The organism is Rhodococcus sp. MEB064, from assembly GCF_000834565.1.
GTDB lineage: Bacteria > Actinomycetota > Actinomycetes > Mycobacteriales > Mycobacteriaceae > Rhodococcoides.
Genome location: NZ_JXQS01000074.1, coordinates 1 through 111908 on the forward strand (window position 1 = coordinate 1; position 111908 = coordinate 111908).

Annotated in this window: 121 protein-coding genes and 1 pseudogene (1 of these 122 running past the window's edge); 56 read left to right on the forward strand and 66 right to left on the reverse strand. The window is 66.2% G+C overall.

Features of this window, described 5'->3' with window-relative positions; genetic code table 11:
- Positions 1-128: 128 nt before the first annotated feature.
- From RU01_RS20995 to RU01_RS21010, 4 genes are read left to right on the forward strand one after another with little or no spacing between them, the layout of a single operon-like run.
- Positions 129-521, forward strand: a complete 393-nt coding sequence (locus RU01_RS20995) for a TOBE domain-containing protein (protein ID WP_042576656.1) — start codon at positions 129-131, stop codon at positions 519-521.
- Positions 522-1316: an ABC transporter permease gene (locus tag RU01_RS21000; RefSeq protein ID WP_042576548.1), complete on the forward strand. Its 795-nt coding sequence runs from the start codon at positions 522-524 to the stop codon at positions 1314-1316.
- Positions 1313-2422 (forward strand): sulfate/molybdate ABC transporter ATP-binding protein, encoded by a 1110-nt coding sequence (locus RU01_RS21005; RefSeq protein ID WP_231568799.1) that lies wholly within the window; start codon positions 1313-1315, stop codon positions 2420-2422. The genes RU01_RS21000 and RU01_RS21005 overlap by 4 nt, the downstream gene beginning before the upstream one ends.
- Positions 2419-3540: a TetR/AcrR family transcriptional regulator gene (locus tag RU01_RS21010; RefSeq protein ID WP_042576549.1), complete on the forward strand. Its 1122-nt coding sequence runs from the start codon at positions 2419-2421 to the stop codon at positions 3538-3540. Before RU01_RS21005 ends, RU01_RS21010 begins: the two co-directional genes overlap by 4 nt.
- A gap of 40 nt (positions 3541-3580) precedes the next feature.
- Here the strand turns inward: RU01_RS21010 and glgX are convergent, their stop codons facing one another.
- Positions 3581-5626, reverse strand: coding sequence for a glycogen debranching protein GlgX (glgX, locus tag RU01_RS21015; protein WP_042576550.1), 2046 nt, complete (start codon positions 5624-5626; stop codon positions 3581-3583).
- A gap of 104 nt (positions 5627-5730) precedes the next feature.
- Here glgX and RU01_RS21020 point away from each other — a divergent pair, with 104 nt between their 5' ends.
- Positions 5731-6570 (forward strand): YhjD/YihY/BrkB family envelope integrity protein, encoded by an 840-nt coding sequence (locus tag RU01_RS21020; RefSeq protein ID WP_052493396.1) that lies wholly within the window; start codon positions 5731-5733, stop codon positions 6568-6570.
- Here RU01_RS21020 and RU01_RS21025 read toward each other — a convergent pair.
- Both RU01_RS21025 and RU01_RS21030 read right to left on the reverse strand, forming a co-directional pair.
- Positions 6527-7279, reverse strand: coding sequence for a CDP-alcohol phosphatidyltransferase family protein (locus RU01_RS21025; RefSeq protein ID WP_197074847.1), 753 nt, complete (start codon positions 7277-7279; stop codon positions 6527-6529). The two genes, RU01_RS21020 and RU01_RS21025, sit on opposite strands and share 44 nt — an antisense overlap.
- 46 nt (positions 7280-7325) lie before the next feature.
- Entirely contained in the window at positions 7326-7622 is a 297-nt protein-coding gene (locus tag RU01_RS21030) for a hypothetical protein (RefSeq protein ID WP_042576551.1), read from the reverse strand.
- Between the two features lie 236 nt (positions 7623-7858).
- On the opposite strand from RU01_RS21030, the gene RU01_RS21035 reads away from it, so the two are divergent.
- From RU01_RS21035 to RU01_RS21045, 3 genes are read left to right on the forward strand one after another with little or no spacing between them, the layout of a single operon-like run.
- Positions 7859-8224 (forward strand): PLD nuclease N-terminal domain-containing protein, encoded by a 366-nt coding sequence (locus RU01_RS21035; RefSeq protein ID WP_042576552.1) that lies wholly within the window; start codon positions 7859-7861, stop codon positions 8222-8224.
- A gap of 38 nt (positions 8225-8262) precedes the next feature.
- The gene (locus RU01_RS21040) at positions 8263-9966 is read left to right on the forward strand and encodes an ABC transporter transmembrane domain-containing protein (protein WP_197074848.1); all 1704 of its coding nucleotides are present in this window, start codon (positions 8263-8265) and stop codon (positions 9964-9966) included.
- Positions 9963-11705: an ABC transporter ATP-binding protein gene (locus RU01_RS21045; protein ID WP_042576553.1), complete on the forward strand. Its 1743-nt coding sequence runs from the start codon at positions 9963-9965 to the stop codon at positions 11703-11705. The genes RU01_RS21040 and RU01_RS21045 overlap by 4 nt, the downstream gene beginning before the upstream one ends.
- A gap of 10 nt (positions 11706-11715) precedes the next feature.
- On the opposite strand, the gene RU01_RS22645 is transcribed toward RU01_RS21045, so the two are convergent.
- On the reverse strand, positions 11716-12630 hold the full coding sequence (locus RU01_RS22645; protein WP_042576661.1) for an MSMEG_6728 family protein: 915 nt from the start codon (positions 12628-12630) through the stop codon (positions 11716-11718).
- 160 nt (positions 12631-12790) lie between these two features.
- On the opposite strand from RU01_RS22645, the gene RU01_RS21055 reads away from it, so the two are divergent.
- Complete coding sequence (locus RU01_RS21055) at positions 12791-13063, forward strand: WhiB family transcriptional regulator (protein WP_042576554.1); 273 nt, start codon at positions 12791-12793, stop codon at positions 13061-13063.
- Here RU01_RS21055 and RU01_RS21060 read toward each other — a convergent pair.
- Complete coding sequence (locus RU01_RS21060; RefSeq protein ID WP_082043325.1) at positions 13060-14040, reverse strand: LacI family DNA-binding transcriptional regulator; 981 nt, start codon at positions 14038-14040, stop codon at positions 13060-13062. The genes RU01_RS21055 and RU01_RS21060 overlap by 4 nt on opposite strands.
- Positions 14041-14201: 161 nt before the next feature.
- Here RU01_RS21060 and RU01_RS21065 point away from each other — a divergent pair, with 161 nt between their 5' ends.
- The 3 genes from RU01_RS21065 to RU01_RS21075 are packed head-to-tail and all read left to right on the forward strand — an operon-like array spanning position 14202 to position 17068.
- Positions 14202-15125, forward strand: a complete 924-nt coding sequence (locus RU01_RS21065) for a sugar phosphate isomerase/epimerase family protein (RefSeq protein WP_042576556.1) — start codon at positions 14202-14204, stop codon at positions 15123-15125.
- Positions 15126-15156: 31 nt separating this feature from the next.
- Positions 15157-16191 carry a Gfo/Idh/MocA family protein gene (locus RU01_RS21070; protein ID WP_042576557.1) on the forward strand — a complete coding sequence of 345 codons (1035 nt, stop codon included), beginning with the start codon at positions 15157-15159 and terminating at the stop codon, positions 16189-16191.
- Position 16192: 1 nt separating this feature from the next.
- Entirely contained in the window at positions 16193-17068 is an 876-nt protein-coding gene (locus RU01_RS21075; protein ID WP_042576558.1) for a sugar phosphate isomerase/epimerase family protein, read from the forward strand.
- Positions 17069-17072: 4 nt separating this feature from the next.
- Here the strand turns inward: RU01_RS21075 and RU01_RS21080 are convergent, their stop codons facing one another.
- Entirely contained in the window at positions 17073-17735 is a 663-nt protein-coding gene (locus tag RU01_RS21080; RefSeq protein WP_042576662.1) for a GNAT family N-acetyltransferase, read from the reverse strand.
- 45 nt (positions 17736-17780) lie between these two features.
- Here RU01_RS21080 and RU01_RS21085 point away from each other — a divergent pair, with 45 nt between their 5' ends.
- Entirely contained in the window at positions 17781-18794 is a 1014-nt protein-coding gene (locus tag RU01_RS21085) for an LLM class flavin-dependent oxidoreductase (RefSeq protein WP_042576559.1), read from the forward strand.
- 9 nt (positions 18795-18803) lie between these two features.
- Here RU01_RS21085 and RU01_RS21090 read toward each other — a convergent pair whose 3' ends face one another.
- Positions 18804-19376, reverse strand: coding sequence for a TetR/AcrR family transcriptional regulator (locus tag RU01_RS21090; RefSeq protein WP_042576560.1), 573 nt, complete (start codon positions 19374-19376; stop codon positions 18804-18806).
- Positions 19377-19411: 35 nt separating this feature from the next.
- Between RU01_RS21090 and RU01_RS21095 the strand changes: the two are divergent.
- From RU01_RS21095 to RU01_RS21100, 4 genes and pseudogenes are all read left to right on the forward strand, one after another.
- A pseudogene (locus RU01_RS21095) lies at positions 19412-20227 on the forward strand (DMT family transporter); the annotation flags it as partial.
- Between the two features lie 87 nt (positions 20228-20314).
- On the forward strand, positions 20315-20620 hold the full coding sequence (locus RU01_RS23255; RefSeq protein ID WP_197074863.1) for a hypothetical protein: 306 nt from the start codon (positions 20315-20317) through the stop codon (positions 20618-20620).
- 42 nt (positions 20621-20662) lie between these two features.
- Positions 20663-20836, forward strand: a complete 174-nt coding sequence (locus RU01_RS23260) for a hypothetical protein (RefSeq protein ID WP_197074849.1) — start codon at positions 20663-20665, stop codon at positions 20834-20836.
- 172 nt (positions 20837-21008) lie between these two features.
- Entirely contained in the window at positions 21009-21497 is a 489-nt protein-coding gene (locus RU01_RS21100; protein ID WP_042576561.1) for a hypothetical protein, read from the forward strand.
- Between the two features lie 3 nt (positions 21498-21500).
- On the opposite strand, the gene RU01_RS21105 is transcribed toward RU01_RS21100, so the two are convergent.
- The 6 genes from RU01_RS21105 to RU01_RS21130 form a co-directional block, all read right to left on the reverse strand.
- Positions 21501-22358, reverse strand: coding sequence for a cyclopropane mycolic acid synthase family methyltransferase (locus RU01_RS21105; RefSeq protein WP_042576664.1), 858 nt, complete (start codon positions 22356-22358; stop codon positions 21501-21503).
- A 187-nt stretch (positions 22359-22545) separates the two neighbouring features.
- Positions 22546-23457, reverse strand: a complete 912-nt coding sequence (locus tag RU01_RS21110) for a manganese catalase family protein (protein ID WP_042576562.1) — start codon at positions 23455-23457, stop codon at positions 22546-22548.
- Positions 23458-23597: 140 nt separating this feature from the next.
- Entirely contained in the window at positions 23598-24278 is a 681-nt protein-coding gene (locus RU01_RS21115) for a GNAT family N-acetyltransferase (RefSeq protein WP_042576563.1), read from the reverse strand.
- 54 nt (positions 24279-24332) lie between these two features.
- Entirely contained in the window at positions 24333-24974 is a 642-nt protein-coding gene (locus tag RU01_RS21120) for a dihydrofolate reductase family protein (protein ID WP_042576564.1), read from the reverse strand.
- Positions 24975-25071: 97 nt separating this feature from the next.
- Positions 25072-25785, reverse strand: a complete 714-nt coding sequence (locus RU01_RS21125) for an aquaporin (protein ID WP_042576565.1) — start codon at positions 25783-25785, stop codon at positions 25072-25074.
- A gap of 207 nt (positions 25786-25992) precedes the next feature.
- A complete protein-coding gene (locus RU01_RS21130) occupies positions 25993-26439 on the reverse strand; it encodes an Asp23/Gls24 family envelope stress response protein (protein WP_052493399.1) in 447 nt (148 codons plus the stop codon).
- Between the two features lie 212 nt (positions 26440-26651).
- Between RU01_RS21130 and RU01_RS21135 the strand changes: the two genes are divergently transcribed.
- A complete protein-coding gene (locus RU01_RS21135; RefSeq protein ID WP_231568800.1) occupies positions 26652-27314 on the forward strand; it encodes an RNA polymerase sigma factor in 663 nt (220 codons plus the stop codon).
- Positions 27305-27763 carry a hypothetical protein gene (locus tag RU01_RS21140; protein WP_156149035.1) on the forward strand — a complete coding sequence of 153 codons (459 nt, stop codon included), beginning with the start codon at positions 27305-27307 and terminating at the stop codon, positions 27761-27763. The genes RU01_RS21135 and RU01_RS21140 overlap by 10 nt, the downstream gene beginning before the upstream one ends.
- Before the next feature lie 4 nt (positions 27764-27767).
- Here RU01_RS21140 and RU01_RS23265 read toward each other — a convergent pair whose 3' ends face one another.
- Both RU01_RS23265 and RU01_RS21145 read right to left on the reverse strand, forming a co-directional pair.
- The gene (locus RU01_RS23265) at positions 27768-27923 is read right to left on the reverse strand and encodes a hypothetical protein (protein WP_197074850.1); all 156 of its coding nucleotides are present in this window, start codon (positions 27921-27923) and stop codon (positions 27768-27770) included.
- A gap of 73 nt (positions 27924-27996) precedes the next feature.
- The gene (locus RU01_RS21145; RefSeq protein WP_042576567.1) at positions 27997-28632 is read right to left on the reverse strand and encodes an isochorismatase family protein; all 636 of its coding nucleotides are present in this window, start codon (positions 28630-28632) and stop codon (positions 27997-27999) included.
- Between the two features lie 131 nt (positions 28633-28763).
- Here RU01_RS21145 and RU01_RS21150 point away from each other — a divergent pair, with 131 nt between their 5' ends.
- Positions 28764-29720 (forward strand): GlxA family transcriptional regulator, encoded by a 957-nt coding sequence (locus RU01_RS21150; protein WP_042576568.1) that lies wholly within the window; start codon positions 28764-28766, stop codon positions 29718-29720.
- 25 nt (positions 29721-29745) lie between these two features.
- On the opposite strand, the gene RU01_RS21155 is transcribed toward RU01_RS21150, so the two are convergent.
- Entirely contained in the window at positions 29746-30147 is a 402-nt protein-coding gene (locus RU01_RS21155; RefSeq protein WP_042576667.1) for a nuclear transport factor 2 family protein, read from the reverse strand.
- Positions 30148-30241: 94 nt separating this feature from the next.
- Between RU01_RS21155 and RU01_RS21160 the strand changes: the two genes are divergently transcribed.
- Both RU01_RS21160 and RU01_RS21165 read left to right on the forward strand, forming a co-directional pair.
- Entirely contained in the window at positions 30242-30613 is a 372-nt protein-coding gene (locus RU01_RS21160) for a winged helix-turn-helix transcriptional regulator (RefSeq protein ID WP_042576569.1), read from the forward strand.
- A gap of 13 nt (positions 30614-30626) precedes the next feature.
- Positions 30627-30848, forward strand: a complete 222-nt coding sequence (locus RU01_RS21165; protein ID WP_042576570.1) for a hypothetical protein — start codon at positions 30627-30629, stop codon at positions 30846-30848.
- Between the two features lie 9 nt (positions 30849-30857).
- Here the strand turns inward: RU01_RS21165 and RU01_RS21170 are convergent, their stop codons facing one another.
- The gene (locus tag RU01_RS21170) at positions 30858-31661 is read right to left on the reverse strand and encodes a MerR family transcriptional regulator (RefSeq protein WP_156149036.1); all 804 of its coding nucleotides are present in this window, start codon (positions 31659-31661) and stop codon (positions 30858-30860) included.
- A 12-nt stretch (positions 31662-31673) separates the two neighbouring features.
- Positions 31674-32006, reverse strand: a complete 333-nt coding sequence (locus RU01_RS21175; protein WP_042576571.1) for a nuclear transport factor 2 family protein — start codon at positions 32004-32006, stop codon at positions 31674-31676.
- Positions 32007-32167: 161 nt separating this feature from the next.
- On the opposite strand from RU01_RS21175, the gene arr reads away from it, so the two are divergent.
- The 3 genes from arr to RU01_RS21190 are packed head-to-tail and all read left to right on the forward strand — an operon-like array spanning position 32168 to position 34080.
- Complete coding sequence (gene arr / locus RU01_RS21180) at positions 32168-32596, forward strand: NAD(+)--rifampin ADP-ribosyltransferase (protein WP_042576669.1); 429 nt, start codon at positions 32168-32170, stop codon at positions 32594-32596.
- Positions 32597-32623: 27 nt separating this feature from the next.
- Positions 32624-33070, forward strand: coding sequence for a hypothetical protein (locus RU01_RS21185; protein ID WP_042576572.1), 447 nt, complete (start codon positions 32624-32626; stop codon positions 33068-33070).
- A gap of 29 nt (positions 33071-33099) precedes the next feature.
- Positions 33100-34080: an arsenic resistance protein gene (locus tag RU01_RS21190; RefSeq protein WP_042576573.1), complete on the forward strand. Its 981-nt coding sequence runs from the start codon at positions 33100-33102 to the stop codon at positions 34078-34080.
- A 150-nt stretch (positions 34081-34230) separates the two neighbouring features.
- On the opposite strand, the gene RU01_RS21195 is transcribed toward RU01_RS21190, so the two are convergent.
- On the reverse strand, positions 34231-35829 hold the full coding sequence (locus RU01_RS21195; protein WP_082043301.1) for a GMC oxidoreductase: 1599 nt from the start codon (positions 35827-35829) through the stop codon (positions 34231-34233).
- Between the two features lie 161 nt (positions 35830-35990).
- On the opposite strand from RU01_RS21195, the gene RU01_RS21200 reads away from it, so the two are divergent.
- Positions 35991-36530 (forward strand): TetR/AcrR family transcriptional regulator, encoded by a 540-nt coding sequence (locus tag RU01_RS21200; protein WP_042576574.1) that lies wholly within the window; start codon positions 35991-35993, stop codon positions 36528-36530.
- A gap of 7 nt (positions 36531-36537) precedes the next feature.
- Here the strand turns inward: RU01_RS21200 and RU01_RS21205 are convergent, their stop codons facing one another.
- Positions 36538-37767 (reverse strand): DUF3500 domain-containing protein, encoded by a 1230-nt coding sequence (locus RU01_RS21205; protein WP_042576575.1) that lies wholly within the window; start codon positions 37765-37767, stop codon positions 36538-36540.
- A 72-nt stretch (positions 37768-37839) separates the two neighbouring features.
- Positions 37840-38655 (reverse strand): adenylate/guanylate cyclase domain-containing protein, encoded by an 816-nt coding sequence (locus RU01_RS21210; RefSeq protein WP_231568801.1) that lies wholly within the window; start codon positions 38653-38655, stop codon positions 37840-37842.
- Between the two features lie 257 nt (positions 38656-38912).
- Here RU01_RS21210 and RU01_RS21215 point away from each other — a divergent pair, with 257 nt between their 5' ends.
- Entirely contained in the window at positions 38913-39254 is a 342-nt protein-coding gene (locus tag RU01_RS21215; protein ID WP_042576671.1) for a winged helix-turn-helix transcriptional regulator, read from the forward strand.
- Positions 39255-39266: 12 nt separating this feature from the next.
- Here RU01_RS21215 and RU01_RS21220 read toward each other — a convergent pair whose 3' ends face one another.
- Positions 39267-40364, reverse strand: a complete 1098-nt coding sequence (locus RU01_RS21220; RefSeq protein WP_052493401.1) for a saccharopine dehydrogenase family protein — start codon at positions 40362-40364, stop codon at positions 39267-39269.
- Positions 40365-40467: 103 nt separating this feature from the next.
- Between RU01_RS21220 and RU01_RS21225 the strand changes: the two genes are divergently transcribed.
- The gene (locus RU01_RS21225) at positions 40468-41304 is read left to right on the forward strand and encodes an alpha/beta fold hydrolase (protein ID WP_042576577.1); all 837 of its coding nucleotides are present in this window, start codon (positions 40468-40470) and stop codon (positions 41302-41304) included.
- Between the two features lie 5 nt (positions 41305-41309).
- Here the strand turns inward: RU01_RS21225 and RU01_RS21230 are convergent, their stop codons facing one another.
- The gene (locus tag RU01_RS21230; protein WP_042576578.1) at positions 41310-42170 is read right to left on the reverse strand and encodes a methyltransferase domain-containing protein; all 861 of its coding nucleotides are present in this window, start codon (positions 42168-42170) and stop codon (positions 41310-41312) included.
- 64 nt (positions 42171-42234) lie between these two features.
- On the opposite strand from RU01_RS21230, the gene RU01_RS21235 reads away from it, so the two are divergent.
- The 5 genes from RU01_RS21235 to RU01_RS21255 all read left to right on the forward strand — a co-directional run bounded on the left by RU01_RS21235 (position 42235) and on the right by RU01_RS21255 (position 48014).
- Positions 42235-43047 (forward strand): class I SAM-dependent methyltransferase, encoded by an 813-nt coding sequence (locus tag RU01_RS21235; RefSeq protein ID WP_197074851.1) that lies wholly within the window; start codon positions 42235-42237, stop codon positions 43045-43047.
- A complete protein-coding gene (locus RU01_RS21240) occupies positions 43038-44024 on the forward strand; it encodes a phytanoyl-CoA dioxygenase family protein (protein WP_052493402.1) in 987 nt (328 codons plus the stop codon). Before RU01_RS21235 ends, RU01_RS21240 begins: the two co-directional genes overlap by 10 nt.
- Positions 44025-44240: 216 nt before the next feature.
- On the forward strand, positions 44241-44831 hold the full coding sequence (locus tag RU01_RS21245) for a TetR/AcrR family transcriptional regulator (RefSeq protein ID WP_052493403.1): 591 nt from the start codon (positions 44241-44243) through the stop codon (positions 44829-44831).
- 161 nt (positions 44832-44992) lie between these two features.
- The gene (locus RU01_RS21250; protein WP_052493404.1) at positions 44993-46633 is read left to right on the forward strand and encodes an FAD-dependent monooxygenase; all 1641 of its coding nucleotides are present in this window, start codon (positions 44993-44995) and stop codon (positions 46631-46633) included.
- 55 nt (positions 46634-46688) lie between these two features.
- Positions 46689-48014: an MCE family protein gene (locus RU01_RS21255; protein ID WP_042576580.1), complete on the forward strand. Its 1326-nt coding sequence runs from the start codon at positions 46689-46691 to the stop codon at positions 48012-48014.
- Between the two features lie 9 nt (positions 48015-48023).
- Here the strand turns inward: RU01_RS21255 and RU01_RS21260 are convergent, their stop codons facing one another.
- The 5 genes from RU01_RS21260 to RU01_RS21280 all read right to left on the reverse strand — a co-directional run bounded on the left by RU01_RS21260 (position 48024) and on the right by RU01_RS21280 (position 53778).
- The gene (locus RU01_RS21260; RefSeq protein ID WP_052493405.1) at positions 48024-49877 is read right to left on the reverse strand and encodes an FAD-dependent monooxygenase; all 1854 of its coding nucleotides are present in this window, start codon (positions 49875-49877) and stop codon (positions 48024-48026) included.
- Positions 49874-50512: a VOC family protein gene (locus tag RU01_RS21265; RefSeq protein ID WP_042576581.1), complete on the reverse strand. Its 639-nt coding sequence runs from the start codon at positions 50510-50512 to the stop codon at positions 49874-49876. The genes RU01_RS21260 and RU01_RS21265 overlap by 4 nt, the downstream gene beginning before the upstream one ends.
- Positions 50513-50528: 16 nt before the next feature.
- A complete protein-coding gene (locus tag RU01_RS21270) occupies positions 50529-51485 on the reverse strand; it encodes a fumarylacetoacetate hydrolase family protein (RefSeq protein ID WP_042576582.1) in 957 nt (318 codons plus the stop codon).
- A gap of 74 nt (positions 51486-51559) precedes the next feature.
- Complete coding sequence (locus RU01_RS21275) at positions 51560-52219, reverse strand: TetR/AcrR family transcriptional regulator (RefSeq protein WP_042576583.1); 660 nt, start codon at positions 52217-52219, stop codon at positions 51560-51562.
- Between the two features lie 59 nt (positions 52220-52278).
- The gene (locus tag RU01_RS21280; protein WP_042576677.1) at positions 52279-53778 is read right to left on the reverse strand and encodes a flavin-containing monooxygenase; all 1500 of its coding nucleotides are present in this window, start codon (positions 53776-53778) and stop codon (positions 52279-52281) included.
- Positions 53779-53918: 140 nt separating this feature from the next.
- Here RU01_RS21280 and RU01_RS21285 point away from each other — a divergent pair, with 140 nt between their 5' ends.
- Together RU01_RS21285 and RU01_RS21290 are read left to right on the forward strand one after the other, a co-directional pair.
- On the forward strand, positions 53919-54845 hold the full coding sequence (locus RU01_RS21285) for an aldo/keto reductase (RefSeq protein WP_042576678.1): 927 nt from the start codon (positions 53919-53921) through the stop codon (positions 54843-54845).
- 32 nt (positions 54846-54877) lie between these two features.
- Positions 54878-55339, forward strand: coding sequence for a hypothetical protein (locus RU01_RS21290; RefSeq protein WP_042576584.1), 462 nt, complete (start codon positions 54878-54880; stop codon positions 55337-55339).
- A 153-nt stretch (positions 55340-55492) separates the two neighbouring features.
- On the opposite strand, the gene RU01_RS21295 is transcribed toward RU01_RS21290, so the two are convergent.
- Together RU01_RS21295 and RU01_RS21300 are read right to left on the reverse strand one after the other, a co-directional pair.
- The gene (locus RU01_RS21295) at positions 55493-55987 is read right to left on the reverse strand and encodes a hypothetical protein (RefSeq protein WP_042576585.1); all 495 of its coding nucleotides are present in this window, start codon (positions 55985-55987) and stop codon (positions 55493-55495) included.
- Positions 55987-56247 carry a helix-turn-helix transcriptional regulator gene (locus RU01_RS21300; protein WP_042576586.1) on the reverse strand — a complete coding sequence of 87 codons (261 nt, stop codon included), beginning with the start codon at positions 56245-56247 and terminating at the stop codon, positions 55987-55989. Before RU01_RS21300 ends, RU01_RS21295 begins: the two co-directional genes overlap by 1 nt.
- Before the next feature lie 195 nt (positions 56248-56442).
- On the opposite strand from RU01_RS21300, the gene RU01_RS21305 reads away from it, so the two are divergent.
- The 3 genes from RU01_RS21305 to RU01_RS21315 are packed head-to-tail and all read left to right on the forward strand — an operon-like array spanning position 56443 to position 58995.
- Positions 56443-57435: an SDR family oxidoreductase gene (locus RU01_RS21305; RefSeq protein ID WP_042576587.1), complete on the forward strand. Its 993-nt coding sequence runs from the start codon at positions 56443-56445 to the stop codon at positions 57433-57435.
- Complete coding sequence (locus tag RU01_RS21310) at positions 57432-58217, forward strand: SDR family NAD(P)-dependent oxidoreductase (RefSeq protein WP_042576588.1); 786 nt, start codon at positions 57432-57434, stop codon at positions 58215-58217. Before RU01_RS21305 ends, RU01_RS21310 begins: the two co-directional genes overlap by 4 nt.
- Positions 58218-58260: 43 nt before the next feature.
- Positions 58261-58995: a TetR family transcriptional regulator gene (locus RU01_RS21315; RefSeq protein WP_042576589.1), complete on the forward strand. Its 735-nt coding sequence runs from the start codon at positions 58261-58263 to the stop codon at positions 58993-58995.
- Positions 58996-59046: 51 nt separating this feature from the next.
- Here RU01_RS21315 and RU01_RS21320 read toward each other — a convergent pair whose 3' ends face one another.
- From RU01_RS21320 to RU01_RS21335, 4 genes are all read right to left on the reverse strand, one after another.
- Complete coding sequence (locus RU01_RS21320; protein ID WP_042576590.1) at positions 59047-59916, reverse strand: sugar phosphate isomerase/epimerase family protein; 870 nt, start codon at positions 59914-59916, stop codon at positions 59047-59049.
- A 61-nt stretch (positions 59917-59977) separates the two neighbouring features.
- On the reverse strand, positions 59978-60247 hold the full coding sequence (locus RU01_RS21325) for a GntR family transcriptional regulator (protein WP_042576591.1): 270 nt from the start codon (positions 60245-60247) through the stop codon (positions 59978-59980).
- Between the two features lie 21 nt (positions 60248-60268).
- Positions 60269-61228, reverse strand: a complete 960-nt coding sequence (locus RU01_RS21330; RefSeq protein ID WP_042576679.1) for a substrate-binding domain-containing protein — start codon at positions 61226-61228, stop codon at positions 60269-60271.
- A gap of 129 nt (positions 61229-61357) precedes the next feature.
- The gene (locus RU01_RS21335; protein WP_042576680.1) at positions 61358-62338 is read right to left on the reverse strand and encodes a LacI family DNA-binding transcriptional regulator; all 981 of its coding nucleotides are present in this window, start codon (positions 62336-62338) and stop codon (positions 61358-61360) included.
- 184 nt (positions 62339-62522) lie between these two features.
- Between RU01_RS21335 and RU01_RS21340 the strand changes: the two genes are divergently transcribed.
- The 4 genes from RU01_RS21340 to poxB all read left to right on the forward strand — a co-directional run bounded on the left by RU01_RS21340 (position 62523) and on the right by poxB (position 67131).
- Positions 62523-63698 carry a Gfo/Idh/MocA family protein gene (locus RU01_RS21340; protein WP_042576592.1) on the forward strand — a complete coding sequence of 392 codons (1176 nt, stop codon included), beginning with the start codon at positions 62523-62525 and terminating at the stop codon, positions 63696-63698.
- Between the two features lie 31 nt (positions 63699-63729).
- Positions 63730-64728 carry a sugar phosphate isomerase/epimerase family protein gene (locus tag RU01_RS21345; RefSeq protein WP_042576593.1) on the forward strand — a complete coding sequence of 333 codons (999 nt, stop codon included), beginning with the start codon at positions 63730-63732 and terminating at the stop codon, positions 64726-64728.
- A 338-nt stretch (positions 64729-65066) separates the two neighbouring features.
- Positions 65067-65345 carry a hypothetical protein gene (locus RU01_RS21350; protein ID WP_042576594.1) on the forward strand — a complete coding sequence of 93 codons (279 nt, stop codon included), beginning with the start codon at positions 65067-65069 and terminating at the stop codon, positions 65343-65345.
- Positions 65346-65397: 52 nt separating this feature from the next.
- Positions 65398-67131: a ubiquinone-dependent pyruvate dehydrogenase gene (gene poxB, locus RU01_RS21355; RefSeq protein ID WP_042576595.1), complete on the forward strand. Its 1734-nt coding sequence runs from the start codon at positions 65398-65400 to the stop codon at positions 67129-67131.
- Between the two features lie 207 nt (positions 67132-67338).
- Here the strand turns inward: poxB and RU01_RS23270 are convergent, their stop codons facing one another.
- From RU01_RS23270 to RU01_RS21385, 6 genes are all read right to left on the reverse strand, one after another.
- Positions 67339-68514 (reverse strand): DUF6924 domain-containing protein, encoded by a 1176-nt coding sequence (locus tag RU01_RS23270; RefSeq protein WP_052493406.1) that lies wholly within the window; start codon positions 68512-68514, stop codon positions 67339-67341.
- The gene (locus tag RU01_RS21365; RefSeq protein WP_156149037.1) at positions 68478-69500 is read right to left on the reverse strand and encodes a hypothetical protein; all 1023 of its coding nucleotides are present in this window, start codon (positions 69498-69500) and stop codon (positions 68478-68480) included. Before RU01_RS21365 ends, RU01_RS23270 begins: the two co-directional genes overlap by 37 nt.
- Positions 69501-69652: 152 nt before the next feature.
- Positions 69653-70636 (reverse strand): ornithine cyclodeaminase family protein, encoded by a 984-nt coding sequence (locus RU01_RS21370; RefSeq protein WP_042576597.1) that lies wholly within the window; start codon positions 70634-70636, stop codon positions 69653-69655.
- A gap of 3 nt (positions 70637-70639) precedes the next feature.
- Positions 70640-71560, reverse strand: coding sequence for an ABC transporter substrate-binding protein (locus tag RU01_RS22305; protein ID WP_052493407.1), 921 nt, complete (start codon positions 71558-71560; stop codon positions 70640-70642).
- A 42-nt stretch (positions 71561-71602) separates the two neighbouring features.
- Entirely contained in the window at positions 71603-73042 is a 1440-nt protein-coding gene (locus tag RU01_RS21380) for an MFS transporter (protein WP_042576683.1), read from the reverse strand.
- 185 nt (positions 73043-73227) lie between these two features.
- Positions 73228-73842, reverse strand: coding sequence for a GntR family transcriptional regulator (locus RU01_RS21385; RefSeq protein WP_042576598.1), 615 nt, complete (start codon positions 73840-73842; stop codon positions 73228-73230).
- Between the two features lie 200 nt (positions 73843-74042).
- Here RU01_RS21385 and RU01_RS21390 point away from each other — a divergent pair, with 200 nt between their 5' ends.
- Complete coding sequence (locus tag RU01_RS21390) at positions 74043-75071, forward strand: LLM class flavin-dependent oxidoreductase (protein WP_042576599.1); 1029 nt, start codon at positions 74043-74045, stop codon at positions 75069-75071.
- A 231-nt stretch (positions 75072-75302) separates the two neighbouring features.
- Here RU01_RS21390 and RU01_RS21395 read toward each other — a convergent pair whose 3' ends face one another.
- The 7 genes from RU01_RS21395 to RU01_RS21425 all read right to left on the reverse strand — a co-directional run bounded on the left by RU01_RS21395 (position 75303) and on the right by RU01_RS21425 (position 82506).
- Positions 75303-75593 (reverse strand): hypothetical protein, encoded by a 291-nt coding sequence (locus RU01_RS21395; RefSeq protein WP_042576600.1) that lies wholly within the window; start codon positions 75591-75593, stop codon positions 75303-75305.
- Between the two features lie 625 nt (positions 75594-76218).
- Positions 76219-77169, reverse strand: a complete 951-nt coding sequence (locus RU01_RS21400) for an isocyanide synthase family protein (protein WP_052493408.1) — start codon at positions 77167-77169, stop codon at positions 76219-76221.
- Entirely contained in the window at positions 77166-78398 is a 1233-nt protein-coding gene (locus RU01_RS21405; protein ID WP_042576601.1) for a cytochrome P450, read from the reverse strand. The genes RU01_RS21400 and RU01_RS21405 overlap by 4 nt, the downstream gene beginning before the upstream one ends.
- The gene (locus RU01_RS21410) at positions 78395-79612 is read right to left on the reverse strand and encodes an MFS transporter (RefSeq protein ID WP_156149038.1); all 1218 of its coding nucleotides are present in this window, start codon (positions 79610-79612) and stop codon (positions 78395-78397) included. The genes RU01_RS21405 and RU01_RS21410 overlap by 4 nt, the downstream gene beginning before the upstream one ends.
- Before the next feature lie 2 nt (positions 79613-79614).
- Positions 79615-80415 (reverse strand): ABC transporter ATP-binding protein, encoded by an 801-nt coding sequence (locus tag RU01_RS21415; protein ID WP_197074852.1) that lies wholly within the window; start codon positions 80413-80415, stop codon positions 79615-79617.
- On the reverse strand, positions 80412-81476 hold the full coding sequence (locus RU01_RS21420) for a FecCD family ABC transporter permease (RefSeq protein WP_042576603.1): 1065 nt from the start codon (positions 81474-81476) through the stop codon (positions 80412-80414). Before RU01_RS21420 ends, RU01_RS21415 begins: the two co-directional genes overlap by 4 nt.
- Positions 81466-82506, reverse strand: a complete 1041-nt coding sequence (locus RU01_RS21425) for an ABC transporter substrate-binding protein (protein WP_042576686.1) — start codon at positions 82504-82506, stop codon at positions 81466-81468. The genes RU01_RS21420 and RU01_RS21425 overlap by 11 nt, the downstream gene beginning before the upstream one ends.
- A gap of 260 nt (positions 82507-82766) precedes the next feature.
- Between RU01_RS21425 and RU01_RS22310 the strand changes: the two genes are divergently transcribed.
- From RU01_RS22310 to RU01_RS22995, 3 genes are all read left to right on the forward strand, one after another.
- The gene (locus tag RU01_RS22310; RefSeq protein ID WP_051613296.1) at positions 82767-83471 is read left to right on the forward strand and encodes a DUF5134 domain-containing protein; all 705 of its coding nucleotides are present in this window, start codon (positions 82767-82769) and stop codon (positions 83469-83471) included.
- A 103-nt stretch (positions 83472-83574) separates the two neighbouring features.
- The gene (locus RU01_RS21435) at positions 83575-85518 is read left to right on the forward strand and encodes a cytochrome c oxidase assembly protein (RefSeq protein ID WP_042576604.1); all 1944 of its coding nucleotides are present in this window, start codon (positions 83575-83577) and stop codon (positions 85516-85518) included.
- Positions 85519-85528: 10 nt separating this feature from the next.
- Positions 85529-85699 (forward strand): hypothetical protein, encoded by a 171-nt coding sequence (locus RU01_RS22995; protein ID WP_155957002.1) that lies wholly within the window; start codon positions 85529-85531, stop codon positions 85697-85699.
- Here the strand turns inward: RU01_RS22995 and RU01_RS21440 are convergent.
- The 4 genes from RU01_RS21440 to RU01_RS21455 form a co-directional block, all read right to left on the reverse strand.
- The gene (locus tag RU01_RS21440; RefSeq protein ID WP_052493426.1) at positions 85696-86229 is read right to left on the reverse strand and encodes a vitamin K epoxide reductase family protein; all 534 of its coding nucleotides are present in this window, start codon (positions 86227-86229) and stop codon (positions 85696-85698) included. The genes RU01_RS22995 and RU01_RS21440 overlap by 4 nt on opposite strands.
- Positions 86230-86279: 50 nt before the next feature.
- Complete coding sequence (locus tag RU01_RS21445; RefSeq protein ID WP_052493409.1) at positions 86280-87011, reverse strand: DsbA family protein; 732 nt, start codon at positions 87009-87011, stop codon at positions 86280-86282.
- Positions 87012-87087: 76 nt separating this feature from the next.
- Positions 87088-89385 (reverse strand): heavy metal translocating P-type ATPase, encoded by a 2298-nt coding sequence (locus RU01_RS21450; RefSeq protein ID WP_042576605.1) that lies wholly within the window; start codon positions 89383-89385, stop codon positions 87088-87090.
- Positions 89386-89434: 49 nt separating this feature from the next.
- Positions 89435-90193 carry a zf-HC2 domain-containing protein gene (locus tag RU01_RS21455; RefSeq protein WP_042576606.1) on the reverse strand — a complete coding sequence of 253 codons (759 nt, stop codon included), beginning with the start codon at positions 90191-90193 and terminating at the stop codon, positions 89435-89437.
- Between the two features lie 83 nt (positions 90194-90276).
- Between RU01_RS21455 and RU01_RS21460 the strand changes: the two genes are divergently transcribed.
- Positions 90277-90849, forward strand: coding sequence for a sigma-70 family RNA polymerase sigma factor (locus RU01_RS21460; protein WP_042576607.1), 573 nt, complete (start codon positions 90277-90279; stop codon positions 90847-90849).
- Here the strand turns inward: RU01_RS21460 and RU01_RS21465 are convergent.
- Positions 90846-91196: a winged helix-turn-helix transcriptional regulator gene (locus RU01_RS21465; protein ID WP_042576608.1), complete on the reverse strand. Its 351-nt coding sequence runs from the start codon at positions 91194-91196 to the stop codon at positions 90846-90848. The two genes, RU01_RS21460 and RU01_RS21465, sit on opposite strands and share 4 nt — an antisense overlap.
- A 63-nt stretch (positions 91197-91259) precedes the next feature.
- Here RU01_RS21465 and RU01_RS21470 point away from each other — a divergent pair, with 63 nt between their 5' ends.
- Positions 91260-92102: an SDR family oxidoreductase gene (locus RU01_RS21470; protein ID WP_042576609.1), complete on the forward strand. Its 843-nt coding sequence runs from the start codon at positions 91260-91262 to the stop codon at positions 92100-92102.
- 27 nt (positions 92103-92129) lie between these two features.
- Here the strand turns inward: RU01_RS21470 and RU01_RS21475 are convergent, their stop codons facing one another.
- Positions 92130-93314: a serine/threonine protein kinase gene (locus tag RU01_RS21475; protein ID WP_042576610.1), complete on the reverse strand. Its 1185-nt coding sequence runs from the start codon at positions 93312-93314 to the stop codon at positions 92130-92132.
- Positions 93315-93616: 302 nt separating this feature from the next.
- Here RU01_RS21475 and RU01_RS23000 point away from each other — a divergent pair, with 302 nt between their 5' ends.
- Positions 93617-93763, forward strand: coding sequence for a hypothetical protein (locus RU01_RS23000; RefSeq protein ID WP_155957001.1), 147 nt, complete (start codon positions 93617-93619; stop codon positions 93761-93763).
- Between the two features lie 21 nt (positions 93764-93784).
- Here RU01_RS23000 and RU01_RS23005 read toward each other — a convergent pair whose 3' ends face one another.
- Genes RU01_RS23005 through RU01_RS21490 form a run of 3 tightly spaced genes read right to left on the reverse strand, consistent with a single transcriptional unit; the run spans position 93785 to position 94887 of the window.
- Positions 93785-93961 carry a hypothetical protein gene (locus RU01_RS23005; RefSeq protein ID WP_231568803.1) on the reverse strand — a complete coding sequence of 59 codons (177 nt, stop codon included), beginning with the start codon at positions 93959-93961 and terminating at the stop codon, positions 93785-93787.
- Between the two features lie 35 nt (positions 93962-93996).
- On the reverse strand, positions 93997-94446 hold the full coding sequence (locus RU01_RS21485; RefSeq protein WP_042576612.1) for a hypothetical protein: 450 nt from the start codon (positions 94444-94446) through the stop codon (positions 93997-93999).
- A gap of 21 nt (positions 94447-94467) precedes the next feature.
- Positions 94468-94887 (reverse strand): MarR family winged helix-turn-helix transcriptional regulator, encoded by a 420-nt coding sequence (locus tag RU01_RS21490; RefSeq protein WP_042576613.1) that lies wholly within the window; start codon positions 94885-94887, stop codon positions 94468-94470.
- Positions 94888-95093: 206 nt separating this feature from the next.
- On the opposite strand from RU01_RS21490, the gene RU01_RS21495 reads away from it, so the two are divergent.
- Both RU01_RS21495 and RU01_RS21500 read left to right on the forward strand, forming a co-directional pair.
- A complete protein-coding gene (locus RU01_RS21495) occupies positions 95094-95615 on the forward strand; it encodes a hypothetical protein (protein WP_042576689.1) in 522 nt (173 codons plus the stop codon).
- Positions 95616-95735: 120 nt separating this feature from the next.
- A complete protein-coding gene (locus RU01_RS21500) occupies positions 95736-97178 on the forward strand; it encodes a PepSY-associated TM helix domain-containing protein (RefSeq protein ID WP_042576614.1) in 1443 nt (480 codons plus the stop codon).
- 153 nt (positions 97179-97331) lie between these two features.
- Here the strand turns inward: RU01_RS21500 and RU01_RS21505 are convergent, their stop codons facing one another.
- Genes RU01_RS21505 through RU01_RS21515 form a run of 3 tightly spaced genes read right to left on the reverse strand, consistent with a single transcriptional unit; the run spans position 97332 to position 99986 of the window.
- Positions 97332-98750 (reverse strand): sensor histidine kinase, encoded by a 1419-nt coding sequence (locus RU01_RS21505; RefSeq protein ID WP_042576615.1) that lies wholly within the window; start codon positions 98748-98750, stop codon positions 97332-97334.
- Positions 98750-99409, reverse strand: a complete 660-nt coding sequence (locus tag RU01_RS21510) for a response regulator transcription factor (RefSeq protein WP_042576616.1) — start codon at positions 99407-99409, stop codon at positions 98750-98752. The genes RU01_RS21505 and RU01_RS21510 overlap by 1 nt, the downstream gene beginning before the upstream one ends.
- Before the next feature lie 43 nt (positions 99410-99452).
- Positions 99453-99986 carry a DUF4440 domain-containing protein gene (locus tag RU01_RS21515; RefSeq protein WP_082043307.1) on the reverse strand — a complete coding sequence of 178 codons (534 nt, stop codon included), beginning with the start codon at positions 99984-99986 and terminating at the stop codon, positions 99453-99455.
- Between the two features lie 356 nt (positions 99987-100342).
- On the opposite strand from RU01_RS21515, the gene RU01_RS21520 reads away from it, so the two are divergent.
- The gene (locus tag RU01_RS21520; RefSeq protein ID WP_042576691.1) at positions 100343-101419 is read left to right on the forward strand and encodes a DUF6670 family protein; all 1077 of its coding nucleotides are present in this window, start codon (positions 100343-100345) and stop codon (positions 101417-101419) included.
- A gap of 29 nt (positions 101420-101448) precedes the next feature.
- Here RU01_RS21520 and RU01_RS21525 read toward each other — a convergent pair whose 3' ends face one another.
- Positions 101449-102534, reverse strand: coding sequence for an LLM class flavin-dependent oxidoreductase (locus RU01_RS21525; RefSeq protein WP_042576692.1), 1086 nt, complete (start codon positions 102532-102534; stop codon positions 101449-101451).
- A 94-nt stretch (positions 102535-102628) separates the two neighbouring features.
- Between RU01_RS21525 and RU01_RS21530 the strand changes: the two genes are divergently transcribed.
- A complete protein-coding gene (locus tag RU01_RS21530) occupies positions 102629-103303 on the forward strand; it encodes a CGNR zinc finger domain-containing protein (protein ID WP_042576617.1) in 675 nt (224 codons plus the stop codon).
- Here RU01_RS21530 and RU01_RS21535 read toward each other — a convergent pair.
- Complete coding sequence (locus RU01_RS21535) at positions 103256-105877, reverse strand: excinuclease ABC subunit UvrA (protein WP_197074853.1); 2622 nt, start codon at positions 105875-105877, stop codon at positions 103256-103258. The two genes, RU01_RS21530 and RU01_RS21535, sit on opposite strands and share 48 nt — an antisense overlap.
- A 195-nt stretch (positions 105878-106072) precedes the next feature.
- On the opposite strand from RU01_RS21535, the gene RU01_RS21540 reads away from it, so the two are divergent.
- On the forward strand, positions 106073-106465 hold the full coding sequence (locus RU01_RS21540) for a nuclear transport factor 2 family protein (protein WP_042576618.1): 393 nt from the start codon (positions 106073-106075) through the stop codon (positions 106463-106465).
- A gap of 290 nt (positions 106466-106755) precedes the next feature.
- Positions 106756-107205, forward strand: coding sequence for a MarR family winged helix-turn-helix transcriptional regulator (locus RU01_RS21545; protein ID WP_042576619.1), 450 nt, complete (start codon positions 106756-106758; stop codon positions 107203-107205).
- 42 nt (positions 107206-107247) lie between these two features.
- Here RU01_RS21545 and RU01_RS21550 read toward each other — a convergent pair whose 3' ends face one another.
- Positions 107248-107463 (reverse strand): response regulator transcription factor, encoded by a 216-nt coding sequence (locus RU01_RS21550; protein WP_042576620.1) that lies wholly within the window; start codon positions 107461-107463, stop codon positions 107248-107250.
- Between RU01_RS21550 and RU01_RS22315 the strand changes: the two genes are divergently transcribed.
- Positions 107453-108022 (forward strand): class I SAM-dependent methyltransferase, encoded by a 570-nt coding sequence (locus RU01_RS22315; protein WP_052493412.1) that lies wholly within the window; start codon positions 107453-107455, stop codon positions 108020-108022. The two genes, RU01_RS21550 and RU01_RS22315, sit on opposite strands and share 11 nt — an antisense overlap.
- Before the next feature lie 797 nt (positions 108023-108819).
- Here RU01_RS22315 and RU01_RS21565 read toward each other — a convergent pair.
- The 4 genes in view from RU01_RS21565 to RU01_RS21580 are tightly spaced (at most 43 nt apart) and all read right to left on the reverse strand, a layout consistent with a single transcriptional unit that may run on beyond the window.
- On the reverse strand, positions 108820-110022 hold the full coding sequence (locus RU01_RS21565; protein ID WP_042576622.1) for a M24 family metallopeptidase: 1203 nt from the start codon (positions 110020-110022) through the stop codon (positions 108820-108822).
- Between the two features lie 43 nt (positions 110023-110065).
- A complete protein-coding gene (locus tag RU01_RS21570; RefSeq protein WP_042576623.1) occupies positions 110066-110737 on the reverse strand; it encodes an amino acid ABC transporter permease in 672 nt (223 codons plus the stop codon).
- The gene (locus RU01_RS21575; RefSeq protein WP_042576695.1) at positions 110734-111363 is read right to left on the reverse strand and encodes an amino acid ABC transporter permease; all 630 of its coding nucleotides are present in this window, start codon (positions 111361-111363) and stop codon (positions 110734-110736) included. The genes RU01_RS21570 and RU01_RS21575 overlap by 4 nt, the downstream gene beginning before the upstream one ends.
- Before the next feature lie 11 nt (positions 111364-111374).
- Positions 111375-111908, reverse strand: partial view of an amino acid ABC transporter ATP-binding protein gene (locus RU01_RS21580; protein ID WP_042576624.1) — the 3' portion only. 249 nt of this gene lie beyond the right edge of the window; only the last 534 of its 783 coding nucleotides appear in the window; the start codon falls outside the window, past its right edge — the gene reads right to left on this strand; it ends in the stop codon at positions 111375-111377.

A 111908-nucleotide genomic window follows, 5' to 3' on the forward strand; every position in this document is an offset into this window, starting at 1 on the left:
ATCCGATCACCGTCGTACTGCACAACGCAGGCACGCCGCAGTCTGTTCCCGCCGACTACCATCACGTGGATGCGGATACAGGGACCGTCGGGCGCCGCATCTGCGTCCGAGCCTCACGGTGGGGCACGGTGAGCGGCCTCCGCGTGCGCGACGCCGCCGCCCTGGTCGGCGTCAGTGACGACACGGTCCGACGATGGGTCGACAGCGGCGTCGTCGTGTCCTCCAAGGATTCGTCCGGACGGACCGTCGTGGACGGCGCCTCTCTCGCCGCGCACTCGCGGGCACGCGCCGCCGCGCCGCCCGATCCCAGCGGCACCGTCAGCTCCGCGCGCAACAGGTTGGCCGGGTTGGTCGTCTCCGTCGTCGTCGACACCGTCATGGCCGAGGTGCAGATGCAATGCGGACCGTTCACGGTCACGTCCCTCATGAGCGCAGAGTCGGTGCGAACCTTGGGCCTCGAACCGGGCAGCGTCGCCGTGGCAGTCGTCAAGGCCACGACCGTCATCGTCGAGACACCCTGAATGTCGGATACATCGTCCGTGCGACTGCCGGTGTGGATCCTCGCGCCGGCCGCCGTGGGCACGGTGCTCATCGCGGCTCCCCTGGTGGCGATGCTGCTGTCCGTCGACGCGCATCGCTTCCTTGCTCTCGTCACCTCCGCATCGTCAGTCGCCGCACTGCGGCTGAGCCTCGAGACCGCGTCGGCGAGCACCGTCCTGTGCGTCGTTCTCGGGGTGCCCATGGCCGTCGTCCTCGCCCGGTCGTCGGGTCGCGTCATGACCGTGATCCGCGCGCTGGTGCTCCTACCGCTGGTACTCCCCCCGGTGGTCGGCGGAATCGCCCTGCTCTACACATTCGGCCGACGGGGACTGCTGGGTAGCCACCTGTCCGCCTGGGGCATCGACATTGCGTTCACGACGACGGCAGTAGTACTCGCCCAGACCTTCGTCGCACTCCCCTTCCTGGTGATCAGCCTCGAGGGTGCGTTGCGCACGGCAGGAACGAGGTACGACGTCATCGCCGCCACCCTGGGCGCCTCACCGACGACGGTTCTACGCCGGGTCACGCTCCCCCTCGTCCTGCCGGCTCTGGTCTCGGGCGCGGTCCTGTCCTTCGCTCGGGCGCTGGGCGAGTTCGGGGCGACCCTCACGTTCGCCGGGTCGCTCGAAGGTGTGACACGCACCTTGCCGCTGGAGATCTACCTCCAACGTGAGACCGACCCCGATGCCGCCGTGGCCCTGTCGTTGGTTCTCATCGTCATCGCCGCGGTGGTCGTGATCGTCACCCGCAGCCGACGTCCGGTGGGCGTGCTGTGACGGAGGACCTCTCGTTGCACGTCGACGCCCGGTCCAGCGCCCGCGGCGTCGACCTCACGGTGACCGTGCCGTCCGGTGCTGTGACTGCCCTGCTCGGACCGAACGGCGCGGGCAAGTCGACGCTGCTGGCGTTCGCCGCGGGACTCGTCCGTCCGGACGAGGGGACGGTGCGGATCGGCGCCCGCATGCTGACCGATACCGGTAGTGGACATCATGTTCCGCCGCACCGTCGCCGTGTCGCTCTCCTCGCGCAGGATCCGCTCCTGTTCCCGCACCTCGACGTTCTGCAGAACGTCGCGTTCGCACCCCGCTCACGCGGCGACGGTCGTGCACGCAGCATCCGCATCGCCCGGGACCGACTCGACACCGTCGGTGCTCTCGACCTCGCCGATCGACGGCCTCGGGAACTGTCGGGCGGTCAGGCCCAACGTGTCGCCCTCGCACGCGCGCTCGCGGCGGATCCGGACGTGCTGTTGCTCGACGAGCCTTTCGCAGCACTCGACGCGGACTCCGCCCCGATGATGCGCCGCGTGCTGCGCGAGGTTCTGCAGGAGACCTCGCGAACGACCGTATTGGTGACGCACGACCAGGTGGACGCCCTCACCCTCGCCCATCGTGTCGCGGTCGTCGAGAACGGTCGCATGGTCGAGACAGGAACGGTGCACGACGTGTTGCGGGCTCCGCGCAGTACCTTCGCGGCGACGATCGCCGGGGTCAACTCGATCGAGGGGCGCTTCACCGCTCCCGATGTCCTGACCACCGCGTCGGGCACGGATATCCGGGGACATACCGACGAGCCCGTCGTGACCGGGTCGGCGGGTGTCGCGCTCCTGCACCCGACGGCGGTGGCAGTCTTCGTCGACGCGCCCGTCGGTAGTCCGCGCAACGTCCTCCCGGTGGAGATCGACCACGTGGAATCGACGGGTGCGTCCGTCCGGATCACCTCCGTGTCGACGGGCGGTCTTCGTCCACTGCACGCGGACGTGACCGTCGCGGCTGCGACGGAACTCGACCTCGTTCCCGGACGCAGGGTGTTCTTCGTCGTGAAAGCCGGCGAGGTAGCCCTGCACCGGGCGCGGGATCCGCACGCTCGCATCGACCCGTGACAGGGCCGCTCTCCCCGCGAGGGCGCGCACTGGCCCGTGCCGCGGCAGACCTGTTCGGTGAACGTGGTTACGGCGCAGTCGGAATGGACGACATCGCGGCAGCCGTCGGCACGACCGGACCGTCGGTGTACCGACACTTCGACACGAAGTACGACGTGTTGCGGACGGTGCACCTCGACGCCGCGCGCAGGCTCACCCGGTCGGTGCAGGTGGACACACCGGCGACACTCGACACCGTCGCGGCCGGTGCCGTCGCGGTCCGCCGATCTCTGGGCACGCTCAGACGGGATCGACGAAATCTGAACGAACACGATCGGGCTGCCGTCGACGCGGCACTCGGATCGGTGAGACGGGCAGTCGAGCGTCGAGTCGCCTCGGCACGTCCAGACGTCGAGACCTCGGCGCTGCAGGACGTCACGACGTCTCTGCTGTCGATGATGTCCAGCATCGGCACCCATCGCACGAGCCTCGCGGCCGGCACCACCGTTCACCTGCTCGACGACGCCGCCTCCCGGATACTGGCGACGCCACTCCCCCGACGCCCCGGCGACGTCACCCCGACGGCGCGAGGAATCGGCGCCGTGGGCAAGCGCGAGGCACTGGTGCGCTCGGCCACGCACCTGTTCGCCACTCAGGATGCGTCCGACGTGACCATGGCCGACATCGCATCGTCCGTCGACCTGGCACCGTCGAGCGTGTACCGGTATTTCGGGAGCAAAGCGGCTGTGCTGGCGGAAGCGTGTCTCGGAGCAGCGCAGCGGAATGCGGAGACGACAGCGCACGTCCTGTCCAACACGGACGACCCGGTACAGGCGGTGCGGACACTGGTGGCGCTGCGCACCCTCGACGCCTCGCGGTCCCCAGGACTCCGCGTCATGAGAAGCCATGTGCACCAGCACGATCCCGAGATACGTCGCCGACTCGCGCACATGATCCGACAGGACCACGCCGAGTGGGTCCATCTCGTCCGACTCGTCGACCCACGCCCGCGCCGAGCCGAGGCCTCGTTCCTGGTGGAAGCGGCGTTCACCGTCATCGACGACCTGTCCGGCACCACCGACGCGGCGACCGTGTCGACGATTGTCGACGCACTGCTCGACGTGGGATCACAGCAGTGAGCCCCGGCCGTCGACGACGACCGGGGCTCACCGCAGTCGGTTACGCCTGCAGAAGAGTGAAGGAGCGGTCCCGCACCAGGATCGACGTCGGCGCATCCGCCACCTTCTGATCCGGATCACTCGACAGCGCCAACGCCCACGTCTCGTCCGGCAGTGTGAATTCCACCGGTGTGTCGGCCGCATTCATCAACCACAGGAACACGGCGTCCTCGGCCGTCGACTTGTAGAGGACCGCGATGGACTTGTTCGACCCGTTGGCCCAGTCGCCCTCTTCCATGGCTACGCCGTCGGCACGCTGGAAGTCGACGGTGTCACCCGAGCCGCCTTCCTCGCCGTGGCGGAACCACACCGGCCGCAAGGACGGATGCTCGCGGCGCAGCCCGATCAGGGCGGTGGTGAACTCGACCAGCTGGTCGTCGGCGGCGGCCCAGTCGTACCAGGAGATCTCGTTGTCCTGGCAGTAGGCGTTGTTGTTGCCGCCCTGGGACCGAGCGAGTTCGTCGCCGCCCAGGATCATCGGCACACCGGCGGACAGGAGCAGAGTCGCGAGGAAGTTGCGACGCTGACGGTCGCGGAGCGCATTGACGTCGGCGTCGTCCGTCGGACCTTCCGCACCGCATCCCCACGATCGGTTGTCGGACTCGCCGTCCTGGCTGTCCTCACCGTTCTCCTCGTTGTGCTTCTCGTCGTACATCGTCAGGTCCGCCAGCGTGAAGCCGTCGTGGGCGGTGACGAAGTTGACGCTCGCCAACGTCGGGCGACGGTCGTTCTCGTACACGTCGGGGCTACCCGACACGCGCTGAGCCAGTGCGGGCAGGCTCCCTTCCTCGCCGCGCCAGAAGTCCCGCACGTCGTCCCGGAACTTGCCGTTCCATTCGGACCAGCGCGCCGGGAAGCCGCCCACCTGGTAACCGGCGGTGTCCCACGGCTCCGCGATGAGCTTGACGGGAGCCAACACAGGATCCTGATGCACCATGTCGAGAAAGGCACTGTGACGATCGAGGTCTTCGTCCTGACGTGTCAGTGTGCTGGCCAGGTCGAATCGGAAGCCGTCGACGTGCATCTCGGTGACCCAGTAGCGCAACGAGTCCATGATGAGACCCAGTGCCGCCGGGTGGCCGACATTGAGGCTGTTGCCGGTGCCCGTCGTGTCGTAGTACGAGCTCCGGTCGTCCGGGACCAGGCGGTAGTGCGACCCGTTGTCGATCCCCTTCAGGGACAGCGTCGGACCGAGGTGGTTGCCCTCGGCGGTGTGGTTGTAGACCACGTCGAGGATCACTTCCAGGCCGGCTGCGTGGAGCGCCTTGACCATGGACTTGAACTCGGTGACCTGACCGCCCGTGTCGCCGGCGCTGCTGTACTCGTTGTGCGGAGCGAGGAACCCGATGGAGTTGTACCCCCAGTAGTTCCGTCGCCCCTCCTCGAGGAGATGCGAATCCTGCACGAACTGATGAGTCGGCAGCAGTTCGACGGCAGTGATGCCCAGTCTGGTCAGATGCTCGATGGCGGACGGGTGCGCCAGACCCGCGTAGGTGCCGCGGATGTCGGCGTCGACGGCCTCGTCGAGCTGGGTGAAGCCCTTGACGTGGACTTCGTAGATCACGGACTCGGACAACGGGATTCGAGGTGCAGAATCGTCGCCCCAGTCGAAATCGTCGTCCACCACGACGGACCTCGGCATGAACGGCGCCGAATCGGCGTCGTTGCGCTTCTCGGGCTCGTCGTGGTGATGGGAGAAGACGGCCTCGTCCCACTCCACCGATCCGGCAACAGCTCTCGCGTACGGGTCGAGAAGCAACTTGGCCGCGTTGTGGCGCAGACCCTCGGCCGGGTTCCACTCGCCGTCCACCCGGAAGCCGTACTTCGTTCCCACCGGCATGTTCTCGACGATCCCGTGGAACACGTGGCCGGTGTACTCGGGCAGAGGGGTCGATGCGCGCTCGGAGCCGTCGTCGTCGAACGTGACCACGGTCACCGATTCGGCTGTCTCGGAATAGAGTGCGACATTCGCACGTCCGTCGGATCGCCGACTGACACCCAGGGGGTAGGGGGTGGAGGTCGACGAGGTCGATGTCTTCGAGGTCACGTGTGGCACCAGTTCTGTTGGAGGGACTGGATGCCACTTACCCCGCCCGGGCAGCCACGAAACGGCGCAGGTTGAGCATGTGACGCATCGGGTAAAGACGCAGGATGGCCGGAACCCGTACCGCAGTCCGGATAGTGCAGGGGCGGTCGGAGATCGCGGCCGGCATGAAGCGCCGCCTCGCGGCACGCGACACCGCACTGGTCGCGGCGGGCATCACGTTCTACGGCGGCATCGCGCTGGTTCCGATGCTGCTACTGGGGCTCCGATCGACCGCCTTGCTGCTCGGTGACACCACCGTCGTCCGCTACGGCGAGGACATCGCCGGGCTGCTCCCCGGGGCGGCCGGAGCGCCGGACGCGGTCAGGACGCTGTTCGATGCGGGCGTGCACATCGGGTGGATCGGCATCCTGGTCGCCATTCTTCCCGCGACGTTCTATGGCGAGGGAATGCGTCGGGCTCTCCTGGTGTACGAGCCGAAGAAAGAGAACTTCATCGGATGGCGCGGACGAGCATCGTCTCTTCCCGTCCTCGTCGTGACCCCGTTGTTGACCATTCCCGTGTTGGCAGTCGGCTCAGCTCTGTCGTCGATGACCGGGGGTGTCGGCGCGGGAACATTTCGGGTGTGGCTGGGATTCGTCACGATTTGGCTCGTTCTGTCCGTCCCGATCGGATGGACCTTCCGCGTCGTGGCGCCGACGTCGCTGTCGTGGGGCGCCGTCGTGATCGGCGCCCTGACCACGGCATCGTTCGTATCGGGCTTCCTGCAGGGTTACGTTCTGTTCCTGGCGATACCCATCGACTGGTCCGGGCCGTTCGGAGGGCTCGAACCTGTCGGAGCAGCGGTGGCCACCGTGCTGTGGCTGTTCCTGCTGCACATCATCGTCATCGTCGGATGGGTGTTCACCCTCGAATGCGACCGGGTCGAGGCGCAGGAAGCGCACTGAGCGTGTGATGGATCGTCACGACGAGTTGGCTGAAACCGATGACGGCCAGCAACACGGCGACCCCGACGCCGATGGTCGCGAACACCGTGGTGTCGTCGACCATCGCACTGCCCAGCAGGGTGACCACCACGGCGATGACGCGCGACGGGCGCTCCCAGACGGTGACGACGCCGATACTCGTCATGCCCGCCGAGACCGCGCGGGCTCTCGCCGTCTCGTGCAGCAGGGTGAGGACGGCGACGGCCACCACGAGCGGAACCGGCGCTCCCAGAGCAGCCAGGATGGCGAAGGCCAGCATGTCCGACAGGCGGTCCGCGACGGAGTCCGCGACGTACCCGAACGCCGAGGAACGGCCTCGTAGCAGGGCGACCGCACCGTCCAGGCTGTCCACGAGAGCCGACGCGATCAGGAGAAGGGCCGCGCTGCCGGCACCCCAGGGCCCGGCGCCGGCGGTCGACAACGCGATGACGGCGAAGACGACACCGACCGCGGTGACCGCGTTCGGGGCCACACCGGCGCGGGCCAGTGGGCGCGCCAGGACGTAACTCAGGGTCAACCATCCGCGGACCATGCGTGACGACGACGCGTCGTAGCCGCCGTGCAGGTCGGACCACAGACTCAGGTACTCGGATCGCGTCGACGGTGTGTCCACGCCGACGGATACCCCGGATCTCGGCGCGACCGGCCGGCGCCGAGCGTCTGCGGGCACGACGACATCGGGTCCCGCGGTCGCGGGACCCGAGAAGGACTCGTGGTCAGTGACCACCGGGATCGAGGAGGGACTTGCCCTCAGCAGCTTTGACACGCTTGCGTTCGAGCAGTACCAGCGCGAGTCCGGCGAGCAGCAGAACAGGGCACGCGATACCGGCGATCAGCACCCACCCCTCGAAGCCGCCACCGGCAGCAGTCAGCGTCAGACCCAAGGACATCAGGCCGAGTGCGATGAGGATGTACCCGGGCCATGCCCGACTGTCCGTGATGGCCTCGCCCGCGTGCGCCCTGGTGGTGCGGGCGAAGTCCTGGGGTTGTTCGTTCTCGTTCTGATGAACCATGACGGTGTCCCTTCGTTCATCTTCAGGTGCATGATTGCCCGGACGTCGCGTTCGGGAAACCCGGATGCCGTGCATCCACAGGGAAGATTCGGAACTGTCGGACCGTGCGACGGGGCGTTACGGGGTGACGCGAGCAACGGTGCACGCTATGGTGTCCGCGACAACAGACTGCGCGGTCTCCGCCCGAGGTGCGAACTACGGGAGGTGCGGACCGCACCTAGCGTGAGGACCTGCGCGTGCCCTATCTCGGCTTGCTCATCGCAGTGCTGTGGATCTTCTGCCTGATCGACGTGATCACCGCGGACGAGGGCGGGATACGCCACCTACCCAAGACTGTCTGGCTCCTCCTGGTCGTCTTTCTCCCCCTCGCCGGATCCATCGCGTGGCTCGCCGCGGGACGACCCGTGGGTGGCGGCATCTGGGGTGGACCCGACGCCGGCAGGAAGCGACCGGCCGGCGCCTATCCCGAGTACGACGTCCGCCCGGGCCGCGCCGTCGCGCAGACTCCGGAGTCCGACGAGGAGTTCCTGCGGCGATGCCGCGAACGCGCGCAGCAGCAACGGGACGCCGCTCGCCGTCAGCGGGGCACGTCCGACTCCTGACGTCGCCACCGGCGCCGACGTCGGGTTAGGGTCGGCTAATGCATTCCGCCCCACCGTCCACCGGCGGCGCCATTCTTCGCAGGACTGCACGACGTCAGCGCGCCCGACTGATCGGGTCCTCCGCACTGTTCTGCGTCCACCAGTTCTGCGAGACCATGGTTCCCGTCGCGATCGGCCTGATCATCGGGCGCGCCGTCGCTACAGGCGACGTCACTGCGATGCTCCTGTCGCTGCTGGGGCTCGCAGCACTGTTCGTCGTCCTCTCCTACGCGTACCGCATCGGCGCTCGCATCATCGTGGTGGCCATCGAACGCGAGGCGCACCTGCTCCGCGTCGAGGTCGCCGGACGGGTTCTCGATCCGCGAGGGGTACACGTCGACCTCGGACCCGGCGAACTGCTGACCGTCAGCACCTCGGACGCGGAGAAGACCTCCTGGGTTCTCGACGCCGTCGCCCGCTTCGCCGCGGCGGCGACAGCCCTTCTCGTCACCGCGGTGGCGCTGCTGCTGATCGACCTGCCGCTCGGGCTCGCCGTCGTCGTCGGAACACCGCTGCTGTTGCTGCTGCTCCAGCTCAGCGCGCCGCTTCTCACCCGTGCGGCGACGGACCAGCAGGCGGAGGTCGCCCGCGTCTCGGGCCTGGCCACGGACCTGATCGGCGGCGTACGGCCGTTGCGCGGACTGGGCGCCGAGGACGCCGCGTCGCGCCGCTTCGTCGATTCCAGCCGCCGAGCGCTCGCGGCGACGATGCGTCTGGCGCGAGGGAACAGTGTGTATCTCGGGGTGTCCGCAACCGTCAGCGCACTGCTGTCGGTGGCCGTCGCCGGCACCGCGGGATTCCTGGCGCTCGAGGGCCGCATCTCGGTCGCCGAACTCATCACGGTGGTCGGGCTGGCGCAGTTCCTCATCGAACCGCTCGGCTCCCTGTCGCGGCTGCCGGGGCTGCTGGCCGTCATCCGCGGTTCGGCGGATCGCCTCGCCCTCGTGCTCGGCGCCGACCCCGTCGTGACATCGTCCGGAACCGGCACCGCGGATCCCGCGTCGATCAGTCTGTCCGACATACGGTTCGGACCGCTCGACGGGCTCGATCTGCATCTCGATCGCGGAGAGATGGTCGGCGTCGTCCCCTACGATCCCGCGGACGGTGACGCGCTGGCCGCAGTGCTGTCCGGCCAGGTGTCCGCGCGCGGCGTCGCCGGACGCATCGCGATCGGCGGCGTCGACGTCTCCGACCTCGCGCTGCACGACGTGCGGCGCACGGTGCTCGTCGAACCGCACGGGTCGGATCTGTTCGCGGGCACCGTCCGCAGCAACATCGCTCTCCGCGGCACGGTCGACACGGGACCCGCCGTCCGGGCGTCGTCGGTCACCGACATCGTCGACATGCACGACGGCGGACTCGATCATCCCGTCACCGATCGAGGCGCCAGCCTGTCCGGCGGACAGCGCCAACGTGTCGCGCTGGCCCGCGCACTCGCCGCCGAGCCACCCGTCCTCGTACTGCACGATCCGACCACCGCCGTCGACGCCGTCACCGAACATGCCATCGCTCGGGGAATCGCGGAGCTGCGTCATGGCGGTGACGCCCGTACGCAGACGACAATCGTGATCACCACCAGTCCCGCGCTTCTGGCAGTCACCGACCGCGTCGTCACTCTCGACTCGGGTCGGGTCGCCGCGACCGGAACGCACCTGTCCCTCGCCGAGTCCGACCCGCGCTACCGTCGGGCGGTTCTGCGATGACCGAGATGTTGCCGGTTGCCGGCCGTCGTCGGTCGGGCGCCTTCATCCTCGACGAACTGCGGCAACGACCGGCCCTCACCCTGGTCACGGTCGTCGTCGGCGCCGTGGCGGCGGCCATGGCCCTCGTTCCGGTCTACGTGTTCGGTGTCCTGGTGGACCGCGTCCGTGGGGGCGCGCCCACGTCGACCATCGTCGGCGTGGTCGCCGTCATCACCGTCGCCGCGGTGGCCGGCGGTGTCTTCACCGGATTCGGGTCCTACGCCGTCTCGGTACTCGGCGAGAAGATCCTGGCGTCCTTGCGCGAACGGGTTCTGGCCAGGGCCCTGCACCTTCCGGTGAGCACATTGGAACGAGTCGGCAAAGGAGATCTGCTCTCTCGCGTCGGCGACGACGTCGCGGTGATGGCCAAGTCGCTGGGCGAGGTGATTCCGAACATCCTCGCCGCGGTGCTGCTGGTACTGCTCAGCGTCGTCACGATGCTGGGCCTCGACTGGCGTCTGGGACTCGCGGGCATGGTGGCGATCCCGCTGTACGTCTTGGCGTTGCACTGGTATCTGCCCAGATCCGCTCCCCTGTACGCGCTCGAACGTGTCGCGATGGGTGACCGTGCGCAGTCGCTCGTCAGCAGCATGCAGGGTGCACGCACCGTTCGGGCCTACGGAGTAGAGAGCGAACACCTGGCACGTATCGACGCGTCGTCGGGCCGCGCACGCGACATCGCGGTCACCGTCTTCCGGCTGTTCACGCGGTTCGGCTCGCGCAGCAACAGAGCGGAATGTGTGGGCCTGTCGGTGATCCTCACCGTCGGATTCCTGCTGGTGCGCGAGGACGCGGTGACGGTGGGGCAGACCACGGCGGCGGCGCTGCTCTTCCACCGACTGTTCAATCCGATCGGCATGCTGATGTATTCGTTCGACGACATCCAGTCCGCAGGCGCGTCACTCGCACGACTCGTCGGTGTCATCGACATCCCGGACGACCGTTCGCCCGGCACCGGCGCCGTCCCCGTGGACAGCACGGTGGTGGTGACGGGACTGACCCATTCCTACGACGGAGTGAACGACGTCCTGCACGACATCGAGTTCCGCGTCGAGGCGACGACGACGGTGGCGCTCGTCGGGTCGACCGGCGCGGGCAAGTCGACCATCGCCGCGCTGGTGGCCGGATCGATGAGGCCCGGTTCCGGTTCCGTCCGCATCGGCGGGGTCGACCTCGCCGATATCGGCGCCGACCGGCTACGACGGCACGTCGCCATCGTCAGCCAGGAGGTGCACGTGTTCTCCGGCCGGCTGATCGACGACCTGCTCCTGGCCCGGCCCGATGCCGATCGCACCGCTGTCCGGGACGCCCTGCGCGTCGTGGGTGCGGACGCGTGGGTGTCGGCTCTCGACGACGGCCTCGACACCGTCGTCGGCGAGGGTGGCCGCGAGCTCACTCCCTCTCGCGCTCAACAACTCGCCCTGGCCCGGCTGGTGCTCGCCGATCCTGCGGTGGCCGTGCTCGACGAGGCCACGGCCGAGGCGGGAAGCGCCGGAGCCCGCGACCTCGAGGACGCCGCTCACGCCGCGACGAGCGGCCGCACGACGATCGTCGTCGCGCACCGGCTGACGCAGGCGGCACGCGCGGACCGCGTGATCGTCCTCGAGCACGGGCGGATCGTCGAGGAAGGAACACCCGACGACCTGATCGCTGCCGACGGCAGATATGCCGAGCTGTGGTCGGCCTGGAGCGCCCGCTGACACACCCCGCTCACACCCGCAGCAGAGGAACGTCGGCGAGTTCCGGCGGTACCGGCGCGCCCGAGGTCACCACCAGTCCGTAGCTGCCGGGATCCGGAACCGACTGCCCTCGCCGGAACACGCGGATGCGCGCAGGATCGAGCCCCTCGAGTCGCATCGCCTCCGAGTCCGCGTCGGTGGGCACCCGCGCGATCGAGGCGGACACCGTCCCGCCCGGGTCCGACGCCGGCTCCGGGAGCACGTCGTCGTCGGCGAGGGCGGGCACGTCTCGAAGCACCGCCGTCCGCACCGGGTGGACCAGCGACGCAGCGAGAGTCATGCGCGCGGGATCGGCCGTGTCCACAGTCGCGGACTCGCCGCGGTTCACCGCGCGTAGTGCAGACCATTCCTCGCTCCCTACATCGAACAGCTCTGCGGGAGAACCCATGTCGATCATCACGGACACCACGGCGGACGGAGAACCGGAGCACGGCGGCAGTGGCCAGGTCGGGAAGATCGAGCCCGGCCACACGTATCCGGTCTCGCCGGCCCAGTCTGCGGGATATGCCTGCGGCGCTTTGGCCGCCAGTGCCCGGCGGTGGCTGGCGTGGACGGCGTCGTCACCGCACCACGGAGGCAGCCGACCGTCGTCGCGTAACGCGTCGAAGGTGGACGCCACGCCGGCGCTGTAGTCGAGCAAGCGGGGTTCCAGGGCGTCGGCATGCCCACGGGCCGTCCACTCGCGGCAGGTTGCCACGCCGTAGGACACCAGGGCGGGCGTGAAGCCGCGCCACATGACGACAGCGGGATGGTTCTTCCACCCGTAGGACGGCCAGACCAGAGCGCGGAGGATCTGGAACGTCTCCACACGCTGCTTCCCCAGTCGCTTGTCGTCCAGCGCACGGGCGCTGCGCGCGAAACCCGGTTCGGGCAGGAACGTCTGCACGTCGTTCGCCTTCCACTCGGTCGTCGGCGGCGTTCGCCGGTCGAGAAGGGATGTCCGGCACGGGCGGTGCCGAAACGGCGTCGACCGCGAGCAGCGGACGTTCGATTCTCGTCGATCGGAACCCTGTGACGACGACGCGACGTGCGACACCATCGACGACATGACCACATCGATCGACTCGGAACAGTGGCGGCTGGCTGCGGTCTGCAGGGGTGATCGCAGCGACCTGTTCTTCTCCCCCGCAGGCGAGGGTCGGCGAGCGGCACGCCGGCGCGAGGAGATCGCGAAGACACTCTGCGCGCAGTGCCCGGTGCTGGACAGGTGCCGCGACGTCGCGCTCGCCACCCACGAGCCCTACGGAGTGTGGGGCGGCCTGTCCGCTCGGGAGCGTCAGGAGCAGCGCCGCATCGACGCGGAAGCGCGCCGGGCCTAGCGCCTCGCCGCGACGGGTCCTGTACTCCCCCTCACGACCAGCTGCGGTTCCACCACCAGTTCGGTCGGCACCGCGTCGTCGTTCTCGAGACGCCTGATCGCGAACCGGACGGCGTTGGCGGCCAACCCTTCCGCGTCCTGCCGGACGGTCGTGAGGTCGATGCGGGACAGGTGCGCCATCTCGCTGTCGTCGTATCCGACGATCGAGACATCGTCCGGCACGGTGATGCCCGCACGATGGAACGCATCCATCAGACCCACCGCACACAGATCGTTGCCGGCGACGACCGCGGTGGGCACGCGCTGCTCGGCGACCATGCGCGTGCCGGCGGCGCTGCCCGCCTCCTCGGTGTGCGCGCCCGGCCACACCACGGCCGGGAGAACGCGCTCCTCCATCGCCGCGCGGAACGCCGCCCGGCGCTCGGTCGCGCCGGAATCGGTCCCACCGTCGACGTGGTGGATATCGACGTGCCCGAGTCCGACGAGGTGCTCGACCGCCTGACGCACTCCATGGTCGTCGGCGCTGCGCACGACGTCGAAGTCGGTGGCGGGCAGTGCACGTCCGATCATGACCACCACGGCTCGCTCCTCGAGATGTGCGACGTACTCGGGTGAGGACGACGGACCGAGCAGGATCACACCTTCGCAGCGGTGGCTCAGCAGTGCCTCGATCGCCTTCGCCTCGTCCCGTCCGGGCGCGCTCGCCGACAGCAGCACCTCGTACCCGGCGGCCTCGGCCACGGGATAGATGTGGGTCACCAGATCGGCCTGGAACGGCTGCCGCACGTCGATGACCACACCCAACGTTCTGCTCCGCCCGCGGGCGAGGAGCCGAGCGGCATTGTCGGGTCGATAGTCGAGCTCGCGCGCAGCGGCGAGTACGCGCTCGCGGGTGTCGTCACTCGCTCCGGGTTTACCGCTGAGAACGAACGACACCAGGGTCCGGGACACTCCCGCCAGAGCGGCGACGTCACTCATCGTCGTCTTGCGGGTGCGGGGCGGCGTGGACACCGGCACTCCTCTCGGATGGGGCTTGACACGGAAGCGTGATCCACCTCATAGTAGCTTAAGCGCGTTACTTAAGCGCGTTAGTGCCACAGCACGAGCGCTGAACATTCTTCGAGAGGAACCCCCGAGACATGAGCACGATTCGCGTCGGATCCGCCCCGGACTCCTGGGGAGTCTGGTTCCCGGACGACCCGCAGCAGACGCCCTACACCCGCTTCCTCGACGAGGTGTCGGCGTCGGGCTACGAGTGGATCGAGCTGGGCCCCTACGGCTACCTGCCCACCGATCCGCAGAAGCTGCTCTCGGAGTTGGAGTCTCGCAATCTGAAGCTGTCGGCCGGCACGGTCTTCGAGCATCTGCATCAGGACGATGCGTGGGACGCGGTGTGGACTCAGATCGAGGACGTCGCCAAACTCACCGCGGCCGCCGGCGGCAAGCACGTCGTCGTCATCCCCGAGATGTGGCGCGACCCGTCCACCGGCGCAGTGCTCGAGGACCGGAATCTCACGGCGGACCAGTGGCGCAAGAAGACCGAGGGCATGAACGAGCTCGGCAAGCGCATGTTCGAGCAGTACGGCGTCAAGGCGCAGTACCACCCCCATGCCGACAGCCACGTCGACACCGAGGAGAACGTGTACCGCTTCCTCGACGGCACCTCCAGCGAGTTCGTGAACCTGTGCCTCGACACCGGTCACATCAGCTACTGCGGTGGCGACAACATCGCGATCATCGAGCGGGCACCCGAGCGCATCGGCTACCTCCACCTCAAGCAGGTGAACGAAGAGGTGCGCGCCAAGGTCGCCGCGGAGGATCTCCCGTTCGGCGAGGCCGTGAAGCTCGGCGCCATGACCGAACCGCCGCTCGGTATCCCGGACATGCCGCCGCTTCTCGCGACCATCGAGCGACTCGCCGACGCCGGCGCGCTCACCGCCGACATCTTCGCAATCGTCGAGCAGGACATGTACCCGTGCGCCGTCGACGCGCCGTTGCCGATCGCGCAGCGCACCCGCAAGTACCTCGGTACCTGCGGCGTCCCCTCCGTCACCTTCTCCTGACACCTCCTCTCCGGAACGGATCTCCCTCACCATGACCACCGAACTTCGCATCGCAGTACTCGGCGTCGGCATGATGGGCGCCGACCACGTCGCCCGCATCACCTCGAAGATCACCGGCGCCCGCGTCGCCGTCGTCAACGACTACGTCAGCGAGAAGGCGCACGAACTTGCCGCGACCATTCCCGAATGCCGCGTCGTCGAGGATCCGCTCGACGCGATCGCCGACCCCGAGGTGGACGCCGTCGTCCTGGCCACCCCCGGTCCGACCCACGAGAAGCAGCTTCTCGCATGTCTCGAGCACGGCAAGCCCGTCATGTGCGAGAAGCCGCTGACCACCGACGTCGCCACGTCCCTGGCAGTCGTCGAAGCCGAAGCGGCACTGGGCAAGAAGCTCATCCAGGTCGGCTTCATGCGCCGCTTCGACACGGAGTACGCACAGCTCAAGACGCTCATCGATTCCGGTGATCTGGGCCGTCCGCTGGTGGTGCACTGCGCACACCGCAACCCCGCCGTGCCGCCGCACTTCGACAGCGCCATGATCGTGCGGGATTCCCTCGTGCACGAGGTGGACGTCACGCGCTTCCTCCTCGACGAGGAGATCACCTCGGTGCAGATCATCAGCCCGTCGGCCAATCCCTCTGCGCCGCAGGGACTACGGGATCCGCAGATCGCCATCTTCACCACCGAGTCGGGCCGCCACGTCGACGCCGAGGTGTTCGTCACCACCGGCATCGCGTACGAGGTCCGCACCGAGGTCGTCGCAGAGCACGGCAGCGCGATGATCGGTCTCGACGTGGGCCTGGTCCGCAAGTCGGCTCCCGGAACCTGGGGCGGCACCATCACTCCCGGCTTCGTGCAGCGCTTCGGTCAGGCGTACGACACCGAGATCCAGCGGTGGGTGAACGCAGTCAAGGCGGGCGCCGAGACGGGCAACTACGTCGACGGACCCGGTGCATGGGACGGTTACGCGGCCGCCGCCGTGTGCGAGGCCGGCGTGAAGTCCCTCGAGTCCGGTGCTCCCGTAGCTGTCGAGATGGTGCAGCGCTCGTCCATCGTCGGTGCCTGAGATGAAGATCGCGCTCGATCCCACCCCGTTCCATCATTCGCATTCACTGCTCGAGCTGCCCGCGGTCGTCGCCGACCTCGGCTACGAATGGCTGCAGCTGACCCCGCACGTGGACATGATCCCGTTCTTCAACCATCCCAAGGCCGACGACGGGTTGGTCGCGAAGTTCCGCAAGGCATGCTCGGACGCCGGCGTCGGCATTGCCTCGGTGCTGCCGGTGCTGCGCTGGTCCGGTCCCGACGAGGACGCCCGCGAGGCGGCCGTGCGGTACTGGAAACGCGCCATCCAGATCACCGTCGACCTCGGCGTGTCGACGTTGAACACCGAGTTCTCCGGTCGGCCGGAGAAGCCGGAGGAATCCGAGCGGGCGTTCTACCGGTCGATGGAGGAACTGGTCCCCATCATCGAACGCGAAGGACTCGACGTCCTCATCGATCCGCACCCGGACGACTTCGTCGAGGACGGGCTCGCCGCGATCCGCACCATCCGCGGAATCAACTCCCCGAACATCGGGATGGTGATCGTGGCGTGCCACCAGTTCCACATGGGTGGCAACCTCCCGGAGATCATGGCCACCGCCGGGGACATGATCCGCCTCGTCCACGTCGCGGACACGATGGACCATCACCGCTCGCACGGCTTGCGGTACATCACCAACCCACCCGGCAACGCGGTGCGGGTGCACCAGCACCTCGAGATCGGCGACGGAGACGTCGACTGGGACCAGTTCTTCGGCGGCCTCGGCGAACTCGGGTTCTACGACAAGGACACCGTCATGGTCTCGAGCGTCTTCGCCGAGAACGAGAACGCCCACGACGTCTCCCGACGCCAACTCGACACCATGAACAAGTACGTCGAGAAGTTCAGCACCCCCTAGACAATCAGGACGGCTGCGCCCCGGGGGTCCGGACGATCATCGGAACCCCGGGGAACACCGCCGCCATCTCCGACCGCGACTTCCGCAGAGCAGCGGTGCCGTAGCCCTTCTGGCGATGGCCCGGGTGGATCCATACGCGCAGATCGATCTCGCCGTCGACGAGCTCGCCGAAGACGAAGCCCACCTTCTCCGATTCCTCCCGGGCGACGAACCACGCCGCCTGCTCGGAGTCGAGTCGGTCGCGCGCCGACGCCAGCTCGGAGTCCAGATCGCCTGCAGCGCCTCCTGATCCGTCACCGGCCGAGCCCACGTCGGCGAGCCGGGCTGCGAACAGGTCGCGGTCGTCGTCGGAGAAGGCGACGAGGACTAGGGACTCCCCCGCACTGGCGGGTCGATCGGCCAGCGTGAAGTTCAGGCGGCTGTCGAGGTCCTCGAGCTCGGCGGCGTTGCTCCGGCGAGCGTCCTTGGTGAGGCTCGAGAACGACATTCCCATCACGGCCTCACCCCCGAGGCGCGAGGTGCCGAGTAGCGCCGCGATGGCGTTGACCGCCTCGGGACGACTGTCGGCCTCGACGATGACGTCGAGCACCTCGTGACGTCGTTCGAAGGCCGCCAGAAGGGCGGACGTGATCTCTCGGCGAGCAGCAACAAGGTCGTGGTCGGTCATCGCGTGATCATAGGTCTTCGCGCACGCACGGGGGATCATGGACTCATGCAACCGAGACAGCTGCGCAGGATGGGTTTCCTCACGATCGGTCTCTTCGACGGGGACAACCCCGCCGCGGGGCACGAATCGACATTGCAGATCATCGAACTCGGTGAGCGCCTGGGCTTCGACAGCGCCTGGCTACGACACCGCCATCTGCAGTACGGCATCTCTTCACCGACGGCGGTGCTGGCCGCGGCGTCGCAACGGACGTCACGGATCGAGTTCGGTACCGCCGTCACCCCGCTGGGATGGGAGAACCCGATCCGACTGGCGGAGGACCTCGCGACCGTCGACGTGCTGTCCGGCGGGCGACTCAACCCGGGTATCAGTGTCGGCCCGCCGATGAACTACGACCGACTGCGCGACGCGGTCTATCCGGACACGGCCGACACTGAGGACTTCACCTTTCGACGGGTCGAACGGCTGCTGGCGGCGGTGCGTGGCGACGCCGTGACCGAGTTCGAGGGAACCGAAGGGTTCGAAGCGTTCTCCTCACGCGTGCAACCACATTCGCCCGGTCTGGCGGCACGCATGTGGTACGGCGGTGCCAGCCTGTCGTCCGCCGACCGGGCAGGCGACCTCGGCATGAACTTCCTCACCAGCAGCGTGGTCAAGGCCGAGGAATCCGACCGGTTCGACGATATCCAGACCTCCCACATCCGCCGGTTCCGCGCACGACACCCCCTGGGCGACCGTGCTCGCGTGTCCCAGGGTCTGGTCGTCGTCCCGACCGACTCGGCGACACCTCACCAGCGCGACAAGTACCACGCCTACGCCGAGTCGCGGATGGCCCGCACGAACGCTCCGGTGGGGCCCGCCCGTCTGCTCTTCGCCCCGGACCTCGTGGGGCCGTCCGACGAACTGGTCGAACGATTGCACGAGCTGGCCGCCTTCCGGGAGATCGACGAGGTGGCCTTCGCCCTACCCTTCAGTTTCGACCACGAGGACTACGTCCAGATGCTCACCGACATGGCGACGACGCTGGGTCCTGCGCTGGGGTGGTCGCCGGCGTCGTGACATCGGGAGTCACTGCGCGCCGACCCAGTGTCGTATCGCTGCCTTGGCGTCCGCGAACGGATGGTCGACGAATCCCATTCCGGCGGCGACCAAGGCGCCCTCGTGAAGAAGCATGATCACGTCGACGAGCCTGTCGGTGTCCGGTCGTCCCGTGTCTGCGACGATGCCGCGGAACAGGTCCGCCATCCACGCCTTCTGACCCACGATGACGGGGAACGCCGGGTGCGCGGGGTCACTGATCTCCGCGTGTGCGTTGATCATGCTGCACCCCTTGCCACTTCGCGCCGCCGTCCAGTCGGCCGACGCGTCGAGGACCGTATCGAGTCGCTCGACGACGCCGCTACCGCCGCGCTCGAGTCGTTCACCGAGGAAGTCCCTCCACTGCCGGTCACGCTCACGGAGGTATTCCACGACCAGCCGTTCCTTGGACTCGAAGCGGTCGTACAGCGTCTTCTTCGTGACACCGGCATGGGCGGCGATGACGTCGACACCCACCGCATGTATCCCGTGGGCATAGAACAGCTCGTCGGCGGCGGCGAGCACCGCCCGAGCTTTCGGTGTCCACGTCACGTCCGTATCCATGTTTAGGACTATACCGATCTGTATATTCACCGTCTATGACTACACAGATCGGTATACCCACGCGGAACGGACGGGCATGGTCCATCGTCCTGGGCGTGTCGTTCGTCCTCTGCTGGTCCTCCGGCTTCATCGGCGCCAAGGTGGCCGGCGACGAGGCTCCGACGACGACCATCCTCATGTGGAGGTTCCTTCCCCTCGCGATCGTCCTGGCACCCGCCCTCGGAATCCGCCGCGGTCGAGCCGACCGGAATCCACCGCGCCAGATCCTCGTCGGTGCGCTGTCCCAGTCGGGATATCTGCTGACTGTCTACTGGGCCATCGACCTGGGAGTGTCCACCGGCACTACGGCACTCGTGGACGGTGTGCAACCACTGGTCGCCGCGGCGCTGGCCGGACCACTCCTCGGAGCGGCGGCGACCGGCCGACAGTGGATCGGTTTGATCGTCGGAGCGGGAGGTGTCCTGCTGGCCACCGCTGCCGACGCGACGGCGACGGCGTCGACACCGTGGTGGGCGTACTCGGTTCCTCTGGTGGGGATGCTCTGCCTGGTGGCAGCGACGTTCGTGGACAGACGAGGTGATTCGACGACACCGATGCGCGCGCTCGCCATCCACTGCGCCACGTCGGCGACCATCTTCACCGGTCTCGCCGTGGCGACCGGCACCGCTGTCCCTCCGTCTACGACCAGGTTCTGGCTCGCCGTGGCAGCCACCGTCGTCTTCGCGACCTTCGGCGGATACGGCCTGTACTGGCACCTGTTGGATCGCATCGGCGTCACCCGCGTCAACACGTTGTTGTTCCTCGTTCCGCCGGTCACGGCAGTGTGGGGAGCCACGGTGTTCGACGAGCCGTTCACCGCCATGACGGCAGGCGGACTGGGGCTCACCCTGATCGCGACATGGATCGTCACCGGAGACCACAGGCCTACCATCGGAATCATGAGTGGAGCCGAGAAGGACAGCGGCGAGCGGGAATACACCGACGACGGTCATTACATCGTCATCAAGGGCAGACGGTGGCGTGCCACGGACCCGGACATCCCCGACGAGCGGAACGCCGAACTACGGTCGATCCTGATGGCCTGGCGGCGCGACGTCCGCGCGACCGGCGGCGCGGACAGCTCCCGAGCCGGGGTACAGGCAGCGAAAGTGGCTCTGGGAGAACGCGGGGACCCGTGGTGGGAACAGTCCCTCGACGAGCGCAGGGCCCGGTGGGAGGCGGACGTTCCTCGACCCGGCGACTGATTCGTGGCGTTTACGATTCAGCCTGCCGGGAACGCTGACGGTATGACCGAACCCGGCAACATCGACCATGACCAGCCGACGCTCGACGACGTGATCACTCCGACCGAGACCGCCCGACCCGATCACCGCGAGCACGCCAAGGAACCCCAGCCGATCGACGACCAGGATCTGCAGGAGCGCACGCAGCACGAGCGCGAAGAGACCTCGTCCCAGTAGGTCGCAGGGGGGTGTGAACACCCCTCGCGTAAGGCGCACACCCACTACCGCAGGTTGTAGAGGGTGTGCGCTTCGTGCGCCCGGTGTGTGCACCCTTTCCCGCACGGCGCAACGCGGTGTGACACCCGTGACACGGCACATCCGCAACGCCCGCTGACACCGAACACCGAAGGTGACGCACATACCCCGCGCCAGTGATGCGCTCGATCTGGCCGACCACGACCCGTCGTGGCTGGTGTGGATGGTCGGGCTCGACGACGCGATGGTGGTGCGTTCGGCGCCCACGTTCGATGCCGTCATCGACGCCGCACGGGCGTACAGCGCGGCATGGAACGCGCGAGTCGTCATCGTCGAGGATCCCGCGGGTAACCCTGTGGCGGAAGAACTGTGGGTTCCGTTGCTCCGCACCGACGACCCACTCCCCTATCTGTACACGGTGGAATGCCGCTCACCGTCCGTGGCCGGACGGGAGTGCGTGTCGACGTTGTGGACCACCACCGATCTGGAATCCGCTATCCGCCACCGAGCACTCCTGCCACAGCACCTGCGCGTGCGGACGTTGATCGTCAGCAATTCCCCGGACGGCCGATCGCCGCGGTCGAACCGTCGACTCGGACGCGGCGATGCGCCGACCCGCGAACGCTCGGCGGCCGGATGCTGATCCCTACTTGACCATCGTGAACTGTCGGACGTCGATCAATCTGCGGTGGAACAGGTCCGCACAGCCGGGCAGATACCGCATGTAGGTGTCGTACATCTTCTGGCCGGCGATGGCCACCGCGTCGTCACGTCGCTCCTCGAGAGCAGCCGTCCACATGTCCAATGTCCGCGCGTAGTGCGGCTGCAGCGACTGGACGTGCGTGACGGAGAATCCGGCCTTCTCACCATGGTCGACGACGGCCTGCGGGGTCGGCAGTTCTCCGCCCGGGAAGATCTCCTCCACGATGAAGTCGGCGAAGTCCATGTCCGCGCGCGTCACTCGCGACTCCTGCCGGAACATGTCACGACCGAGCTGACAGATGGTGTGCAGCATCATCCGTCCGTCGGCGGGAAGGATGTCGTACGCCTTGGCGAAGAAATCGTCGTACCGCGGCGACGTGAAGTGTTCGAATGCCCCGATGCTGACGATGCGATCCACCGGTTCGTCGAATTCTTCCCAACCCTGCAGCCGCACCTCGACGGTGCGCTGGGTGTCGAGTCCACCGAGCATCGCCGACACGTGCTCGTACTGGTTCCGGCTGAGAGTCAGGCCGACGACGTCGACGTCGTACTTCTCCACGGCCCTGCGAAGAGTGCCGCCCCATCCGCATCCGACGTCCAGCAGTCGCATACCCGGGGACAGATCGCACTTCGAGAGCGACAGATCGATCTTCGCCAGCTGCGCTTCCTCGAGCGTCATGTCCTCGCGCTCGAAGTACGCGCAACTGTAGGTCTGCGTCGGATCGAGGAAGAGACGGAAGAACTCGTCCGACAGGTCGTAATGCGCTTGGACGTCGTCGAAAAAGGGTTCGAGTGTTGACACGAGGGTTCCTCCACAGGTCACCGGACAGCCGACGCGCAGCCGGCCGGAGTGCCGGATGCGTCCGCGGTGTTCCCGACTGGTCGTCGACAAAACCACCTGCGGAGGATGTTTACGCGGGGCTCGACAGACGGCACGACGGGTCCCGGCACCACTCCGGTGCCGGAACCCGTCGCTCGAGTGTCGTCCGTCAGCCCGCGTTGGGGTCCAGCGTTTCCTTGATCTTGCCCATCACGCCCTTCTCCGTGCCGAGCGCTGAGTTGGACGGTTCGCCCAGCCCGCCGTCGTAGGTGGCGTAGAGCTTGGGATCCGGCGGCGGTCCGCTCTGCTTGTTTCCCAGAGCCTGCGGATCCGCGAGGAACCGATTCTCGTGCCGGCCGTCCGGCGCGGTGCCGTGTGCCCACCGACCCTTGTCGGACTCGGTCCCGTCGGACAGATGCCAGAGCGTGCTCGCGTGCTCCTCGTACTCCTCGTCGAACAGGTCGTTCGGTGCCACGACGCCCTCCACTCCGTCCGCTTGCAGTTCCTCGATCGCCGCGAGCCACATGTTCTGGTGGTACGTGTCGCGGGCCAGGTTGAACTTGAGCATTGCCTTGACGCCGGGGTCGTCGGTCATGTGCCACAGGCGCGCTGTCTGAACTCTGCCCTGGGCCTCGGCAGCGACGTTCGCGCGGAAGTCGGCCAGCAGGTTTCCGCTGGCGACGATGAACCGGCCGTTCCACGGGACACCGTTACTGTCGGCGAGCGTCGGTCCGCCGCCCGACACGATTGCCTGCTGCGGGTCCATGCCCCCCAGAATTGCCGCGACCACCGGATCAGCTGCCGCGTTCTTCGTCGACTCGGTAGCCGGCGCACCCTCGAGAAGACGCGCGACCATGGTCGCGAGCATCTCGACGTGACCGATCTCCTCCGTGGCGACATCCATGATGAGGTCCTTGTACTTGCCCTTCATGCGGCAATTCCAGCCCTGGAACAAGTACTGCATCGTGACCGTCATCTCGCCGTACGCGCCGCCGATCAATTCCTGCAGTTTGCGGGCGTAGACGGGGTCCGGCTTCTCCGGCTTGACGTCGAATTGAAGATGGTCGGTATGACGAAACATGAGCGCTCCCAACGATGCTGACGTGCGTACTCGGTCCCGGTCCGACTACCCGAGGCAATCGCACGCAAACGAAACCGACTCATCACTCTGTGATGCATAGTTGCGGCGTCGGCGGGTACCGCGTTGTGTTGGACGTCGGCTCAGGGCGTACGGAATCCGCGGAACGTCACGTGTCGGCGAGTCCGATATCCGAGGCGTTCGTACACACCGATGGCCCGATGATTCGACTCCGCCACGTGCAGGAACGGCTTGTCTCCCCGCTCGGTGATGCGCAGGCCGAGTGCAGTCACCAGATGCGCCGCATACCCGCGTCCACGCATCTCGGGAAGCGTGCAGACCGCACTGATCTCCGTCCACCCCGGCGGACTCAGTCGCTCACCGGCCATCGCCACCAGGTTGTCGTCGACGACCACGCCCACGTACGTCCCCATCTCGATGGTCCGCCGACCGAAAGGTCCCGGCCCCGTCCGTTCGGTCAGGTCGAGCATGGCGGGTACGTCCGCGGACGTCAGCTGCACGACGTCCGGTCCGTCCGCTGCCGGGCTCGCGTAGCCGACGCCGTCGTGAATCATCTGTCGGCCCGGCAACGTGAACACCGGCTCCCACCCCGCCGGCGGTTCCAGCGGTGAGCTGAACATGTCGGCGAACCCGCCCGGACCCAGCACCTCGGCAAGGTCCGACCACGGGGCGCCGTCGTCGAGCGCACAGAATGTCGCGACACCGGGTGCATACGTCGCCGCGCCACCGACACGTCGACCGAGGTGCGCATGGCGACCGCGCAACGAACTACCCACCGGATCGTCGAGCGCAGCATCGGTCATAGGTGGATTATGGGCCACCGGACATCTGCTCTGCGCTACCCGCTACTGGCGCCCTTACTTCCGCCAGAAGAGGTGATGGACTATGCCGCTGGCGCTGGGGACAACCTCGTGCTCGAAGCGATCGTTCAGTTCCTCGGGCGACTCCCACAGCGTCAGGCCCGGCGCGAGGTCGATGGGCGCGACGGCGATGTGCATCGTGTCGACCAGGTCGGCGTCGAGGAACTCGCGGATGGAGGTCACGCCGCCACCGAGGCGCACATCGCGACCGTCGGCGGCTGCCTTCGCCCGGGCGAGCACCTCGGACGGTTCGGCGTCGATGAAATGGAACGTCGTGTCGGACAGTGTGATCGTCGGCCGTTCGTGGTGAGTCAGCACGAAGACGGGAGTGTGGAACGGAGGCTCGTCTCCCCACCAGCCTTCCCATTCGAGGTTCTCCCACGGTCCGCGCTGAGGACCGAACTTGTTCCGCCCCATGATCTCTGCGCCGATGTTGTTGGAGAAGTCGCGCGCGAAGTAGTCGTCGAGGCCGCGGGTACCGCCCGGCTCGGTCCTGTTGGGCCAACTCGCGGTGGCACCGCACCACGACATCAGCGTCGAGTGGTCGAGCCCGAACGGACTCTCGAAGCTCTGATCGACGCCGGCCGCGACCCCGTCACGCGACATGGTGAAGTTCTGGACTCGTAGCAGCTGTGTCATGTGGCTCCGCCCTCGACTACACCGGACACCGTCGTCCTGTGCGTCAGGAGAGACTAGCCGTCCGGGAATCATCGAGGGCAGAGATACCAGCCGACCGTTACGACACCTCGGCGGCAGATTTCGGTGCGTTCTCGGACCCGTGCACCGCCATGTACCCGAGTGCGCCGACGAGCCCACCGATCAGCGGGAAGACGATGAAGACCCAGAGTTGCGTTACAGCGTCACCTCCCGCGAACAGAGCAGGCCCGATGGAACGCGCGGGATTGACCGATGTCGAGTCCACTCCGATAGCGAGGAGGTGAACGAACGCCAAGGTCAACCCGATCGGAACTCCCGCTGCAGCAACGGGATTGCGTCCGGTGACAGCCAGGACGACGAGGACGAGAATCGCGGTGGCAACTACCTCGACGAGCGCGACAGACAGTAACGAGTAGCTGCCGGCAGAGGCGTCGCCGTATCCGTTCGCACCGAGGCCGTCCACGGACCGGTCGTATCCGGGCCGACCGGACGCCATCGCGAACACCACGAGCGCACCGATCGCTCCACCGACTACCTGCGCCGCGACGTACCCGGCTGCGCGTGCGGCCGTCATCCGGCGCGTGATCAGGAATCCGAGCGTGACGGCCGGGTTGATGTGGCAGCCCGACACCGGGCCCAGAACGAACACCATCGCGAGAAGGGTCAGCCCGAAAGCCAGCGCGATCCCGGTCGTGCCGACGTCGTCGCCCGCCAACACTGCAGTACCCACACCGCCGATCACGAGAATCGCTGTGCCGATCGCTTCCGCGACGTACACGGTCCATCTGGTCATCGTCGTCCCCCCTTCGCGCTGCGACGCTCGTCGAGCTTGCGCTTGGCATATCCCCAGGTAACGCGGCCGAGCCCCTCGAAGAGTCGACTCGACAGGCTCCTGCGCCGGCTCACGACGCTGCCTCGAATGCTGTGGAACGTGGTGTCATGTCTGTGTCCTTCCATGTCGAAGAGGCCCGTTGTCAACGGGCAGCGATGTAGTTCGGGATCAGGCGAGGGCGGAGTTCGGTGCCAGATGAACGTCGTGCACGACGATGTCGACCGGCACGCACCGGAGACCGGTCATGGCGTGCACCGCGCTGGTGACGTTCCGGCGCACGTCGGCAGCCAGATCTGCGATCGCAGTTCCGTAGTCGGCGACGAGGTCGATGCGTACCGACGCGCGGTCGTCGTCTACCCGGGCCGCAACACCCTGTGACGGTGCGGATTTCACGCCGGGAACTTTCTCGCGAAGAGCACCGACGGCGCGAGTAGCACCGTCACCCGTGGCGTACACACCCGGCACTTCGCGTGTCGCGATCCCGGCCACCGTGGCCACGACCTTCGGCGCGATCACAGTTCGTCCCGTCCGTACGGGTTGCTGTTCGATCGCCTGATCACTGTGTGCGACCGACGTCTTCACGGCGGGATCGGTCGCGGTGCGCGGGGCGTTCACTCATGTCCTTTCGTCGTGGTCGAACAACTGTGTCGACCGGTTACGACTACTGAGTCGCGTTCGCGAGCGGAAAGCGCACGTTCCGATTCGAGTGACGCGCATCACAGAGGTTTGCCGGACAGCCTGGTCGGGCATCTCGAATGGACGTGAAGTAGTTGCGTCATCAAGCACCGGGGGGTGTGTCGACCCCGATGGGGTTCCGGGGGGAAGCAATGCTCAGTCGTCCATCGATGGCGCCCGACCCCGGAAGTCCCGGCGTTGCCGGCGCCACGGAACCCGGGGACACACGCCTCCGACACCCTGACGGCTCCGCGGCGATCCGCGCCGAACTGGCCGAGCTTCCGGATCGGGCACTCGCCGCGGCGGCGGCCGTCGGCGACCGATTCGCGTTCGAGGAAATCGCGCGGCGCTTCGGACCGGACATGCTGCGCTACGCGACTCATCTACTGTCCGACCGCGGTGCGGCCGAGGACATCGTGCAGGATTCCCTCGTCGACGCATGGAGAGGAATTCGCACTTTCCGTGCGGAATCCAGCGTGCGCACATGGCTGTTCAGCGTCGTCTCGCACAAGGTGATAGATCACCGGCGCAGACGCAGCGTGGCCCCCGTCGAAGATTGGGTCTTAGAACGGCCCAGCCTGGACCCGAAGGACGATCCGTCGTCGGCCGCGTCCGAGGCGAGCTTCCTGTCGGCGCTCGATGTCGCACTCGCTGGGCTACCGTACCGACAGCGGGCGTGCTGGTTGCTTCGTGAAGTCGAAGGCATGAAGCATGCAGACATCGGAACAGTGATGTCCCTGTCACCCGGTGCCGTTCGCGGCCACCTCACCCGCGCCCGCGCGACACTCGGCGAACGATTGGAGACATGGAAATGACGTCGGGCGACCATGCTCCGATTCTTCGACACGCGGCGGAGGCCCTGCGGGACTCCCCTGTCCCCGGATGGGTCGACATCAGTGCGTCCGCCATCTCGCGCGTCCGTGCCGTGGGAATCAGAACATGGCCTCTCGACGCCCGCTACCCGGATGACGACGCTCCCGCCACGGACACGCTGCGCATCAGCGACGCGATCGTTCGAGTGACGCTTCGGCGAGCTGTTGCCGAGGTTCCGGAAGCGGAACCGTCCGACATCTCGCTCTATACCGACGGGCATGTGTGCACCGGTGCACGTATCACCGTGATCGCCGCCTACGACTCGGATCTGGCCGACGTCGGCGCGCAGGTGTCGACGCGTGCGGCCGCCGCGTTGTCGGACATCCTGGGGTTCCCGTTCGCCTCCCGAGACGTCGACGTGCTCATCGCCGACGTGGACAGCCCTGCCTGACACCTCAGACGGAGCGACGGCGGCGTACTCCTGTCACGATCGCGGTTACCACCAGAATCAGCCCGATGAACTGCAACCCCGGTGAGTCGTCGGCGCCGCCGAGGACAATCGCCGCGATGCCGAGCAGACTCAGAAGGACCACGCCGACCCATCCACGCACGCTGCACTCCTTCGGTCACCGCGATCCAGCCGTTGTCGACACCGTACCTGCGGCGCGAGTGGACGACGTGTCGTCAGTGGGCGGCCACGGCCTCTGTGCCGACCATCGCCGATTCGACGAGGTTGTTCTTGTCCAGCGCCGATCCTGAGCGCACGGCGTCGACCCACTGTTCCGTTGTCGCCACTGCGGCGAAATTGGAGTGCAGCAGTGTCATCAGCGTCGTGTGAAGGGTTTCAGCCGACACGGTTCCCGCCGCATTGGACAGATTGATGGCACCGGACGCGTCGGACAAGATCTCTGCTGCGAATCCGAGGCCCTCGGCTTCGACGGCCGTCGCGAGATCGCAATTGTTGGTCATGAAGCCCACGATGGTCACGGTGTCGACCTCGAGCGCGCGGAGCTGTTCTGCCACATCGGTTCCGGCGAACACGCTCCCGAAACTCTTGGTCACTCGCGTCGTTGCCGACGGCAGAGCGGCGACGACCTCGGGGTGCAGATCGAACCCGTCTGTTCCGTCCACGAAGACGGGAGCGCCCTCGGGCATGGAGTGCTGCACTGCGATCACGGGCAGACCGGCGGCGTCGGCTACCTGAATCGCCGTGATCGCGTTGGCCAGCGACTCGGCGCGCGGCGGGTACGCGATTTCGAGGGGACCCGAGAAGTACTCCTGCTGGATGTCGACGACGATGAGTGCGCGGCGCGGTGCCATGGTGTGTCCTCTTTCTCGTGTGCGATCCGCCGGGACGGCGGCCGACCACCTCAGTGTTCGCCCGCCGGCGGATCTTCGACAGTGGCACACATGCACAGTTACGATGGATTCGGGCCAAACCAGGGAGAGCTGTGCGCATTGCCATCTACGCATTCGACGACATCACCATGTTCCATCTCGCCGCACCGTTGATGGTGTTCGGCGAGGTCCAGCGTCTCGGTCTGGCCACCGACTGGGAGACACGAGTGTGGTCGGACGCCGAGGGAAGTATCCGTACATCTGAGGGATACTCACTCGGCGACATCGCGGGCCCGGAGACCGCGGAATGGGCGGACATCGTGATCGTCCCGTCCTGGCACGTGTCCCTCGATCCCCTCGGATGTGTCGTAAGAACTGCTGTGCTGAAAGCTCATTCACGAGGCGCAGCGATTGTCGGGCTGTGCCTGGGGGCCTTCGCGGTAGCTGACGCGAACCTCCTCGGAGGGCGGTCGGCAGTGACCCACTGGGCAGTACTGCCCGAGCTCGCGGAGCGTAGCGGCGGAAGTTCGGTCGACGCGTCCGTGCTCTACATCGACCACGACGACGTCATGACGTCGGCAGGTACCGTGTCGTCGATCGACGCCTGCCTGCACATCGTCCGCAAGCATCTGGGCACGTCAGCAGCCACCCGCGTCGCCCGGCAGCTGGTCGTCGCGCCCCATCGAGAGGGCGGCCAGGCGCAGTACATCGAGAGACCACTGGCCGACCGTGCCACCGACACCACCATCGCTGACATCCAGGAATGGATACTGGCTCACCTCGACCAAGATCTGTCCCTCGACGATGTCGCACGACATGCGCGGATGAGCCGGCGGAGCTTCGTGCGACATTTCAAGCTCTCCACCGGCACGACGCCGGCGCGGTGGGTTCTGGAACGACGATTGGACGAGGCGCGACGACTGCTCGAGACGACGGACTGGCCGATCGACGCCGTTGCCACTGCGTGCGGATTCGGTAGTGATGTGACTCTGCGGCAACGGTTCGCGGCGATGTTCTCGACGACTCCGTCCGAGTACCGACGACATTTCGCGGCGCGCGCTCCGGCGTGACCGTTGGGTCACGCCGGAGCCGGCATCAGTTCGTACCCCAGAATTCGTCCTCGGCGTCGCCGTCCGCGGAGAACAGGTGCACCTCGGCGATCTTCCCGTTCACGACGGTCAGGAGATCGAGGCCCGACATGTCCATCGATGCGTGCTGCAGTCGACCCGTGAACCGCACCGGCACGGCGACATTGGTGCCGTTGACCATCATCGGGCCCTCCACGGTCAGTCCGAACGTTCCTTGACTGGTCGTCATCATGGCGCTCAGCAGTGCGCCGACACCGCCTACACCTCGGTGTTCGCCCGAGAACTGATTCGCGCCCGGCTGATGCCAGACGACGTCGTCGTCGATAAGACCCATCAGGGTCGACATGTCGCCGGTACTCAGAGCGTCGAAGTAACGGGTGGCGACATCGAGAGCGGTGGACTCGGTCATGGTGGCAGCTCCTCGGAGTGGGGACATCAACGCGCCGAGAGTGACAGCCACTAGCCTCTAACCTCAACGTAACTGTCGATGACCTGGGGGGACGATGACAACGCCGGTATGGAATGTCCTGTTGGAAGACTGTCCGTCGCGCACGTCGCTGGCCAGAATCGCCAACAAGTGGACGGCGATGATCGTCATCGCCCTCGGCGACGACCGCGTGCGGTTCGGCGAACTCCGAACGCAGGTCGGGGGTATCAGCGCGAAGGTCCTCGCCGACACTCTGCGGGACCTGGAACGAGATGGCATCGTCGCCCGACACGCCTACGACCAGATGCCACCGAAGGTGGAGTACGAGTTGACCGACCTCGGCCGGACTCTGCACGATCCGCTGCAGGCCCTCCGCACCTGGGCCGAGGCTCATTACGCTCAGGTGAGTCGAGCACGAGAAATGTACGACAGGGAGAAGTCGAGCTGACCTGAGCAGGCCGATGATCGATCAGTACTTCCGACCGATCGGTACGCTGACGCTCATGATCGTCTCGGCGATACTCGTCGCGGCAGCCGCCATGCGGATCTGGACCGACGCGTGGGACCCGACACCGAGTTTCGTCGTGACGGCCATCATCGTGGTCATGGTTCTGTACGTGCCGAGCGCGGTGATCACCGCGATCCACAATCGTCGATACGACGGGCACGCACTCGAACGATGACCGGCATCATCACGCAGATTCGCGCACGGGCCAGCCGATCTCGCTCACCAGGTCCTCCCCGCCGTGCACACCGGCAAGGTACCGCTCTCTGACCGGGCCGGCGACACCGATTTTGCGGGACGAAACGTATTCGCCCAGTGCCGAGTACGTCTCGTCGATGCGTGCGTCCGGTCCTCGATGGACTGCTACGGCGTAGCGGGCTTCGGCGTACGGCACCACGTCCAGTCCTTGCCGGGCTGCGCCCACGGGGTCGACCGGGTACCACAGCGATGCGGTTCCCTTCTCGTCCGAGAAGAGTTCCATGTCGAAGTCGGCACCGAGAACGCCCACCGCGTCGACATGGAACTCGCGTAGACGGGATGTCAGGGTGTCGCGAGCGTCGTTCCACCACGGTGCGATCGCCGACAAGGTAACCGTGTCGGTGACGACAGTCGCGACGAACGCTGTCTCCGTGCGCATCTCGATGACAGGATCGATCGGCGTCGTCATCATCGATCGGAGCGCCTCGACGGCCTCGCGGGTGTACGTGAGCCTGTCCTCCAGGCGCTGGAGATGCTCTGTGAGGACCCGATGCCGACTCACCTCGTCGTCGGCCGTGAAGTACGACGCGACGTCCGCAATCGGCATGTCCAGATCGCGTAACCGTCGTATCGTGCGGGCTCGGCCGACCTGCGAGATGTCGTAGTAGCGATATCCGGTGAACGCGTCCGTCTCTGCAGGCATCAACAGTCCGACGTCTTGATAGAGCCGCAACGCTTTCCGAGTAAGCCGCGTCATCGTCGAGAACTCACCGATGGTCACCCTCGTCGCCACTGAAACAGTCTCTCATCCACCGATACGCAGACCCGTGATCGACGAACCGTCGAGTTCGAACCGATACACCAGGTCGGCCACCCCGCCCGGGAAGTTTCCGGCGATACGGACCGATACGCGATAGTTCGAGGCATCGACGACCTCCGAACCCGTCACGGTGGTGGTGTAGGTGTAGCGCCCGGCGACCGTGTCGCGCCAGCGTCGGACCTGGTCGTGTCCGCGGTAGGTATGGCCTTCGTCGGTCACGCCGGCGTCCGGCGCGAAGCAGTCGACGAGCGCATCGATGTCGTCGACATCAGCGGCAGCGAGGTAGCGGGTCACGACGTCCGGAGTTGTGGTTGTCATTCCACCAGTCTGAGCCTGGCCCCGAGGTGAAGGTCGAGCCCCGCATCGGTATCTCTTCGCCACTCTCACCATAACTCCGACAGTGGGGCTTGCGGCAAGGGCCCGTGCGCGGTGCACACTCTCCCGATCACACCGTCGATGGAGGGGATCGAATGGCAGACATGGCCGATACGCCGGAACGCTTCGTGGTGCATGAATCGGGTGCGTTCTTCCACGGCACCAAGGCCGACCTTCGGGTGGGCGACTTCCTCACAGCCGGCCACCGGTCCAACTATCGGCCCGAGCACATCTCCAATTACGTTTACATGACGATGGTCTTGGACGGAGCGGTCCTCGCAGCCGAGATGGCGGTCGGCGACGGCCGCAGCCGCGTCTATGTCGTACAGCCGCACGGAGATGTCGAGGACGACCCCAACGTCACCGACAAGAAGTTCCCCGGGAATCCCACCAGGTCGTACCGCAGTGCGGAACCGGTGGAGATAGTCGGGGAGATGACCGACTGGGTCGGCCATGCACCGGAATACCTGGACCGTTTCCGCGCAGGCTTGAACGCCTTGGTTGAGCAGGGCCGCGCAGTTCTGTACGACTGATCGCCTCGAGCGTGATTCAGTGGACCCATGACGTGGGTCGGTCGGGAGCTGGTTGTCGCGTCCGCACTCGGAGCACTCGCAGGTGCTGCGGTGATGCTGGACAGTGTCGCCAACACGGCGGGTCTGATCCTGGGAGCCGTCGTCGGATCGATCGTCGGCCTCGTCGTCGGATCCGTGGCTGTCTGCGGCGGCAGGTTCGCTATGAAAACGACACTGCACTGGCAGCCCCGGTCGCGCAGCAGCTTCCGACACCGGTTCGCATTCTGGTCGATGATCCCCGTCGTCGGAGCGTGGGCCGTGTTCCTCATCTGGGGCGGCGCCGCGTCATCAACGGTCGCCGACCCCTCGACGCCGAACTACGTGGTGCCTCTCTCGATCATCGGCGCGGTAGGTGCGGTCAGTTACGTTGCCGCCTATATCCTCGCCCCCAGACATCAGGACGTCGCACACCTCGATGCCACCACGGACAACTAGGCCACCGGGAGCGAAGCGTCGTGTCATGGATGGAGAGACATCAGATCCCGCTGTATCTGGTGGCACTTGCGCTGGGAGCGGCGGTCGGGCTCGGTGCGCCGTCCACTGCATCTACCTTCGAACATGCGATCAATCCGGTCCTGATTCTGCTGTTGTATGCGACCTTCCTCGCAGTCCCGTTCGCCGCTATCGGACAATCGTTGCGAGACAGGAGGTTTCTTGCCTGCGTCGTCGCACTGAACTTCGTCGTAGTCCCCCTCGTGGCGTTTACACTGACCAGATTCGTCGACGGAAACGACGCGGTCGTGGTCGGCGCCCTCCTGGTTCTCCTCGCACCGTGCATCGACTACGTCATCGTCTTCAGCGGGCTCGCCGGTGCGGCATCGGAGCGATTGCTCGCTGCTGCACCACTTCTGATGCTTCTGCAGATGGCTTTCCTACCGCTCTATCTGTGGCTGTTCGTCGGATCGGACGTCGTGTCGGTCATCGACGTCGCCCCCTTCGCCGAGGCCTTCGTGCTGCTCATCGCGCTTCCCCTGGCAGCAGCGGCAGCGACCCAGGCTCTCGCGAGGCGCTACCGCTCGGGTGGTGTCGTCATGGACTTCCTGGCGACGTCGATGGTTCCGATCATGATGGCGACCTTGGCCGTCGTCGTGGCCTCTCAGATCGATACCATTCGTACCGAAGGCATGCGGTCGGTCGCCGCCGTCCCGATCTTCGTCGCTTTTCTCGTCGTCATGGCGTTCGTCGGAAAGTGGTTGGCACACTTCGCCCGACTCGATGTGCCGGCGAGCCGCGCGTTGACCTTCTCCGGTGCCACTCGTAACTCGTTGGTCGTTCTTCCTCTGGCCCTGGCACTCCCCGACAGCCTGTCCCTTGCAGCAGTCGTGGTCGTCACGCAGACGCTCGTCGAACTCATCGGGATGGTCGTCTACGTTCGGGCCATCCCGGCTCTGATACCGGACCGCAGTACGCCACGACAGGTGCCGGACCACCTCGACACCCCCTGAGGACGGCATTCCCACGCAGGTATGCGCACACCCTTTACCCGGAGCCCACACCCTCTGCAGCAAGTCGCACTGGGTGTGCGGTTCACGAAATGGGTGTGCACTCGGCCCACCGAGCGGGATCGGACGGATCGGCCGCTGACGTGACGCACGCTAGATGATCGACCCCACGTCGGCGGCGACGATTTTGTCCAGGGCGCGCTCGGCCACCGCGGCGATGGTCATCGACGGATTGCACGCCGCGCAGTTGCCGGGGATCAGGGCGCCATCGAGAACGTACAGGCCGCGTTGTCCTTCGACTCGACCCTCCAGGTCGCACACCGTTCCCATGTTGGCTCCGCCGAGCGGATGCCACGTGGAGGGAAACACCGCGTTGGTGTCGACGACGATGCTGTTCGGGCCCGCGATGGCACGCACGCGCGGGTCGATCCGACTCTGGATCGCGGCATCCGCCTCGTGCGGCCACCGTAGGACCGCGTCGTCTCGAGCGCCGTCGTACACAAAGCGTCCGCGGGCGTCGCTGACGCCGTAGCCGACGAGAATCGTGGTGCGAGGGTCGAATCCGATCGGCGGAAACGACGCCTGGATGACGGTCATCGCTCGCGACGGGTCAGCCCAGTCGAGACTTCCGAACACCACCGGACCACCCTGAGCAGGCCCGAAATCTTGGTCGAGCGTGGTCCAGGAGTAGATCCGGTCCGCATTCGATCCCCATCCTTCGCCGAGGGCGTCGGGCATGTCCGGGATCCGTCCGGATGCACCCGCCCGCATCAGCAGGCGCGTCGTGTTCATGCTTCCCGCGGCCATGATCAGGGTCGGCGTCGTCAGGATCTTGTTCTCGAGCACCTTCCCCGTCGTGTCGATGCGATCGACGTATACCGTCCACCGGCCGTCGGGGGCCCTCTCGACGTCCGTGACCTGATGCAGCGTCTGCACGGTCACCAGACCGGTCGCTTCCGCTTCCGCGATGTACGTGACGTCTACAGAGAACTTTCCGCCGTTGTTGACGCCGATGGCGCCGTCGCCGTTGGTGTAGGACGGCTTCATTCGGCCGCGGAGCTCGTCGAGCGCGAAGTTCCAGTCGATCGGCATCGGGATCTTCGACACCGGCAGCCCGAGCCTTCGAGCGTTGTCCCGGAAAGCCCTCGGCGCAGCGTAGTTGGGACTGTCGATCAGCTCGTCGGGCGCGACCTGCAGATGCAGCATGCGCGCCACCCGCGGATAGTGGACGCGATCGAGCAGCCCCCAGTCCAGCTCCGCCGGGAACTGTGTGGCGAACACCGACTCGGCCGGTTGCAGCGTCATCCCCTGGTAGACGAGGGATCCACCACCGACGCCGGCTGCGCACAGCGCAGTCATGTTCTCCCCCGGTACCGCCTCGACCAGTCCGGTGTAGGCGGGAACATCGATCGGGCGGCCGAAGGCGTTCTTGGCGGAGCCGTACCAGAGCAGACGGCCATCGGGCGACTTCACGTGCGGGAATGTCTCGGCGTTCGGACCCGTGGGCCACCGCAATCCCCGTTCGAGCACCGTCACCGACACACCCGCCTGAGCCAGGCGCAGAGCGGAGACCCCACCGCCGAAACCGGAACCGACGACCACGACCCGGTGATCCTCGCGGGACAATGGAACCCGTTGCACGCGTGCGCCGATTCCCTGCGCCGCGGCACGTCCGGCGACCGAACCCGCCATCACCGAACCACCCGCCACTACGGCTCCGGTCAGAAACGTACGGCGAGTGAACGGTGTCATGCGGTTTTACCCCCGGATCGACGCACGAGCTCACCGATGCGTCGAGCACCCCCCGGTGAGCACCGACCTCTGCTGTCGGTACGCAGAATCTGACAGATACGACCCAATGTGTCAAGTATTCCGAGACCCAACGACATCGTGGTCCGTGGCAGAATGTCCTGGTGTCGGCACGAGAGAAGTTGATCGAAGGCACACTCGCGTTGATCGCGACAGGTGGTTTCTCGGCAGTCACCGTCGCGTCCGTAGCCCGCCAGTCCGACGTCTCCCGGCAGACCGTCTACACCCTGTTCGGATCCAAAGAAGCGCTGGTGTCCGAGGCTGTCGGAACCGTTGCCCTCGGCGTCCTCGGTGTCATCTCGGACCACGCGTCGGCGACCGACACCCCCCTGGACTATCTGGTGGAATTCGCGGTGGCGGCTGTCACCGAAGTGCGTCGCGACGCAGTTCTGACCACCCTTCTGTTCGCGAACGAAGGAAACCCGATCTTCATGCGGGAGACAGTACTTCGAGCTACCCCGATAGCTCGTGAGCTGCTGGCACCGATGTTCGACAAATATCCCCAGCTCACCGAGAAGAGCGACCGAGTCGTCGAACTGGTGGTGAGGCTGGGCATCAGCGTCATCATGTTCGACAGCGAGGCCGTGCGTGACGACGAAGGGCTGCGCGCATTCCTGCGGCCACCCCTCGCGTCCGTTCTCTGACCGCGGGTCAGCGCCCGGCACCAGCGGGCGTACCGCCGCCTGTCGCCGCCTGCTGCGTGACGCTGCCGGCGTAATCGTTCGTGGGGTCCCGGTAGATGGTGTGGACGTGTCCCCAGCCCGAGGTCACCACACCGTCGACGTCCGCACCAGCGGAACCCCGCTGTGCCGCGAACTCCAGGTAGACGTCCGGTCCACTGATCTGGAAGTAGATGCCGTCGCCCTGACTCATGTCGTAGGTCGTCGCCCCCGACCAGTCGATGTAGGTCGTGTCCAACGAGGCTTCGATCTCGGCGAGTTGTGCAGCGTTGGTCTCGTCGTCGGCCATACCCGCCCAGTTCGCGATCACCGCGAGGAGTAGTTGTCGCTGGTCGTCGGTCAACTCCGCGCCGGAAAGGCCGGTGCCGGTGGGGAAGTCACAGGTGCTGCCCGGTGCGCAGACCATGTCGGGAATGCTCTCACCTTGATAGAGCTTCGCCTTCTGGTCCTCGGTGAGACTGTCGTAGAACGCGAAGGCATCGGTGTAGATACCGTCGAACGGTTGCACAGTCGTGCCGTCGGCGGCGGTGTACGCGGCCGGCTGGATCCCCAGATGGGTGGGCGCGAACGTGATCGCGTTCGCTGCGCCGTCCAGCGTGGCGTTGATACCGAGGTGATGCCCTCCGAACTGGATCTCCCACGCCGACGTATCGGACGGGTCACCGAAGAAGGCAATGTAGTACTGCCCCAACGATTCCTCGGTCGACGAACTGTTCTCGTGCAGGTACTCGTCGCCGCCCATGATGCCGGTGACGGTCGCGTAGGCGTCGTCACTGAGCAGCGACTCGAGGACGGCCATGGCGGCGGTCCGCTGCTCGTCGGTGAGGTCGGTCAAGTTCAGCCCCGCACGATCGACGAACGTGACGGGAAAGTTGGACCAGGAGGTCGTCTTGGTGTCGTCGTCATAGGCGTACTTGACCTGCTCACGCTGCTCGTCGGTCAGAGTGGCGAGGAAAGCCTCAGCCGCAGAGGCACTGTCGGTGATGGTCCCGGTAGTCGTCGTGGCGTCGGCGGACGCAGCAGCGGTACCGTCCGCGCTCTGACTGGACGTCACGGTGGACGTAGGAGCGGTCGTTGTGTCGGCCGCCTCGGCAGAACACCCGCCGAGCACGAGACCACCCGCCAGCAGCGCGGAGATGAGGGCAGTGCGGCCACGGCCCGTTCGAAAGACTCGTCGTGGGGGCGATGCTTCGTGTGTCATGGGACGAAAACTATGGGGCTTCCCCGGGACCCCGCTGGATGCCCGATGGGTGCCGGCTGTGAGAAATCTTCGCTAGACGAGCTCGGCCGGCAGTTCGACCGGATAGAGACTGAAGGCGCCCGACAACCCCTTCAAGTGGACCTCGCGCGGGGTCCCGAGCGCGATGCCGGGTGACGGCTCCAGCGCTTCGCGGACCTGCTCGCTCACCAGTATCTCGCCGCCGTCGGCCTGACTCGCCACTCTGGCCGCCAGCGCGACGTTGAGCCCGAACAGGTCGTTACCCCGGCGCACCGAACTGCCCGTGTGGATACCCATACGTACCCGAATCCCGTTCCAGCGCTCCGGCTTGTCGTTGAGCGCCGCCTGCACCTGCATCCCGCATCGAACCGCTTGGCCCGGGTCCGAGAACGCCATCATGAAGCCGTCACCCTGATTCTTGACCACGTGCCCGCCATGGGACTCGACCTTCTCGGTGACCAAGCGATTGTGCCGCTCGAGTAGCTTCAACCAGTCACGATCCCCGAGCTCCTCGTTGCGCGCCGTCGATCCCTCGATGTCGGAGAAGGCGATGACCACCGCACCGGCAGCAGTCATCCGCGCGAGGTCCGGCCGCTCGATCCGCGCCCATCCCGCCAGGTCTTCGACCGAGTTACGCACCGTGACCCCGAAGCCTTTGTGAACCAGCGAGTCCGCCGTGTTGAACGCCGTCTTGATCGCCAGCGGCGCGAGTCCCCGGCGGCGACGACGCGGCGAGTCACTTCTCGCGCGTTCGAGCGCCGCCCGTGTCTTCCTCAGCTTCACCCGTGAGACGACGAGCACGACGACGAGAGCCACGATCAGGGCCAGTTCCACCGACGCCGCGATTATCACCAAGGTCACGCCGCTCATCTTGGACCCCATTCGACGAGGTCTATCCCCTGACCCGCGTTTCCTATGAAACGTCCCGACGAGTTCTGTTCGAACGGGTTACATCACCGGACCGCTCTGTGACCGTTTCGGCGGCTAGGCCTGCCCACGATCGTGGATGATGGACCCCGGATTCCGGGGTCCAAAGTCCACGATTCGTACGAGGACCCGACGCACGCCTATACGACCGTTCCGGCGGACGGTGATCGCGAGCTGACATGCGACGTATGGTGACGCCCATGAGCGCGACGACACCACGACCGGGGCAGGCGGTGCGCGGCTCCCGCTCGGGGAGGCCGATCATGGTCGCGCTCGACCTCCTCGGCCGCCGCGGAGCTCTGACCGTCCTGTGGTCGCTCCGGGACGGTCCCGCCACATTTCGCAAGCTCCAGGAACTCGCCGACGGTATGGCCGCCAGCACCCTCAACACGCGCCTCCGCGAGCTGAGGGACGTCGGGCTGATCGAGCGTTCCGACGGGGGGTACCGATTGGCCACAGACGGTCGGGCGCTGCTCGACGCCGGTGAGCCGCTGCTGGATTGGGCGCACGAGTGGGCCCTGCGACTCCCCCGGTCCGAGTGAACCGCGCTCGGTTCAACCCACCTCGGCCGCAGTACCTCTCACCGGGGTGACGCCGGGGATCGTGTCGATGAAGTCGACTCCGAACGCCGTGGATGGTGTCAGAGCACCGGTCACCGGAGACTCCGCCAGCGCGATCATTGCCTGAACCATCGACTTCGCGGTGAAGGCGTAGGTGTTGTCCACCTCGATGGACCGCTCCACGCTGCGGCCCGAGCCGTCGGTCAACCGAACCCACCCGGCACTGCGAGTGCGACCTCGCGTCGCTTCCGACGGAACGGGCACGAACGCCAGCAGCTTCTCCAGAGCGTCGCCGACGCCACGGACGGACAGCAGTCGACGCATCGGCCGATCGAGTCGTCGCAACAGCGTCGCTCCCGGCAGGGCGGTGAAGGTGGTGACGTTCTGCAGGCCTGCAGTGCGGGCGGCGGACGCGAGATCACCGAGTGGAGTGGATGCGACCGTGGCCTTCTTCGAACCCGGCAAGTCGATGGTCAGGATGCGATGGCTGTGAGCGACGGGCTCGAATTCACCCGACACGCGAATCTTGTTTCCCGCGGCCATCCCGAGCAGGGCCGTGCTGAGTGTGCCGCGACTGAAACCACCAGGGCTGACCATGGCGATATCGCCCGTGATCGCCTCGGGGAGGGCCTGTTTCGCCACTGCTGCGAGGTGGTCCGTGGGAACCACGTCGAAACCCACTCCCGGAACGAGTGCGACACCGGCGCGACGCGCGTCGGAGTCGCGGGCGTACACCGCTTCGAACACGTCCGCCTCCCCCGTCAGATCGAGGTAGTGCGTGCCAGTTCGAAGACACGCATCGACCATGGGTGCCGACGTCCGCTCGTACGGGCCCGCACAATGCGCGACGATGTCGATGTCCGCCAGCGCAGCGTCGAGGCCCTCCGCATCGTCGAGTGCCACGACACGGAATTGCACTCCGAGGTCGCGGGCTGCCGCTTCGGTTCGAACTCGATCGCGACCGGCCGCGATGATGTCCACGTCACGGCGCACTGCCTCCCACCCCACGAGAAGCCCTGTGTAGCCGTAGATTCCGTACACGAGGACGGTCGTGCGGATGGTGTCGCGCTCGGCTGTCGTGGGTTCGCTCACGCACCGCAGTCAACACGATCGATGCTTCGATAACAAGAGCGAATCATCTCGTCCCGGATGTTGTGCAAGCTCAGCACCTGAGATCCCGTTCTACAGTCTGAACATGACTATCGAACGAGTACCGGTATCCGGCGGCAGCATGGCCGTCGAGATTCTCCACGGAACCTCGGAGCCGATTCTCGTGGTGCACGGGGTCTCCAGCCAGCGCAGGCTGTGGGGCTGGCTGCACACGGAGGCGCCACACCTGACACTGGTCGCACCGGACCTCCGCGGTCGCGGTGACAGCGTGAACATCTCGGGTCCGTCCTCGCTGGCCCAGCACGCCGACGACCTTCGTGCCGTCGTCGATGCGCTGGGACTCGACGCCGTGCACGTGTGCGGTATGTCGATGGGCGCGTTCGTGGCGGTCGAATTCGCGGCTCGGCATGCGTCCCGAGTGAAGAGCCTCGTTCTCGTCGACGGGGGCGTGCCGGTAGGACCGCCCGCGGGTCTCACCCGAGAGAACGTCGCGGCAGTCTTCATGGACAGGATGGCTCGTACTCAGCAGCGGTGGAACGATACCGACGACTACGTCGACCACCTGGTGTCGACGTCGTTGCCGCTGCTCGACCGTACCGACCCCCTACTGCGGGAGTACGCCGAACACGACCTCCTCGACGGGTCGGTCAGGTTGTCGTCCGAGGCGGTCGTCGCGGACGCTACGGACGTATTCTTCGGCGATTCGCGGTTTCGGGACATCACAGTTCCGGTCCGATTCCTGCACGCTCAGTGGAGCATCGGGGCCGATTCGGCGCCGATGTATTCTCCGCGAGACATCGAAGCGCTGGACGTGACGTCGGTCGAATCGATGGTCGGACTGGATCATGCCGGCACGATCATGACGTCGACGGGAGCCCGCGCTGTCGGCGCCATGATCGACACCGCGGTGCAGGGCAGGTGAACGCGTTACCGACGGATCGTGCCGAACACGTCGACCGGGTGAGGCACTCGAAGCCCGCCGTCGTCACCGGGGACCGACACCGCCTCCAGGTAGGCGCGCACCGGCCCGTACAGGTCAGGGCTCAGCTGGGCCTGGACTGCGAAGTTCAGCACAAGGTCGCTCGCGGACGCCAGGTCCACCAATGCGTCCAGGGTGACCGCGTCGTCGATGACGATGTCGGCATCCACGAAAGCCTTCTCGACGTCGGCGCTGAACCACTGCCGATGACCTTCCACGGGCGGTGCGAGAACGCCGACCAGCGCATTGAGTGCGGCCGTCGGTGCCACAGCCACCCACAGTTCGCCGCCGGGACGTAGCAGGGCGAGCGCGGCACGCAGCGTTGCACCGACATCGACGACGTAGTACATCGAGTGCACGAACATCACGACGTCGAAGGTCTCGTCCACGGGCGAGTCGTCGAACGATGCGACGAACGCGTCAGTGCTCAGCTCGTCGGCTCCCAGCGCATCCATCGTGGACGTGAAGAGGTCGGCGCTCCCGAGCCAGGGGTCGACGCCGACATACCGAACCGGTCGGCCGGGAACTGCTCGCACAAGGCTTGCGGCAAGTCTGGCGTCGAGCACGCCGTCGCCGCATCCCACCGACAGGACCGAGATCGGTCCGTCTCCCCTCGTCGCCAACCGACCGGCGAAGTGCTCGGCGATCAGACCCCGCTGATCGGAGAGTCGCTCGAAGGCGGCGTGCTGTCGGGCATAGGAGTCGGGCTCGAGGCCCGCGAGCGCCGGAGCGCCACGCCGAACGTCGCGCAACCCGTCGATGAGCACGGCAGCGGTGTCGGTCGGCGGAGTCGGCGCTATGTTGGACATCGATACGAGTCAACCACGACGCACCCACCCGGTGTGCTGCGGTCGGCTTCCTAGGAGGAATGTCGTGAGCAGCGGAGATACAGCCGAACGCAGTCTCGAGCATTGGAGCGAGGCCGGTCGGACGGGCATGGAGGCGTTCTACGCGCTTGCCACCGAGGACTACCGACAGCTGGCCCTGGCAGCCGAGTGGCCCACTCTCCTTGCCGACCGGGCCCACGACGGGTGGTCACTGCTCGACGTCGCCTGCGGCAGCGGAAAGTTCCCCACCGCTCTCCGCCGCTACACCGACCTGTCGGCGGTGCCCGAGATCGCCTACGACCTGCTCGACCCGTCCGCGTTCTCCGTCGCCGAAGCACGGGGGGCTCTGGGCGCACCGTTCGCGGCCCGCCACGACCTGGTGATGACTCTTCAAGACCTGCCGGCGGATCACACCGGTTACGACGTCGTGTGGGCTACCCACGCGCTCTACGCCCTTCCGCCGGCCGAATTGGACGCAGCCGCAGAACGATTCGTGGCTGCGCTCGCCCCGGGCGGCCTCGGCCTGGTCGCGCAGGCCACGGCGTCGTCCCACTACCTGGCGTTCTACGACGCCTTCCGCGCCGGCGTGCGCGACGCGACCCCGTACACGACGGCCGAGCAGGTACGCGACGCGCTGATACGCGCAGGCGCGGACGTGCGAGACCAGCGGGTCACGTACACCACCGGTACCTCCGATCGCGCCATCGCCGAGGGTTTCCTACAGCGCTGCGCATTCGACGACTCCGTGTCCCTGGACGAGATGGAGGCGGCACCGGTGCTGGGCGACTACCTCGCGTCGTGCCGTGACTCGTCCGGTGCCTACACCTTCTCCCATGAGGCGGCCCTGCTGTGGCTCTGACCGATCCGACGACCAACGAGCGGCTTCCCGAACAGAACCGGGACGGCGGTATCGATCAGGACTGGGCAGGCGACGATCAGGACTGGTGGGACTGGTACGTCACCCTCGCCGCCAACGACGCGACGTCCACCGAACTGGTCGACGGCCCCGGCCTGCCCGATGTCGAGGCGGCCACGGACGAACAGGTCGAGCGCGAGCTGGCGGAGCCCTACGACCTCGATCCTGCCTCCGTCGAAGCTTTTGCGCGACAAGCATTCGTACGGCTACCGGGCGTGCTGTCTCCGGCCGTGGTCCGGCGACTCGCCGAGCGGCTCGAGGAACTGCTGCGCGCCGAGCACGGTGAGGACGTCGCCGGCCGGTTCACCGCGCTGGAACAGATGTGGTTGCACGACGACCTGATGCGTACCGTGGCGCTCTCGCCCCGGATCGGAGGCTTGGCCGCCACCCTTCTCGACGTGTCCGGCGTTCGGCTGTATCACGACAACGCACTCTCCAAGGAGCCCGGCTGCGGGCGAACGCCCTGGCATCACGACGCCGAGCACTTCCCGCTGCAGACCACTGACGCCGTGACCGCCTGGATGCCGATGTCCGCCATTCCCGGTCGGATGGGACCGCTCTCGTTCGCCCGCGGTCGCACCGTTCTGAGCGAAGTAGCCGACCTGGAGTTCGACAAGGTCGGCACGTCGTACGACGAGGCCGTCGCTCGCCGCTTCGTCGAGCGCGATGTCTCCGTGGAGTCGGAGCCGTTCGCTGTGGGCGACGTGTCGTTCCACTCCGCGCTGTGCTTCCACACCGCGGGCCCGAACCGGACGACGCAGCCACGCCGTGCGTTGGCGACCACCTACTTCGCCGACGGGACACGCGTCGTGGAGTCGCCGACGCTGATCAGTGGCACGTGGCGCGAATTCCTCCCCGGCATCGAGCCCGGTGGCCTTGCGGACTCCGAGCTCAATCCGGTCGTGGGCCGGCGAACCTGACTCGAGACCAGCACTGGGCGTTCAACACCTCTTCACGGTGGTCGATGCCCTGAGTTCGTCGCGCCGTGAATCCTGTTCTCGATAGACCCCAGCTCGATACTGACGATATGCTCAGTTCTGTACGGGTTCTCCACGAGGAACGGACACTCCATGGTCGAGGAAGGCTCGGATCAGGCTCTCTCCCGACAAGCGAGACGTCGCCTGCACACACGGGCCATGCTCGTGCAGGCAGCGTGCGCATTCCTTGCCGGCGACGTCGGCGCCGACGCGAGCGTCCAGCAGTTGGCCGACCGAGCGGACGTCGGGGTCGGAACGTTCTACAACCACTTCGACAACAAAGAAGCCTTGTTCGAGGCCGCGATCGCAGAGACACTCGCCGAGTTCGGCCGATTCTTCGACGACGCGTGCGCCGACGTGGACGATCCCGTGATGCTGTTCGCCCACGGAGTGCGAATGACCGTGCATTTGAGCGAGTCTCACCGAGAGATGACCAGCATCCTGATGCGACTCGGGTTCGGATACCTCGCAGGCGATACGGCGTTGGCGCCCCGCGCCGCCGCCGGACTTCGGGCGGCAGCCGAGTCGGGTCGGCTGACGATCACCCATCTCGACACCGCTCTCGCGTGCACGGCCGGATCACTCCTGGGGTGCTTGCACGTGCTCGCCGCGGACCCCTCCGCCGATGTGGCACGCACGGCAACTGCCCTCGCTGCCGGACTACTTCGCATGTTCGGCCTCGACGACGCGACCGCGTCGGACCTCGCGTCCCGGCCCCTACCGACGCGCCGAGTCATCCAGTCGGCCTGACTCCGCCGCCAGAACTGTCCGTTGACCTGCAGTACTGCATCGGCAGTCCGGTCACATGCAAACTGACGAAATCGTCATAAGTGAGGGCTCTTGACCCCCAATGGGCTCGAACGTGACGATTCGTTCACCGACACCGCCGAACACACCTCGGAAAGAGAGCCATGAGCATCGCCAGTACGAATCATCCCTCATCGGACGTCGACGTGGACGTCATCGTCGTCGGACTCGGTCCGACGGGAGCCACCGCAGCAAACCTGCTCGGACAGAGGGGCATTCGTACTGCGGTGATCGAGCGGGATGTGGACATCTATCCACGTCAACGCGCCATAGCCTCGGACGAGGACGCGCATCGGGTCTGGCAGAGCCTCGGATTGTTCGACCGCATGCTCGACACGATGTCTACCGACGTGAGAGTTCACCTCAAACACGGCGACCGAACGTTCCTGACCACCCACTCGGCAGAGAGCTACGGCCAGGGTGTTCCCGGGATGGCTTTCTACCACCAGCCGGAGCTGGAGCGAGTCCTCCGTGACGGCATCGAGCGCTTCCCCAGCGTGACCGTGACTGCAGGTCTCGATGCGGTGGCCCTCACCCAGGACGCCGACCGGGTCGTGCTGACTCTGCGGCCGGCGGACGGGAGCCCTGATCGGACGCTACGGGCTCGCTACGTCGTCGCCGCGGACGGCGGATCGAGCTCGATCCGGAAGATGCTCGGAATCCCGCTGCCGGGCAGACACATCGAAGAGCAATGGTTCGATATCCAGCTGCGCGCATGGTACGACCTACCTTCCGATGCACCACTCGACTTCACGTTCATCTCCGACCCGTACCGGCCGGGCGTCGACTGCCCGTGCCCGATGGGTTACCACCGCGTCGAATTCCGCGTCAACAAGGGAGAGACGATCGACTACCTGCAGTCCGAAGCGGGTCTACGAGCGTTGCTGGCCGAGCGCGGCATCGACTACGACACGGTGGAGGTCTTCCGTAGCTGGGCCTATACCTTCCACATCCGCCAGGCAGAGAAGTGGAGCGAAGGCCGAGTGTTCCTCGCCGGCGACGCTGCTCACATCATGCCCCCGTTCGCGGGACAGGGCGTCTCGTCCGGCGTACGCGACGTCGCCAACCTGTGCTGGAAGATCGCCGCCGTGCTCGACGGCGCCGACACATCACTGCTCCAGACCTACGAGCCCGAACGTCGTCCGAACGTCACTGCGCTGACACGTTTCTCTTTGGCGATCGGACGTGTGGTCATGTTGCGCAACGATCGACTCGCACGCGTCCGAGACTCCCTGTTCGTCGCCGCATCGAAGACACCCGGCGTTCGATCATGGCTCGCGAGAATGGGACTCAAACCCCGATACACACTCGGGACCCGCCGGGGCTTCTTCGCGGAGCAACCTGCCCGAGGCAGCATGCGCGGCACCTTCGTCGAACAGCCGTGGGTGGTGGGATCGGACCTGACGCCGGTACGCCTGGACACACTGCTGGCCGACTCCTGGACGTGGATCGGCTTCCCCTCCGCCCCGATACCGCACCGGTTGGCCGAGGCGGGGGTGTCCGAGATCAAGGTCGAGTATTCGTCTGCGCTGGCGACTCACCGTGTACCGACCGGACACATCGTCGACGGTGAACGCGTTCTCGAACGGCAACTCCGAAAGTCCGGGGCCGCCGGCATCCTCGTACGCCCGGATCGCTTCATCTACGGCAGTGACCGTGACCTGACCTCCGCGGACCATCTGCGGGTTGCCGCTGTGATGGGCTCGGCCCCTGTGCGCGGTGTCGTGACAGGCGCCGGGCAGTGATCGTTGCCGACGGTGTCGGCGAGAACGTCCTCGTCGAATCACGCAGGACAGCAGCATGATCGACACCCCGCGGCCATCGGTGCGACGACTGTCCGGTGCCGCGTTCCTTGTAGCGGTGGCCGTATTCATCGGGACCAGCGTCGCAATCTACGCCCGAGCGTTCGAGCCGGTGTTGCACGTCGAGCTGACCACCGATTCGGTGGGTAATTCCCTGACCCGCGATGCCGACGTCAAAATGCGGGGTGTTCTTGTCGGACGCGTCGAATCATCGAGGCCCACGAGTTCCGGCACGGTGGTGTCCACATTGGCGCTGAACCCGGATACCGCGCGGATGATTCCCGGCAACGTCACCGCCCGCATTCTCCCGAAGACCCTGTTCGGGGAACGCTATGTCGCCCTGCAAATGCCGGACCGGCGCGACGGCACAGCGCTCCGCGACGGGGCCACCGTGCTCCAGGACCGCAGCGGCAATGCCGTCGAGGTCAGTGAAATACTGGACAGCATTCTCCCGCTACTCGATGCGGTCCCTCCTCGAGATCTCGGCGCCACTCTCGGGGCGCTGTCGGGGGCGCTGTCCGGCCGCGGGGAACAGATCGGACTGACCATCGACCGCCTCGAGAAGATCTTCACCGGTCTCGATACACAGCTACCCGCGATAAAGGCTGATCTGCAGGGCGTGGCGAAACTGTCGGTAACCTATTCCACCGCAGCACCGGACCTGGTGGACGCACTCGACAATCTCAGTTCCGTGGGGAACACGGTCGTCGAGCGCCGCAACGACATCACCGCCCTGCTCGCCTCGGCAACCACGACGTCCACCTCGGTCGCAGACGTGGTCGAACAGAATGCCGACTCGATCATCGGACTCGCCGCAGGTTCTCGTGCCACACTCGACATCCTGGCGGAGTACTCCCCCGCCGTCGGATGCACGCTGACATCACTCGCGAGAACCCGCGAAGACGCCGTCGCAATCCTCTCCGTCGACGATCCCTACCCCGGGATCCGCGGCACCCTGAAGTTCGACAACCCGATGGGCGCGTACCTCCCGAACCAGGACGAACCGCGCTGGTTCGACGACCGAGGCCCGTCCTGCTACGACACTGTCACCGCACCGGGCGAATTCTTCCCGGCGTATCCCGGTAGCTCGCGCAACGACGGCTCCTACCAACCCCCCTCGCGCAACCCCGGACCCGCGGAACTGGTGCCCGCCAGGCTCGCCCAGAATTCGCTGACTCCCGGGTATGCCGGATCCACTCTCGAACGCGACACCCTCGCCGTCGTCTACGGGCAGGGCAGCGGCATCGATCCCGCGCACGTCCCTGCCTGGACTACCCTTGTCGGTGCACCAGCACTACGAGGCCGCGACGTCGACATCGGCTGACAGCGCGCGCTATCGGCGTCCAGAAGCGATCGACGTCTCCTCCGTGCGGTCCGATCCGTCGGTAGGTGAGAAATACGGCAGCCAGGTGCGTCGGACGACATCGACGAACTGCTGTCCTGCCGCGTCGGCATCGTCACGCGAACGCCATACGACGTGGCCGTCGGCACGGACGACGACTGCTCCGCTCGTTCCCACCTCGTACAGATCGACCGTGGCCTCGGGCGACGGGACCCCTGTCATATCGACGACGCGTGTTGTCAACGGCGACAGCTCGGACGACAACGACAACAGAACTCTCGTCCACGACGCGGGGTCGGACGTGAAGATCGTGAACGCACTCGGTGTCGTATCGACGAGCTCGAGTGTCGACCGCGGCCCGGACGGGGTCTCGACGACGGTGTGCGGCAGACGTCCTCCTGGCCTGGTTGTGGGGCGGTACTCGACGACATCCTCGGGGCCTACGGCCGGCTCTCGTTCACCAGGTTCGGCCGCGATCAAGGGACCGCCATACCGATACCCGTACTCCAATCCTGTCGAGACGAAGTGCGCGAGTTGCCCGGGGATACTTCCTGCCACGAGATCGCGAACACGTTGTGCGCGCCGTCCCGTCGACGCGAGTATGCGCGTACGTGTCAGCCCGGCGCGAGTCACTCTGTCCGCCAGAGGCGCTGCGAGACGACCGGGAATCATCGTCATCGGTCGCCGCGACATCGCTGCCGTCGCCCGTTGCAGCATCGTGTTGGTGACACCGAAATACCGGGTCGTGTCGTCCATCTTGACGTGATTGCTGACGCTGTGTCGGGCGAAGAGGTCGATCACCGGTCGACGCTCGGTCTCGTAGGTGTCGAGCAGTCGGTCGGTGGCGTGCCCACCGAGAACGGCATCGAGCTTCCACGCGATGTTGTGCGCGTCCTGCACACCACTGTTGAGGCCGTAGCCGCCGGTATGCGGAAAGCGGTGTGCAGCATCACCTGCCAGAAGAATCCGGCCACGGCGGAACACCTCGGCCGTCTGGGATGTCATCGTCCATGTCCCGGTCGAGACGACCTGGACGTGCACGCGGTCACCCAGCACGGCCGGCAACGTCGTGGCCCAGAAGTCCTCGCGGCGACGGGCCACGTCCTGATCGGGGTGAAGGTACGTGTTCATCAACACGTAGTGGTCGTCGGCATGAGCGATCATGACTCCCGCGAAGTTCGGCTGATAGATCCAGCTGAGCAGCGGGCGGGCGTCGGCGGGATAGAGCCCGGGCGCACGAAAGAATGCGCTTCCCATGCGGGCCAGCACCGGACCATGCATTTCTACATTCGCGAACTCGCGGATATCGCTGTTGGCGCCGTCTGCACCGACAAGGTACCGCGCAGCCACGGTGGCACCGGTGCTCATCTGCGCGGTCACCGTGTCACCACGCTGCTCGACGCGCTCGACGCGAGTGTTCCTGCGGAAGTCGATCAGTGGTTCCCGGTCGAGCGCCGTCCACAGCACAGGCATCAACTGGTGCTGTCCGATGTGCGAGATCAGGAAGTCACTGTGCGACTTCACACGAGCGAGTTGTTCCGGACGCGATGACAGGTCGATCTCGCCGAGAGCTCGCCCGCTCAGCTCGGAACACCAGCGGATGAGACTCACATCCTCGATCGGGGGCGCCAGGGCGGCGATGTCGCGCGCCAGAGCCGGATCCGCCTCGCGCCAGATCTCGAAGGACCTGCCGTGGATGACGTGTGCCGCGGGATGAGTCAGTTCGTCCGATCTACGGTCGACGACGATGGACGCGATGCCTCGACGAGCGAGCAACAGCGCCGCCGTGGCGCCGGTCGAGCCGGCCCCGGCGATGAGGACGGGAGCCGGATCGGAGGTGCTCACAGCGTACGGAACGTGATGGCGCGTCGGTTGACTCGCGGAGTAGTCCCCGGTCTCACGCCGGCGTCACGTCGTAGCAGCGACTCCGCGGGGGCACCGTCACGGAGTCGTTCGAGCAGGTAGGACGGGTCGATGGTGATCCCGATCGGGTTGCTCGCGAACTCGTCGCTGGAGAAGAACCGAGCGGTGTCCTCGGCTGTGGAGAAATTCTCCGTCTGGAACTCCAGACGTGTTCCGTCGGGATCCTCGTAGTAGAGCGACGTGGTCGGGCCGTGATTGATAGCCCACACCGGGGTGATGCCCCGCGCGGCCAGTCGTTCGTAGTTCAGCAGCAGCGGCTCGAGCGTGGTGTAGGTGAAGGCGAGGTGGTCGACGCCGTAGATCTTGCGTCGAAACCTGGCCAGCGGGAACAGGTATCGGAGCAGTCGAGGCACCTTGACCAGGGCCAGACGGTGACTTTCGTCGTCCCAGGTGAGGAAGGCGATCTGACCGTCCTCGTGCACGACGTGGGCGCCGAGAACGGCGGCGTACCAGTCGATCATCTCCTCCGGACGCGCTGTCTTGACGACGAAATGGGCGATGAGATCCGGGGCGAGCGCTGTCGTTGTCGGAGCGGGGCTCGCAATGGGCGATGGCATGGAAGTCTCCTCGGTGTCAGTTCGGTGCGATGATCGGCGTACGTTGCTCACCGAGATCCAGGGCGCCGTCGGACGATCGGATGGTGCTGGTGACGGTGTCACCCGGGCTCAGGAACGGCCCGGCGAGGTTGCGGCGGATGAAGAGTTTCCACATGACGTGCTCGGGCAACAACGCGGTCGCGAGCCGTCGCACGATTGCGGGTGGCGACTTTGCCGCGGTGCCGTGCGGGGTACCCGTCAGGAGCACGTCGCCCACGTCGAGATTGCTGAAAGTGCTCAGTTCGGTGAGTGATTCGGCGGGGCGGTAGACGAAGTTCGCGGTGGTGTCGGTCTGCCGCAGATCTCCGTTGACGTGCAACCGCAGTACGAGGTCGTCCAGGCGGTCGTAGTCTGCGTCGTCGAGGACCGCGAGCAATGGGCCCATCGGGCAGAAACCCCGGTAGCTCTTGCCTTTCAGGTACTGCCCTTGCGGGAGCTGCACGTCACGTGCCGACAAGTCGTTGGCGATGGTCACCGCGACGACGTACTCGCGTAGCGAGTCGTCGGTGATCGTGACCGGCTCGGTGATCGCCTTGCCGATCACCAGCGCAAGCTCGATCTCGTGGTCGAGCAACCGGACGTGCGACGGGCGGGTGACGGCCGAGTGCGGGCCGGTGATCGAGGCGTCGGTCTTGTCGAAGAAGAGGTTGAACGCCGTGTTGTCCGGATCCATCCCGGAGTCGATGGCATGTTGGCGAAAGTTCGCGCCCTGGCACAACACTCGGCACGGAGTGGTGATCGGAGACAGCATCTGCACGTCGTCGGCCACGTGGGTGGGCCGCCGCGATGCCGCGGCCGTCCAGTCGTCGCGTCCGTTCTCGAGAAGTTCACCGGTGGTCGCGTAGTCACCCTCGAGCGCGATGATCCCGCCGGCGGTCACCACACCCCACAGCTCGGCCTTGTCTGTCGTGAAGCGGCTGAGGTAGGTCGCCATCGTCTGAACTCCGTCCGTCGTGGCTGGGAGTGTCAGACTAACGTGTTCGCTGAACAACAGTCAACGAATCGTGTTCAGTCGGATCGGCCGTGGTCGTCCATAGTTGCGGCGGCGGAGAGTACGGCGATCTGTTCACGCAGGTCCGGACAGCCGTCGATGGCCTGAACACCCCTCAGCGCGCCGATGCCGATCTCGATGAACGAGGTGACGAGGGCGTCGACAGGCAGCGGATCGGGGTCGTTCAACCACCACGACGACGCCTCGTCGAATGCGGCGACCAGGGTCGTGCCGACGAACTGCATGAGCTTGTCGCCGGGGTCGAGATCCAGGGCGTGCGCCAACGCGGTCAAGGCCCGCGTACGTCCTCGGTCCGACGCGGCGACGACGGTCGGGTCCGGGTGTCGCCGCCCGACAATCAATCGCAGCGCGACTCCGCGGTGATTCTCGAGGTAGCTCAGATGAGTGCGCAGCGCGGCCCGGACGACCCTCGGGACGTCCGCGTCGTCAGGAATACTGAACGCGGAATCCATCTCTGCAACAACGTTATCCAGGACGGCTCGATAAATTCCCTCTTTGTTCGAGAAATGATGGAACAGCAATCCGTGGGCGACACCGGCCCGTTTGGCGATGTCCGCGATCGTCACATCGCCGTAGTCCCGCTCGGTGAACAACTCGGAGGCCGCCGTCAGCAATCGTTCCCGTGTGGCGGCCTTCTGCTGCGCTCGTGTCGTCAACGAACAATCCTGGAGGTCACTCGACGAGACTACCCGGGGCTGTCACAGGGATCGTCCGATCACGACCGTTCGGCGAAGGCGTAGTCGTTCAGGTCGAATCGTCGGCTCCGCCACGACGCCTCGAGCGTGGTCGACGCTCTGAACGGCACATCCCCGTTCTTGGTGAAGTAGTAGCTGTTGGCGCTCGCACAGCTCGGGTCGGTGAACACCTGCAGCGGCCGCCGCTCCAGGATGGCGCTCATGTACTTCTCCTGCGCCGCCGGTGTCACCTCGGCAACCGACGCCCGGAGGCGACGAGCTTCGCTCAAAACCCGCACGATGTGGGCGGCACTGTTCTCGACCAGGGTGAAGAACGACGCGCCGTTGTAGCCGTAGGGACCGAAGACGGTGAAGAAGTTGGGGAAGCCTGCGGTCGTCACGCCCTGATAGGTGTGGAACCGCGCAGCGTCCCAATGCTCGGCGAGGTCTGTTCCGTCGTCGGACGTGAGCGGGTACGTCGGCAGCGCGTCCTTGTCCGTCACCTTGAATCCGGTGGCCAGGATGAGCACATCGAGTTCGTGCAGATCGCCGTCGGCCGTGCGAATCCCTGTCGGCGTGATCGCCTCGACGGACGCCGTCTGCAGAGCGACGTTCTCGCGATTGAACGTCGAAAGGTACGAATTGTGGAAACTCGGCCGTTTGCATCCGAGGGCGTACTTCGGGGTGAGCGCTTCCCGCGTCGCCGGATCATCGACCTGCGCGGCGATGTATCGACGCGCAGCGACCTGCAGGGCGGCGGTGCCGGGAACCCATCGATGGAAGTGGGCCAACACCGGGAACGTCGCCTCGACGAAGGTCTGGCTCGCCAAGCGAGCTACCTGCCGAACTCCGGGAACTCGCCCGAGGCCGGCGCGTCCTACCCGGCCGAGCGGGAAGTCCGGTTTCGGCAGGCACCAGATGGGCGTGCGCTGGAACACGGTCAGGTGCTCGACCTCGGGTGCGATTTCCGGAACGACCTGCACAGCCGTCGCGCCGGTGCCGATGATGCCGACCCGCTTGCCCGCCAGCGATACCTCGTGGTCCCAGCGGCTGGTGTGCATCGTCGCGCCACCGAAGGAGTCGATGCCCGCGATATCGGGCAGCTTCGGTTGGCTCAGCGGCCCGCCTGCGTGAATCAACCAGCGGGCCGTGACATCTCCCCCGCTGGTCGAGATCGACCACTGGGCAGACTTCACGTCGAACGAGGCTCCGTGCACCCTGGTACCGAACCGAAGGTGGGCACCCAAGCCGTATTCCTCCACGATCTGCTCGGCGTAGGCACGTAACTCGCTGCCCGGGGCGTAGCTGCGGGACCAGGTCGATCGCTGAGCGAAGGAGAATTGGTAACTGAAGGACGGGATGTCTACAGCCACACCCGGATAGGTGTTCCACTGCCAGGTACCACCGGGACCGTCACCGTCGTCGACGATGAGCACGTCGTCGAAACCGGCTTTCGCGAGAGCGATCGCGGTGCCCAGACCGGAGAAGCCCGCACCGACGATGACGATCTCGTGGTGTGGGCGGGCTGAAACGTCAGGCACCGACGGTTCCCTTCTGCACTGTGCGTCGCGGTGCAGCACTCGGACTGATCATGCGACCGTACAACCGCATCACCGGTCCTGGTACGGACTCTTCCATCCCCGGTTGCGCCGAACGGTTCTTCGCGGGTACCGATGTGCAGATGAAGACTTTCGACCTCCCCGGCACCGACCTGCACGTCTCGAGCATCGTTCTCGGACTCATGCGTATCGAGTCACTCGACGACGAGCAGATCCGCACACTCGTCGGAACCGCCCGTGACGCCGGTGTGTCGGTGTTCGACCACGCGGACATCTACGGCAGCGAACGTCATGCGTGCGAGCGACGGTTCGGTGATGCAGTGTCGTTCGCATCCGACCGCGACGATGTGATCATCCAGAGCAAGGTCGGCATCCGCGAGGGTTACTACGACTTCTCGGCCGAGCACATTCTCACCACTGTCGACGAGTCTCTCGCCGCGCTGCGCACGGATCACCTCGACATCCTTCTACTGCATCGACCGGACGCCTTGGTGGAACCCGCCGAGGTGGCTCAGGCCTTCGACACCTTGCAGTCCGCGGGAAAGGTCCGACACTTCGGCGTCTCGAACCACACTCCCGGTCAGATCGCCGTGCTGAAGACTGCGGTGCAGCAACCCCTCGTCGTGAATCAGGTGCAGCTCAGCATCACTCATGCACCGCTCGTCGCGGCAGGCGTGGCCGCCAACATCGCCGGGCTCGACCAGTCCGTGGATCGGGACAATGGACTTCTCGACCACGCACGCGTGCACGGCATCACGCTCCAGGCCTGGTCACCGTTCCAGAAAGGGACGTCGGAGGGCGTCTTTCTCGGCGACCGTGAGAACTATCCGGACCTCAACGATGCACTCGACGACCTCGCCGACCAGTTCGGAACCACTCCCACCGCCATTGCCACAGCCTGGTTGACCCGGCACCCGGCGAATATCCAGGTCGTTCTCGGAACGACCACACCGTCACGGGTCGCGGAGGCGGCGGCCGGCTCCGACATCGAACTCGATCGTCAGCAGTGGTACCGGCTCTTCAGGGCCGCGGGCCACACGCTGCCGTGACCAGTGCACGTCCGGGCAGCGGGGGGTCAGACATGACCTCCACCGCTGGAACGGTTATTGCTCTAGCACTGTCGACCATCGCGCTGACCGCGTGTGGAACGTCGGAGATAGGTCAGCCGTACGAACTCGATGCGGACGATGTCGCGGCGTACTCCCGGAGAGACGGCTTCACCGTCCCGGACGGCTTCACGTTTGCCGAGGCGCACACGTTCTCGGAATTCGTCGGGCAAGCCCCGTGGTCGGCCCGATACGACGCGCCCGTCGACCTCGGCGACGGAAAAGCGGTGACGGCAGCCAACCCCACATTCCCGCCGATGGCAGCGATCACGTGCAGTGCGGTCCCTCCCGGCAATTGGTCGTCTCTCGGGTTCGATTGCGGACCGGGCACCCTCGTCACGCAGTATCCACCGTCCCGAGAGATCGACACCGTGACAGCACTTCTCACGCGGGACGAGCGTGGCGCTTCCTTGTTCCTCTACAGCTCAGGACACTGACTAGGGCCGCCGATGTTCGGAACCCCCGACCGTGGACGTCTACCCCCGCCCTACGGTGGTAGGAGTCCACGATCACCGGGCCGAAATCGGGCCTGGAGGCGTCCCTGGTTCGCATCGAATTGCTATCTGCCCGTATAGATTTCACTGAATCGCTCAGTCCTCGTCGGCCTCGAACTGCTGCTTGCGTCGACGGCTGCGAAAGATCGCCAGAGCAGCTCCGCCGCCTCCGATTACAGCTCCGACGATCAGGCCGGCCCAGGTGCTCGGGTCTGCACGCCCCGGCAGGTACTCATCCGGAGCAAGGGTGACCCCGATGCCGACGAAGGCCACCAGCAGGAGTACGGCGCTCACGTTGCCGCGGGCGGTGAACCACCGAGTCTCCGCGAACAGGTCCACATCCCTGGATTTGGCGTAGGCGAGGGTTGCGCAGCTCACGACGCCACCGAAGATGATGATGCCCAGCGCAATCCACGCCCCGGGCCGCCCGCCTACCCACGGGAGGACAGCGGCGGCCACCAGCCCACCGAAGGTGTGTAGTTGCAGCCCGACGGCAGCGGCTTCGTTCCATACGTCCCGCTGACGCTCGTCGCGATAGAACTCGGCGTCGAGATCGCCGACGAACCGCATCGATGTGGTGAACGCACTCATCAGGACTCCTTCTCGCTGAAGCTCGGGGTGTCGGACTTCGGGGTATCGGACTGCGGGGTGTCGGTGTCGACCGGGAACAGATGCTCGACCGTGGAGTCGAGCGCTCCCGCCACTTTCAGTGCCAGATAGACACTGGGGGCGTAGTCCCCGCCTTCGATCGAGACGATCGACTGTCGGCTGACTCCGCAGACGCGGCCCAGCTCGGCCTGAGTCATGCGGGATGCCTTCCGGAGGTCTCGCACTCGGTTCGTCACGACCATGCAACAAGTCAACTGTACTTGTCATTTCATGTCAAGAGTGATTGACATTTAGCTGGCCGACATCGATCGGGCCCAGTGCGACGTGGGGCCATCACGGCATGCGCCCATCGCCGAGTCTTGCGTTATTTGCATATTGTATGCAGTATTTGCAGCACGCACGGGTACGAACCGGGTGCGGACACCGAAGGGGGTTTCATGATCACAGTGACCAGTGCCGCAGGCGGTGTCGGACGACTGCTCGTCCGACAACTCGCACAACGCGGTGTTCCGGTGCGCGCGGTGGTGAAGAACATCGACCAGGAACGTACGACGCGACGGGACGGCGCAACAGAGGTCGTCGTGGGCGACCTACGATCTCCGCAGACACTCGACACGGCCCTGCTCGGCACGACCGTTCTGTACCACGCGGCTCCCACCCAGATCATCGACGAGCGACCCATCATCGAACACCTCATCGCCTCGGGACCGTCACAGGGATTGCAGCACATCGTGTTCCACTCGGTGATCCACCCGGATCTGCACGAGCTGACCCATCATCGACAGAAGGATGTCGCGGAGGGGCTGCTGCGCGACAGCACTATGCCCACCACAGTCCTGAGACCGTCGCACTACATGCAGAACTACCTCGAAATATGGGATCTTCTGCAGGCGGGCGTCATGCCCTACCCCGTCTCGCCGAACAGCGTCATGGGCGTGGTCGACGTCGCCGATGTCGCCGAGGCGGCAGCCACCATCGCGCTCGATCCGGCACCGCACACCGGACGCACCTACGACCTGTCCACCGTCGAACTGACGCGTCACGAGATGGCCGCGATCTGGGCGAAGGTCCTGGGGCACGGCGTGACTGCGGTGCGCATTCCCCCGTCGTCGCTGACACAGAGAGCAGCCGCACTACCCGCACTCGGATCCGTGGTGACCCATGCGGTGCGGGCCACGGGGCTCCGTTCGGTCGGCCACCTCGTTCGTGGCGCCGGCGCAGCCTCCAATCCCCGCGGCATGAACAACTGGCCACCCGATGCCCGCGAGGCGTACCGCGTGATGATGTCGCACTACGATCGACACGGACTGCCGGCCGGAGACCTCAACGTGCTGCCGGCACTACTCGGGCGCGAACCGAACTCGTACGAGGACTTCGCCCGACGCTCCGTCGCAGAATACGAACAGCAGTCCAGGAGCGATCGCGGATGAGCCGGGCGCCGTACAGATTCCGCCCGGGTCGGTCCCTGGTGACCGGCGCGAGCTCCGGCATCGGAGCCGAATTCGCCCGAGCCCTTGCTGAGCGCGGCTCGGACCTGGTGTTGGTGGCGCGGCGCGAGGACAGACTCGTCTCTCTAGCAGACGAACTAGGACGCGAGCACGGAGTCCAGTGCCGCATCGTCTCCCACGATCTGTCGGAACCAGCGGCCGGACGTCACTTACGAGACCTGGTGCCCGAAAGACTGGACCTTGTCGTCAACAATGCCGGCTTCGCCGTTCAAGGCACCTTCATCGACAACGATGCCGACGATCTCGCACGGCTTCTCGCCGTCGACGTCGCGGCCGTCGTGGACATCTGCTCGGCGTTCCTCCCCGACATGATCGCGCGCGGCACAGGATCCCTCGTGAACGTCGCCAGCACGACGGCGTTCCAGCCCGTCCCGACCCTCGCTGTGTACGCCGCAGCCAAGGCGTTCGTCCTCAGCTTCACCCAATCCTTGTGGTACGAATCCAAGCGCCACGGTGTCCGAGTGTTCGCGCTCGTCCCGGGTCCGACGCGCACAGAATTCTTCGACGTCATAGGCGAGACCGCCGCGGTAACGGGCTCACACCAGACAGCCACTGAGGTCGTCGCCACCGCGATGCGCGCCCTCGACGCGAAACACTCACGCCCGTACGTGATCTCGGGTCGTAAAAACTCGATCCAGGCTGCGACGGCGATGTTGACTCCACCTCGGATACTGCTTCCCGCCGTGGCCCGTCTGCTGCACTGACATCCGTCGTCCCTCGCGCCGACACGGCTGTACTGTCACCACCATGGCCAGGGTCTCGAGATTCACGGCAGCCGACCGTCGCGACGCGGTGGAACGTGCATTCACAGGAACAGAAAGTCCGGCCGCTGTCGCCGCGGCCATGGGCATCCACACCACAACGCTGTATCGATGGGCAGCGTCCGACGCTACGGACGACTCGGGTCCGGCCACGACCCGGCTCGTCCGCGCGACCCAGGAGCTCCTCAGGCACGCCGACTACGGCGACATCACCGTCGAAGCCGTGGCACAGCAGTGCGGCCTCTCTCCCAGAACTGCGTTCCACCACTTCCCCGGCAAACGCGACCTGTTCCAAGCGGCGGTCAACGACGCCGCCACCACCCTGATAGACCGCATGGCAGCACGGTCCGCGAAAGTGGAGTGGCCGGACCATCCTCTGGGGCAGCTTCAGTCGTTTCTGCACATCGCCGCAGCCACTATCTACGACACCCCGGCGACCCACGTCCTGTTCCGCAACATCGGTGTTCCTCGCAGCGAGGGCACAGCCGAAGGATGGCACGACGACTTTGTCGGCGCGATCGATCAGTTGCTTCGTCGTGCAGCCGACGCGGACCAGATCGACAGTCATACAGACATACCTGCCGCCGCGCGACTCGTCACCGGCGCCATGCGCGGTATTCATGCCGCAGTATTCGACGGTGCCTCCCCCGATGTGGCGCTCCAGCTGGTCGACAGGGTTCACCTCATGATTCCCGCCCGGCCGTCAGGGTTCCCGCAGTAGCATCCGCTCGACCTGGTCTCCGCCAGCATGGTCGGCGCCGGCCGACCCGTGTCACGAGTACTTCTCGACGTACTTGTTCATGGTGTCGAGTTGGCGCCGGGAGACATCGTGGGCGTTCTCGTTCTCGGCGAAAACGCTCGACACCATGACGGTGTCGTTGTCGTAGAACCCGAGTTCGCCGAGGCCGCCGAAGAACTGGTCCCAGTCGACGTCCCCGTCGCCGATCTCGAGGTGCTGATGCACCCGCACCGCGTTGCCGGGTGGGTTGGTGATGTACCGCAAGCCGTGCGAGCGGTGATGGTCCATCGTGTCCGCCACGTGCACCAGACGCACCATGTCCCCGGCGGTGGCCATGATCACCGGCAGGTCACCGCCCATGTGGAACTGGTGGCACGCCACGATCACCATCCCGATGTTGGGAGAATTGACCCCGCGGATGGTGCGGATCGCGGCGAGCCCGTCCTCGACGAAATCGTCCGGATGCGGATCGATGAGGACGTCGAGCCCTTCGCGTTCGATGATGGGGACCAGTTCCTCCATCGACCGGTAGAACGCCCGCTCGGACTCCTCCGGCTTCTCCGGTCGACCGGAGAACTCGGTGTTCATCGTCGACACCCCGAGGTCGACGGTGATCTGGATGGCCCGCTTCCAGTAGCGGACAGCCGCCTCGCGGGCGTCCTCGTCGGGACCGGACCAGCGCAGCACCGGCAGCACCGACGCAATGCCGACGCCGGCGTCCGAGCAGGCTTTGCGAAACTTCGCGACCAACCCGTCGTCGGCCTTGGGGTGACCGAAGAACGGGATCATGTCCACGTGCGGGGTCAACTGCAGCCACTCGTAGCCGAGGTCGGCGACGACCGCGGGCAGCTCGAGCAGCGAATGCGAATGATGGAACGGGGTGGGATCGAGCGCGATCTTCATGAAGTGTCCTGTACTGATCGGGAGTGAGCGTCGGCGTGATCTCGTTGGTGCACAGCGGCAGTCACGAGGCAAGCGACCGAGCCCGTGTGGTTCTGGCGACCAGGCCCCCGGAATCGACTCGCTGTGCGTAACCGTCTCGGACGAGCACGCGCTGAGCGTGGATGACGGTGTCGCGGGAGACTCGCAATCTCCGCGACAAGGAGCGTGCGCTCTCCAACGCGCCGCCGTCGTCGAGTGCACCGGAGTCGACCAACTGCCGAACCTGTTGCACTATCTGGTGATAGATCGGAACCGGGCTCGACGTGTCGAGTTCGATGCGGTGATGCGGCATGGCTGTCTCGCTCCTACGGTCCTAGCGAGTGCCGCCGGCGGCGAGGTCGGCGATGGCGTCGATGTTGGTGGCGTCGATGAAGGACGGTCCCGTCAGCACGGCCTGCCCGCCGCCGAGGGTGTTCTTGTTGTTCAGGTAGAGCCAGAGCGAGTCGACCGCCAGGTATCCCTGCAGGTAGGGCTGCTGGTCGATGGCCCAGGCCACGTCCCCGGACTTCACGGCGTCGACGAGCGCACCGTTGGTGTCGAACGTCGCGATCTCGGCGTCACTACCTGCGGCACTGCGTGATTCGACGGCGGCGAGCGCGATGGGCGCGCCCAGTGTCAGGACTGCGTCGATGGTCGGATCCTGCTGCAGCTTCGCCTGGATGGTGGCCTGCACGGACGGCAGATCCTGGCCGTTGACGTTGAGATTCTCGATCTTGCCGCCGAAGCCCTCCGCGACACCGGCGCACCGCGCTTCGAGCGACACTGCCCCCTGCTCCTGGATGACGCAGACGGCATTGGTCGCACCGTCCGCCTTCAGGCGCTCACCGGCGGCGATCCCCGAGGTGCGCTCGTCCTGACCGAAGTATCCCTGGACTCCCATCTCCTTCCAGTTGTCGTAACCGGAATTGAAGGCGACGACGGGAACGCCGGCAGCGACGGCGGCTTCGACGTTCGGTTGCATCGCATCGGGTTTGGCCAATGTGACCGCCATGGCGTCGACGCCGGAGTCCAGCGCGTTCTGCACGAGGTTCGCCTGATTCGGCGCCTCGACCTCACCGTTGTACTGCAGGTCGATGTTGTCCTTGGCGGCAGCCGCTTCCGCTCCGCGCCGGATCAGATCCCAGAACGTGTCACCGGGAGGGGCGTGAGTGATCATGGCGATCGTGGCACGCGGAGTGTCGGCGACGCCGGCGTTCGCACCTCCGTCGGCCTGGTCGGGAGCGCCACCGGAGCTGCTGCACGCGGTGAGTGTGGTGGCGGCAGCGAGTGCCATGGCGACCGCAGCGCGACGTGTGGAGATCACGAGGAGTCCTACTTTCCAAGGAGGTAGACGGATCTATTTGACCGGTCTAGTAGCAGAACTATGACGTGGCACACAGGGCGCTGTCAAGAGGTGGTCAGGTCAGGACGGGACGGGACCCGACGTCGAACGAACGACCAGGCGTGGTCGCAGCACGACGGACCGTGGTTCGGTCCGTCCGTTGTCGAGTCGATCCACCGCGGCGTCGACGGCACTGACGGCCTGCTCGCGTGCCTCCTGGCTCACCGATGTGAGATCTACGTGCGCGAGCTGGGCCAGCACGCTGTCGTCGTATCCGGTGACCGACATCTGTTCCGGCACAGCGATTCCTGACCGTTGCAGTGCGTCGAGGAGACCCACTGCACTGCGGTCGTTCGACGCGACGACGGCCGTGGGGCGCGTGGCGCGCCGCATGACGGTCGCGGCAGCAGCCACGCCCGAGGCCTCGGTGAAGTCACCCTCGATGATGTCCACGTGGGCGTCGAGGCCGTGGCGGTGCATCGCTCGCACGTAGCCGGATCGCCGGTCCACCGCGATCGGGTTCGACCCGCCCGTCACATGGGTGATGCGCTTATGGCCGAGCCCCACGAGATGGTCGACGACCGAGCTCATCCCGCGGAGATCACCGGCGCGGACCACGTCCACGTCGGGCCGGGCCAGGCGCCGACCCACCGACACGATGGGCACGCGGGCGTTCCACAGGCTCAACAGCTCGGACTCCACCTCGGGACCGAGAAGTACGACTGCCTCGCAACGGAAGTCGAGCAGGGTGTTCATCACCGCCTCTTCCCCGTGCGTGGGAGTGAGTGCGCCGAGGACCACCTCGTACCCGCGTTCCGACGCGTGCTCGACGAGGTGCTCGACCATCTCCGCATGAAAGGTGTTGCGAATGTTCGTCATCACGCCGAGGAGGTGCGTGCGACGCAGTGCGAGCAACGCCGCACTGCGGTTCGGCCGGTAGTCGAGCTCCGCCGCAACGTCCATGACCCGCTCGCGCGTCGCCGCGCTGGGCCCCTGCACGCCACGAAAGATCATGCTCACGAGAGCTTTCGACACCCCTGCTCGATCGGCCACGTCCTGCATCGTCGTGGTACGGGAACGGCCTCCGCCGCGGGACACCGAGCTGTCGGACACGCGGATCCCCTCATCGGTCGGCGGGCAGCACCCTTGACAGGGGCGTGATGCGACTCTCATAGTAGACCTACTAGACCGGTTCAATAGACCGAGTCAGTGTCCCCCCACCACGAATCTCGAGAGAGCAGTTCTCATGACCCACGACTCGATCGGCGTCGCCGTCATCGGCGGCGGTATGGCCGGCCGCGCCCATGCTGCCGGATACCGCATGGCCTCCACTCTCTTCGGCACCGACCGGCCCGACGTCCGCCTCGTCGCCATCGCCGACACGAATGCCGCAGTAGCCGACGACACTGCGAAGCGTTACGGGTACGAGCGCGCCGAGTACGACTGGCAGTCGATCGCCGTCGCCGACGACATCGACGTGGTCAGTGTCGTCGTCGCGAACCATCTGCACCGCGAGATCGTCGAAGGTCTGCTCGCCGCAGGCAAGAACGTGCTGTGCGAGAAGCCGCTCGCCGGGTCGATCACCGATGCGGAGGCGATGGTTGCCGCCGCGTCGATGTCGTCCGGTATCGCCACCGTGGGGTACACCTACCGCCGCTCCCCTGCCGTCCAGGCCATCGCCGACGAGCTCGCAGCCGGCCGCCTCGGCGACATCGTGCACTTCGACGGCCGCTATCGCGCCGACTATTCACTCGACCCCACGGGTCCCATGACCTGGCGTTACCGAGGCGGCCCCGGCACCGGTGCGCTCGCCGACGTGGGCAGCCACCTGATCGACCTCGCCGAGTACGTCGCCGGGCCCATCACCGAGGTGCGCGGCGCCCAGTTCGCCACCGTGATCGGCGAGCGGCCTGTTCCCGTCGGCGTCACCTACGGACACACCAAGGCCGAGACGACCGGCGACATGGCCTCCGTCGAGAACGAGGACGTCGCCACCTTCACCGCGGCGTTCGCGGGCGGATTCGTCGGGACGTTCTCCGCCTCGCGTGTCTCCCATGCGAACCCGGACGGATTGTCCTTCGATGTATTCGGCACGAAGGGATCGGCCTCCTGGGCGCTCGAGCGCGCTGCCGAATTCCACATCTCGACCACCGACATCGACGACGCCGTCAACGGCCGTCGCCAGGTGATCGTCGGACCCCAGCACCCCTATATCCGTGGCGGACTCCCGATGGACGCCGGCGGCGTCGGTCACGGCAAGGCCGAGTTCTTCGCCTACCAGGCACGCGCCTTCCTCGACCAGGTCGCGGGGATCGACGGTCTGCCGCCTCTCCCCGACTTCGCCCACGGGTTGCGCGGTATGCAGCTCGTCGCCGCGATCACCGAATCCGCAGCGAACAACGGCACCGCGGTCAAGATCTGACCACTCGACCACCACACACTAAGGACCAGCCATGAAGCTCGGCGTCTACAACGCAATCCTGCACGACAAGCCACTCCCGGAGGCGCTGGCGACCATCGCCTCCCTCGGGCTCGAGGGCATCGAGATAAACTCCGGCGGGTTCCTCCCGCCGGTCCACATCCCCGTCGACGACCTCCTCGCCGGAACCGTCAGTGCAGCTGACTATCTCGCGACGTTCGAGGGAACGGGCGTCTCGATCGAAGGACTGAACTGCAACGGAAATCCGCTGCACCCCGATCCCGAGGTGGGACCGGAGGACGCCGACGATCTCCGCAAGTCCATCCGCGTCGCCGGACTGCTCGGCATCGACCGCGTCGTCACCATGTCCGGCCTACCCGCCGCACATGCCGGTGGCGCCTGGCCCGCGTGGCACGTCAATACCTGGGACTCCGGGTATCTCGACTCGCAGGACTACCAGTGGGACGAGGTCGCGGTGCCGTTCTGGAAGGAGATCGATGCCCTCGCCCGCGAGCACGGTGTCAAGATCGCCATCGAGATGCACCCGCAGAACCTCGTTTTCAACCCGCCGACCATGAAGCGACTCGTCGACAAGGTCGGCGCCACCCACGTGGGCGCGGAGATGGATCCCTCGCACCTGTTCTGGCAGGGCATCGACCCGGTCAAAGCTGTCGAATGGCTGGGGCCGTTGGTGTTTCACGCCGCTGCGAAAGACACGCGCATCAACCCGAACTGCGAGATCTACGGCGTACTCGACGATCGCTTCACCCGCATCCCGGAGGATCAGAACCCAGTGGGCCTCGGCGGCAAGCACGTGGTCAACAAGTGGCCCGAAGACTCGGCGTGGGACTTCGTCGCCGTCGGCAACGGACACGACACCGCCTTCTGGGCACGCTTCCTCCAGGCCCTGCACAAGGTCGACCCGGACATGGCCGTCAACATCGAGCACGAGGACACCGCCTACGGACCCATCGAAGGCCTACGGATCGCGGCGGAGACGCTGAAGGATGCAGCCCGGGCGGCAGGGGTCTGACGCTCTCGCACCGGTCGTGCTCGTAGATTTCCGGATGCCGCTGCGGTGCGCGGCATCGGCCAGATCGGCGGTGACTTGGAGGGAGATTCCTCAGGTTGAAGTCGCGCCTCAGTCTGAAAGCCGAGGAACTCTATCCGTGGCTCGACGAGCAGTTGGCCGGGTTCACCCCCTGACGAACGGCCGCGTGGCACGCTGACCAACTTCGCCTCACCGACAAGGGTGTGGTGGGCTTACCCACTGATCGGTGCGGTATCGGCAGCGGTTCTGGCTGCGCCGTGTGCGATCGCCGGCGTACGACTGGTTCGGCAACGCCGGCGACCGATGGTCGACCGGACGCAGTGAACGACCGCTCGACGGTGAGTTGGCGCCGTCACGCTCTTCTGTGGCCGGCGATCTGCTGCGCTCTCGCATCGATCTTCGCCGTCCTGTGGGTCGCGGCGCTGGGTGGGTCGACCACGACCTGGGGGTCGATTCTCGCGGTGTCGGCCCGGGTGCCGATCGCTGTGGTGGTGTCCGTGTTCGCTTTCGGCATCGTCGCCACGCTCGCGTCGAGTATCTACGCGCGTGATCTTTTCGCCGACGTGCCCGCACCCATCGACTGGGATCGCGAAGTCTGATTCAGCTGATTCCACCACGCTTCGGACGCTGATCCGGCGCATACTGTTCGCCATGGCAACCGTCGCAGACCACTTCGTGCAGACCCTGACCGAGAGTGGCGTGACCCACGTCTACGGTCTTCCGGGCGATTCGCTGAACGGCTTCACCGACGCGATCCGTCGGCACGACGGCATGACGTGGCAGCACGTCCGGAACGAGGAAACTGCCGCCTTCGCCGCAGCCGGTGACGCCGCGATCACCGGTGAACTCGCGGTGTGCGCCGGGAGTTGTGGTCCCGGTAATCTCCACCTGATCAACGGGCTGTTCGACGCGCACCGCAGCCGGGTGCCCGTGCTCGCCATCGCGGCGCATATCCCGCGCAGTGAGATCGGATCGCAGTACTTCCAGGAAACCCACCCGCAGAACCTCTTTCAAGAGTGCAGCGTCTTCTGTGAGCTGGTCAGTGACCCGGAGATGGCGGAGCACGTGCTCGCGATGGCGATGCGCGCGGCGATCGAGGAACGCGGAGTCGCGGTGGTCGTCGTTCCGGGCGAAGTGCTGCTGGCGCATGCCGAACAGAGAAAGGCCACCCCGGCAATCCGCGCCACGACGTCCCACGTGCGTCCTGACGACGTCTCGCTCGACGAGGCCGCGTCGATCCTCAACTCGTCGGACAACATCACCATTCTGGCCGGCGCCGGTGTAGCGGGTGCGCATCGGCAACTGCTCGAGATCGCCAGCGCTCTGCAGGCTCCTGTCGTGCACGCGCTGCGCGGCAAGGAGCATGTCGAGTACGACAATCCTTACGACGTGGGAATGACGGGTCTGCTCGGCTTCGCCTCCGGATACCGTGCAATCTCACATGCCGACGTTCTTCTCATGCTGGGCACCGACTTTCCGTACCGCAATTTCTACCCCGACGACGCGAAGATCATCCAGGTGGACATCCGTGGCCAGAACCTGGGCCGCAGAGCGACCCTGGACCTCGGCTTGGTGGGGTCCGTCGCCGATACCGTGGACGCTCTGCTCCCCCGTATCCACGCGAAGACGGACAGCAAGCATCTGGACACGTCGGTCAAGCACTACCGCAAGACACGCAAAAATCTCGATTCGTTCGCCGTGGACGACCGGCACCGCACACCCATCCGGCCGGAGTACCTGGCACGCATGGCAAACGAGCTGGCCGACGACGACGCCGTCTTCACCGTCGACGTGGGATCGCCCGTCGTATGGGCCGCCCGGTACCTGACGATGAACGGCAAGCGCCGGCTGCTCGGGTCGTTCAATCACGGATCGATGGCGTGCGCTCTCCCGTTGGCGATCGGTGCGCAGACCGCGCAGCCCGGACGGCAGGTGGTCGCTTTCGCCGGCGACGGCGGTTTGACGATGGGCTTCGGTGAGCTGATCACGTTGATGCAGAGTGGCCTGCCGGTCAAGGTCATCATCTTCGACAACTCGTCGCTGAATTTCGTCGAACTCGAGATGAAGGCTGCCGGCATCGTCAACTACGGCACCGACCTGAAGAACCCCGACTTCGCGGCTGTAGCACAGGCTTTGGGAATGTTCGGCCGACGAGTGCAGAAGCCGCAGGATCTCGAGTCGGCCCTGACCGACGCGTTCGCGTACGACGGTCCCGCCGTCATCGACGTCGTCACCGCGGCGCAGGAGCTCTCCATCCCTCCCAAGATCACCCTCGAACAAGCGAAAGGGTTCACGCTGTACGGAATTCGGACGATCCTGTCCGGCCGGGCCGACGAACTCGTGGACCTCGCGGACACGAACGTCCGTCGCCGAATTTTCGACTGAGAGATTCGTCGCCTGTCCCCCTGGTGTGGCTGGTCGACACCGATGGACGTGCAATGTTGGCGGAACTGCCCCGCGAGCGCGAGAACGGGCTGGTCGCACCGCCCGCACTGGTAGCGCTGGACGCAGTGACACTCGTTAAGGCACTGCGGCTGGGCGAGGCGTCTGTGAATATCTGTCGTATGACGGTGCGGCCCACCATGAATAGCGCTAGGCGTGACTTGCGGCAACCACCCGCAGCCCTTCCGGTGGCACTTCCCGGACGATGAACTCGTTCTCCACTGCGGTCACGACGGCAACGTAGAACATCGGGTTACCGTCGATCTGGACCGAGCAGCCGATGCTGAACCCCTCGAGCCTCGGGATTCGCCGCAGGGCGGGCTCGACGTGCCCAATCATGTCCGGGCCGTGCAGGCGCACCGCCTCCGCTGTGACCGCGCGCCGCACAGCCTCGCGGTCGACGAGGTCGTCGTCGTCGGTGAGCGACGACAGCGACACCATCTCGGGGGAGATGAACGGTACCTCCAGCACCGCCGACGGGTCGGCGCCACCGTCGTGCACCTGCTGATCGGTCGGCGGAAGGAACTCGAGTCGATAGGCCGCCAGGGGCCGGTGGGAGCCCACATCGAGCAGGAACGACCAGTGCGCGCCGTGCACGGGCACCGAGCCGTGCAGTGCCGGCCCCCCTCGGGCCGCGACCTTACGGAACTCGTCATACCCGACGAGCTCGGTATCGGTACGGCTGTCGTAGTCGGCCGCCAGCAGTTGGGTGTGCACGTCGGCCATCTCCGGCTCGAACAGCTGGATCGGGTACGGGTACTTCCAGCCGTCGATCTCGCGGTGGAAACGTCGTAACGCGTCGGTGTGCAGATGACCGGCGATCCACCCGGCCACGTCCCGAGTAGTCACCGACGCGACGGGTTGCGCAGGTTCCGGGAAGCCGCGGAAGACGCCGTCTGCGTCGACGCTGTCCGCGAAGTCGTCGAAATCCATGTTGGCGAGCGACAGATTGTTCTCGATGCTCCACATCTCCGACGGAACTACTCGGAAGGTCTTTCCGCGCGGACGCTCCGGATCGTCGTCGGCGGTCTCGACGACGACAATGGGATGTTCATGGTTCTGTACCGTTTCGGTATCGGCGACAAAGATGTAGTACGGCGGCGGGTCACCCAACGCCAGCAGGAGTTGCTCGATGGACCAGCCGTCATGATCGGAGTTGTCGATACATGTCAGTACGGCTTCGAACTGCATGTCGTCGCCTTGGTCGACAGGTGCCATGGCGGCGAGCGCGACTTCACGCCAGGCCGCGTCGTCGGAAAAGTCGGTCCGGATGAGCAGCGACTCCCCCGTCAGGTGATCGGCGAGCACACGCCCCGTTCCGAGCATCTCGCGAATCTCCGCTTCGCGTCGTGCGTGCGCTTCTTGGTCGATCTCGGCCGTGATGTCTGCGGCATCGCGTCCGGCGGGTCTACGGGCACGATCGACTCGATGATGCGCTCGCAGTCCTCCTTGCGCATCTCCTCGTAGGAACGGATCTCGTAGGTCCATTGACCGATGCCTCGACGATGACGGGCCGGGGTTTGGTCGTTCGGCCAGGTCACCTCGGGCTCACCGATCGCGGTCACCCAACGGCGAAGCGTGAAGTGCGCAGTTTGTCCCCCGACTGCCAGAACGAGTTCACCTGTACGAGGATCCCCCGATTGAGGCGTGGTGGTGATCGTCATCGGCAACCAGGTAGGAACTGCTCGGGCGATGCCTGCCAGGGCCTGCTCTCGCTCCTGCTGCTCGCGTTGCATGCGGGCCATCTCGTCGGCTGCCGGGCGTGACGGTCCCGACCAGCGGAACAGGTCGGTGTCGAATTCCTCGTCCAGGACCGGGTTCTCGAGTTCCATCCACTGGTCACCGTACTGCCACCGCAACGCAACTCCCAGTTCGGCGTCGATCACGTACGTGATCTGTTCGGTGGAGTGTGGATCGGCGGCAGTCACTTCCCACCCGTCGCGCCCGCGCACGGTGACCGGTCGCGGAGCGGTCGGATCGGTGAAACGTGAGTCATCGAACCCGTGATTGCTCCTCTGGGGGAACGCGTCGTAGGCGCGCAGCAACGGGGACGGCGACCCCATGTCCATGTAGAACGTGTTCGCATTCTTCACCGCGTGGACCATCACGCCGTCCGCGTCACGCGACCACCGGTTGTCAGCGTTCTCGATGAATGTCGGTGATCCCGACTCGTCCTCGTGGCGCCACGACGTCGTTTCCGGCTCGTGGCGGACAAGCTGTCGAGATCCATCGCTTCGGTGCACGACACCGCGGATGGTGCGGCCCATCGTGCCGTAGTTCTGTGCTCGGACTTGTTCCCACTTCGGAGCCATGAGCAGAACGTACTCGAAGGTACGAAGTGTCGCCCCTGCCTCCGAAGTCCGGTGACGTTCTTCGTGGTGTGTCGACTGCGGCGAGCAGTACTCGAGCACGGGCGTCGAATCGGTGTTCCGTGCACGGGCGGCTTACGTGTGTCGAGGGCTTCTCACGCGCTGAGGTCGACCTCCATCCCGAGTCCGCGTTCGCGAGCTGCGGTGATGACGAGGTGGGCGACGGCGAGGTCTTCCGCTCCGATTCCGGTGGAGTCGAACAGTGTGATCTGCTCGTCCGATGACCGACCGATTCTCCGGCCGGTGATGACGTCACCGATTTCAGTGCTCAGGTCGTCTTCGGTCACCGCCCCCTCGGCGAGCGCCAGCACAGCGTCCCCGGACTTCGACAGCGCAGTGCTTCGACTGTCCACGACGACCCGCGACCGCGCCATGGCCTCCCCGTCCACTTCACGCTCGTTCGGGCGTGGCGCTGCACCGACCACGTTCAGATGCGTTCCGGTGGTGAGCCATTCGCCGCGCAGGATCGGCTGTACCGACGGGGTGAGAGTGCAGACGATGTCGGCGCAGCGGGCGATCTCTTCCACCGACGTTGCCGACCGCACCGGGAGATCGTCACCCTCGAGGGCCGTACGGAACGTCTCCACCGTGCTCTCAGATCTGGACCACACCAGGACACTGGTCACGTCCCGCACAGTGCGGATCGCGCGGACATGCTCGACCGCGAGCGCGCCGGCGCCGACGACACCCAGCACAGCCGGCCCCGGCCGTGCCAGGTATCGGGTGGCGACTGCACTGGCGGCTGCGGTCCTGATGGCAGTGATCGCACGTCCGTCCAACAGAGCGACGCATTCTCCGGTGCGAGTCGAGGTGACCAGCATCGTCGACCGCTGACGAGGAAGTCCGCGCGCACGGTTCGCGGGTGCGTCGCAGAGCACCTTGGCCACCGCCAGTTCCGCGACACCGGACTGGGCCACCATGGGGATGATGCGGGCGTCGTCCGTTCCGTTCATCGACGGCGGAACCGGGTTCTGGGCGCTGCCCTGACTCAATTCCACGAACATCCGCTCGACTGCTTCCAGGACGGTCGTGCGGTCCAGCAGCGCAGAGATCTCCGAGTGACGCAGTACCAGTGTCATCGTTCAGCCGACCGTCGTCAGTTCCGCAGCGTCGACGATGCGCGAGGTGACCAGGTCCTCGAACGCGGGGGCACGACCGACCATCTTCTCCTCGTGGAGGATGCGCATCCAGCGGTCGCTCGCAGCACCGTCGATGCGCACCGTGTCCCAGGTGCGGGACTGCTGAATCCTGGTGCAGGCGGCGGACAGAGTGGACAGCGGCATCGTGGGCCAGTGCTCGGCGAGCAAGGGTTCGAGTTCACTGACCGGAGTCGCCTTGACCGTTGCCATCGCAGCGTCCAAGGCGGATGTGAACGCGACCAACCGGTCCTGCAGTTCGTCGACACGATCGGTGCGGCAGTAGTACACACTGTTCGGGCCGAGCCCGCCGACGTCCGCGTACTCGACGACGATGTGTCCGGTGTGGCGGTCCGACATCGACTGAGCGGTCGTGATGTCGAGAATGATCGCGTCACCCAGTCCGTCCTCGAACAGTTCGACGAACATCGGCGTGGAGAGGTCGCGGAGGAACGTGGTGGCGGCGGAGTCGATTCCCGCTTCCCGCATCATTCCCGCGGTGATCGCATACGGCGCGCTACCACCGATTCCCGGCGCCAACACGGTCTTCCCGGTCAGCATCGACCAGTCGAATCCTTCCGGTGTCGGCTCTCGCATGACGAGCGCCTTGGGGAACTGGTGATTGAGCTGCGCGAATACGGTGAGCTGACGAGATGTCCCCCAGTACATTCCGGGAACCCACAGTCCGCCGAGCGCGATGTCTGCAGCACCGCTGTCGAGATCGTCGAGCACGCCGGTCCATGGGTCACACGCCTTCGCGTGCACCGACAGACCGCGCTCGGCGAACATGCCGGCGTGATCGGCGTAGTACTCGGGAAGGTAGTTCAGCCCGTGCGCGGTGGCGGAGACGAACAGTGACTCGGTCATGATGGATGTTGCCTTTCTGTTGTGGTGCAATGTATTCGAGTGTCAGGCTGCGACGAGTTCCTTCTCGTTCACTTCCTCGAGGGACTGTCCGAACGTCTCGGGTCCGAACCGGGCGACGACGACCAGGAGGACGTACATGGCCGCGATCATGAAGAACACTCCGGCCACTCCCGCGCGGTCGAAGAAGAAGAGAGCTGCGAACGGCATGACAGCGCCGGCTACATTGCCGATTCCGTTGACGATGGACGTGCCCATTCCGCGGATCGAGGTGGGGAACAGCTCCGGCGTCCACACCGACAGCATGGTGTTGAGCATCATGGTGAAGAACTGGAAGACGGCGCCGAGAACGAGGATGGTGGCCACACTGTTCGCGAGAGTCGCGAACGCGACCGCAGACATGCATCCGAGTACGGCCGCTGTCATGACAGTGGGTCGCCGCCGGACTCGACCGGCGAGATAGCACGCGGCACAGGCACCGAAGAGACTGCCGACGTTCATGATCATGGTGAACAGCAGAGAGTCCGTGAGCGAGTAGCCCCGCGAGACCAACAGGATGGGCATGAGGAACAGAAGGGTGACCTGGGCACCGAACGACATCCACGAGGCGGCTCCGACGGCCGCGGTGCGGCGCAGATTCTGCCCGCGGAACACCTCGGCGTACGACGTCGATGCGGTGGTGGGCAGGATGTCGGCATCGGTGACGAACTGCTTCGTCGGCCCCGGGTCGCGAAGCCCCGCGATCGAGCCGCTGGCTAGACGCGTCAGACTCCGATTGGCTTCGTCGACACGCCCTTTGGACAACAGGAACCGCGGCGATTCAGGAAGGTAACGCCGGAAGAACACCACCAGCAGCGCCGGCACGGCAAGGATGACATAGGTCCAGCGCCACGATGTGTCGTCGCCGCCGAGCACGCCTCCGAGCGGACCGAGCACGAGCATGAAGAAGCCGAACGATGCGATGTTGCCGATGCCTCCGGACGAGATGTTGAGAGTCGCCAGGAGGGACCCGCGGTGGCGGGTCGCGACCAGTTCGGCAAGAATCGCCAAGCCGACCGTGAACTCGCCGCCCAGACCGATGCCCACGATGAAGCGGCTCGCGAGCAGCATCTCGTAGCTGACGGACGCGGCACTGATCAGTCCGCCGAGGGTATAGACCAGAAGGTTCAGGCTGAGCGCCACGCGCCTGCCCCACCGGTCGGCGATGTAGCCACCGATGAGGCGGCCCACGAGCCCACCGATCACGGTGGCGGTGTTGATGAATGTCAACTGCGCGTTGCCGATTCCGAGAGAATCCTTGATGAGTGGGCCCATGGCGCCGGTGGAGTTCTGCTCGAGACTGTCGAAGAACAACCCCGCCATGAGCAGAAGGATGACGGCCCCCTGGACGCGGGTGAAACCGATGCGGTCGAGGGCGCTGGACAGCGCCGATGCCGGTACAGGATCGACGCCCGGTGGGATAGACGCCGGAGTGGATGTGGACATGGTGTGCTCCAGGGGACTGGACGGCACCGGGAACGGATGTCAGCCGGCGAGTCGCCTCTCCACGTGCTCCGAAACGACTGCCTACTTTGTATACAAATCATGTGTCATTCCGGTTGCTGACCGCTACGGACGTGTTAATCCCCTGATATACATCCTAGATAGTATACGAAACAGTGGTCGTCGACTCAGGTGCCGGTCTCGTCGCGCCGGAGATGCTCGTCCATGAGGAACCCCGCCTGGACGGGTGCGCCACCGAGGATGGCCGAGGCAAGGGCCGCGTGGTCGTGAACGGTGGCATCGGGATCGTCACCGAGACCCCACTCGACGCGCCGATTGACACCCGCCAACATCTCTCTGAGCTGGTCGTTGCCCGAAGCAATGGCAATGAGGTCGTGGAACGACCGGGCGCCGCTCCGGTCCGCGGGTGGTCCCCCGCCGCACTCCCGCGCCCGTTCGACGACGCGCGCCAGCTCGTCCGCCACCGAACCACCCCGGTTACGGGCAGCGAGCTGGGCGGCGAGAACTTCGAGCCCGTGCCGAACTTCGAGCAGCTCTCGATTGTCCTTGTGGAGAGTGGTCGACACCGTCGCACCGCGATACCGCACGGTGGTGACGAAACCTTCGGCTTCCAACTGCGCCAGAGCCTCTCGAACCGGCACGCGGGACACACCGAAACCCTTGGCGATGGTCTCCTCGACCAGCCTCTCCCCGCCGACACGGCGACCAGAGAGGATCTCCTCCCGCAAGTGTGCCGCGATCGTGTCGCCGGGTGACCTGTCATCCCCTCGATCCGCATCCACACGCGCAGTCTAGTTCTCCGCTTCGTCCTGTCCGGGACCGTGCCGATCAGCGATGGCACACCCGTCGACGGGCGGACAATGGTGTTCTCGTCATCGACACCTCGAGACTCGACGTGGCGCGGAACAGTTTCTCGGTCGAGATGGTTGACTTGTAAACTAACCAAGGGTCGACGTCGTGGCCCCGACCGAGAGGCTCAGCAATGCATGTAGGTGTGGACAGCTTCGTATCCTCCGTGACCGACCCGACCGACGGACGCGTGATCGGCGCTGCCGAGCGAATGGAGCATCTGCTCGAGGAGATCGCCCTCGCCGACCGGGTGGGTCTTTACTCGTTCGGGATCGGCGAGCACCACCGCAGCGAGTACTACGATTCCGCTCCGTCGATCATCTTGGCAGCCGCGGCAGCTCGCACGGAACGAATCCGGCTGGGCAGTGCGGTCAAGGTACTCAGTGCGGACGATCCGGTGCGAGTCTTCCAGGAATTCGCCACCCTGGATCTGATCTCGAAGGGGCGGACGGATCTGGTCGTGGGCCGCGGCTCGTTCACCGAGTCGTTCCCCCTGTTCGGTCTGGACCTGGCCGACTACGACTCGCTGTTCATCGAGAAGCTCGAGCTGCTGCTGCAGATCCGGGACAACGTCGAGGTGACGTGGTCGGGCAAGCACCGGCCGGCGCTGACGCGGCAGAGCATCTATCCGCGTCCCATGCAGGATCCTCTGCCGATCTGGGTGGGAGTCGGCGGCAGTCCCGAATCATTCGCTCGCGCAGGTCTGTTGGGGTTGCCGCTGATGATCGCGATCATCGGCGGTGAGCCGCGCCAGTTCGCGCCGCTCGTCGATCTGTACCGCCGCGCGGGTGCGCAGGCAGGTCATGCGCCGGAGAAGTTGAAGGTGGGCCTGCACGTGTTCGGGTTCGTCGCGGAGAGCACGCAGGCGGCGGCGGACACCATCTACCCCGGGTGGAACGAGATGTTCACGAAGATCTCGCGGGAGCGAGGATTCGCGCGACCGACCCGAGCGCAGTTCGATGCCACGTCCGGACCGAACGGTGCCTTTTTCATGGGTGACCCACAGACGGTGGCCGACAAGATCGCGCGAGTGGGCGAACAGCTCGGCGGTGTGGATCGGTTGTCTCTGCAGATGACCAATCCCCGGTTGGCTCACAGTGATCTGCTCCGCGGCATCAAGCTGCTGGGAACGGAGGTCGCACCGCTGGTGGCCGATCTGTGACCGTGGGCTCGATCATGACGAGCTAGCGGACCTGCGGCCGGCTCTGCGGAATTGCTCGGACGCGTTCGACCTCGATTCCCAGCCGACGTAAATTTCGTGGAACTCCGCCCGCCGTCCAAGTTCGGACGGCGGGCTCTGGCGCGAGATTGCATTGTGCCCCGCCCGTAAAAGATTCGATTCACAGTCGCCGATCCCTCGACCGGTAGGGCGCCCGGCCGGGCCGGCCTAATCTCAGGTCCCGGGTAAAGGATCGGTCCGCCTCGTCGTTGGCGTATTCCGGGACGCCGGTGTGCCCACCCATATCGGCGTGCAATGTTCGGTCGTGGTCCACAGTGCGGTGATGAGCTCGTCGCCCGCGGTCGATATCGGAGATCGGAGTTCGACGGTGTAGATGTACGGCAGGGGCGCTCCCACGATGCACAGCAACTCCCACTCCGCCCGGGGGACGATGTCGCCGCCCGAATTCTCGATGTAGCGGACGGTGGCACCCCAGGCGTCGCAGTAGGCGCGAGCAGCGTGCACCGCAGGTCTATCGGACCCGGTACAGACAGCTTTGCAGCCGCCTGAGCAGGCACATGCGTCGTTCGATATTGCCGAGAGGACCCGACACCGTGAGTTTTAAATTGAAAGTCACGAATATGTAGTGAGTGGCACCGAAACCAGAAGGGCCCCTGACCAGCATAACCGCTGATCAGGGGCCCTTTTTGGTGCGCCCACAGGGACTCGAACCCCGGACCCAGTGACTATGCCCGCCGAATGCCAGGAATCCCATTGGGACCATGAAAGTCCGCCTGACCAGCAGGGATTAAGAGTCACATGACCACACGGGACCACGACGATCCGGGGTGAGACCGAAATGAAAGTCATGAATAAGTAGTGAGTGGCCCGCGGAGTGTCAGGTGGTCCGCGTTCAGCGTCGATCGGCTGTCGGTAGATGTCTGCACTGGCAGAGCCGGATGAACCAGCCCACTCCAACGCTACTGGGGGGACTGACCCGTTCCCGCGCCCCTGACCGCGCAGCAGCGATTGGCGTTCATCACCGCCGCCAAGAGTCTCAGGATCACGATTAACGCGACACGAACTCGGGAGAGATCAGGCCGGGGTCACAGGGAGTGACACCCGGCGGAGCCACCTCGGTGGTCCGTCCTCACATCGCTGTGTAGTGGGAGATTCGTCCACCACTCAGTCGCGGGACACCTACTTTTCGAGCCTCGTCATGGCGGACCAATCGAGGCCTGCCGTCCGTTCCGTACAGGACGACAGAATGCCACGGTGTGGTCCACGCATCAGCATGGTCGAGCAGTCGAATCCCCAGCTTGTCCGCTCCGCGCGGTTGCGGGTGAATCGACAGACGCACGTGACTCGGAAAGTGCGCGGCGATCACCCGACCCCACCCCTGACTTCGCGACACGACGTGTCGCGCAGCGATCTTCGCTCGGCGATGTCGGTACGACCTGGTGTGGCCGTCACCGCTCGGAGCGTCCTCGGTCAGGAACTTGATCACCCCTCTGAGCTGCCGCGCGGCCGCCTCGTCGTGTCGGGCGCGTGCTCGCACGTCCTCGGGTCCGTCACACCAGGCGGTGTCGAGCAGTGTTCGTTTGTCCTCGAAGGTGCGGCCCGGCCAGAGTGCGCCGAGATCGAACCATTCGAGATGGCCAAGACGCTGGACGTCGAGGAGTGCACGCAGGGCGGTGCCGTACTCGGTGATGGCGCCGTCGTCCACACCGATGTGGTCGGCGAAGACGTGACCGTCCGAGCAGATGGTCAGTGTCGCCCCCGGTTCGTAGATCTCACCGATGCGCCGACACAGATCGTCGAGCTCCATCAGGGCGAGACGTTCTCCTTCGTCGGGCAGAACTCCACACACCTTGTCCAGGCTGGGCGACTTACAGGGAAAGGCGGGCAGCGTCATCCGAATGGGACGCTGCTGCAGAACGTGGGCCATGATCTGCGCGAACTGCGTCGACGCCTCGAGCGCTGCCGGAACCGCGGTCGGTGCCTCGCCGGGCACCGCGCGGCGTCGACCGAGAAGTATCTCAAGAATGTTCTCCGCCATCGTCACGTCGTCTCTCAGGTGACGGGGAAGCGTGACGGTCATGCGCTCGCACTCCGTCGGCACGAGTAGTGCACCGGCAGCGCGGCGACAGCCCGGGTGATCGGTGAACTCGACCAGTCGAGGTCGTCGTTGCGGTCGTAAGCACGCCTGAGCCCGTCCAAGCGAATGATCAATGCCGTCAACGCTTCCTGCAGCTCGACGCGTGCCAGACCGGCTGCCGGGCACGCATGACGCCCGTATCCGAATGCGAGGTGCGGATTCGGCGATCGGTCGATGCGCACGTCGTGAGGACACTCGAAGACCTCGGGGTCCCGATTGGCCGCTCCCAGAGCCACGATGACCGAGTCACCGGCCGGCACCGCCACACCGTCGATGTGATCGTCCGCCTCGAGGAACCTCCACGTCGTCAGATTGAAGGCCGAATCGTGGCGGAGCAGCTCTTCGACGGCGGACGGTACGAGGTCGGGGTGGTTCCGAAGCTGCTGGAGAACGGCCGGGCGTTCGAGTACTCCGACGAGGGCCAGTTCGAGTTGTGCGGCCACCGGATCCTGGCCGGCGGCGAACAGTTGAAAGATCATCGAGTCTCGTTCCTGCACAGTGATGATCGCTGCGTCGGCGGCGCGAACGATGTCGCCGAGCACGGTCTCGTCACGGGCCTCGCGTACCACGTCGTCGATGTAGTCCTGCAGTTCCACGAGGTTGTTCTCGTAGCGCTCTCGTCGCGGGTGTCCTGGCGGAACCGGAGCGACGACGGTCCGCCACTCGGGCTCGAATCGGTCCCGCAGATGATCCGGTAGCCCGATCGCGCGAGCGAGGGCGAGCATCGGCAGCGCCTCGGCGACGGCAGCGACCAGATCCACCGATCGATCGTCGGCCGTCGCCGGCATCGCGTCGATCAGAGCATCGATGTCGGCTCTGATCGCATCGCGGTGGGCTTCGGATCGGCGTGCCGAGAGGTGGTCTGTGACCAGTGATCGCATCCGTGTGTGGTGCGGTTCGTCCCTGTGGAGCAGGTGCTTCTGCAGCCGGGATCGTTGCGGCTCGGGCATGATCGACGCCTTGGCCAGGAACTCGGAGTTCGCTCTGACGTGGTCCTTCCCCAGTCGTTGGTCCGTCAGCGCACGTCGTGCAGCGGCGTGTCCGGTGATCAGCCAGGCGTCGAGCGCCGGGAAGGAGACCGCGTGCACGGTCCCGGACGAGGTCAGGGTTGCGAACAACGGATACGGGTCGGCGCGGTAGCGAGATCCGTCCAGCAGGGTGCGGTCTGTCATCGGGTGTCCTCTCGTGACGTGGTGCGATGGTGAGTTCGGTGGTGGGCGAGCAGGATGGCGGCGCACGCGGCGACCGCGGCGGCGACGGTGAGAGCAGGATTGGGTACGACGGGCGCCGTCCAGAGCGACGCCGCGATGAGAGGCCCGACGATGAAGCCTGTGGTTCTGGCGAGTTGCATGTGCGATGCCGCGATCGCGGCCCGTGCCGGAGCGACCGAGGACATCACCCACGCCTGCGCCGGGCCTCCGTAGAGCCCCATGCCTACCCCGACCAGCGCCAATCGCCATGCCAGCTCGCCGATGCTCCAGTCGCCGCGGTGCAGGACCATCGCGACGAGTCCGACAGTCACCGCCGCAACCCCGATCACGACGAGTCGAGACGGTCCGATGCGATCGGCGAGCATGCCCGCGACGAGACCGACCGCAGCCATGGCGGCCGCCTGGACGATGATGACCATCGCTGCGTCGGTGGCGGACCCGCCTGCCGCTTGCAGGGCGATCGACACCCCCAGCGGGACCACGGATGCAGCACTCGCGACCAGACCCACAGCCAGCACGATGTGTTTCGTCGGTGTCTCGTCCTCCGGCCGGCCACCGTCGCTCCGCGGCGGTCGGCCACGTGCCCCGGCGAGCGACCACGGCGGCGTCCGCGCGAGAATCCACCCGGCGGCGACACACGCCGGAATCTTGAGGAGCAGCGCGGACTGCCAACCGAAATTGTCGATGAGCGGACCGGCCAGAACCGGGCCCATCACGATCCCGAGTGACCCGAGTCCTGTGGTCACGCTCAGGGCACGAGCTCGACGCTGCGGGGACACCGCTCCCGTCGACAAAAGCGGCATGCAGACGAACAGAACCGCCGCCGCCGCACCCTGCAGCGTTCGCCACGCCGTGGTCCACACGATGCCGATCTCGTCGCCGGGCGCGAACGCGGCGAGCACTCCGGTGGCGGCGAAGAGAGTCAGTGCGCCGAGGACAGTGCGGCGCGCGTCGTGCGCGGCGAGGAAACGCCCGGCCGGAATCAGGCAGATCGTCAGCATCGCCTGATATCCGATGATGGCGATCTGCGCGACCGTCGTCGTCGTCCCCGTGTGTCGGGCGATCGCCGGCAGTGCGAGATTCAACGCGGACATCTCCATCATCGCCGTGAAGGAGAGAATCCCGGCAGCGACGACGACGATCCAACGGTCACCGCTGCGGACGATCGGGCTCACCGTCACGTCGCTTCGCTCAGATAGTCCACCGAGATCTGGACGCCTCCGGTGAGCGGATGTCTTCCGATTGCCGCACGCACGCCGAACACGTCTCGGAGCAGCGCACCGGTCAGGACCGCCGAGGGCGGACCCGACGCCACGATGGCGCCCTTCGACAACACGTGCACCTCGTCGCACACCGCAGCGGCGACGCCGAGATCGTGCAGCGTGATCAGGCACGTGCAGCCCGTGCGCTCGAGCAGCGCCAGCATCTGTACCTGGTGCGCTAGGTCGAGGTGATTGGTCGGCTCGTCGAGCACGAACACCCCGGCCCCCTGAGCGAAGCATCGAGCCAGCAGCGCTCTCTGCTTCTCCCCACCGGACAACGACTGGAAGGTCCTGGCTGCGAGATCCTCGATCTCCACATCGGCGAGAGCTCGATCGATCACCGCGCGGTCCTCCGACGACTCGCGGCGGAAGCTCGACTGGTGCGGGATCCGGCCGAGGGCGACGACGTCACGTACGGTCGCACCCGGTGCGCCCTCTCGTTCCTGCGGTACCGCGGCGACGAGGCGGGCCGACGCTTCGGTGGACATGGTCGACAGGTCGCGATCACCGACGACGATGCGCCCGTGCGTCGGTGACACGTGGCGGTAGACCGTGCGGAGCAGGGTCGACTTGCCGCTGCCGTTGGGCCCGACGATCCCGGTGATGCACCCTGCCCGAGCGAGGACGGAGACATCGGAGACGATGTCGTTGCCGGACAGTCGAACCGACAACTTCTCGATCGACAGCGGCACGGGCGGTGGTCCGGTGTCGGTCATGGGCGGCCGGTCCGTGTCATGAGAAGTACGAGCATGACCGGGCCTCCGAGCGCGGCGGTGACCACGTTCACTGGCAGTTCCTGATGAACCAGACGCGCTGCGACACGGCACGACAGATCGACGAACACCATCAGCGTCGCCCCGACCAGAGCCGCAGCGGGAAGCAGCCGGCGATGGTCGACACCGACGACGAAGCGGCACAGGTGAGGGACGAGCAACCCGATGAATCCGATCGCTCCCGACACGGCGACGATGACCCCCGTCATCAGGCTGACGACGACGAACACCTCACGGCGGACACGGAGCACGGAGATCCCCAGCGAGGACGCGGTCTCGTCGCCGAGCGCGAGAGCATTGAGGTGGCGGGCACGGCCGTAGAGCACTGCCGCGCCGAGTGCGACCCCGATGACGGTGACAGGTAGCTGCGACCAGGTGGCCCCGCCGAGCGAGCCCATCAGCCAGAACAGGACACTGCGGGTCTGCGCCTGGTCGTCGGTCTGCAGCACCATGAAACTGGTGATCGCGGTGAGGATCTGGCCGACGGTGACTCCGGTCAGGATGAGTCGGGTGGGCCCGAAGGTTCCGCCGATGCCGCCCGCGGCTCTGGTCACCGACCACACGACTGCGAGGGCGATGAGAGCACCGAGGAACGCCGCGACGGGAAGGACCACCGCGGATCCGATGATGCCGACGAGCGTCCCGACGACGCCACCCCCGAACACCAACACCCACACGGCACCGACGGAGGCTCCCGAGGAGATACCGAGGAGGTACGGATCCGCGAGATCGTTGCGCACCAGCGCCTGCACGGCGACCCCGACCGTCCCCAGACCGGCACCCACGACGACGGCGAGGATGGGGCGCGGGATGCGCACCTGCCACACGATGAGATCGATCGTGCCGGGGGCGAAGGGTGTACCGAGCAGACCTCCTCGAACGGTCGACCACACGGTCGACACGGGAACCGACGTCGATCCGTAGCTCACCGCCAGTGTGAATCCCGCGACGAGCAGGACCGTGGTGGCGCCGGTGAGCAGCGCGGCACCGCGGTCACGAACCATCGACGGCGTTCGCGATGGTCGCCACGGCGGCCGCATTGGCGATGCCGGGGAGCGTGGTCTCCTCCGCACCCAGGTCGATGAAACGTTGCTCGCGGACGGCGCGAAGGTCACGCGCTCGCGGATCGCTGCGGAGAGTTTCGAGCGCTGCAGCGTACTCGGCGGACTGCTCCGCGGCGGATGCCTTGTTCCTGACAGCGATCTGTATGAAATCAGGGTCGGCGGCGATGACGTCTTCCCAGGACACCGGTCGCATGCTCGTCGCATCGTCGGTGAATGCGTTACGGGCTCCGGCCAATTCGTAGATGGCGTTCGCGATCTGCTTACCGCCGACCGTGGTCATCCCCTGCGTGGTGTGGTCCGGCGAGTAGTAGAACACTGTCGGCCGGTCGTCCCGCGGTGGATGTGCGACGGCGACCTCGGCGATCGTGTCCTTCATGTCGGCCACGAGGTCGGCTGCGGGGGCAGATGCGTCGAGGATCGCGCCGATGCTCTCGATGTCGCGGTAGACGGCGTCCAGGTCCGTGCGGGCACCCTGGAGTGTCGCTGCGCAGGCACTCGACGACAGCACCACGTGTCGCATATCGGCAGCGGCCATCTCCTCCTCGGACAATCCGTCTCCCCCCATCATCTGCATCGATCCGAAGGCGTCGATGTACGCCTGCGCTCCGGTGGTGAGCAGGACCTCCTTGGGAATGCCACCGGTCGACAACACGGGAACCGTCTCCGCGGCCTCGCGGACGTCGTCCGGGAGCGTGGACACTCCGGACGCCCACCCGGTTCCGGCGACACTGTCCGCCCGCCCCAGACGGATCACCAGCTCGAGTGCGGCCAGATTGGCTGTCACCACCGTCGCCGGTGGCCCGTCGAACGTGGTGGGCTCACCGGCACAGTCCGCCACCGTGACGGGGAAGGGCGCGGGCCGGACGGCACCTCCGTCCGCCGTCGGATCGGGTGCGTCCACGGTCCGTGTGCACGCGGACGCCACCAGGGCCACAGCGACGAGCGCCGTCGAGAAGGTACGAGTGTTCATGCCTCGGTAGTCGGCTGTGGGCGCGGTCGGGTTCCCCTCCGTCGGGAATTCGTCCGGACGAGTGCGGTTGTGGTGCATCGGTTTCGGCTTCGAGAGCGCGGTCGTCGAGTCGAACCGGGACTGTCGGGAACTTTCGGTACGCGGCACCCGACCACTGGTGGACGATCACGGGCCTACGCGCCCGTGCGGCCCGAGCAGAGGAACGAACCGCGCATGCAGCCACGTGTGATGCCCACCTCGATCGTGGACGAGGACCGGTCGTGATCGCCGATGGCACGTTGCGCTGGATCTGTACGGCCCTGTTCGTCGCCGCCGCCGGCTATTGCGTGTCGCGGCTGGCCCACGTCGGGCGGACCCGCGGTGTGATCGATCATGGCCTGCACCTGGCGATGTGTGTGGCGATGATCGCGATGGCGTGGCCGTGGGGCCTTGTTGTACCCCTGCTCCCCCAGGGCGTCTTCTTCGGTGCGGCCACCCTGTGGTTCGTGTTCACGGCCGCGCAGGGTGTTCTCGCGAGTGTGCGGCGACGGGTGGACGTCGGTCGTCATGGTCCCGTGATGGCCGCTTATCACGCATTCATGATGGCCGCGATGGTGTGGATGGTGGTCGTCATGGCCGGGTGGTTGCCCGACACCGCCGCACACGATCATTCCGGTGGCGATTCGATGGCTGGTGACGCGTCCGCGCACGCCCATCACGCGGCGATGGAGACTTCTGCTCGGACGAGCGCGGGTTCGGAGTGGGTCTCCCTCGTATCTTTCGCTCTGACGCTGGCGTTCGCCGCGGCCGCGATCCTCTGGCTCCACCGCATGTTCGCAGTCGAACAGGACGCCGCCCTGGCCCCCACCACCGCGGAGCGCGGTGCAGTGGCCACCGTGGGACGCGTGTACCAGCCGCAGACCGTCGCCGCCGCGTGCGAGGTGGCCATGGCCGGCGGGATGGCCATCATGATGGGAGTGATGTGACGTCTTCCTCGACCCACCGTGACCAGTGCAGCGGCCGATGACACCGGGGATGCGTTCGTCAGGAGACGCGTCGTCGCGGCCCTCTCGCACACTGTCGACCCATGTGCTCACTGCGACGATCGTCGTCGCAGTCGGCCTCGTCGTGTCGGTCACCGCGGTCTCCGGTGACACCCGCTACCTCGCGAGCGGAGACTCGTATCCCGGCATCGTCACCTCCCAGCTGTACGTGGTGCTGCGGTTCGTCGCTGCCCTGTCCGGCGCGGTCACGCTCGGGGCGCTGGTGCACGCACTCACCTGCACACGGGTCACCAAGTCCGGGCGCATCGGCCCGGAGGGCTATGCGGCACTGTTGATCGCCGCGCGTTCCAGCTCCGTCTGGCTGATGTCGTCCGCAGCATTGATTCCGGTGTCCGCGGCGGATGCCACCGGGATCGGTCTGGGCGATGCCGTGCGGCGCGGCGCACTTCTCGACCTCGTGGCGCCGAACGAGGCACCGAAGGCGTGGATGGTGAGCGCAGTCGCCGCTCTCGCCGTGGTCGTCCTCACGCGTTGGACTCTGAACTGGGTACCGCTAGCCGCGTCGGCCGCTGTCTCCGTGATCGGGATTCTCCCGGCCTGGGTGATCGGCAACGCCGGGCAGGGCCGCGATCACGACATCGGTACCAGCGCAGTCATCGTGGCGATGGTCGCCTTCTCCGTGTGGACCGGCGCCGCGATCTCGTTGCGCTCGATGATCCTGCGCGTGGACGGACGCGACGCGCGCGAATGCGACCTGGCCGTGTCCCGGCATCGTGTCGTCGCCTCGTGCGCGGCGGTTCTCACCGTGGGACCAGCGATCGTGGTGGCCGTCATCCTCCTTCCGTCGGGAGCTGTGTTCAATTCGGAGTACGGCCGATTCGCCCTCGTGGCAGGGGCACTCGTCCTGGTCTCCGCGGTCCTCGCCGTGACTGCGGCTGTTCGGCGTCCTCCGTCCGATCGGTACATGCGAGTGTCGGCACAGGCGTCGTCGGTGATCCTGGTGTTCGTCTGGGCGCTGGTCGTGCTCATGGCCGTGCGGCCTGCTCCGGCTTTTCTGGTCACCGCGTCCACCGTCTATGACGTCTTTCTCGGGTTTCAGCCCACTGGTCCCCCGTCGCTCTCGCAGTTCGCCTCGTTCTGGCGCTTCGACTTCGTCACCGGCGCAGGCGCGGTCCTGTTGGCCGGGCTGTACGGGTGGGCCGTCGTCCGCCTGCGCAGGCGCGGCGACCCGTGGCCGCTCGGACGCACCGTCGCCTGGGCATCAGGGTGCCTGACCCTGTTGGTGGCGACCAGTTCCGGGGTGGGCGCCTACGGTTCGGCGATGTTCGGCGTCCACATGGGCGTGCACATGACGTTGAACATGTTCGTTCCTGTGCTGCTCGTTCTCGGCGGGCCGGTCACTCTTGCGCTCCGTGCACTGCCGGCCGCGCGGGACGGCAACGCCCCCGGGCCGCGCGAATGGATCGTCATGGTCGTGCACTCACCGCTACTTCGAGTTCTGTCCAACCCGGCTGTCGCCGTCGGACTGTTCGTGCTCTCACCGTTCGCGGTGTACTTCAGCCCACTGTTCGACGAATTGGTGCGGTACCACTGGGGTCACGAACTCATGAACATCCATTTCATCGTCACCGGATACCTCTACTACTGGGTCATCATCGGGATCGATCCGGGCCCGAAGCGTCTACCGCACCTCGGTCGGCTGGCGTTGCTGTTCGCGGCCATGCCCTTTCACGCGTTCTTCGGTATCGCGGTGATGACGATGGACCGTCTCATCGGCGGTACGTTCTACCGATACCTCGACCTCCCCTGGGTCCAGGACCTCGCGAGTGACCAGCGCTTCGGCGGGGGCTTGGCGTGGGCGTCGAGCGAGGTCCCGCTGGTGATGGTCGTCCTCGCTCTGGTGACGCAGTGGGCGCGCCAGGACAGGAAGACCGAGGTGCGGGAGGACCGGGCAGCCGATCGCACCGACGACGACGAGCTCGCGGCCTACAACGCGATGCTGGCCCAGTTGTCCAGAGCGCGAAGGTGAACGTGCGCGCATGATCGACGTCCATCTCGTGGTTCTCGTCGTTCTCGTCGCGTTGGCGTCGTGGTTGGGAGCACGGGTCGAACACCGGCGGGACGCGCGACTGGTCGGAATCCTGGCGATTGCCCTGCTCGCGGTCGTCGTCGGCGTCGATGCGGCTGGGACAGTGCCGTATCCGAGCTAGAGCAGGGTCTGCCAGTAGTCGAGGAATCGTTCCCCGCACAGCAGGATCACTGCGGTGAACCAGAGGGCGACGATGGTCCATCTCCATCTGACGAACGGTGCCCACTGCGTCGCGCGGGAGACCGCGACGACCCACAGCGGCACGGTGACCGCCCACACGACCATGCAGTAGGGACACAGTGCGCCGATCCGGTACAGGCTCTGAAAGATCAACCAGTGCAAGAACACCACCCCGACCGACAGTCCGATCGCCAACCCCGCCCAGTACCACCGCGGGACACGGACACCGCCGAGACAGAGGATGCCGGTCACCACCACCACCGTGAACGCGGGGATTCCCAGGATGGGGTTGGGGAAGCCGAACAGCGCGGCCTGCGGCGTGGTCATCACCGACCCGCACGACAGAACCGGGTTGAGACTGCAGGACGGTACATAGCTGGGATCGAGCAACAGCCGATATCGCTCGATGACCAACACCAGCGCCGCCAGGAGTCCGATCGCCCCGGCGACGAGGATCCCCCCGCCCGCGATGCGGCCGAGCGGGGGGCGTCCGGACACCTCGGTGCTCGCGAGGACGTCGGTCACGAGATCGCGAGCACGGCGGCGGTCAGTGCCTCGGGGGTTGTCAGCTGGAGGGGTTCGCCGTTGAGCAGGACGGTCGGAGTCGAATTCACGTTGGTCTCTAGCACCGACTGGGTGGAGGAGGCGACCCAGTCGGTGTGGGTTCCGTCGGCGATGCACTCGCCGACCGTCTCGGGTGCACCCGCCGCCACTGCCATCTCGGTGAGCTGATCGTCCGTCAGTCCGGCACCACCTTCGGCGGGCTGCTGTTCGTAGGCTGACGAATGGAAGCGCAGCCAGTTGTCCATCGACGAATCAGCCACGCACAGCGACGCGTTGGCAGCGCGTGTGGAGTAGTCGGTGGTCGACATCCTGTCGAGAATTGCGATCGGCTGGTAGTCGATCGCCGCGGCCCCGCTCGTGCGGAGCTCGTCGAGAGCACTACCGAAGGTGGCTTCGAAGGCTCGACAGCTCGGGCACTGGAAGTCCTCGTAGATCGTCAGGACTCGTGTGGGTGTCTGCCCGCCGCCGAGGGTCTCGACGTCGGGCTCGGCTGCGCGCAGGGCGCCGGTGTCGGTGACCGACGCCGGCGCAGCTGCTGCGCCGGGGGTGTCGCGGCCGGAGATGACCACGATGCCCACGATCAGCGCGAAAACGACCAGGGCGGCGGTGATTCCGGCGCGGATGAGCACCGAACGTCTGCGTTCGGCTTCCGCCAGCACATTACGCTGGGCACGGTCGGTCTTGGACACGATGTGGTTCTCTCTTCTCGTGGAGTGGTGACGGAAGAGAAGTCGGCCGCTCCATCGAGAAAGTTCCCGCGAACCCTCAGCGCGGCGATTCCCGCTCGCCGGTGACCGAGTTGGAGCTTGTGAAACGGCGTAGTCGCAGAGAGTTCGAGACGACGAAGAACGAGGAGAACGCCATGGCCGCCCCGGCCAGCAGCGGAGTGAGCAGTCCGGCCGCTGCGACGGGGATGGCGGCGACGTTGTAGCCGAACGCCCACACCATGTTTCCCTTGATCGTCGCGAGCGTGGCCTTCGCCAGGCCCAGGGAATCCACCACAGCACCGAGGTCGTCCCGGACGACGACGATGTCGGCGGCGCCGATGGCGACATCGGTCCCCGCACCGATCGCCAGACCGAGGTCCGCTGTGGCGAGGGCCGGTCCGTCGTTGATGCCGTCGCCCACCATGGCGACCGTGCGGCCGCTCTCGCGCAGCGACGAGACGATCTCGACCTTGCCCTCGGGGAGCACCTCGGCGACGACGTCGGTGATGCCCACGGCGTCGGCGACTGCCTGCGCGGCGTAGGCGTTGTCTCCCGTGACGAGCAGAGTGCGGAGCCCGAGCGCGTGCAGCTGCGCGACGGCCGCCGCGGCGGACGGCTTGACCGTGTCGGAGACGACGAGAACTGCCCGCACTCGGTCGTCGACTGCCAGATAGACGGCTGTCGCTCCGAGTTGCTCACTCTCGTGCTGTGCACGGGCGAGAATTCCGGGAACGGGCCACTGCCTGTCCTCGAACAATCGCCGCCGTCCGATCTCCACGGCTCGGCCGTCCACGAGCCCTCGTGCCCCCAGTCCGGGGAGCGCGACGAAATCGTCGACCGACGGAAGTGTCCCCAGTCGGTCACGAGCGGCGCCGACGATCGCGGCCGCGATCGCGTGCTCGGATGCGACCTCCACGGCTCCGGCGAGTCGGAACAGATCGTCCTCGTTCTCCCCGTGAGCGACGACGATCGATTCGAACGTCAGCGCTCCGGTAGTGATGGTCCCGGTCTTGTCGAAGACGACGGTGTCGACCGTGCGTGTGGCCTCCAGCGCCTGATGTCCCTTGATGAACACCCCCAGTTGCGCCCCGCGGCCGGAGGCCACCATCAACGCTGTGGGTGTGGCCAGGCCCAGCGCACAGGGACAGGCGATGATCAGGACCGCGAGTGCAGCGCTGACCGCTGCGTTCATGTCGCCGCTGCCGACAACCCATCCGGCGAATGTCGCGGCCGAGAGCAGGAACACCACGGGAACGAAGATGCCGGAGATGCGGTCCGCCAGGCGCTGCAGATCGGCCTTGCCCGACTGGGCGGCGTCGACCAACCTGATCATGCCGGCCAGCGCGGTGTCGGCCCCGACCGCGGCGGCCTCGACGACGAGACGTCCGTCCAGCACGACGGTGCCGCCGGTCACCGCCGTGCCGACCTCCTTGTCGACGGGAAGCGACTCACCGGTCATGGCACTGGTGTCGACAGTGCAGTGTCCGTCCACGACAAGACCATCCGCGGCGATCACCTCCCCCGGACGGACGACGAACTGCTGCCCCTCCTTCAGTTCCGAGACGGGAATCCGTAGTTCGCCGCCACCGCGGACGAGCACCGAGACATCCCGAGCTCCCAGAGCGGCGAGAGCTCGAAGGGCGCCGCCGGCGCGGCGTTTGGCTTTTGCCTCGAAGTAGCGGCCGGCGAGTACGAACACTGTGACGCCGGCTGCCACTTCGAGGTAGATCGCATCGCTCGACGTGATGGCCGCCCAGATGCCCCGGGTCTGATCCGCCGTGGAGGTCTGGAAGAACATCGAGTAGACGGACCACCCGGTGGCCGCGATGATGCCCGTGGACACCAACGTGTCCATCGTGGTGGTGCGGTGCGCGAATCCGGACAACGCTGCCCGGTGGAACGGCAACGCCGACCACAGGACGACCGGGGCAGCGAGCGCCAGCAGGATGAACTGCCACCCCGTGATGCGTGTGTCGGGCACGACGGCGAACATGATGGACAGATCGGCCAGCGGAACGAACAGAACCAGGGCGACGACGAGACGGCGGAACAGGTCTCGGGAATGCGCGTCCTCGGCCGTGGTGTCGACGCGGGTGTCGTCGGTGAACTCCGCGGCTGTGAATCCGACGGCCTCGACCATCCCGCACAGGTCTGCTGTGGTGACGGACGGCGGAGCCTCGATGGTGGCGACCGCGGTGGCGTAGTTCACCGAGGCCTTCACCCCGTCGACCTTGTTGAGCTTGCGCTCGATCCGGTTGGCGCAGGCACCGCACGTCATGCCCTCGACGGCGAGTGCGACACGCACGGACGTCGCATCGTCGGCGATGTCAGTGTTCTGGTGGGTGCCGACGGACATGGTGATCAGCTCTTTCGTTCGACACTGCGGTTTCGGTGGAGTGGGGATGTCACGCGGCGGAGTCGTCGGCGTCTCGCAGGTGGCCGCGTCGGCGCCCCTGGCGCGCGCCGTCCGGAACGATGACGCCCTCGTCGTCGCTGTGCGACAAGCGTTGCGGTGATGGTGATGTCGACCCGTTCGCGCTGCGCCGGACCATCGCGGCGACCGCGACACCGACGGCGATGATGGCGTGGGACGCGACGCGTTGGACGGTCACTTGGCCGGATATCGAGTCGGTGATCACGAAGACCGCCAGCAGCCCGGTGAAGGCGACCAGGACCGGCATCAAGCCTGCCGACGCTGCCGGTCGCCACGCGGCGACGAGGAATCCGATCCCGACAGCGATGTTCCACGCGGTGCTCTCGTTGAACAGGTGTCCGGCCATCGACTCGTGACCCATCGCCATGGGGTCGGCCGCAGGGGTGTGTCCCACTCCGAGGAGTTGTACGACGCCGAGCGAGATCTGCGCCATGGCCACGAGAACGAGGGCGGCTCTCCACGGATGGTCTCGGCACACCCACCGCGCCACGCGACGGGGACGACCGCGCGGCGCACGGACGCCGACGGCGTCGAGTATCTGCGGTGTCAGATCCGGGGTGCGTGGGGCGGACCCGACACGGAGACTGCGCGTCAGCTCGGTCGCGGAGGCGTACCAGTTCTGGCACCGGGCGCAGGACTCCAGGTGCTCGTCGGTCCGGGCGGACGGAACGGGCTCCCGTTCGCCGTCGATGCGCGCCGACAACGCTTCTCGCGCGAGTGTGCAGTCCACGAGTCAATGGTCGCCCGGGACGGCGGAAAAGTTCCCGACGGGCCTTTTCAATAACGCTGAAGGTCATCAACTATACTGAAGGTGTGAGTTCCCGAGCCGAGCACGACGCGCACACCACCGAGTTGGCGCTCGCCGCCGGCCGAGGTGATCACCGCGCACTCGAGTCCTTCGTTCGAGAGACACAGCGTGACGTGTGGCGATTCGTCGCCCATCTGAGCTCCCCGTCCGCCGCGAACGATCTCACGCAGGAGACGTACCTCCGCGCGATGACATCCCTCCCGCGGTTCGCGGCGCAGTCCTCCGCGCGCACCTGGCTCCTGTCCATCGCCAGACGCGTGGTGGTCGATCAGGTCAGGTCGGCGATGGCTCGCCCGCGGCTCGTCGGAAGCGACGACTGGGTGGCCGTGGCGGATTCCGCGCAGAGTGCCTCCACGGGATCGAACGTCGCGGAGGACCTGGTGGAAGTTCGCATGATGCTGGCCGATCTGCCCGCGGACCGACGCGAGGCACTGATCCTGACGCAGGTGCTCGGGCTGTCCTACCAGGAGGCGGCTGATGTGTGCGGGTGCCCCATCGGCACAGTCCGCTCACGGGTCGCGCGTGCGCGTGAACAGTTGATCGCCGGGGTCGGCGAAGTCGGTTCCGACACGGGTTAGGCGCGTTCGCCAACACCGGCGATCGGCACGGTCATGGCCCACTCGTTCATGGCGTCCAACACCGGCCGGAGCCCCTGCCCCAGCGGCGTGAGCTCGTAGACCACCCGCGGCGGAATCTCCGGGTACACCGTCCGTACGAGCAACCCGTGGGTCTCGAACTTGCGCAGACGATTGGTCAGCGTGTGGGCACTGATTCCGTCGAGTGCAGTGAGCAGTTCGCCGAACCGGTGGGGACCACCCAACAGTTCGCGCACGATCAACGTGGCCCACGGGCCGTCCAGCAGACTCAGGAACCGCGTCACTCCGCAGGTCTCGACGGAGCAGTCCTCGAACGCGATCGGTCTCATGTATCCCCACGTTACAGCCAGTGCACTTGATGTAACCACTGCATCGCATGCACTAATGGGTTCATGACCTACATCGTTCACGGCGCCACGGGCGCTCAGGGTTCTCCCGTCCTCACCGCACTCACCGCGGCCGGCCACTCCGGCACCGCCGCTGTCCGCGACACCTCATCCGTCGAGGGCCCGGCGGTGGCCGTCGACTACACCTCCGTCGACACGCTCGTCGACGCCTACACCGGCGCGGACGGCGTCTTCGTCCATATCCCCATCGGTCCCCTCGACGTCCAGATGGCCGCGGCCCGCGCCGTCGCCGAAGCCGTCCGGCGCGCGCGCCCTGCCCGAGTCGTGTTCTCCACCAGTGGATCCACCATCGACGACTCCACCGCGCCGACGTCGGCTCCCGAGGTCCTCGCCCGCGAGCTGGCCGACAGCGGCGTGTCCCATGCCGTGATCGAGCCCCGCGTGTTCCTCGAGAACTTCCTGCTCCCCATTTCCCTCGGTCCGGTACGCGACGACGGCGTCCTCATGTACCCGATCCGGGACGACTACGCCGTGTCCTGGAGCTCACACCTCGACATCGCCGACGTCGCCGTTCGTCTGCTCACCGACCACACCGTCACCGGCGTCGTGTCGGTCGGTGCACTGCCCGGCCTCGTCGGTGCCGACGTCGCCGCAGGATTCGCCGCGTACCTCGACCGGCCCGTGACCTTCCGCGCCATCACCCCCGACCACTACGGCGACCTCATCACTCCCCTGTTCGGGGCAGGAGCCGCCGGGCCCGTCGTGGAGTCCTACCACCACCGATACACGCTGCCCGGTGAGGTCATCACCCCGGACAGGTCCGCGCAGCACCTGCTCGGTATCACCCCGCGCACCGTGCAGCAATGGCTGACGGACCTGGACGTCTGACGCACTGTGTGCGCGTCCGGCGAAGGATCAGCCGATGATCGAGCTGCTGACGACGCCGGTACGCATCCGCTGCGGATGGTCGCCGACCACCGCGCTGCCCACTTCCAGACCGGTATCGAACGAGATGGACGAGACCTTGTCACTTCCCGCCCACGACACGAAGCAGTACTGACCGTCGGCACTGCGCGTGGACCAGTAGGGCTTCTCACCGGACGTCACCAGCGGCCCCGCCGTCAGGGTGTCCCGCGAGACCACGGTGGCGTAGTCCGACATCGTTCCCGCGACGCACATCTTGGTGCCCGCGGTGTTCATCGCGATGCCGTGATGGGCCGAGTCGAGCAGGTACGACTCGCGCGGAAGTGCCGCCGCCGCAGGGGTGATGGGGAGATCCGCCACCCGGGTCACCCGGTCCTGCTGCAGGTCGTACTCCACGATGCCGTGGAAGAAAGAGACCTGCAGGTAGAGGAAACACTCGTCCGGCGAGAGCGTCATCGGGCGGACGGACGAACTCATGTCGGGGTGCCCGGCCTCGGCCAGCTTGCGCCCGATATCGATCTGGCGTGTGACGGCCCCGGTGGTCCTGTCGTAGAAGGCGATCCAGCGCGGGAACTTGGTCACGCCGAGAGCGGGCGCGTCGAGGGGTGACTCGACGCGGCCGATGCTCGCGTTGATGATGTATCGGCCGTCTTTCGTGTACACGTTCTCGTGCGGGGAAGTGCCGGTGGGGAATCTGCCGATCTCGCGGCCGTTCGCCGTATCCAGGATGTGCACCGTGTTGGCCGTCGACGCCGAGACAGCGACCTGGGTGCCGTCATCCGAGATGGCCATGTGATCGGCGCGCTGGCCGTCGACGGCGAACCGCCAATCGATCGCACCGGTTGCGATGTCGAGGGAGACGACGTCGGCGAAGCTGGGCCGCGAGACGATCAGCTTCCTGCCGTCCTTCGATGTGTACATGTCGTCGGCGTACTGGTCGTGCCCCTCGCCCACCAGCTGCCGGATTCCGAAGTAGAACGCGGCACGCACTGGATTCCGGTAGATCTCCGCGAGGCGCTGTTCTTTGTCCGGCACGACGTTCAACCGACCCAGTCTGGTCAGGTTGCCGTCGGGGGTGAGGTAGTCCGCGGTCCCGTCCCAGTTGTTGGCCACGAACAGCACGTCGGTCAGGTCGGGTGCAGCAGCGGCCGCCGTCGCGACCGCGACGGTGCCCATGCCGTGAGTGCCGCGGTGGCGATGGCGAAAAGTGTAGTGCGAACGGTCATGTGCGGCCCCCGAGAATGTCGTCGAGGTGCCCCGTGCCCCCCGGCGCGTTCAGGGTATCCACCGAGGTTCTCACGGCCACGCGAACTTCGCGGAATACGTGCCAGCAGACAAGCTCAGCGTAATTCTTCAGGTGAAGTACCGACTTTTCGGCGAAGCCGCGGGACACTGTTCGAAACCTCGACATACAGACATTTCGGTGTCGGCCTCACGGGCATCTGCACGGCACCGCACCACTCGACGAAGGGGGAGCGATGACACGCGACGAGAAGGCCGGCGGGCACATCGTCGCCACCGGCACACCCGACGACGTCGCCGCCGACCCCTCGAGCATCACCGGCCACTATCTCCACGACCACCTACGAGCAGGACTGGTCGCTGGAGACAACTCTCGCGGGTGAATCGCGGCTCTACCGCAACGCTCACGTGTCGCGCGGCGCAGCGTTGTGGCGCCGACGCTCACGTGCAACATTGCGGTACGTCAAAGGTCCGCTGAGGACGGGAATCAGAGCCTGCACTCGTGTACGCAGCGAGAACCCTCTGCCGTCGAACGTCACCACATTGACGAGAAGTACTACGACGGTGACTGTTTCGATCACCGAGAGTATCGACAACGCACGCAGCAGCCCGGGAGTTACGCGGTCTCACCGGGCCGTACGACCATCAACACCACGACGACGACCCACACCAGGTTGAAGGCACCGGTCGACATCCCGATTCGGCGCAGACGCGCACCCGTGTCCGGTGAGGTCAGCGCCTCTCGCTGCAGCGGAGCGATCCGGAAGGCCAGCAAGCCACCGGCTACTGCAGTGAGAGCCATCGCCGCAATCACCCACGTATCGGTCGTTCTTCCCTGGACGAGCGCCAGCGTCAGACCCGTGACGGGCACGGCCAGCGCGAGCGTGCCGTACACGCGAGTCACGCGATGCAGCACACGAGCAACGTCGGTACTGCGCTCGCCGGACTCGCGGACGGACGGGATCGACACCGGGGCGTACCGGGGGAACAGGCTCGTTACCACCGCCACGGGTCCCACGAACAGAATGCCCACCACGACGTGAGCGGACAGCATGAGGTCTTCCACACCTTCAATATAGCTGAAGGTCTACCAATCGCGGGCGGCCCATCGCTCCGCATGCACGCGCAGCGCATCGGCCAGATCGGGCGCAGCCGCGGAGAATTTCTCGTCCACCGTTCTCATCACGTCGGCGGCACGAGCCAGCAGCTTCTCGCCGTCGCTCGAAATACTGAGGTGCGCTGCAGATCCCGAATGCGCCGTGTGATCATCGACCAATCCGGACGAGATGAAACCGGCGACCGTGACGTGCACACTTTGCACCGTGATGGACGATCGACGGGCGAGTTCACTGAACGAGATGCCGGGCGCGGATCCGATGTGAGCGAGCATCCCGTACTTGCGAGCAGTCAACCCCATGGCCTTGAGCGCCTCGTTCAGCGTGGATTCCCACGCCTTGGCCACTGCCAGCAGTGCCGTCGTGGGGCTCAGGGGAACTCGGTCGACCATGTGGTCACACTATCGGCCGTGACTCGTCGCCTGTACCGAGACGACGGTGCGGATCAGCGGTGCGACAGGGGTTGCACCGCGAGCAGTGCGAGCGCGTGGAAATTGGCGTCCGGCCGGCAGCACCGCGGTCCGAAGACGCAGAACAGGAGTGCCGATCCGACCGCGAGAACTACTACGTTGCGTAGCAGCCGGGTAGGGTGTCGGCGGTGAGCACCCCGGCGACTAGTGCGCCTCTGCGCGGTGGCGTCGTCGGTGCGCTGTCCGTGCTCGTCACCGCCGCCGCTCACGATCTCGGTGGGGCGGCACTGCCGTCGCAGTCCGCCGCCGTCGCCCTGCTCGCGGTCTGCGTCGGCGTCGGGTGGATGGTCTCGTCGACACCGGCGGGCAGGAACCGTCTCGTCGTGGCCCTCGCCGCCGCGCAGACGCTCGGACACCTCACCCTGACCGTCGTGGACGGCCATCACCACGGTGCTCTTCTCGATCTCCCCATGGCCGCAGCCCACCTCGTCGCCGTCGGTATCGGCGCCGTCGCCGTCCACGGCGCCGAACGCGGCATCATCGCCGCCGCACGAGCGATGCGCCGCATCCTCCCGATCGTCCTCGCCGTGGCGGCCGTCGACACCGACACGGTCCGCCCAGCCCGCCCCGTCAACCGGGTCGACGCACCCGCGCGTCTACTCGACCTCTCCGGGCGCGGCACCCGCGGCCCACCCGCCCGACTCCGGTAACCCTTCCTCGACAGCGCCCGACGCAGCACGCCGTCGGGTGATCCTGCCGCGCCGACCGCCGATCTCGTGTGTCGAGACTCGGCGCTCTCGCGCGCGCCACCACCGGAATCGAGCACAACCATGTCCACACCCGAGAAGACCGAGCCCACCGCGGCTTCCCCAGCGCCGCCCACCTCGCTGTGGCGACCACTGATCCTGCGCCTGCACTTCTACGCCGGCATCTTCATCGCACCGTTCATCCTCGTCGCCGCGGTGACCGGCGGCCTCTACGCGATCGCACCCACACTCGAGAGCGTCGTGTACCGCGACCTGCTTCACACCGACAGAACCGGACCCGCACTACCGGTGTCCGACCAGATCGTCTCCGCACAGCAGGAGCGATCCGATCTCACCGTCGCCGCCGTCCGACCGGCAACCGAGCCGGGCGACACCACCCGCGTCATGTTCACCGATCCGAGCCTCGGCGAGTCCGAGCGCGCCGCCGTGTTCATCGACCCCGCCACCGCCGCCCCCGTCGGGCAGTCGACGGTCTACGGCTCGTCCGGCTCGCTTCCGCTGCGCACCTGGCTCAGCGAGCTGCACCGCACCCTGCACCTCGGCGACACCGGCCGCCTCTACAGCGAACTCGCCGCGTCCTGGCTCGGCGTCGTCGCGCTGGGCGGGGTATTCCTCTGGGTGGAGCGCTACCGACGCCAGCGCAGTCGGGACTCCGACAATGCACGCCTGTTCACCGTCGACCGCACCGCCCGCGGTCGACGGCGCACGCTCGGCCTGCACGGGGCGAGCGGAGCGTGGATCGTCGTCGGGCTGGTATTCCTGTCCGCGACCGGACTGACGTGGTCGAACCACGCCGGGTCCAACATCGGCGACCTACGATCCGCGTTGAGCTGGACCACCCCCGCCGTGGACACCGATCTCACCGGTCACGCCGGTCACGCCGGTCACTCGGACGACCAGCACGCAGGCCACACCGGACACGGCACGTCCGATGCCGCGACGACAGCCGAGCCGGTGGATGTCCGGCAGATCGACGGTGTCCTCGCCGTCGCTCGTGCGAACGACGTCACCGGCGCCGTCGAAGCATCGATCCCCACCTCGAGCGACACCGCCTTCACGGTGGCGCAACTGCGCGATCCATGGGTGTTCTTTACAGACTCGATCGCCGTCGACGGAGCGTCCGAGAGGGTCGTCGACGTGCAACGCTTCTCCGACTGGCCCCTTGCCGCTCAGCTCACCACCTGGGGCATCAGCCTGCACATGGGCGTTCTGTTCGGGCTCGTCAGCCAACTCGCCCTACTGGCAGTGGCCGCCGTCCTGGTGACCATGATCATCGCCGGGTATCGAATGTGGTTCCAACGCAGACCCGTTCGTAGTGGCGCATCCCCGGTGGGCCGGCCGCCGCAGCGAGGATCCCTCTGGCGCATCCCGCCCGCCGCCGCGGTCGGACTCGTCGTCGCCACTGTGGCAGTCGGGTGGTTCGTGCCGCTCCTGGGTCTGTCCCTTCTCGCTTTCATCACCGTCGACTTCGTCACCGGAGTCCGCTCGCGTAGTGCACGCGTGTGAGAAGCGCGATGGAGTTTCGACGCAACCTCGATTCCGTCACCTTCGAGGAGGCAGGTGATGTGACCGTCGACGCACCATTCGACATCAGCGAACCCGGCCGACTCGGCGATACCGAGCGCCCGCTACCTCCCACGGTGGCAGCGTCGGCCCGGGTCACGACGTGCTGCCGCTCGAACCGGACGGTCGCGGACGAGTGCGGAGCGGGGTCGATGTCGGTAGCGTGATCACCACGATCAGTCCCCCGTCCGGGTTCGGTTCGAGCGAAAGACTCCCCTTGTTCTCGCGGGCGAGCTGATCGACGATGGACAATCCGAGGCCGGATCCACCCGGGCGTCGGGTCCAGAAACGGTCGAGCGCACGGCGCCGGTCCTCCGCCGAGAGTCCCGGCCCTCTATCGGTGATCGTCAGGCGCAAGGACTCACCCCCGACCGCGGCGTCGACGACGATGTCGGTGCCCGGTGGGGCGACGTCGACCGCGTTGGCCAGAACATTGTCCAGGAATTGTTCGAGGTGACCGTCGCCGAGGACCGCCCGAGTACCGGCGGGAACGCACGAGACCAGTTCCACGCCATGCGCACTCGCCGCAGCGGACCAGGTGGCGAGGCGCTCGTCGACGACGGCCTGAACGTCGACCGTTGTCGGACGGTCGATCGGCTTCTGGGCGCGCGCAAGGGTCAACAGGTCATGCACCAGTCGCGTCATCCTCACGGTGTCCGCGATCGACCGGTCCACGGCCGCCCGTGCGTCGGGGTCGCTCACCTCGTCCTGGAGGTTGTCGAGACTCAATCGCAGAGCGGTCAACGGTGTGCGGAGTTGGTGCGACGCGTCGGCCACGAACTGCCTCTTCGCGTCGATCAGGTCGCTGATGCGCCGAGCGGCATCGTTCATGGATTCGGCGACCCGACGTGTCTCTTCCGGCCCGGCGTCCAACGGATCCGTGCGGGCGGCGAAGTCCCCGCGTGACAGGGACCGAGCCATACCGTCGAGAAGCCGCAACGGACGCGTCATCGACCTGGCGAGCCACCACGCCGCGGCCGCCGCGATGCCCAGCGTCGCCGAAGCCACGATCAGCTGGAACCCGAACAGCTCCTTGATCTGCGCGGTGACGGGAGCGGACGGATACGTCAGACGCACCGCTCCGACCGTCGTACCGTCCGGGTTCTTCGACGGCACGGTGACCTGCAGCCCCGACTCGCCGAGCACGGAATCGTCCGTACGCGTCACGGTTTCCTGCCCCTGCAGCGCCGCGCCGATGTCGACTCCGAGAGGGTTCGACACCGGACGTCCCAGTGCAGGTTGCCCGTCCGCGGAGAGCAACTCCACGCGGCCACCCGTCTGCTCCTCGAGGTTGCTGCGCAGCGTGAGCAGCGCCAGGTCCGCTCCCGCCGCCGAGTCCGGGCCGGCGGCGTCGGCGGTCGCGAGCAGGACCGCGACGGTGCGCGCTTCACGCAGTCCCACCTCCGCCTGGTTGCCGCGCAGGGCGTTCACCAGTCCGATGCCCTCGGGAACGGTGAACAGCGCCAACGCGAGTGCCACCAGTGCGAGATACGACGCGACGAGACGGCGGACCATCAGACCTCCAGGCGGAAACCGACGCCGCGCACGGTCGTCAGAGCGAGCGCGTCGCCGAACTTCTGCCGGAGCGCAGCGACGTGGACGTCCAGCGTTCTCGTGGGGCCGAACCAGTGCTCGTCCCACACCGCCTCCATCAGCTGTTCGCGGGTGAACACCGCGCCCGGCGACTCGGCGAGGTGAGCGAGGAGGTCGAACTCCTTCGGCGCCAGCAGAACCTCGACGCCGTCCACACTCACTCGGCGGGCAGCGCGGTCGAGCAGGATCGGCCCGAGCGACAGGGGCGCCGCCACCGACGTCGCGGAGTCGGACCCGGTGCGCCGCATCACCGCTCGGATGCGGGCGATGATCTCGCGCACCCCGAACGGCTTGCTGACGTAGTCGTCCGCACCCACCTCGAGACCGGCCACGGTGTCGATCTCGTCGTCTCGTGCGGTGATGACCACGATGGGTACCGCCGAGTTCCGCCGCATTTCACGACACACGTCCAAGCCGTCCATGTCGGGTAGCCCGAGGTCGAGCAGAACCACGTCGGGCAGCGGAGCCGCGAGTGCGTCCGCCCCCGTCGTCACTTGCTGCACCTCGTAGCCGTATCGCCGCAGACCCGCGGTCAGAGGGTCGGAGATCGACGGGTCGTCTTCGACCAGGAGTACACGCACGGGTCATGGTCCCATCCCGGCGGTGTGCGCCGTGTCAGGTGGTTCAGGCAGGCAGCTTCGAGGAGTGGTGGTCCACGATCACGACATCCCCGTCGTCCTCGAGCTCGAAGACGAAGGTGAAGCGCGCCGGCACCTTGTCCCCGGACTCACCCATCGTGAACGTGTAGAGACCGGACAGCGACCCCGACGTGGGACTGAGCAGCTGCGGCACGGACTCGTCGATCTCGCCGGTCGGCTTCTTGGTGACGAAGTCGGTGAAATAGGCCAGTCGCTCGTCGGAGCTGTTGTACACACCGGCCCACAGTGTCGGAAGCAGCACCGCGTCCTCTCGGTAGAGAGCGTTGATCGCCTGCGGGTCACCCTGCGCCACGGTGTCGAGCCAGGTGTCGAACTGTTCCTCGATGCGATCGAGGGTGAGTTCGTCGCCCGCGTCGACGGAGGCGTTGGTGCCTGCGGCGGTGTCGGCGTCGGCTGCGACGGGGGTGGATGCCTGTCCGGTGCTGCATGCCGACAGTGCGACGGCGGCTGCGGCGACGGCAGCGACGGAGGTGGCGCGGACGACGGTCTTGGTGCGCATGGTCTTGCCTCTCGATCTGGTGTCACCGAACCACTTTCGGTGACAGATCAAGCATCGCGATGCGATTGCCAGCGCACTGTCAGGGAAGTGTCAACGGAAGGACAACTTTTCACCCGGAGCGGTGTGGGCTGCGCAGTCGATCCGATGCTGTGTGACCGCCGCCACCTCGCAGGTACCGTGCCGAGGGTCGCGACCGTCCCTGCTCTCCCCCGTCGCCCGACCGGGGACATGGCGACCGACGACCGGATCGCCGGACAGGGTTAATGTTACTCCGGGTACCAGGTGTCGTGCGAAGATGAGCGCCCGTCTCGACCGAGGCGGAGCGCGGTCGAAGAAAGGGTATCGCTGTGGCGATCATGTCGATGGATCATGTGCGGGCTGCGGTGGACAGAGTTGTGCCGCTGGTGAACCGGACCCGCTCGCTGAACACCCGCCCGTTCGACGCCGAGACCCCGGTGGGTCCTCCCTCGGGCCGCGGGCGGAGTTGGGTGCACTACGGGGTGATGGTTCCCGATCTCCCCGATCCGCATCGCTCGTTCGGTGTGATGTCGATCGTCGGCACACCGGGAGTGGCACTGTTCGCCAACGACCAGGCCATAGCGACCACACCGCGCGACACCGTGTACACCGTCTCGGCCACGGCGGCGATGACCTCCCGGCAGTTCTTCGTCCAGTCCATGGCCGAGGACTGCGATTTCCGCGACGACGGCAGTCACCTCCGGTTCGGATCCGACCTCACCATGAGTGGGTCGTACCCGAACTACTCGGTGCAGCGCACCCATCCGGACGCCTCCGTCACGTTGTCGATCACGGCCACCGACGTGGTGTCCCACTTCGCGAATGTGCCGGGGCTGTACGCGCACTGGAGCATCCTGGCCAGATGCACCGGGCACATCGACGACGCGAGCGGGCGCACGGAGATCGCGGGACTGTGCACCGTAGAGCATGCCGCCGGTGTGGGAGTGCACAGCCTCACCTCGTCCACCAGGTGGCGGCTGCCGGCACTGTTCTTCACGTACCACGTCCTCAACATCGACGACACGACCCAGGTGCTGTTGGTGAAGGCGCTCGGTCCGGCCGATGTCGTTGTTCAGGAAGCGGTGTACATCCGGTCCGTCGACGAACACGGCTCGGCCCACACAGTCGGCGTCGACTTCGATGTCACCGCATACGAACCCGAGGCGCGGCGCACCCCCACGGGACGACTCATGCGTCTGCCCGCGACGATGACGTGGAGTCTGACCGATCCCGCCACCGGCGAACGAATCATCTCCATCGACACCGCCACCGTCACCGACCTCACCTACGGCCTCGGGGCAGGCTACGTCGGCAATTACCGCTATCACGGAACATTCCACGGCGAACCCATCACCGGCAGTGCCTATCTCGAGTACATCGACTGCCGAGACCACCTCACCGCCGCCGGCGCCTGACGGGGTCGAGGTCGGGCCGCGGAGTCAGATCACCGAGCAGCCGCGGTGAGGGTCGACTCGGCCATGTCGTAGTGGTCGGCGATCAGTTCGACGGTGCGGGACATGGCGCTGCGCGAGTGTCCCTGAACGGCGAGCATGACTTCGTCGACACCGGTTCGACTCTGTAGCTGTTCGAGGGTGTCGACGACGGTGTCGACGGTGCCGTGCACGTACTGCTGCCGGTAGTGGTCGAGAACGTTCTGCTCCCGGGCGGTGGCAGCATAGGCCTCGGCTTCGGCCGGTGGGATCAGTGCGAACGGCTTCCGTTGCAGCATGCGGAGCATGGCCATGGCCGCCGACGTGGTCTGGCGGCTCGCCTCCTGCGCATCGTCGTGGGCGACGACTCCGACGCTGACGAGGCTGTACGGCTCGTCCAGGACGTCGGACGGTCGGAAGGTACTCCTGTACAACGACATGGCGCCGTCGACGTCTGCGTCCCCGAACTGCAGCGCGAACGCGTACGGGCGGCCCAGTCGGCCCGCCAGCTGGGCGGAGTACGGGGAGGAGCCGAGGATCCACACCTGGGGCGCTGTGGCCGGTCGAGGAACCCTGTTCTGATCCGCCTGCCACGGGCCGGGTACGGCGTGCACGTTGGCATAACGATGACCGCGGGGGAAGTCGTCACCCAGGAAGCCGATCACGTCCGCCACCCGGGAGGGGAAGTCCTCGCCGTCCGTGGTCCGCCGCAGCGCCTCCGCCGTCGCCGGATCGGTACCAGGTGCGCGCCCGAGCCCCAGATCGACTCGTCCCGGCGCGAGGGTATCCAGCATCCCGAACTGTTCGGCGATCACCAGTGGGGAGTGGTTGGGCAGCATGACCCCGCCTGCGCCCAGGCGGATACGTTCGGTTTCGCCGGTCAGTCTGGACAGCATCATCTGCGGCGAGGAGGCGGTCGCGCCGGGCATGGCGTGGTGCTCCGACATCCAGAACCGCTGATACCCGCACCGTTCCGACGTCTTCGCCAGCTCGATGATCTCAGCGTAGGTCTGCTGAGCCGTCCGGCCGACCCCGGTGAGGGCGTTGTCGAGGACCGAGAGGGTGAGCGGCGCGGTGCCGGAGTGTGGTGCGGCGGTCATGGTCGTACTCATTTCTCACGTCTGAAATTGGCTTGTGCCATGAGGTCGAGGCTACCGCATGCTCACGGTAAATTATTTCCGTTACCATGAGCATGTGTCCTCACCTGCGCTGCCGCCAGCACCCGGTACCGACGATCATCCGAGTCTCGCGTTGGTCGACACGGTGGTCGTTCTTCCGGGAGGTCACCGGGTCGACGACCTCGGCGACCCCGCAGCCGCTACGTCATGGCTCATCGAGCGCGGACTGGTGTCCGACGATGTGATGTTGCTCGAGCACTGCCAAAGCAAGTTGACGAGCCTGCGTCAGGATCTGCGAACACTGTTCGACCGGTTCCTGGAAGGCGAGGATCCAGACCAGGGCGCTCTCGACCGCATCAACGCGGCAATCATGACAGTGCCCGCTGCACCGTTGCTGCACCATGTGCCGGGTCGAGGCCTACAGCGTGTTCAGCAGCACCCGGTCACTCAGCTCGTCGAGTACGCGATGGCTCATATCGCCGAGGACGCAGCCGAACTCGTCACCAGCCCTCTGGCAGGGTCGATCGCCCGATGCGAGGCACTGCCGTGCGAGCGCCTGATGATCCGCACCCACGCCCGTCGGCGGTGGTGCTCCGTTCGGTGCGGGGACCGAGTGAGAGCGGCCCGGTCTTATTCACGAGGTAGGCAGTCGGAGGATGCGGCAGCCAAAAGGCTTGAAAGCCTGTTAGTCTCGATGAATTTGTCACCGGTCCCGACCGCGGGGGCCGTGGTTCGCTACTCCGGCTCGTAGGTGCTCGTTTAGATAGCGGCCGGTGATGCTCAAGGGGTCGGCGGCGACGTCGTCGGGTGTGCCTGCGGCGACGATGCGCCCACCGGCGTCACCGCCGCCGGGGCCCATGTCGATGATGTGGTCGGCGTTGGCGATCATGTCGAGGTCGTGTTCGATGACGACGACGGTGGCGCCGTTGCCGTTGAGCCGGTCAATGACGGTGAGCAGTGTGCGGACGTCGAGTGGGTGCAGTCCGACGCTGGGTTCGTCGAAGACGAAGAGAGTGTCGGCCTGGTCGCGTCGAAGTTCGGTGGCCAGCTTCAGGCGCTGCGCTTCGCCGCCGGAGAGGGCGGGTGTGGCCTCGCCGAGGGTGAGATAACCCAACCCGAGATCGATGAGGGTCTGCAGACGGGTGTGGACGCGCCGGAGGTCGGTGGTGAGCTCGAGCGCCTCGGTCACCGTGCACGAGAGCAGATCCGGCAGCGAGATGTCCGCCGGATCGGAGGCCTTCGGGACAGGTCGGCGGATCCCGTGGCCGGCCGGGGAGTAGCGGGTGCCGGAGCAGTTGGGGCAGTCGATGTCGACGTCCGGTAGGAACTGCACGTCGAGGGAGATCTGGCCGGTTCCCTCGCACCGGGGGCAGCGCAGGGACCCGGTGTTGTACGAGAAGTCGGCGGCAGTGAGACCGGACTCGGTGGCCGCCGCCGTGGACGCGAAGGCGCGGCGCAAGTCGTCGAGGATCCCGCTGTACGTCGCGACGGTGGAGCGCACGTTGATCCCGATGGGGGTGGCGTCGACCACGTTGACGCGCGTGATGTCCGGTGCGTCGAATTCTGTGACGTGTGCGGGTGGGCGTTCATCGGCGCCGCGAGCGATCAGCGCGGGCACCAGGCTGTCGAGAACCATCGTGGTTTTGCCGGACCCGGAGACGCCGGTCACCACGGTGATGCGCCCCGACGGGATGTTCACGGCGAGTGCATGAACGGTGTGCAGGGGACGCGTGGTCAGGTGAATCCGTCCGCGGGCGAACATTCGATCGGACGGGGCGCGATCGCGCACGACGATGCCTTCGCGACCGACGAGGAAACCGCCGAGCAGGGAGGCCGGGTCGTCTCCGAGGTCGGCGGGAGTGCCGGTCGCCACCACGTGTCCGCCGTCTCTGCCCGCGCCGGGACCCATCTCGACGATCCAGTCGGCGTCGCGGAGGACCTGGACGTCGTGGTCGACACACACCACGGAGTTCCCGTCCCGCAGGAGGTCTCGCATGATGTCGAGAAGGGCGTCGACATTAGACGGGTGCAGTCCGATGGACGGTTCGTCCAACACGTAGAGCACTCCGGTGGTTCTGTTTCGCACCGCACGCGCGAGTTGAACGCGTTGACGTTCGCCCGTGGAGAGGGTGGCGCTGCCGCGGTCGAGTGTCAGATAGCCCAGGCCGAGCCCGACGAGGCGCCGTGCCATCTCGAGGAGTGTGTCGACGAGGTTGCGCGCCATCTGCATCATGTCCGCGGGCAGTGACGTCTCGATGGTGGTGACCCAGCCGGTGAGGTCGTCGAGAGTCTTGGCGGTGGCCTGACCGAGGTCGATGCCGCCGATGTGCGATCGGAGGGCCGCGTCGCTGAGGCGCACGCCGTGGCAACTGGGGCAGGTGTGGGTGCTGATGTACTTGTGGACCCGGCTCAGCCCCTTCTCGCTCGTCGCCTTGTTCAGCGCTTCCTCCACCGCGCGTACGGCGTTGCGGTAGGTGAAGTCCATCTCGAACAGTTTGCCGTTCTTGGTGGGAACGGTGATGTGCCGCTTCTCCGCCGGGCCGTGCATGACGATGTCGCGCTCCTCGGCGCGCAGTTCCTCGTAGGGCACATCGGTGCGTACGCCCATCTCGGCGACGACGCGAGGCATGACCGTGAGACCGAACATCGACCAGGGAGCCACCGCACCGGCGTCGATGCTCAGGCTCGGATCGGGCACCAGCATGCGCTCGTCCACCTCGCGCACGACGCCGTTGCCAGAACACCGAGGGCAGGCGCCGTCGGAGTTGAAGGCGAATGACTCGGCGCCCGGAGGGTGGAAGGTGGCTCCGCAGACCGGGCACGTCAGCTCGTGGTCGAGGGCGACCTCGACCGTGGGGTCGAGTCGGTGACCGTTCGGACAACAATGAGAACCCAACCGCGAGAACATCAGTCGCAGGACGTTGAGTAGCTCGGTCGACGTGCCGAAGGTGCTGCGCACGTTGGGTACGCCGGGTCTCTGACGCAGGGCCAGTGCGGCCGGTACGTGCTCGACACTGTCGACGTCGGCGCGAGCGGACTGCGACATGCGGCGGCGTGTGTAGGTCGAGAGTGCCTCGATGTAGCGGCGCGAACCCTCCGCGTACAGAACCCCCATCGCCAACGACGACTTTCCCGATCCCGACACCCCCGCCACCGCGACCAGTGTGTGCAGGGGTATCGACACGTCGAGGTCGGCGAGGTTGTGGACCTTGGCTCCCCGCACCTCGATCGCTGCCGGCTGCTCGTGTGCCGCGGCGGGCTCCCGCCGAGCGCGCACTCCGTCTCCGGGGCGCACCGTGGTGGTGGGGAGCTCGTCGCGCGTCATCGGTTCTCCTTCATCGGGGAATGCAGTGCGGTGGCGGGCCGGCCGTCTCCGTGAAGAAAGCCCTGAGGCTGGGGCACCGACTCGATGTCAGATTACACGCACATGGAAGTTGCTTCCACGGAATGCATATGCCATGGTTGTGCCACGGCCCCGACACGAGGGTTGCCCCGCCCCACGAACGAAGGACACTCACTCATGAGCACCACCACCGATCTCGCACGCACCTACTTCACTGCCGTCCAGACGGGCGACATGACCAAACTCGGCGAGTTGCTGGCCGAGGACATCGTCTGGCACCAGCCGGGTTCGCATCGATTCTCCGGCGACCACACCGGCCGTGACGCCGTCTTCGCGCTCCTCGGAGCGATGATGGAGACCAGCGCCGGCACGTTCGCCATCGACGCCGTCAACTCGTACATGGACAACGGCGACTTGGTCGCCGCCTCGATCCACTTCTCCGGCCGCCGCGGCGAGCAGAGCATGGCCATGGACGGGGTCGACCTCCTGCGCGTCGCAGACGGCAAGATCGTCGAGATGTGGTTGTTCTCCGCCGACGCTGCCGCCGAGGACGCATTCTGGGGACACTGAGCACCTGCCCGGCGGACGCCCAGCCACCCTCCTCGCGACGAAGGATCACGACACCACGCCAATCATGACCGAGGATCAGTGGCGCGCGTTCGCCTCGGCTGGAACACGCACCGGGGAATTGGCCACCGTCCGGTCAGACGGCAGCCCCCATCTCGCACCGCTGTGGTTCCTCCGACGGAGACGAGCTGGTGTTCCGGATCGAGGTGACCTCGTGAAGGGCCGCAACCTCACCCGCGACCCTCGGTTCGCGCTCCGACCCCGCACATCGACCCACACCACATGGAACGGCCATGACGAACGACAAGACAGCCCTCTTCGACAACCTCGTCCGGTACGAGATCGACCTGTGGAGCGCGATCGACGGTGCACTGCGGGCCGAGTGCGACCTGCACCTGACCTGGTTCGAGATCCTCCGATTCCTTTCCGACCACGACGACGGCGCCCGTGTCCAGGGCATCGCCGACGAGTTCGCCATCACCGTCGGAGGAACCAGCAAGGTCGTCGACCGCATCGAAGCGGCGGGCTACTGCGCCCGCCGAGCAAACCCCAAAGACCGTCGGTCCTCCCTCGTCGCCCTGACACCGGCCGGCCGCGAGATTCTCACGGCAGGAACTGTCGTGTTCGACCGCGAACTCGACCGGCGCATAGGCGCGGTTCTCGACGACGACACCATTCGCGCAGTGAGCTCCGCACTCGAGATGCTGCGGACTGCAGGCAGATCGGCCGACCCGAGCCGGTGACCGCACGCCGATCTGTCACGTCCTCCGGATGCTCGGACCCGATCACAGCAAGTTCGTGCGGCGAACGTAGATCGCGAGCTGGCCACAGTCCTGCGGGTCGAGTTTGCCGAGCAGCTTGAACACGTGGGTCTTGACGGAGGCTTCGGTGATGAACAGGTCGCGGCTGATCTCGGTGTTGAATTTGCCGTGCGCGACCTCGTAGAGGACGTCGCGTGCGGGCAGTGACCACTCAGGAGACAATGCATAGATGGACGACATGTTCGTAGTACCCGCGGGCGACGCGGGTGAACGAGGCGCTGACCTCATGGTGCGATCGGGCGGGAAGATGGCCAGACGGGTGGTCGAGGTGTTGGCACCGCGCCGAGGTTATCGTGTCGTTGAAATCGGTTTCGGGCCCGGTCTGGCGCTCGAACTCCTCTCGCTGGCAGTATCGGACGGCCATGTCACCGGCGTGGACCCCTCCGACCTCATGCACCGGCGGGCCACCGAACGCAACGCCGCCGCGATCGACTACGGCCGGATGACTCTCGTGCCCGGAACCGTCGCTAACCTGCCGTTCGACGACGACTCCTTCGACGCGGCGCTGACGGTGGACAATCTGCACTTCTGGCCGGACGCGGGTGCCGGTCTGTCGCAGCTGCGACGCGTTCTTCGCGGCGGCGCCGTGGTGGTGGCGGCGTTCACGCCGCCCTCCGGGGGGCCGCCGTCCGGATTCGAGCGCCTGTTCCAGTGCGCCGGCTTCTCCGACGTCGTGGTCCGGCGATACCCGGAAGGCGTCGTCCTCTCGGCTGTGAACTACAACGAGACGTCGGGATGAGGCAGCATACTGCCTACGAAGCAGTTGAGGCCGCCGACACCTCTTGGTCGTCCAACTGCTCACCGCGGCTGGTTCCATCGGCAGCGAGCTCGTCCTGTAGCAGGTCCGACAGGGCGATCGCGACTTCCAAGACGGACTTTCCTGTCACGGAGCCACGCCGCGGCTCGGTCTTAATCGCGAAGTCAACTGCCGCTGGGCGGATGCAAATCCTCAGCACCCGCTTCGGCGGATCCAAGTCCTCAGGACTCGGCTGCGGTCAGCAGGAGCATCCTGACGTCGTAGCCGCGGTGATGACGTCGGGATGCTGCCGGCAGAAACCGAACACCGTTCGGCTTCGATGCATTCGACCCGATACGGGCTAACGCCTACGCCGCTCACGGGACCGCAACCCCGCGGCGGGCGGAACTTGCGCTGTTCGAACTCTTCTCGGAAGCGCTCGACGCCCGTCCCCGCGTGACCACGCGGCGACGACCGCACCTGATGCCGAACGACCCAGCAACTGACTCTCACTGCACTCACCGAGGACACCCGAATAATCCCACGCACGCAGATTCTCGACGGTTGCGAATCCGGTCCAGCGCGGCTCGGATCGACTCACACGACGGTGTGCACCCCATGAGTCCTTTCGGCGGAGCCGAGAATGACCAATCTCGTCCGCACCGACTTCGCAAACACGGACCCGAACCGCTCGACGCGGCAACCGATGACCAGGTCCGCGATCCGATCGGTATCGACAGACCCACGAGGAGCGGCGCGATCTCCACACCCGGGCGCTGCGGCGTGCGTGGAAAGTCGGCCTATTTGACCATTACCGCTCGTGGAACGGTGGAGATCTGGCTCGGCCCGTTGGTCGTGACCTCCACCGTCTCACCCAGTGCCATCGACAGCCCGGTGCTTCGGTCCAAGAGAATCATGTGCGTAAAGATCGTCATGTGCTCCTCCAGCACGAGGGGGACATCTGCTGCCATGAAAGGCGGCTCCATCCAGGTTGTCTCCCACACGGCACCCATGTTGTAGCCACACGCCTGCAGGGCCGCGTGCTCGAATCCGTGCCTTGCCATCACCGACCGGTGCGCCTCGTAAAGATCGCCGAAGGTGGCTCCGACCTTGATGGTGGATTGCACCTCCTCGAGCGCGTCGACGCACGCATCGTGCATTGCGCGGTGCCTCGGGTCGACGACCGGGCCGGTCAGCACCGAATACATTGTGGCTACGCAGTAGTGGCGGAACGCGGCGCCGGGCTCGAAGAGCACTTGGTCGTTCTCTCCCACCGTCCCGCGGCCGGACACTGGGCGTACCAGCATGGCCCGCTTGCCGGAACCATGCGGGAACCCGGCGAACACCTCACCGCCCGCCGAGTACACGACCTTCTGAAATTCGGCCATCAGGTCACCCTCGGACACGCCGGGGCGCACCATGTCGATCGTTGTTGCAGAGGCCTCCGCGAGGATTTCTCCGGCTCGCCTCATATGGGCGAGTTCCTCGGCGCTCTTGACTCGTCGGAGGCCACGAATCACCTGAGAGCTGTCCGTGAGCGCACACCAGCCGTCGACTGCGTGCGTCAGCTCTTGATGAAGCGCGAGCGGCATGCCGACACTGTCGGTCTCGACCCCTGCGACGCCACCCTTGCAACCAAGCGATTCCAGTGCATCCCGAATGGCCATGCCTCGCGACCAGCCGTGTCGGTCATCGACGACCCGGACGTCACGGCACTGTGACGTGAAGCCGATGTTACCGAGGTCAGCGGAGCGGGAGAGGTGCAGCATAGTGCCGTCGGCCTTGAAGAACAACACGTGGAACACCGAGGCCGCACCTGAATCGAAGCCCGCGAGCCAGTACTGGTCCTCCAGGCGGGTGATCAACAAACAATCGATCCCTCGGCCCGTCATTGCTTCCTGCAGCCGGCGACGCCGGTCGGCGAACTCGGCTGCGGAGAAGTGTACTTGGACAGGGAGGGTTCCGGCGATGTCGTCGGCGAGATGGAGGGTGTGCGATGTCATGGTAATTCCTTCGACAGAGGGGACATGGTTGATGTGGGGAGTATCAGATGTGCTTGTTCATGCGGCGTTCGACCGAGATGCTCAGCCACGTGAACGGGATCGAGATGGCCGCGTAGAGCACGCCGGCTTGAATGAGTACGACCAGGTAGCGGAAGGTCGACGAACCGATGGAATAGGCCTGGCTCATCAACTCGGGGACGGCGACGGAGTACGCCAGCGACGTTGCTTGGAACAGCATCACCGCGAACCCCATCAGCGAGGGAATCGCGATGCGCAACCCCTGCGGTATCACGACAAAACGAAACGTGTCGCGGGTGGTCATGCCCAAGGCATGACAGGCCTCCACCTCGCGTCGCGGCACCGCCGCTATACCACCGCGGATGTATTCGGCTCCGTAGGCCGCGGCCGTCCAGCTGAGGGCAGCGATCGCCGCGGTCATCGCCGGCAGCACCACTCCCGCGCTCGGGAGACCAAAGTACGCCAGCTGCAGCAGGACCAGCGCCGGCGCACCGCGTCCAAGCTCCACGAACCCGATCGCGGCGTACCGGATCGGCCGTATCGGCGACATCTGCGCCAGGCACGCGAGCAGGGCCAGTGGGGCACCGAAGGCAATACTGAGCAACGTCAGCACCACGCTGACCTGGAGCCCGTCGAGCAGCCGCGGCAGGTTCGTGCCGAATTCATCGAGGACGGTGGTTGCCAGGGGGCCGTTCATACTGCCACCCGCGCCCGTATCCGCGCATCGGCGGCGCGTGATCCGATGCCGATGAGGATCGACAGGACGACATAGACGAGTCCGGCCAAGAGGAAGACCAGCACCCCCAAGTCGGTGCTGCGTGACAATTGACCGGCTCGGTCCACTATCTCGGAAACGCCGACGATCGAAACGATGGACGAGTCCTTCAGCAGCGCGATCGCGTAATTGGTATAACCCGGGATCGCGGCCCGCCAGACCTGTGGGACTATCACCGAAATGAACGCGGTTCGTTTACTGAGGCCCAGGGCCGTAGCAGCTTCCGACTGACCGTGATGCAGCGCTTTCGATGCACCGCGGAAGATTTCGGCCAAATACGCTGCGGCGACGATCGCAAGTGCCCCGATCCCTGCGACCAGTGCCGACAATTGAATGGCGCCGATGGAGACGCCGTAGAAAAGTACGAACAGCCAGACAATGGGCGGAACACCGCGCACGATGTCGACGACCGCACGGCACGCCAGCCACACTAACCAGTAGCGGCTCTGCAGCCCTAGCGTCAGTGGGACCGCCAACAGGGTGCCCAACAGCAGCGAACCCGCCGTCACCACCAGCGTCAGGGGTAGGCCCAGAAGTACCGACAGCATGGTGTCCACGGCTAACGCTCCAAGACGGCTTGGAGGAACCGTCTGGTACGGGGGTGCTCGGGGTCGGCCATGATCCGGCGGGGATCACCGGACTCGATGATCTTCCCGTCGGCCATCACCACCAACTGATCGGACACATTGGCTGCGAAACGCATCTCGTGTGTCACCACGACCATGGTCATGCCTCCTGCCGCCAACTCACGCATGACGTCCAGTACCTCTGCGCCGAGTTCGGGATCGAGCGCCGAGGTCGGCTCGTCGAAGAGCATCACTTCGGGCTCCAATGCCAACGCTCGGGCGATCGCAATGCGCTGCTGCTGCCCGCCCGAGCACTTGTTCGGGTACTCATCGCCTTTGTTGCCCAGCCCCATCCGCTCCAGCAGCCGCTTAGACACGTGGTCGGCTTCCGCGCGCGAACGCCCCAGCACCCGCTGCTGCGGCAACGAGATGTTGCGCCGCACCGTCATATGCGGAAACAAGTTGAAGCTCTGGAACACCATGCCGGCGCTCCGGCGCAGTTCGGCGAGATTGGCCGGCTCCACACC

What these genes read in the sequence shown, in the direction of transcription:
- RU01_RS21000 (WP_042576548.1), top strand. Translation starts at nt 522, where the DNA reads ATGTCGGATACATCGTCCGTGCGACTGCCGGTGTGGATCCTCGCGCCG.
- RU01_RS21020 (WP_052493396.1), top strand. Translation starts at nt 5,731, where the DNA reads ATGGCCGGAACCCGTACCGCAGTCCGGATAGTGCAGGGGCGGTCGGAG.
- RU01_RS21030 (WP_042576551.1), bottom strand. Translation starts at nt 7,622, where the DNA reads ATGGTTCATCAGAACGAGAACGAACAACCCCAGGACTTCGCCCGCACC.
- RU01_RS21040 (WP_197074848.1), top strand. Translation starts at nt 8,263, where the DNA reads ATGCATTCCGCCCCACCGTCCACCGGCGGCGCCATTCTTCGCAGGACT.
- RU01_RS21045 (WP_042576553.1), top strand. Translation starts at nt 9,963, where the DNA reads ATGACCGAGATGTTGCCGGTTGCCGGCCGTCGTCGGTCGGGCGCCTTC.
- RU01_RS21055 (WP_042576554.1), top strand. Translation starts at nt 12,791, where the DNA reads ATGACCACATCGATCGACTCGGAACAGTGGCGGCTGGCTGCGGTCTGC.
- RU01_RS21060 (WP_082043325.1), bottom strand. Translation starts at nt 14,040, where the DNA reads ATGAGTGACGTCGCCGCTCTGGCGGGAGTGTCCCGGACCCTGGTGTCG.
- RU01_RS21065 (WP_042576556.1), top strand. Translation starts at nt 14,202, where the DNA reads ATGAGCACGATTCGCGTCGGATCCGCCCCGGACTCCTGGGGAGTCTGG.
- RU01_RS21070 (WP_042576557.1), top strand. Translation starts at nt 15,157, where the DNA reads ATGACCACCGAACTTCGCATCGCAGTACTCGGCGTCGGCATGATGGGC.
- RU01_RS21075 (WP_042576558.1), top strand. Translation starts at nt 16,193, where the DNA reads ATGAAGATCGCGCTCGATCCCACCCCGTTCCATCATTCGCATTCACTG.
- RU01_RS21080 (WP_042576662.1), bottom strand. Translation starts at nt 17,735, where the DNA reads ATGACCGACCACGACCTTGTTGCTGCTCGCCGAGAGATCACGTCCGCC.
- RU01_RS21085 (WP_042576559.1), top strand. Translation starts at nt 17,781, where the DNA reads ATGCAACCGAGACAGCTGCGCAGGATGGGTTTCCTCACGATCGGTCTC.
- RU01_RS21090 (WP_042576560.1), bottom strand. Translation starts at nt 19,376, where the DNA reads ATGGATACGGACGTGACGTGGACACCGAAAGCTCGGGCGGTGCTCGCC.
- RU01_RS23255 (WP_197074863.1), top strand. Translation starts at nt 20,315, where the DNA reads ATGAGTGGAGCCGAGAAGGACAGCGGCGAGCGGGAATACACCGACGAC.
- RU01_RS23260 (WP_197074849.1), top strand. Translation starts at nt 20,663, where the DNA reads ATGACCGAACCCGGCAACATCGACCATGACCAGCCGACGCTCGACGAC.
- RU01_RS21110 (WP_042576562.1), bottom strand. Translation starts at nt 23,457, where the DNA reads ATGTTTCGTCATACCGACCATCTTCAATTCGACGTCAAGCCGGAGAAG.
- RU01_RS21115 (WP_042576563.1), bottom strand. Translation starts at nt 24,278, where the DNA reads ATGACCGATGCTGCGCTCGACGATCCGGTGGGTAGTTCGTTGCGCGGT.
- RU01_RS21120 (WP_042576564.1), bottom strand. Translation starts at nt 24,974, where the DNA reads ATGACACAGCTGCTACGAGTCCAGAACTTCACCATGTCGCGTGACGGG.
- RU01_RS21125 (WP_042576565.1), bottom strand. Translation starts at nt 25,785, where the DNA reads ATGACCAGATGGACCGTGTACGTCGCGGAAGCGATCGGCACAGCGATT.
- RU01_RS21135 (WP_231568800.1), top strand. Translation starts at nt 26,652, where the DNA reads ATGCTCAGTCGTCCATCGATGGCGCCCGACCCCGGAAGTCCCGGCGTT.
- RU01_RS21140 (WP_156149035.1), top strand. Translation starts at nt 27,305, where the DNA reads ATGGAAATGACGTCGGGCGACCATGCTCCGATTCTTCGACACGCGGCG.
- RU01_RS21145 (WP_042576567.1), bottom strand. Translation starts at nt 28,632, where the DNA reads ATGGCACCGCGCCGCGCACTCATCGTCGTCGACATCCAGCAGGAGTAC.
- RU01_RS21155 (WP_042576667.1), bottom strand. Translation starts at nt 30,147, where the DNA reads ATGACCGAGTCCACCGCTCTCGATGTCGCCACCCGTTACTTCGACGCT.
- RU01_RS21160 (WP_042576569.1), top strand. Translation starts at nt 30,242, where the DNA reads ATGACAACGCCGGTATGGAATGTCCTGTTGGAAGACTGTCCGTCGCGC.
- RU01_RS21165 (WP_042576570.1), top strand. Translation starts at nt 30,627, where the DNA reads ATGATCGATCAGTACTTCCGACCGATCGGTACGCTGACGCTCATGATC.
- RU01_RS21175 (WP_042576571.1), bottom strand. Translation starts at nt 32,006, where the DNA reads ATGACAACCACAACTCCGGACGTCGTGACCCGCTACCTCGCTGCCGCT.
- arr (WP_042576669.1), top strand. Translation starts at nt 32,168, where the DNA reads ATGGCCGATACGCCGGAACGCTTCGTGGTGCATGAATCGGGTGCGTTC.
- RU01_RS21185 (WP_042576572.1), top strand. Translation starts at nt 32,624, where the DNA reads ATGACGTGGGTCGGTCGGGAGCTGGTTGTCGCGTCCGCACTCGGAGCA.
- RU01_RS21190 (WP_042576573.1), top strand. Translation starts at nt 33,100, where the DNA reads ATGGAGAGACATCAGATCCCGCTGTATCTGGTGGCACTTGCGCTGGGA.
- RU01_RS21195 (WP_082043301.1), bottom strand. Translation starts at nt 35,829, where the DNA reads ATGACACCGTTCACTCGCCGTACGTTTCTGACCGGAGCCGTAGTGGCG.
- RU01_RS21205 (WP_042576575.1), bottom strand. Translation starts at nt 37,767, where the DNA reads ATGACACACGAAGCATCGCCCCCACGACGAGTCTTTCGAACGGGCCGT.
- RU01_RS21210 (WP_231568801.1), bottom strand. Translation starts at nt 38,655, where the DNA reads ATGAGCGGCGTGACCTTGGTGATAATCGCGGCGTCGGTGGAACTGGCC.
- RU01_RS21215 (WP_042576671.1), top strand. Translation starts at nt 38,913, where the DNA reads ATGAGCGCGACGACACCACGACCGGGGCAGGCGGTGCGCGGCTCCCGC.
- RU01_RS21225 (WP_042576577.1), top strand. Translation starts at nt 40,468, where the DNA reads ATGACTATCGAACGAGTACCGGTATCCGGCGGCAGCATGGCCGTCGAG.
- RU01_RS21230 (WP_042576578.1), bottom strand. Translation starts at nt 42,170, where the DNA reads ATGTCCAACATAGCGCCGACTCCGCCGACCGACACCGCTGCCGTGCTC.
- RU01_RS21245 (WP_052493403.1), top strand. Translation starts at nt 44,241, where the DNA reads ATGCTCGTGCAGGCAGCGTGCGCATTCCTTGCCGGCGACGTCGGCGCC.
- RU01_RS21250 (WP_052493404.1), top strand. Translation starts at nt 44,993, where the DNA reads ATGAGCATCGCCAGTACGAATCATCCCTCATCGGACGTCGACGTGGAC.
- RU01_RS21255 (WP_042576580.1), top strand. Translation starts at nt 46,689, where the DNA reads ATGATCGACACCCCGCGGCCATCGGTGCGACGACTGTCCGGTGCCGCG.
- RU01_RS21265 (WP_042576581.1), bottom strand. Translation starts at nt 50,512, where the DNA reads ATGCCATCGCCCATTGCGAGCCCCGCTCCGACAACGACAGCGCTCGCC.
- RU01_RS21270 (WP_042576582.1), bottom strand. Translation starts at nt 51,485, where the DNA reads ATGGCGACCTACCTCAGCCGCTTCACGACAGACAAGGCCGAGCTGTGG.
- RU01_RS21285 (WP_042576678.1), top strand. Translation starts at nt 53,919, where the DNA reads ATGAAGACTTTCGACCTCCCCGGCACCGACCTGCACGTCTCGAGCATC.
- RU01_RS21290 (WP_042576584.1), top strand. Translation starts at nt 54,878, where the DNA reads ATGACCTCCACCGCTGGAACGGTTATTGCTCTAGCACTGTCGACCATC.
- RU01_RS21295 (WP_042576585.1), bottom strand. Translation starts at nt 55,987, where the DNA reads ATGAGTGCGTTCACCACATCGATGCGGTTCGTCGGCGATCTCGACGCC.
- RU01_RS21300 (WP_042576586.1), bottom strand. Translation starts at nt 56,247, where the DNA reads ATGGTCGTGACGAACCGAGTGCGAGACCTCCGGAAGGCATCCCGCATG.
- RU01_RS21305 (WP_042576587.1), top strand. Translation starts at nt 56,443, where the DNA reads ATGATCACAGTGACCAGTGCCGCAGGCGGTGTCGGACGACTGCTCGTC.
- RU01_RS21310 (WP_042576588.1), top strand. Translation starts at nt 57,432, where the DNA reads ATGAGCCGGGCGCCGTACAGATTCCGCCCGGGTCGGTCCCTGGTGACC.
- RU01_RS21315 (WP_042576589.1), top strand. Translation starts at nt 58,261, where the DNA reads ATGGCCAGGGTCTCGAGATTCACGGCAGCCGACCGTCGCGACGCGGTG.
- RU01_RS21320 (WP_042576590.1), bottom strand. Translation starts at nt 59,916, where the DNA reads ATGAAGATCGCGCTCGATCCCACCCCGTTCCATCATTCGCATTCGCTG.
- RU01_RS21325 (WP_042576591.1), bottom strand. Translation starts at nt 60,247, where the DNA reads ATGCCGCATCACCGCATCGAACTCGACACGTCGAGCCCGGTTCCGATC.
- RU01_RS21330 (WP_042576679.1), bottom strand. Translation starts at nt 61,228, where the DNA reads ATGGCACTCGCTGCCGCCACCACACTCACCGCGTGCAGCAGCTCCGGT.
- RU01_RS21335 (WP_042576680.1), bottom strand. Translation starts at nt 62,338, where the DNA reads ATGCAGGACGTGGCCGATCGAGCAGGGGTGTCGAAAGCTCTCGTGAGC.
- RU01_RS21340 (WP_042576592.1), top strand. Translation starts at nt 62,523, where the DNA reads ATGACCCACGACTCGATCGGCGTCGCCGTCATCGGCGGCGGTATGGCC.
- RU01_RS21345 (WP_042576593.1), top strand. Translation starts at nt 63,730, where the DNA reads ATGAAGCTCGGCGTCTACAACGCAATCCTGCACGACAAGCCACTCCCG.
- poxB (WP_042576595.1), top strand. Translation starts at nt 65,398, where the DNA reads ATGGCAACCGTCGCAGACCACTTCGTGCAGACCCTGACCGAGAGTGGC.
- RU01_RS23270 (WP_052493406.1), bottom strand. Translation starts at nt 68,514, where the DNA reads ATGCTCGGAACGGGGCGTGTGCTCGCCGATCACCTGACGGGGGAGTCG.
- RU01_RS21365 (WP_156149037.1), bottom strand. Translation starts at nt 69,500, where the DNA reads ATGGCTCCGAAGTGGGAACAAGTCCGAGCACAGAACTACGGCACGATG.
- RU01_RS21370 (WP_042576597.1), bottom strand. Translation starts at nt 70,636, where the DNA reads ATGACACTGGTACTGCGTCACTCGGAGATCTCTGCGCTGCTGGACCGC.
- RU01_RS22305 (WP_052493407.1), bottom strand. Translation starts at nt 71,560, where the DNA reads ATGACCGAGTCACTGTTCGTCTCCGCCACCGCGCACGGGCTGAACTAC.
- RU01_RS21380 (WP_042576683.1), bottom strand. Translation starts at nt 73,042, where the DNA reads ATGTCCACATCCACTCCGGCGTCTATCCCACCGGGCGTCGATCCTGTA.
- RU01_RS21390 (WP_042576599.1), top strand. Translation starts at nt 74,043, where the DNA reads ATGCATGTAGGTGTGGACAGCTTCGTATCCTCCGTGACCGACCCGACC.
- RU01_RS21400 (WP_052493408.1), bottom strand. Translation starts at nt 77,169, where the DNA reads ATGACCGTCACGCTTCCCCGTCACCTGAGAGACGACGTGACGATGGCG.
- RU01_RS21405 (WP_042576601.1), bottom strand. Translation starts at nt 78,398, where the DNA reads ATGACAGACCGCACCCTGCTGGACGGATCTCGCTACCGCGCCGACCCG.
- RU01_RS21415 (WP_197074852.1), bottom strand. Translation starts at nt 80,415, where the DNA reads ATGACCGACACCGGACCACCGCCCGTGCCGCTGTCGATCGAGAAGTTG.
- RU01_RS21420 (WP_042576603.1), bottom strand. Translation starts at nt 81,476, where the DNA reads ATGGTTCGTGACCGCGGTGCCGCGCTGCTCACCGGCGCCACCACGGTC.
- RU01_RS21425 (WP_042576686.1), bottom strand. Translation starts at nt 82,506, where the DNA reads ATGAACACTCGTACCTTCTCGACGGCGCTCGTCGCTGTGGCCCTGGTG.
- RU01_RS22995 (WP_155957002.1), top strand. Translation starts at nt 85,529, where the DNA reads ATGATCGACGTCCATCTCGTGGTTCTCGTCGTTCTCGTCGCGTTGGCG.
- RU01_RS21450 (WP_042576605.1), bottom strand. Translation starts at nt 89,385, where the DNA reads ATGTCCGTCGGCACCCACCAGAACACTGACATCGCCGACGATGCGACG.
- RU01_RS21465 (WP_042576608.1), bottom strand. Translation starts at nt 91,196, where the DNA reads ATGAGACCGATCGCGTTCGAGGACTGCTCCGTCGAGACCTGCGGAGTG.
- RU01_RS21470 (WP_042576609.1), top strand. Translation starts at nt 91,260, where the DNA reads ATGACCTACATCGTTCACGGCGCCACGGGCGCTCAGGGTTCTCCCGTC.
- RU01_RS21475 (WP_042576610.1), bottom strand. Translation starts at nt 93,314, where the DNA reads ATGGGCACCGTCGCGGTCGCGACGGCGGCCGCTGCTGCACCCGACCTG.
- RU01_RS23000 (WP_155957001.1), top strand. Translation starts at nt 93,617, where the DNA reads ATGACACGCGACGAGAAGGCCGGCGGGCACATCGTCGCCACCGGCACA.
- RU01_RS21490 (WP_042576613.1), bottom strand. Translation starts at nt 94,887, where the DNA reads ATGGTCGACCGAGTTCCCCTGAGCCCCACGACGGCACTGCTGGCAGTG.
- RU01_RS21500 (WP_042576614.1), top strand. Translation starts at nt 95,736, where the DNA reads ATGTCCACACCCGAGAAGACCGAGCCCACCGCGGCTTCCCCAGCGCCG.
- RU01_RS21505 (WP_042576615.1), bottom strand. Translation starts at nt 98,750, where the DNA reads ATGGTCCGCCGTCTCGTCGCGTCGTATCTCGCACTGGTGGCACTCGCG.
- RU01_RS21515 (WP_082043307.1), bottom strand. Translation starts at nt 99,986, where the DNA reads ATGCGCACCAAGACCGTCGTCCGCGCCACCTCCGTCGCTGCCGTCGCC.
- RU01_RS21520 (WP_042576691.1), top strand. Translation starts at nt 100,343, where the DNA reads ATGTCGATGGATCATGTGCGGGCTGCGGTGGACAGAGTTGTGCCGCTG.
- RU01_RS21525 (WP_042576692.1), bottom strand. Translation starts at nt 102,534, where the DNA reads ATGACCGCCGCACCACACTCCGGCACCGCGCCGCTCACCCTCTCGGTC.
- RU01_RS21535 (WP_197074853.1), bottom strand. Translation starts at nt 105,877, where the DNA reads ATGACGCGCGACGAGCTCCCCACCACCACGGTGCGCCCCGGAGACGGA.
- RU01_RS21540 (WP_042576618.1), top strand. Translation starts at nt 106,073, where the DNA reads ATGAGCACCACCACCGATCTCGCACGCACCTACTTCACTGCCGTCCAG.
- RU01_RS21545 (WP_042576619.1), top strand. Translation starts at nt 106,756, where the DNA reads ATGACGAACGACAAGACAGCCCTCTTCGACAACCTCGTCCGGTACGAG.
- RU01_RS22315 (WP_052493412.1), top strand. Translation starts at nt 107,453, where the DNA reads ATGGACGACATGTTCGTAGTACCCGCGGGCGACGCGGGTGAACGAGGC.
- RU01_RS21550 (WP_042576620.1), bottom strand. Translation starts at nt 107,463, where the DNA reads ATGTCGTCCATCTATGCATTGTCTCCTGAGTGGTCACTGCCCGCACGC.
- RU01_RS21565 (WP_042576622.1), bottom strand. Translation starts at nt 110,022, where the DNA reads ATGACATCGCACACCCTCCATCTCGCCGACGACATCGCCGGAACCCTC.
- RU01_RS21570 (WP_042576623.1), bottom strand. Translation starts at nt 110,737, where the DNA reads ATGAACGGCCCCCTGGCAACCACCGTCCTCGATGAATTCGGCACGAAC.
- RU01_RS21575 (WP_042576695.1), bottom strand. Translation starts at nt 111,363, where the DNA reads ATGCTGTCGGTACTTCTGGGCCTACCCCTGACGCTGGTGGTGACGGCG.